Consider the following 95,144-nt stretch of genomic DNA (forward strand, 5'->3'; position numbering starts at 1 on the left):
ATGAGTGCCAAGGAGTTCCTGGACACGCTGGCCGAGCAGTTGAACGAGGCTCAGGCGGAGTGGAAGCAGCGGAATCAGTAAGGAGTCCGGATTCGCCGTGGGGCGGCCTGTCGATTTCGGGCTGCGGGCCGTCCCTGGCTGGTCGCGCAGTTCCCCGCGCCCCTGGACCACTCACCCCATGTACTGAAAGGTGCCCCCGTGTCCATGACTCGTAGAAAGGTCGCTTCCGCTGCGCTCGCCGCCGTTCCGCTCGCCTTTGCCGCGAACGGTGTCGCGCAGGCCTCTTCCGGGCGGCGTCGGACGATCTATATCGCCGGGGATTCCACCGCCGCGCAGAAGTACGCGGACGCGGCGCCCGAGACCGGATGGGGAATGGCGTTCCCCTTCTTTCTGCGCAAGGATCTGCCCGTCGCGAATCACGCGGTGAACGGGCGGAGTTCGAAGAGTTTCGTGGACGAGGGCCGGCTCGATGTCATACTCGGGGAGATCCGGCCGGGTGACGTTCTGATCGTTCAGTTCGCCCACAACGACGAGAAGAGCGGTGATCCCGCCCGGTACACCGAGCCCTGGACGACGTACCAGGACCATCTGCGGCTGTACGTCGACGGGGCGCGCGCCCGGGGAGCCCGGCCCGTGCTGGCGACCGCGGTGGAGCGGCGTCGGTTCGACGCGGAGGGCCGGGCGCTGCCGAGCCATGGCGAGTATCCGGCGGCGATGCGGGCGCTCGCCCGGGAGGAGGGGGTGGCGCTGCTCGACGTGCAGGCGCTGTCGCTGGCGCTGTGGCAGGAGCTGGGCGGCGAGGAGAGCAAGAAGTACTTCAACTGGACGGCGACCGAGCAGGACAACACGCACTTCAACCCGCCGGGCGCGATCGCCGTGGCGCGGCTGGTGGTGCGGGAGCTGCTGCGCACGCGGGTGCTGGGCCCGCGGGATGTGCGCCGGCTCGACGAGGAGATCCCCGAGTCCTGGATCAGCTGGCCGCCGGCCGCCGTGTGATCCGTCCGACCGTCAGATGGCAGAAGAGAGAGCCGCAGCATGGAAGCACAGAGATGGCATGAGCATGGCATGGGAAAGGCCGTGAAGGGCGTCGCGCTCAGCGGGTGCGCCGCGCTGGTCCTCGGTGTCACCGGGACCGCCACCGCCCACGCCGGGTCCCGGGACCTGGGCCGCGAGGTGCCGGCCGCCGGGGACGGGTGGGCCTCCCACGGCACGGGCACCACCGGAGGGTCGGCGGCCGACGCCGAGCACGTCTACACGGTGACCACCTGGGCGGAGTTCAAGGCCGCCCTGGCGGACGGCGGGAGCGCGCCCAAGATCATCAAGGTCAAGGGTGTGATCGACGCGGTGTCCGAGGGCTGTGCCGCCTTCGCCGCCGAGGGCTACGACTTCCGGCAGTACCTGGCCGACTACGACCCGGCCGTCTGGGGCCACGACAAGCCGGTCAGCGGGGAACAGGAAGACCTGCGGGCCGCGTCCGCCGCCAACCAGGACAAGGTCATCAAGGCGAACATCCCCGCGAACACCACCATCGTCGGCGTCGGCAGGGACGCCGGGATCCGCGGCGGCAGCCTCCAGATCCGCGGCGTCGACAACGTCATCATCCGCAACCTCACCATCGAGGCCCCGATCGACTGCTTCCCCCAGTGGGACCCCACCGACGACAACAAGACCGGCGCCTGGAACTCCGAGTACGACGGTGTCGTGGTGTACGGATCCACCCATGTGTGGATCGACCACAACACGCTCACCGACGGCCGCTACCCCGACAGCTCCCTGCCGACCTACTTCGGCAAGGTCTACCAGCAGCACGACGGACTGGTCGACGTGGTGCGCGGCGGCGACCTCGTCACCGTGTCGTGGAACTCCTTCAAGGACCACGACAAGACCATGCTCATCGGCAACAGCGACGGGGCGGGCGCCACCGACTCCGGCAAGCTGCGGGTCACCCTCCACCACAACCGCTTCGAGGGCATCGTCGAGCGGGCCCCGCGCGTCCGGTTCGGTCAGGTCGACTCGTACAACAACCACTTCGTGGTGACCAAGGACCAGAAGTTCGGCTACGTCTTCGGCATCGGCGCGAACTCCCGGCTGCACGCCACCGACAACGCCTTCTCCCTCGCGGCCGGCGTGAGCACCGCCAAGGTGCTGAAGAAGTGGAACGAGGCGCCCGTCACCGCCGAGAACAACTACGTCAACGGCAAGCTCACCGATCTGATCGCCGTGCACAACGCGGAGATCCCCGCCGAGACCCTCCAGTCCGGCGCCGGCTGGACGCCCACCCTGCGCACCCGGGTCGACCACCCCCGCGCCGTCCCCGGCATCGTCGACCACCGCGCGGGCGCCGGCCGCGTCTGCTGACGCCTCCCGCTCAGGGACCGCACGACCGTCCGGCCTTTCGCTCACCGGCGCGGGGCCGGGACCACCACCGTCCCGGCCCCGCCCCAGAGCAGCCGCACCGAGCAGCCGCACTCCGCAGCCGCACCGAGCAGCAGCCCTCCGAAGGAGCACCCGCATGTCCTCGCCCCACCTCCGCTCCCCCCTGTCCCGGCGGGGGTTCCTGCTGGCGAGCGCCGGCGCGAGCGCCGCGCTCGGCCTGACCGCCCTCCCCACGCATGCCGCGCACGAGCCGCGCCCGTTCGGCCGGTACGGCTCCCCGGCCGCCCGCCGCACCCCCGGCACCCTGTACGTCGACCCGCACGGCCGGGGCGACTTCACCACCGTCCAGGCCGCCGTGAACGCCGCCGAGGGCAGCGGTCGCACCCTCGTCCTCGCACCCGGTGTCTACCGGGAGACCGTCACCGTCGACGCCACGCGCACGGAGATGACCTGGATCGGCGCCGCCGGCGACCCGCGCGCCGTCGTCATCGTGTACGACAACGCGGCCGGCACCCCCAAGCCCGGCGGCGGCACCCACGGCACCACCGGCTCGGCCACCACCACGATCCGCGCCGACGGCTTCACCGCCCACCGGATCACCTTCGCCAACGACTGGCTGCGCGCCGACCACCCCGACATCACCGGCACCCAGGCCGTCGCCCTCAAGGTCATGGGCGACCGCTCCGCCTTCCACCACTGCCGCTTCCTCGGCCACCAGGACACCCTCTACGCCGACACGACCGCCCTCAACGTCTTCGCCCGCCAGTACTTCTCCCACTGCTACGCCGAGGGCGATGTCGACTTCGTCTTCGGCCGCGCCACCGCCGTCTTCGAGCACTGCCACTTCCGCACCCTGGACCGCACCGACCTGGCCGGAGCCCCGTACGGCTTCGTCTTCGCCCCCTCGACGGCGGGCGCCAACCCGCGCGGCTACCTGGTGACCCGCAGCCGGATCACCAGCGAGGCCCCCGACGCGTACTACAAACTGGCCCGCCCCTGGGTGCCCAGCTCGGACCCCACCGCGCGGCCCTCCCTCGTCGTCCGGGACAGCTGGCTCGGCACCGGATTCGACGCGGTCGCCCCCTACACGAACATGTCGAACGCCTTTCCCTGGCAGGACCAGCGGTTCGCCGAGTACCGCAACCTGGGCCCCGGCGCCCGCGTCACCGTCCCCGAGAACCGGCCCCAGCTCACCGACGAGCAGGCCGAGTCGGCGACGCGAGCGGCGTATCTCGGCGACTGGCGGCCGTATGACTGAGCCGCCGGCCGGCCTCGAGGACGAGCTGACCTTCCCGCTCGCCTGGGGCACCTCGCCCGTCCGCGACTTCCCGGCCTGGCGGCGGGCGGCCCGCGCGGTGGTGGAGGAGCGGCTGCTGGTCGACCGGCAGGAGGGGACGCCGTACGCCCCCGAGTACGGCCTGCGGCTCCGCGGGGACGACGGCGTGACGCGCGAGGTGGTCACCCTCTCCCTCACCCGCTACGAACGCGTCCGCGGTGTCCTGCTCACCCCGCACGGGCCCGGGCCGTTCCCCGCGGTGCTGCTGCTGCACGACCACGGGTCCCGGTTCGACATCGGCAAGGAGAAGCTGGTCCGGCCCTGGTACGACGAGACCCGGCTGGACTCCGCGTCGGCCTGGGCGCAGCGGTGTTACGGCGGGCGGTTCGTCGGTGACGAACTGGCCCGGCGCGGCTGTGTCGTGCTCTGCCTGGACGCGCCCGGCTGGGGCGACCGCGGGCCGCTCGCCTACGTGGAGCAGCAGGCCCTGGCCTGCCACTTCTTCCACCTCGGCTCCTCCCTGGCCGGGCTCATGGCGCGGGAGGACGTCCGCGCCGCGGGGTTCCTCGCCGGGCTCGACGGGGTGGACTCCCGCCGGGTGGCCGCCCTCGGGTTCTCCATGGGCGGCTACCGGGCCTGGCAGACGGCCGCGCTCAGCGACGACATCGCCGCCGCGGCGAGCGTGTGCTGGATGACCGGTCTGAAGGAGATGCTGGTGCCCGGCGACAACGCGCTGCGCGGGCAGTCCGCGTACTACATGCTCCATCCGGGGCTGGCCCGGCACCTGGACATCCCGGACGTGGCGAGCATCGCCGCACCGCGGCCCATGCTCTTCTTCCACGGCGCCCTGGACCCCCTCTTCACCGCCGAGGGTGTACGCGTCGCCCACGACAGGCTGCGCGCCGTGTGGCGGTCGTGCGGCGCGGAGGAGCGACTGCGGCTGACGACGTGGCCGGACACCGGCCACGTCTTCACCGAGCGGATGCAGGACGAGGTCTTCGCCTGGCTCGACCGCATGCTGTGAGACTCACCGCCGCGCCGGGCGGACCGACTCCGGCGTGGGCACCACCGGCTTGGCCGTGCGGGACACCGGATACTCGGCCAGCAGCCGGTTGTACTCCCCCCGTGTCACCGGGATGACGGTGCCGTGCCGGGGGCTCGCCGGGAGCCGGTGGTCCGTCGACGGCGTCCACCGGCCGGAGTCGAGGTCGGTGGTCTCGAACGGGAGGTAGCCGCGGCCGCCGTACTCGTCGATGAACAGGTACCACTTCTCCTCGGTGTTCGACTTGAAGACCGTCGGGCCCTCGCCGCGGTCCATCGCGCCGCTGCCGATGCAGTCCGCGACGAAGTCGTAGGAGGTGTCGGTCAGGCTCGTCGACTTCTCGGCGGTGATGAACTTCGAGCACGGGCTGGAGCTGCTCGGGTCGCGTTCGTCCTTGGTGTAGCGGTAGTAGGTGCCCTCGTGCTCGACCACCGTGGAGTCGATCACCGAGTAGCCGGGGTCGTGCCAGATCTTCGGCTCGCTGAAGGTGCGGAAGTCCTGGGTGGTGGCGTACAGCATCCTGTTGTACGTCGAGCCCTTGTGCTCGGGGTCGTCCTCGGCGTACAGCTTCGACGCCCAGAAGACGACGTACGCGCCGAGCGTCTCGTCCCAGTAGGCCTCCGGCGCCCAGGTGTTGCCCGCGGTGTCGGGGGAGACCCGCACCAGGCGCTGGTCGGTCCAGTGGACCAGGTCCGTCGACTCCCACACCATGATCGACTTGCTGCCGTGCCGCTGGACGTGATCCCAGCTGCCGCTGGAATTGCGGTACATCCGCAGATCGGTGGCGATCATGTAGAACCGGTCGCCCTCGGGGGAGCGGATCACGAACGGGTCGCGCAGGCCCTTCTCGCCGATCGTGGAGGTCAGGACCGGCTTGCCCGCGTTCAGTTCACGCCAGTGCAGGGGGTCGTTGCCGCGGCTGAGGGCGTAGCGGATCTGTTCGCCGTCGGCGGTGCCCTCGCCGGTGAAGTAGGCGAAGAGGTAGCCGGCGTACTTCGGGGCTTTCACGGGTGGTGCTCCAGAGTCGGCGGCGCCCGGCGGGGCGGTGAGCAGGGCTAGGAGGAGGGCCAGGAAGGGAAGCAGGAGCAGGCGGGGGCGGCTCATGGCACTCCTTGTGTGAGTGTGGGGGTTTCTGTTGGAAGGCGGTGCCTTTCGGAGTGTCGCCGGTGGGGGAGAGAGGGTCAATCGGTGCGGGCGGGACCGGCGGGAGCGAAAGTTTCCGACGTTTTCGCGGCCCTTGGACGCGGGAACGCCCCCGCCGGTCGTCACCGGCGGGGGCGTGACGGGTGCCGGGCGAGGGGGGCTCGCACCGGCACCGGGGCCGGGCCGAGGGGGGCTCGGACCGGCGGCTGGGGGCCTACTTGTAGATGAGGTCGGAGGCCGTGTAGAGGCAGTGCGTGCCGTCCGGGCCGGTGCCCAGCTCCTTGGGCTCCTTGCCCGTGTTGTTGCCCTGGAAGCGGGTGCACGGCTTGATCTTCTTGCCGCTGTCGCCGTGGATGCGCACGTTGCGCAGGGCGGCCGTCTCGCCGAAGTTGGCGTTGATGCCGACGATCGACTTGCCGGGCGCGGTGACGTCGACGTCGTTGATGATCACCTGGCGGTTCTTGTACTGCGTCGAGCAGTTGCCGCAGGTGCGCACCAGCTTGCCGAAGTCGGAGACCTGGAACTCGGTCACGACCAGCTTGCCCGCGCCGTTGAACTGGAAGACCTTGTCGTCGGCCTTGCGCGCGCCACCGCCGTGCACGGTGTAGACGGCCGAGGAGGACTTGCCCTTGAAGGTGGCGGCGTCCTCGCCGACGTCCTCCCACCAGACGTTCTGCAGGGTGCAGCTGCCCATGCAGTGGATGCCGTCGGCGGCCGGGGCGCCCAGGATGACGTTCTTCAGGACCGCGCCGTCGGCGAGCTTGAAGATCGGGTCCTGGCCCTCGTCCTGGCCGGTGCCGCCGAGTTCGCCGGCGCCGTGGAAGCGCTTGTAGCCGCCGTCGTAGGTGCCGGAGACGGGGATGGTGCTGCTGACGGGCTTGGTGCCCTGGGCGGTCGGCCAGGAGGAGGCCGCGCCCGCGGGGGACAGCATCGTCGTGGTGACGATCGCCGCCCCGGTGATGCCGAGAGCGGTGGCGCCGGCGATCGCCGCCCGTCGTGTGGTGACGCGGCGGCGGTGGCGGACGCGCTGTTCGGCTCGTGCTGTCATGCCATTCCTTGCGTGGTGGGGGATTCTTGCGTCTCCTGGTCGCCACCGGTGAGGAAAGGGTTGCCGCGTCTTCGGATTTTTTTCACGACGTCCGCGGGAGGCGGTCCGCAGGCGCCCGCGGCGGGCTACTCGTCCTCGTCCTCGTCGTCGCCCCGCGGCGCGAAGTCGCCCGCCACGGCCAGGTCTTCGGACCCGGCCCGGGCCGTCGCCGTGTAGCGGTCGTCCTTCGCGTCCCGGCCGCCGCGCTCATGGTCGTACTGCCCAGCGAACACCCACTCGCCCGCCGGGACCGTACGGCCCTCCTTCAGCCGCCAGGTGTAGACGAGGAAGCCGTCCCGCTCGCCGACCGTCAGCTCGAAGTCGTCCTCGGGCAGCGAGCGCCAGGCGCCCGTCGAGGACACCCCGCCGGTCTGCGCCACCCGCAACTCCACGGTCAGCGCGGTCAGTCGCTCCGAGGTCTTCACGGTGACGTTGCTCTGCGCCCAGAACTCGTTGCTGTGCGGGTCCACCGAGCCGTCCGACCACAGCGGACCGTCCTCGACCCCGGCACCGGCACCGGCGGGCGGCTGCGCGGGCGCCGACGACGACGGACCGGCCGGCGGTCGCGAGGAGGGCGGCGCGCCGGACTCCTCGCGCCGGGTGGGCGGGGCGCTCGGCGACGGGTCCGCCGGGAGGGCGGGCGGCGTGCCGGTCGCCTCCCGCGACGGCGTGGGCGTCGCGGTGGCCGCGACCGTGCCCTGCGGGGGAGCGCCGTCCGACTTCACCGCGGACGCCACCGCCAGCCCGCCGACGGCGAGCACGCCCGCGACCGCCGCCGTCGCCCCGGCCACCCGCAGCCAGCCGGACACCGGCGGCCGTACGGCCCGGTGACCGGCCGGACGGGCCTCCTCGGCCATGCCGCGCTCGATCCGGGCCAGCATCCGCGCCCGGTCCGGCTGATGCGCCTCGGCCGCCTCCCGCAGCCGGGCGCGCAGCTCCTCGTGCACGTCCCGCCGCATCATCGGTCCCTTCCCGCGGCCTGGCCGGTCCGCGCCATCACGGCGTGCACCTGCTGCGAGGCCTGCCGTGTGCCGAGCAGTCTCTGGAGCTCGGCCATTCCCTTCGAGGTCTGGCTCTTCACCGTACCCACCGACACACCGAGGGCGAGCGCCGTGTCCTTCTCCGACAGGTCGAAGGCGTACCGCAGCACCACACAGGCCCGCTTGCGGAACGGCAGCCGGCGCAGCGCCTCCTGGACGTCGACGACGCCCGCCACGTCCGGGTTCTCGGTCCGCTCCTCGCGCGGCGACCAGAACAGGGCGATGCGGCGCCGCTCGCGCACCGCGCTGCGGATCCGGGTGCGGGCCAGGTTGGCGACCACCCCGCGCGCGTACGCCACCGGATGGTCGGCCGCGCGTACCCGGTCCCAGCGGTGCCACAGCGCCAGCAGCGCGTCCGCCGCGAGGTCGTCGGCGGCGTCCGCCTCACCGGTCAACAGGTGGGCGAGGCGGCCGAGTTCGGCGTAGTGGCGCTCGAAGAAGGCATGGAACTCCACGGAGGCGGCGTCGTCGACGACTGTGCCCACGGGCGGTCTCTCCTCGCAGCGATTCCCCGGCGTCGAACAGCCGTACGCCGGGACGAGATCCGGAACTGTACCAGCGGGTCGTACGGGGTTTCGAATGACGTATGGCGGACCGAACTCGATTCCGTAACACGGAGAAAACCTGAAACCGGTTCGGCACGGGAACAATCCAGCCGGCATCCGCCACACCGTCACCACGCAGGCACCGAGGAGTCGTCCGCATGCTCGACAGGTACTTCCGGATCTCCGAACGGGGATCCACCATCGGCCGGGAGATACGCGGCGGATTCGCCACGTTCTTCACCATGGCCTACATCCTCGTCCTCAACCCGCTCATCCTGGGCAGCGCGAAGGACGCGAACGGCGAACAGCTCGACCCGGTCCAGCTCACCACCGCCACCGCCCTGGTCGCCGCCGTGATGACGGTCGTCATGGGCGTCGGCGGCAATCTGCCGCTCGCCCTCGCCGCCGGACTCGGCCTCAACGCCGTCGTCGCCTTCCAGATCGCCCCGCTGATGAGCTGGGACGACGCGATGGGCCTGGTCGTCCTCGAAGGCCTGCTGATCTGCGTGCTGGTGCTGACCGGGGTGCGCGAGGCCGTCATGCACGCCATCCCGCAACCGCTCAAGCAGGCCATCAGCGTCGGCATCGGCCTGTTCATCGCCTTCATCGGCTTCGTCGACGCCGGGTTCGTCAGCCGCATCCCCGACGCCGCGAACACCACCGTGCCGGTTCAGCTCGGCGGCTCCGGCACCCTCACCGGGTGGCCGATTCTCGTCTTCTGCCTCGGCGTGCTGCTGACCATCGCACTGCTCGCCCGCAAGGTGAAGGGCGCGATCCTCATCAGCATCGTGACCATGACGGTCGTCGCGATCGCCGTCAACGCCCTCGCCGACATCGAGAGCTGGGGCCTGACCACACCCGAGTGGCCCGGCCGGATCGTCGACGCCCCCGACTTCGGACTCGTCGGCGACTTCAGCCTGTTCGGCGCGTTCACCGCGCCCGAGGTCGGTGTCGTCACCGTCGTCCTGCTGGTCTTCACGCTGATCCTGTCCGACTTCTTCGACACCATGGGCACGGTCGTCGGCGTCAGCGCGGAGGCCGGACTGCTGGACGAGAACGGCAAGGTGCCCGGCCTCGGCCGCGTCCTGCTCATCGACGGCGCCGCGGCAGCCGCGGGCGGCGCGGCCTCCGCCTCCTCCGCCACCTCCTACATCGAGTCGGCGGCCGGCGTCGGCGAGGGCGCGCGCACCGGCTTCGCCAACCTCGTCACCGGTGGCCTGTTCGCCCTCGCCCTGTTCCTCACCCCGCTGCTCACCATCGTCCCGCTCCAGGCCGCGGCCCCCGCCCTGGTGGCCGTCGGGTTCCTGATGATGACGCAGGTCAAGCACATCGACTGGGACCGGTACGAGATCGCCATCCCCGCGTTCCTCACCATCGCCGTGATGCCGTTCACGTACTCCATCACCAACGGCATCGGCGCCGGCTTCCTCGCCTACGTCGTGATCAAGACGGTGCTCGGCAGGGCCAGGGAGGTCCACTGGCTGCTGTGGGGGACCTCGGCGCTGTTCCTGGTGTACTTCGCGATCGACCCGGTCGAGCAGCTGCTCGGCGTGAAGTGAGGCCCGCTCAGTCCCGCAGCGCCGCCTCCATCACGGCCTTGGCCACCGGCGCGGCCAGCCCGTTGCCGCTCACCTCGGAGCGGGCCGCGTCCGACTGCTCGACCACGACCGCCACCGCGACCTCCTTGTCCGAGCTGCCGGACTTGGCGTACGAGGTGAACCAGGCGTACGGCGTCTTGCTGTTGTTCTCGCCGTGCTGGGCCGTACCCGTCTTGCCGCCGACCGTCGCCCCGGGGATCCGGGCGTTGGAGCCGGTGCCCTCGTCGACGACCGTCCGCATCGCCGACTGGAGCTGCTCGGCCGTCTCGGGGCTGACGATCTGCTCGGTGGAGGCGTTGTCGTCGTAGTCCTCCAGCACATCGCCGCTGTGGTCGGTGATCTGCGAGACCATGTGCGGCTGCACCAGCTTGCCGCCGTTTGAAAGGGCCGCGGACACCATGGCGATCTGCAGCGGCGTCGCGGTCACGGAGAACTGGCCGATGCCGGACAGCGCCGTCTGCGGCTCGTCCATGCCCTTCGGGTACACGCTCTCGTACGCGCGCACCGGGACGTCCTGCTCGGAGTCGTTGAAGCCGAACTTCTCCGCCATCGCCCGCACCTTGTCCTGGCCGAGGTCGACGGCCATCTTGCCGAAGACGTTGTTGCAGGAGTACTGGAGCGCCACCCGGATCGAGGCGTTCTCGCAGGGCGCGTCCGGGTTCTCGTTGGTGAGGTCGTCGGAGGACAGCGGCAGGTCGTACGGGTCGGGGCTGTCCGTCCGCTCGTCCACCGACCCGTACAGCCCGTCATCCAGGGCCGCCGCCGCGACGACCAGCTTGAAGGTGGAGCCCGGCGGCAGCGGCTGGCGCAGCGCCCGGTTCGTCATGGGCTTGTCGGGGTCCTTGGTGAGCCCGGTCCAGGCCTCCGAGTCACCCGCGGTGATCTTCGTGGGGTCGTACGACGGGGTGGAGACGACCGCGAGGATCCGCCCGCTCCTCGGGTCGATGGCGACGGCGGCGCCCTTCTTGTCGCCCAGCGCCTCGTGCGCCGCCTTCTGGGTGTCCGGGTCGATCGTCGTGATCACGTCACCGGGTTCGGCGCGCTTGCCGGTGACCGTGTCCATCACGGTCTTCAGCCGGGTGTCCGTGCCGTCCAGGAGGTCCTGGTAGATGCCCTCGAGCTGGGTGGCGCCGTAGACCTGCGAGCTGTAGCCGGTCACCGCCGCGTACAGCGGGCCCTGCTTGTACGTCCGCTTGTATCTGAGGTCGCCGCTCTTCGTCCGCGCCGAACCGGTGACCGCCTCCCCGGCCACGACGATGTTGCCCAGCGGCTCGCTGTACAGCTCGATCGCGTTCCGCCGGTTGTGCTTGTCCTCCGCCAGCGCCTTGCCCTCGTAGAACTGCACCCACGTCGCCCTGACCAGCAGGGCGAGCACCAGAAGCAGAGTGAAGACCGACGCGCGCCTGATCGTCTTGTTCATTCCGCTCGGACAGACGAGCGGGACCGGCCGGAACGTTCCCTTCCGCCCGTTTTCTCATCCTCTCCTCAGAAAGACCCCGGGCTGACGACCCGGGCGCGGAAGACGGCGTCAGGCCTCGCCCCGCAGGAACCCCGCCTCGTACGCCGCGATCACGGCCTGCGTACGGTCCCGGGCCCCCGTCTTCGCCAGAACGGCCGCCACATGGGACTTCACCGTCGCCGGGCCGACCTCCATCCGCCGGGCGATCTCCGCGTTGGTGAGCCCGGTCGCCATGAGCCGCAGCACCTCGCTCTCGCGGGCCGTGAGCCTCGCCACCCACGGGGCGGGCTCGGGCCGCGCGTGCCGCACGGCCAGCGCCCGCACGGCCGACGGGAACAGCAGGGTGTCGCTGCGCGCGACCAGCCGCACCGCCTGCACCAGCGCGTCCGCGTCCGCCCGCTTCAGCAGGAACCCGGCGGCACCGGCGCGCAGCGCGTCGTACACATAGGAGTCGTTCTCGAACGTGGTCACGACCACGATCCGGGGCGGCGCCTCCATCGTGCCGAGGATCCGCTCGGTGGCGCGGATGCCGTCGGTCTCGGGCATCCGCACGTCCATCAGCACGACGTCGGGCCGCAGCTCCCGGACCACCGACACCGCCTCCGCGCCGGTCGCCGCCTCGCCGACGACCTCCAGGTCCGGTTCGGCGGAGAGGATCGCGCGCAGCGCGGTGCGCACCATGCGCTCGTCGTCGGCGAGGACGATCCGCACGGGGGCGGGCGTCCCGCCGGCCGTCCTGTGGGTGGTCTCGCTCATACGGGTCCCTTCATCGGCAGACGTACGCACAACCGCCACCGCCCGTCCGACGGGCCGGCCTCGGACGTGCCGCCCAGCAGCCGGGCCCGGTCGGCGATGCCGCGCAGGCCGTGCCCGCCGCCGGGGCGGCACGGCGCGGGGCCGGTCAGCGGGTTCTCGACGGTGATCTCCAGCCGGTCGCCGGTCCGCGCGATCCGCAGCGTCACCCGCGCGCCCGCGCCGCCGTGCCGCAGGGCGTTGCTCAGCCCCTCCTGCACGATGCGGTACGCCTCGCGCGACACCAGCGGCGGCAGCGCGGCCGGGTCGACGCCCAGCTCGCAGTCCACCCGCAGCCCGGCCGCCTGGGTACGGCGCAGCAGCCCGTCGAGATCGGCGTCGAGGGTGGGCGCGGGCGCCGTACCGGGGGCGTCGCCGTCCCGCAGCACGCCCAGTACGGCGTCCAGTTCGCCGACCGTGCGCCGGGTGGTGTCCTCGATCGCGGCCAGCGCCTCGCGGACGAACTCCGGGTCGCTGTCCAGCACCCGGCGGGCGGCGCTCGCCTGGAGGGTGACCGCGCTGAGCGCGTGACCGACGGAGTCGTGCAGCTCGCGCGCGAGCCGGTTGCGCACGGCGAGGTCGGCGGCGCGCCGCTCGGCCGCGGCCAGCCGGTCCTCGGGCGCCGGTCCGAGCAGCGCGGGCGCCCAGCGGGCGAGCAGCGCGCCGCACCCGGCCGCGCAGGCCGCCAGCGCCACCAGACACCCCACGCCCGCGAGCGGGGAAAGGGCCAACGCCCAGGTCTCACCGAGGGGTTCGGGCAGCTCCACCAGGTCCGCGCGGAACCGGGCGAGCGCGGGCAGCAGGATCAGGAACACCGCGAACGGCGGCACCGCCAGCGACATCCCGGAGACGATCCCGCCCAGCCCGAGATGCAGCGTGAACCAGGCCGCCGTACGGCCCTTCGCGGCGCGGCCACGGGCGGGCCCGTAGGCCAGCCGGTCCTCCTCCACCCCGCACAGCCAGCGCACCGCGCCCGACTCCAGGGGCCGGGTCAGCGGGAACAGGGCGGTGACGGCGGCCAGCGGCAACCCGACGGCGAACGAGGCCAGTTGCAGGGACAGGTCCTGGAAGACGTACCGCGAGTCGGTGGCGGGCCCGACGATCAGCTGTCCGACGAAGACGTACGGCATGGCGAGCGCGCCGCCGAGGATCAGATGGATCCAGCGCCGGCGCGCCCGCCGTCCGAACAGCGCCCGGATGAACGCGCTCACGCCGTACGCCGGCCCGCCGCGCGAGCCACGAGGAGGCGGACGGCCAGGCCCGCGACGAGGAAGCCGACGATCATGCCGCAAGCGTAGGTGAGGTTCATCAGCGGCGTGGGCCGTTCCGCGGCGCCCTCCGTGACGGCCAGCGAGGCCACCGCCTGCCAGCCCGCCCAGCAGGCCGCGGCGGCGGAGGCGGTCCAGGCGAGGGCCAGCGGCACCTTCACCGGCAGCGCCCGGCCGCGGCGGAAGGCGAGCATCAGACCGGCGGCGACGGCCACGGCGAGGAAGACCGCGGACTGGGCCTCCACGACGTGGAAGTCACTGGTCCGGTCGGCGATCCGGTCGGCGTTGAGCCCGGTGGTGGCGCCGCAGGCCCATGACAGGTGCGCGGTCAGCGGCGGCAGGGCGAGGACGGCCGCGGCGACGGCCACCGTCTTCTGGGCGGCGGTGCCGAGGAGCGCGCACGGCAGGTCCCACACCCGGCCCCGCCACAGCCGGCCCCAGCGGTCGCGGGCGTACAGCGCGAACAGCGTCCCGAGGGCGAGGCCCTGCACGATGAAACCGCCGTAGACCACGACGAACACCCAGGACTCCAGGAACGTCCGGCCGTCGTCGTCCGCGGTGCTGACGGTGCCCCCGAACGCGGTGACGAGGAGCTGCACCGGGAAGCCCGTCATGATCGGCGTGAGCAGCCCGGTCGCCACCCACATGGGGACCGTCAGCAGCCACCCGGGCAGCCGCAGGCCCCACGGCCGGGTCAGCACCAGCGCCAGCACGATCACGCACGCGTCCATCAGGACGGTGACGCCGTTCGCGACGGTCACGGCGGTGCGGTCTTCCAGCAGGACGCTGCCGTCCGGGATCCCGATGTGACTCCCGGCGAGCCAGGCGATCTTGAGGCTCAGATACGGCAGGCACGAGACGACGGCGACGGCGCGCAGGATCCTGCGCGGCCGGTCGAGGGCGGCGGGGGAGCCGGTGGTGCGAGCGGAGGCGGCGGCTGTCTGCGTCATGCCCTCACGCTCCCGCGCGGACCGCACCCCTCACGTCCTGCCCCACGACGATCCGTCTCCGCCGCGCGGGGGAGGGGCCGCGGGGTCACTCCTCCAGCCGGAGCACCACTTCCTCGATCTCCGCGCCCCGCGCGGGCGCGTACCCCCGGTCCCGGGCGGTCTCGTGGAAGCCGCAGCGGGCCAGCACCCGCAGCGATCCCGCGTTGTCGGCCGCCGCGCGGGCGTACAGCGGGCGTTCGGGGACCTCGGTGAGCAGGGCGCGCAGCGCGGCGGTGGCCACGCCGCGGCCCCAGTAGGCGCGGTCCACCCAGTAGGTGACCTCGCGTTCGCCGGGCACGCCGTAGACCGCCGCGCTGCCCACCACGTCACCGTCGAGCAGCACCGTGCGGGCGTGTACGTCCGCGGAGGCACGCAGCCGCCGCCAGTGGTCCTCGAAGGCGGACCAGTCGGCCGGGTCCGGCGGGGTGAACGCGGCCATCCGCAGGGATTCGGGGTCGTTGAGCTGCCGGTAGAAGACCGGCAGGTCGCTGTCGTGGACGGGGCGGAGCGCCACCTGCACGGTCAGAGCCTCCGGGTCGCCAGGGTCAGCCGGTCGCGCGCGTCGAACAACGCGTCCTTCACCATCTGTTCGTGCGCGGGTGTGAGCCGGGCCACCGGGATCGAGCAGCTGATCGCGTCGCGGGCCGGGGTGCGGTAGGGGATCGCCACGCCGAAGCAGCGCAGCCCCAGGGTGTTCTCCTCGCGGTCGACCGCGTACCCCTGCTCCCGCACCTGGTGCAGCTCCTCGATGAGCTTCTCCCGGTCGGTGATGGTGTGCTCGGTGAGCGCGGGCAGCGTCTCCGGGAGCATCTTGCGGACCTGCTCGTCGCTGTAGGTGCTCAGCAGGGCCTTGCCCAGGGAGGTCGAGTGGGCGGGCAGCCGCCGGCCGACCCGGGTGAACGGGCGCAGGTAGTGCTGGGACTGACGGGTCGCCAGATAGACCACGTTGGTGCCGTCGAGGCGGGCCAGGTGGATGGTCTCCGTGGTGTCGTCGGAGAGCCGGTCCAGGGTCGGCCGGGCGACCGCGACGACCTCGTCGCCGTCGATGTAGGAGGTGCCGACCAGCAGCGCCCGCACCCCGATGCCGTACCGGGTGCCGGTCGCGTCGGTCTCCACCCAGCCGAGGTCGACGAGGGTGCGCAGCAGCATGTACAGGCTGGACTTCGGGTACCCGACGGCCTCCTGGACCGACGCGAGGGAGTGCATACCGGGGCGGGCCGCGAAGTATTCCAGCAGCTCCACCGTCCGCACCGCCGACTTGACCTGCGCTCCGCCGCCCGTCTCGCCTGCCGACATCGCCCTTGACCCCTTCGTTGGACGGGAAATAGTCTCTCGATCGTTCATCATCAGAGACAGTGTTCAGTATATCGAACGCCCCTGCCGGGCGGGAGACATACTGGGAGGGACCCGTGGTGGCAGCAGCACCAGTCTGGAGTGTCGACCCCCGTACCGGGAAGCAGCGGGAACAGGTTGCGGTGGAGGCCACAGCCCAGGAGGTGGACGCCGCCGTCCGCGCAGCGCACGAGGCCCGCGGCGCCCTGACCGACCGCACGGTCCGCGCCGCCTTCCTGCGCACCGCCGCCGACCGCCTCGACGCCGCCAAGGGCCGGCTCGTCGAGACCGCCGACGCCGAGACCGCGCTCGGCCCCGTCCGCCTCACCGGCGAACTCGCCCGCACCTGCTACCAGCTGCGCGCGTTCGCGGACATCGTCGACGAGGGCGCCTACCTCGACGTCGTCATCAACCACCCCGACGACACCGCCACCCCGCCCATCCCGGACCTGCGCCGCTACAAGGTCCCCCTCGGTGCCGTCGCCGTCTACTCCGCCTCCAACTTCCCCTTCGCCTTCTCCGTCGCCGGCGGCGACACCGCGAGCGCGCTCGCCGCGGGCTGCCCGGTCGTCGTCAAGGCCCACCCCGACCACCCCGCGCTGTCCGAGCAGGTCGCCGGAGTGCTGCGGGAGGCCGCCGCCGAACACGGCATCCCCGCCGGGGTCGTCGGCCTGGTGCACGGCTTCGAGGCGGGCGTCGAGCTGATCAAGCACCCGCTGGTCGCCGCCGCCGGGTTCACCGGATCCGTACGGGGCGGCCGTGCCCTCTTCGACGCGGCCGCCGCGCGCCCCGTGCCCATCCCCTTCCACGGCGAGCTGGGCTCCCTCAACCCCGTCCTCGTCACCCAGGCCGCCGCGGCCGAGCGCGCCGAGGCGATCGGCACCGGGCTCGCCGGGTCGATGACGCTGGGCGTCGGCCAGTTCTGCGTGAAGCCGGGGCTGGTGCTGGCACCGGCCGGCGAGGCGGGCGACCAGCTGGTCAAGTCGCTCACCGAGGGCGTCGCCGCCGTCGACGCCGGGGTGCTGCTCGACCACCGGATGCGGGACAACTTCGTCGCGGGCGTCGCCGAGCGCGCGCAGCTGCCGGACGTGGAGGCGCCGGTGACGCCGGGCGAGGGCGGCGAGCACACCGTCAGCCCCGGCTTCCTGACCGTGCCGGCGAACCGGCTGGCCGCGGAGGGGGAGCACGATCTGCTGCTGGAGGAGTGCTTCGGGCCGGTGACCGTCGTCGCCCGCTACCGGGACGAGGACGAGGCGAAGGCCGTGCTGTCGCGGCTGCCGGGGAATCTCACGGCGACCGTGCACCTGTCCTCGGCGGAGGCCGCCGGGGAGGGGCGGGGGCCGGAGATCCTGGCCGAGCTGACGCCGCTGGCCGGGCGCGTGCTGGTGAACGGGTGGCCGACCGGGGTCGCCGTCGCGCCGGCGCAGCACCACGGGGGGCCGTACCCCGCCACGACGTCGACGTCCACGTCGGTGGGCGGGACCGCGATCGAGCGGTGGCTGCGGCCCGTCGTCTATCAGGGGGCGCCCGAGGCGTTGCTGCCGCCGGAGCTGCGGGACGAGAATCCGCTCGGGCTGCCCCGGCGGTTCAACGGGGTGCTGGAGCGGTAGCGCCGTGGGGGTGCGGTGCGCTGCGGGGTGCGGGGTGTCCGTTGGTCGCTCGCGCCCACGCGGCGGAGCCGCATATCGATACAGCCCCGCGCCCCCAGGTGGGGAATGGAACTCGCCGGTTGAATGTTCACGTATCTCGGACGGAGGGAGTCTCCGTCCCCTGGGATCTACTGAGCTGGAGAGCCGTGAGCATGCGCGTCGAGATCTGGAGCGACATCGCCTGTCCCTGGTGCTACGTGGGCAAGGCCCGCTTCGAGAAGGCGCTGGCGGACTTCCCGCACCGTGACGAGGTCGAGGTGGTGCACCGCTCCTTCGAGCTGGACCCGGGCCGCGCCAAGGGCGACACCGGCCCGGTCGTGCCGATGCTGGCGCGCAAGTACGGCATCTCGGAGGAGCAGGCGCAGGCCGCCGAGGACAACCTGGGCGCGCAGGCCGCCGCCGAGGGCCTGGCCTACCGCACCCGCGGCCGGGACCACGGCAACACCTTCGACATGCACCGGCTGCTCCACCACGCCAAGCAGTACGGCCGCCAGGGCGAGCTGATCCAGCGGCTGTACGAGGCGAACTTCGCCGAGGAGCGGTCCGTCTTCGACGGCATCGAGCGGCTCGTCGAGATCGCCGCCGAGGCCGGGCTCGACGCCGCCGAGGCCCGTACCGTGCTCGCCGACCCCGACGCCTACGCCGCCGAGGTCCGCGCCGACGAGCAGCAGGCCGCCGAGCTGGGCGCCACCGGGGTGCCGTTCTTCGTGCTCGACCGGAAGTACGGCATCTCCGGCGCGCAGCCCGCCGAGGTCTTCGCCCAGGCGCTCCGGCAGGCCTGGGGCGAGCGGTCGCCGCTCACCCTGCTGGACCAGGGGGACGCCGACGCGTGCGGCCCCGACGGATGCGCGGTGCCCCAGCCGTCGTAGCCGGTACGAATCCGCAGGTCGGGGCGGACTCATAAGCAACTCTTAGAGAATCCGCGTAAAAATACGCAATGGACGAGGGAAGGCCGGGGGCCCAGAGTGGACCCATGGAGACCACCAGCGCCCTCGACGCCCTCGTCCGTGCCGAGTTCAGCCCCGTGTCCACCTTCCTGAACACCGCGAGCAACGGCCTGCTGCCCGCCCGCGCGGTCACCGCCCTCCGGGAGGCGGCGCTGCTGCGGGCCGAGGGCCGGCCGCTGACCCCGCTGTACGAGGACGTCGAGGCGTGCCGGGCCGCCTACGCCCGGCTGGCCGGCGTCCCGGTGACCCGGGTCGCGCTGGGCGCGTCGGTCGCCGCGCACACCGGGCTGATCGCCGCCTCCCTGCCCGCGGGCGCCGAAGTCCTCACCGCGGAGGGCGATTTCACCTCCGTGCTGAACGCCTTCCACGTCCGCGGCGACCTCAAGGTCCGCACGGTCCCGCTGGAACGGATCGCCGAGTCCGTCCGCCCCGGCACCGCGCTCGTCGCGGTCAGCGCCGTCCAGTCGGCCGACGGACGGATCGCCGACCTCACCGCCCTGCGGGAGGCCGCCCGCGCCCACGGGGCGCGCACCTACGTCGACCACTCCCAGGCCGCCGGCTGGCTGCCGATGGACGCCGCCGCCGACGACTTCAGCGCCGCCGTCTCCTTCAAGTGGCTGCTCGGCCCGCACGGCGCCGCCTTCCTCGTCGTCCCCGAGGACTTCGGCGGGCTCACCCCGCTGCTGGCCGGCTGGGTCGCCGGGGAGCGGCCGTGGGACAGCACCTACGGGCCGGTGACCGAGTACGCCCACAGCGCCCGGCGGTTCGACCTGAGCCACGCCCTGTTCACCTTCGCCGGGCTGCGCCGCTCGCTCGACCTGATCGAGGAGGTCGGCGTGGCCGCCGTGCACGCCCACGACGTGGCGCTCGCCGACCGGTTCAGGGCCGGGCTCGCCACGCTCGGCCACGAGCCGGTGCCCGCCCCCGGGTCGGCGATCGTCTCCGTGCCCGGTCTCGGCTCCCGCCAGCCGGAACTGAGCGAGGCCGGCATCGAGGTGTCCGACCGCGCGGGCAACCTGCGCGCCGCGTTCCACCTGCACAACACGGCCGCGGACGTGGACCGTCTGCTGGACGCGCTGGCCGGCTGACCGGACGGCCGGACAGGGGAGCGGGGGGGGGGGGGGGGGGGGGCCCCCCCCCCCCCCCCGCGCCCGCCGCCCCCCCCCCCCCCCCCCCCCCCCCCCGGCGCGGCGGGGGGGCGGCGGGGGGGCGGGGGGGGGGCCGGCCGGCCGGGCGGGCGCGGGGGGGGGGGGGGGGCCCCCCCCCCCCCCCCCCCCCGCTCCCCTGTGCCACCTCAGCGCACCCGCGCGGTCACCGCACCGGCGTGAAGTCCCGCGCCCCGATGAACTCGGGCCGCCGCACCGGCGCCGCGAACGGCTCGACCGCCGCGTTCTCCACACTGTTGAACACGATGAAGACGTTGCTGCGCGGGAACGGCGTGATGTTGTCGCCGGAGCCGTGCATGGCGTTGCAGTCGAACCAGGTCGCCGAACCGGCCTTGCCGGTGAACAGCCGGATGCCGTACTCGGAGGCCAGCTTGGTCAGCGCCTCGTCGGACGGGGTGCCCGCGTCCTGCATCTGGAGCGACTTCTTGTAGTTGTCCTTCGGCGTGGCGCCCGCGCAGCCCAGGAAGGTCTTGTGCGAGCCGGGCATGATCATCAGCCCGCCGTTGGTGTCGTAGTTCTCGGTCAGCGCGATCGAGACGGACACCGTCCGCATGTTCGGCAGACCGTCCTCGGCGTGCCAGGTCTCGAAGTCGGAGTGCCAGTAGAAGCCGCTCGCGCCGAAACCGGGCTTGACGTTGATCCGCGACTGGTGGACGTACACGTCGGAGCCGAGGATCTGCCGGGCGCGGCCGACCACCCGCTCGTCGCGCACCAGGTTCGCGAACACCTCGCTGATCCGGTGCACTTCGAAGACGGAGCGGATCTCGTTGGACTTCGGCTCGACGATCGAGCGCTCGTCGGCGCGGATCTGCGGGTCGGTGACCAGCCGCTCCAGCTCCTGCCGGTAGACGGTGACCTCGTCCTCGGTGATCAGCTGGTCGATGGCGAGGAAGCCGTCGCGCTCGAACGCCTGGAGGTCGGCCGGACCGAACGGACCGGGCGCGTCGGGCGCGCCCCAGACGACCGGGTCCTGGCGCGGGATCAGTACCTCGCTGGTGCCTCGGGTCGGGTAGAGATCGGTGACGGTTGTGTGCGTGGTGGTGGTCATGGGGTTCTCACACCTCCTCGGGTTCGGTGAGCAGCGGGTAGACGCCGTTCTCGTCGTGGTCCTCCCGGCCGGTCACCGGCGGGTTGAACACGCAGATGCAGCGGAAGTCCTCCTTGACGCGCAGCGTGTGCCGCTCGTGCCCGTCGAGGAGGTACATGGTCCCGGGCGTGATGGTGTACGTCCGCCCGGTCTCGTGGTCGGTCAGCTCGGCCTCGCCCTCGACACAGACCACGGCCTCGATGTGGTTGGCGTACCACATCGACGTCTCCGTGCCCGCGTAGAGGATCGTCTCGTGCAGCGAGAAGCCGACCCTCTCCCGGGCGAGGACGATGCGTTTGCTCTCCCACGTCCCGGACGCGGCCTTCACATGCCGGTCGGTGCCTTCGATGTCCTTGAACGAACGGACGATCACGGTGGAGCGATGCCTCCTAGATAGCGGTCGGGCGGTCGGGCGGTCGGGCGGTCGGGCGGTCGGGGCGGCCGGGGGCCGGACGATCAGGCCGTCGGGCGCTCCGGCCGTCGGGCGGTCGGGCCGTCAGGCGGTTTCGCGGATGGCGCGGGCGAGCGTGGTCAGGCCCTCGTCCAACTCGTCGGGGGTGATGGTGAGGGCGGGCAGCAGCTTGACGACCTCGCTCTCCGGGCCGGAGGTCTCGATCAGCAGCCCCAGCTCGAAGGCGCGGCGCGCGACCCGCTCGGCCCGGCCCTTGTCGTGGAACTCCAGGCCCCACACCAGGCCGCGGCCCCGGTACTCCTTGACGTCGGCCAGGTTCTCCTCGGTGACGGCGATCAGCGCCTGCTCGACCTGCTCGCCGCGCGTCCGGGTCTGCTTCTCCATGGCGGAGCCGTCGGTCCAGTACATCTCCAGCGCGGCGCTGGCCGTGACGAACGCCGGGTTGTTGCCGCGGAAGGTGCCGTTGTGCTCGCCCGGCTCCCACACGTCCAGCTCCGGCTTGAACAGGCACAGCGACATCGGCAGGCCGTAGCCGCTGATGGACTTGGAGACGGTGACGATGTCCGGGGTGATGCCCGCCTCCTCGAAGGAGAAGAAGGCGCCGGTACGGCCGCAGCCCATCTGGATGTCGTCGACGATCAGCAGCATGTCCTGGCGCGCGCACAGATCGGCGAGCGCCCGCAGCCACTCCGCGCGGGCCACGTTGACGCCGCCCTCGCCCTGCACGGTCTCCACGATCACGGCGGCAGGCTTGTTCAGCCCGGAGCCCTGGTCCTCCAGCAGCCGCTCGAACCACAGGAAGTCCGGCACCGTGCCGTCGAAGTAGTTGTCGAACGGCATCGGCGTGCCGTGCACCAGCGGGATTCCGGCGCCGGCCCGCTTGAAGGCGTTGCCGGTGACGGCGAGCGAGCCGAGCGACATCCCGTGGAAGGCGTTGGTGAACGACACGATCGCCTCGCGCCCCTTCACCTTCCGCGCCAGCTTCAGCGCGGCCTCCACGGCGTTGGTGCCCGTCGGGCCCGGGAACATGACCTTGTACGGCAGGTCGCGCGGGCGCAGCACCAGGTCCTGGAAGGTCTGCAGGAAGCGGCGCTTGGCCGTCGTCGACATGTCGAGACCGTGGGTGACGCCGTCCCGCTCCAGATAGTCGAGCAGGGCCCGTTTCAGCACGGGGTTGTTGTGGCCGTAGTTCAGCGAACCGGCCCCGGCGAAGAAGTCGAGGTACTCGTGGCCGTCCTCGTCGTACATACGGCTGCCGTGCGCCCGGTCGAAGACGGTGGGCCAGCCGCGGCAGTAGCTGCGCACCTCGGACTCCACGGTCTCGAAGACGCTCAGGTCGGGCTGGGTGATGGTCACGACGAATCGCTCCTCAGTGCGAGAGGTGGGGGGTCAACGGGCCGATGCGGTACAGGACTTCGGGGTCGTGCGGGCCGTCCGGGAACAGCGGGGTGTCGAACAGGACCTCCCGCTCGACGCGGGCGCCGTGCCGGGCGGCGAACGAGGCGAACAGCCGCTCCGACGCGGTGTTGCCCGGGGTGATCGTCGTCTCCACGCAGATCACCTCGAGCTCGGCCGCCACCCGGGCGGCCAGCCCGTCCAGCAGCCGGGCCGCGATGCCGCGACCGCGGTGGGCGGCGTCGACGGCCACCTGCCACACGAGCAGGGTCCGCGGACGGTCGGGCCGCAGGTACCCGGTGACGAACCCGACGGCCTCCCCGTCGCCGTCGCGCGCCACCGCGGAGGTCGCGGCGAAGTCCCGGCACCACAGCAGATAGCTGTAGGAGGAGTTCAGGTCGAGCGTTCCGGATTCCTTGGCGAGCCGCCAGAAAGCGGCCCCGTCCGCCACCGACGGGCGGTCGATGTACAGGTCTGCTGATGCGTCTGCTGGTGTGTCTGCGGGTGCGGCAGTCATGCGGATTGAATTTAGCGAGCGGAATTCGAAATTGCATGGCCGCTGGGGGTTGGGTGGGAAGGCGTCCTGTGTTATCACGCGGGCGCGTGCGAGGTGGCTTGTGGGGATTTGCCCGGAATATCCAGCACAAAACGGACGCGATGTGTAACGCGTCACAGCCATGTAACCCCTGTGAGATCCGCCCGAATTACGCCGATTGGCGTTTGCAGAATCTTCGCGTTTAGCGTTGGGGAAACGGGGCAGAAGAATACGGGAAGCTGCCGTGGAATCTCTTTATATAAGAGTTCCGAATTCAGGTTCCGGTAACCCCGTCAATACGTTCCCGAAGGATGTCGCATGGCCGTTGTGCCGCGCGTACTCCTCAATGAGATGAATGAGCACCCAGCGCAGACCGATTTCGAGCCCCCGCATCGGGCCCCCGTCGATCCGCCCGGCGTCGTCCAGTCCCCGGCACTTCAGTGGTTCGGCGGCACGCGCCCGCGCCGCCGGGGCGCGGGCGACAGTGCGCGGTCCTGCCGCCCCCGCTCTCGGCGGTCGTCAGTTCCAGGCGGCCTCGGCGGCGCGCCGTGCCGCCTCCAGGTCCACCGTCGCTCCCTGCTCGGCCAGCGCGGCGCCCAGGGCGGCGAGGCTTGCCTGGACGGCCCCCGGGGTGGCGTCGGGGCCGTAGTGGTTGACGCGGATCATCTCCTTGGCCAGGGAGCCGCCGCCCGCGGCGAGCGGCAGTGCCGGGTCGCTCGCCAGGGCGCGGGCGACCAGTTCCGAGGCGGTCACCCCCGCCGGGGCGCGCAGCGTCGTCGCCACCGGAGCCGCCTCCGCCGCGTCGTGGACATACGGCTCCAGGCCCCCGCCGAGTGCCACCGCGCCCGCGCGGGTCGCCGCCGCGGCGGAGCGGTGGCGACCCATCACCGTCTCCAGGCCCTCCGCCTCGATCCGCTCGACACACGCCTCCAGCGCCAGCATCTCCAGCTGCGCCGGCGCGTGCAGCAGCGCCTTGCGACCGCCGTCGACCCAGCGCTCCTTCCAGTCCAGGAGGGAGAGATACGAGCGGCGCGGCGCCGCGGGGTTCGCGGCCATCCGCGCCCATGCCCGCTCGCTCACCGACACCGCGGACACGCCCGCCGGGCCGCCCATCGCCTTCTGCGCGCCGATCACACACAGGTCGACGCCCCAGGCGTCCGGCAGCACCGGCTCCGCGCCGACGGAGGCGACCGCGTCCAGGTAGAACAGCGCGCCGTGCTCGCGGACCACCTCGCCGATCCCCGCGACCGGGTTGGTGTTGCCGGTGGCCGCCTCGGCGTGCACCAGGGACACGAAGTCGATCTCCGGGTGCTCGGCGAACGCCTCCCGGATCTGCTCGGCGGTCACCGCCGTGTGGAACGGCACGGCGAGGTCGTACACCGTCGCACCGCAGTCCCGCAGCCAGCCCCCGAAGGTCTGCCCGTACGGCCCCGTGATCACGTTCAGCGCGACCGTGCCCGGCCCGGCGGTGGCCCGGATCGCCCCCTCCAACGGCAGCAGCGCCTCGCCCTGCATGATCACGACGTCCTGCCGGGTGTCCAGCAGCCGGGCGACCCGGTCCTCGATCGCGGCGAAGCGCGCGGCGGTCAGCGGGGGCAGGTCGAGGAGGGGGTGGGTCACTGCGGTGCTCTCTTCGCTCACGGGGCGGACGAGGTCGAGGGTAGCGGCCCGGGGTCCACCGTCCGGTGGGCCCCCGTCCACCGCCCGGCAGCCTCCACTGCCCCCTCGGCGGCGCGACTTCTTAGGCCGAACCGCCCCACAGGCATCACTTCTATTTGAGTGACCCAAACATTTCCTTATAATCGGAACTCACTGTTCCCTTAGGAGGTCCCCCGTGAACACCGTCCTCGGGCGCCGGGCCCGTGTCCTGGTCGCCGCCACCGCGACGGCCGGGCTGGTCCTCGTAGCCGGCTGCACCTCCAGCGACGACGGCGACGGCGGCGAGAAGACCGCCGCCGGTGGTGTCGAGCTGGTCAAGGCCGGACAGCTCACCACCTGCACCCACCTGCCGTACCCGCCGTTCCAGTCGGAGATCGACGGCAAGGTGCAGGGCTTCGACGTCGCGCTGATCGACCTGGTCGCCGAGGACCTGGGCGTGAAGCAGCAGATCCTCGACCAGCCCTTCGAGAACTTCAAGACGGGTGGCTCCCTCAACGCCGGCCAGTGCGACCTCGCCGCCGCCGGCATGACCATCACCGAGGAGCGCAAGAAGAACGTCGACTTCTCGGACCCGTACTTCGACGCCACCCAGGCCGTCCTCGCCGACAAGAAGAGCGGCATCTCCTCCTTCGCCGACCTCAAGGGCAAGAAGGTCGGCGCCCAGGCGCAGACCACCGGCGAGGACTACGCCAAGAGCAAGGGCCTCGACCCGGTCTCCTTCGAGTCCTCCGACGCCGTCCTCAACGGCCTGCGCACCGGCCAGGTCCAGGCGGTCGTCATCGACTACCCGGTGGTCCAGGGCTGGCTGAAGGACAAGGCCAACGCCGACGCCTTCGAGGTCGCGGAGCAGATCAACACCGGCGAGCAGTACGGCTTCACGGTGAAGAAGGGCAACGACAAGCTGCGCGAGGCCATCAACAAGGCCATCGCCGACGCCAAGGCCGACGGCACGTACAAGAAGCTGTACGAGCAGTGGATCGGCCCGTACGTCGCTCCCGCGACGGAAGGTGCGACCGCGGCCTCCCCGTCCGCCTCATGACGAGCCCGGACACCCCGGACACCGCTCTCCAGCCGAAGAGGAAGGGCCTGACCCGGCGCCAGAGGCGCAGCCTCTCGCGCGGCGCGCAGTACGTCGTCTTCGTCGCGGCCGTGATCGCCTTCGCGGTCACGGCCGACTGGGACCGGCTGGCCAACCAGTTCGCGCAGGCCGACATCGCGGAGCAGATGTTCCCCGAGGTCATCACGCTGGCGCTGAAGAACACCGTGCTGTACACCCTGTCCGGCTTCGCCGTCGGCCTGGTGCTCGGCATGGTCATCGCGCTGATGCGGCTGTCGTCCGTCGGCCCGTACCGGTGGCTCGCCGGCGTCTACATCGAGATCTTCCGCGGCCTGCCCGCCCTGCTGATCTTCATCTTCATCGGGGTGGCCGTCCCGCTGGCCTTCCCCGGCACGGAGATCGTCGGCGGCACCTACGGCAAGGTGGCCCTCGCGCTCGGCCTGGTCGCCGCCGCCTACATGGCGGAGACCTTCCGCGCGGGCATCCAGGCCATCCCGAAGGGCCAGATGGAAGCCGCCCGCTCGCTGGGCTTCTCCCACGCCCGGGCCATGATCTCGATCATCCTCCCGCAGTCCTTCCGGGTCATCCTGCCGCCGCTCACCAACGAACTCGTCCTGCTCTTCAAGGACTCCTCGCTGGTGCTGTTCCTCGGTGTCACCCTGGAGGAGCGGGAACTGTCCAAGTTCGGCCGCGACCTGGCCAGCCAGACCGCCAACTCCACGCCGATCCTCGTCGCCGGCCTGTGCTACCTGCTGGTCACGATCCCGCTCGGCTTCGTCGTACGCCGTATGGAGGCGAAGGCCCAGGAGGCCGTGAAATGAGCCGCCCCGAGATCGAGATCCGCGATCTGCACAAGTCCTTCGGCGACAACCGGGTGCTGCGCGGCATCGACCTGGAGATCGGCCAGGGCGAGGTCGTCTGCGTCATCGGCCCCTCCGGCTCCGGCAAGTCCACGCTGCTGCGGTGCGTGAACCTGCTGGAGGAGCCCACCAAGGGCCAGGTGTTCGTCGGCGGCACGGAGGTCACCGACCCGGACGTCGACATCGACGCCGTACGCCGCCGCATCGGCATGGTCTTCCAGCAGTTCAACCTGTTCCCGCACCTCACGGTGACCGAGAACCTGACGCTGCCGCAGCGCCGGGTGCTCAAGCGGGACAAGGCGCAGGCCGCCCGCGTCGCCGCCGAGAACCTGGCCCGCGTCGGCCTCGCGGAGAAGGCGGACGCCTACCCGTCCTCCCTCTCCGGCGGCCAGCAGCAGCGCGTCGCCATCGCCCGCGCCCTCGCCATGGGCCCCGAGGTGATGCTGTTCGACGAGCCGACCTCCGCGCTCGACCCGGAGCTGGTCGGCGACGTCCTCGCGGTGATGCGGATGCTCGCCCAGGAGGGCATGACCATGATGGTCGTCACCCACGAGATGACCTTCGCCCGCGAGGTCGCCGACCGGGTCGTCTTCATGGACGGCGGCGTGATCGTCGAGGACGGCGACCCCGAACAGGTCATCACCCGCCCCGCCCACGAACGCACCCGCCACTTCCTCTCCCGCCTGCTCGACCCGGCGATGGCGGACGTCGAGGAGGAGATCTCGGACCAGGTGGGGAAGTCCGACTAGACACCCCCTAGGGTGCGGTGCATGAGCGATGGAGCGGTGCTGCACGTGAAGGGGCGGGTGCTCGTCTCACCCGACGACATCCGCGACGAACTCTGGGTCGTCGGCGGGCGGATCTCCTACGACCGTCCCGCCGGCGCCCGCGAGGTGCGCACGGTGACCGGCTGGGCGCTGCCCGGCCTGGTCGACGCCCACTGCCATGTGGGCCTCGACGCGCACGGCGCGGTCCCGGCGGACGTCGCCGAGAAACAGGCGCTGACCGACCGCGACGCGGGCACCCTGCTGATCCGCGACGCGGGCTCGCCCGCCGACACCCGCTGGGTCGACGACCGCGACGACCTCCCGAAGATCATCCGCGCCGGGCGGCACATCGCCCGCACCCGCCGCTACATCCGCAACTACGCCTGGGAGATCGAACCGGACGACCTCGTCGCCTACGTCGCCCAGGAGGCCCGGCGCGGCGACGGCTGGGTCAAGCTGGTCGGCGACTGGATCGACCGCGACCTCGGCGACCTGTCGGCGTGCTGGCCCCGCGAGGCGGCCGAGGCGGCGATCGCCGAGGCCCACCGCCTGGGCGCGCGGGTGACGGCGCACTGCTTCGCGGAGGACTCGCTGCGCGACCTGGTCGAGGCGGGCATCGACTGCATCGAACACGCCACGGGCCTCACCGAGGACCTGATCCCGCTCTTCGCCGAGCGGGGCGTCGCGATCGTCCCCACCCTCGTCAACATCGCCACCTTCCCCAAGCTCGCCGAGGGCGGCGAGGCCAGGTTCCCGCGCTGGGCCGACCACATGCGCCGCCTGCACGCCCGCCGCTACGACACCGTCCGCTCCGCCCACGACGCCGGCATCCCCGTCTTCGTCGGCACCGACGCCGGCGGCTCCCTCGCCCACGGCCTCGCGGGCGCCGAGATCGCGGAACTGGTCACGGCCGGCATCCCGGCCGTGGAGGCGATCTCCGCCGGCACCTGGGCGGCCCGCGCCTGGCTCGGCCGCCCCGGCCTGGTCGAGGGCGCCCCCGCCGACCTGGTGGTCTACGAGGAGGACCCGCGCGCGGACGTACGGGTGCTGACGGCGCCGCGACGCGTGGTGCTCAACGGCCGCATCGTCGGCTGAGACCCCTCGGGATTCGAAAGGGCATACGCCGAACCCCCGTTGGGGTGAACTCCCGTCGGATCGCTGACGGCCGGGGCGCGGTACGACATTCTTTCCGCGTCCCGAGCACGTCTCTTCAGGTCCTCAGGGAGTCCCACCTTGAACGGCACCCCCCGCTTCCGCATGCCCGCACGCAGACTCGTCACCGTGGCGACCGCCACCGCCCTGGCCGCCGCCGGACCCGCGGCCCTCGCCCACGCGACCCCCGCCCCCGGCGGCGAGGGCCAGGCCACCGCGGTGGTGCTGCGCACCGGCCTCGACGTCTCGTTGCTGAACAAGACCGTGAACGTCCCCCTCGCGGTCTCCCTCAATGACGTCCGGGCGCCGCAGAGCGCGGAGAAGACCGCGCTGACCGTACGCCTGGACGGCGTGGACGGCGGCAAGCCGTTCAGCGTGCTCAGCGCGGAGGCGGCCCAGGCCAAGGCGACCGTGACGGACGGCAAGGCACAGGGCAGCACCCGCCTCGCCCACGCGAAGGTGCACGTGCCGGGCCTGCCCCTGCTGTCCCTCATCGAGGTCGAACAGGTCACCGCCACGGCGACATGTGAGACGGGACGGACTCCCGTGGCCGAGTCCAACCTGCCGGGCGCCGTCACGGTCCTCGGCAAGCGCGTCACCCTCACCGCCGGCGGCACCACGAACGTCCAGGTCCCGGGCGTGGGCGAGGTCCGCCTCGACCTCTCGCACCGCGAGACCACCTCCCGCACGGCCGCCGCCACCGCCCTCGAACTCTCGGTCTCGGTCAACCCGCTGAAACTCAACGTGGCGGAGGTCCAGGGCACGGTCACCCTCGCCAAGGCAACCTGCGAGACCCCGCGGACCACCACCACCCCGAGCCCCGCCCCGGACGTCAAACCCCAGGGCGGCCCCGCCCAGGCGGACCTCGCCGAGACCGGCGGCAACTCGACGACGCCGTACCTGGCGGCAGGGGCGGTAGCGCTGCTGGCGGCGGGAGCGGCGGTGGCGGCAAGGGCCCGCCGCCGAGGCTGAGGGTGCGTGCCATCAGCCAGTCCGGCGCTTGAGGACGAGGCCGTTCAGGCCGAGGGGGGTGGGGGGGGGGGGGGGGGGGGGGGGGGGGGGGGGCGGGGGGCGCCCCCCCCCCCCCCCCCCCCCGCCCCCGTCGGTGGTGGAGCGGCTGGCGCCGTCCGCGGTCGGCCGGACGCTGCTGACCAGCACCATCTACGCCCGCCCGGCCCGGCGCGCGCCGGAGGCCGTGGTCGCCGAGACGCGGGCGCTGGCCACCGCGCGGGGGTTCGCCGAGACCCTGCGCTCGGGCCGGACCGTGCGGTTCACCGACGACGTGCCGGGGCTGCCGGTCACCGTGGCCTGGGGCACCCGGGACCGGCTGCTGGTGCCCCGGCAGGGCGTGCGCGCCAAGACCGTCATCCCCCGCGCCCGGCTGGTCCGGCTGCCCGGCTGCGGTCACGTCCCGATGAACGACGACCCGGCGCTGGTGGCGCGCGTGCTGCTCGACGGCAGCCGCTGAGCGCGCCCGCGGGTCACTCGGCCAGCGCCTTCAGGACCTCCTGGAGGACGGTCGGGTTATACGGCATGCGCACGTGCGGCGTGTGGTCCTCCGGGTCGATGTCCTGGAGGACCAGGTTCCGCACCTGGTGGCCCTCGGTCTCCGTCAGGGCGCACGACTCGTACGGCGTGACCACGTCGTCGTACCGGGTCGCGATCACCGTGTACTTCACGCGCGAAGGTGGTCCTGGTCTCGAACCGGTTCTTGGCGTCCACGGTCGGCCTGCCCCCTCACTGTGGTCTTTCACCTCTGCTTACGCGCGAGCGGCGGCGACCCGTCGTGGCCGTCGGTAACCCCGGCTGCCCCGGGGACGCCGGGCAGATCCCGGGAACGGGCGGGGCGTGACCGCGGGGCCCGCTTCAGCGCGCCGGACCCAAGGGCGACCCCGGCGCCGACCAGGGCGCTGCCGACGGCCTGGGCGGAGCCGTAGGAGCCGGTGCCGACGAGGGGGGCGGTGCAGGCGGCGGCCACGGGGATGAGCCCGGAGAAGAGGGTGGCGCGCTCGGCGCCGATCCGCTGCATGCCCATGTACCAGCAGACGAAGCCGATGACGGTGACGATCGCCGCCTGCCACAGCAGGGCGGCCGTCTCGGTGGGGTCGGGGCGGCGCAGCCAGGCGGTGCCGTCGAGGAGGAGCCCGGCCGCCGCGGACTCCAGTGCGGCGACCCCGCACACGGTGGCGGACAGCAGGCGCGGGCCGAGCGGGCGCAGCACCGGGACGGCGAGCACCGCGAAGCCGACCTCGCCGGCGAGCGCGCCCGCCGACCAGGCGAGTCCGGCGGCGTCGGTGCGGCCCCAGCCCTGGACGGTGAAGGCGCCGACGGCCACCAGCGAGGCCCCGTACAGCACGGTGCGGCGGGGCCGCCGCCCGTCCATGAGCGGGACGACGACCGCGACGACGACCGGCGCGCAGCCCACGAGGACGCCCGGCACGGCGGGTTCGGCGGTGCGCTCCGCGGCCAGGACCGCCAGGTTGAAGCCGACCATGCCGACGGCCGCGAGCAGGGCGAGCCGCGCCCACTGCCGGGCGGTGAGGGCCCGCAGCCGGGCGACGGCGCCCGCTCGGGCGAGCGGGATCAGCAGCAGGCAGGCGAGGGCGTAGCGCAGGAACTGGCCGCCCGCGTACGGGTAGTCGCCGAGGAGGCTGTTGGCGGTGAAGGATCCTCCGACGAGGACGCAGGCGAGCGCGGCGAGGAGGGAGCCGCGGGTGGTGGTGGCGTTCATGGGGCCGACGCTAGGAAGCGTGGCGGCCCGGTTTAAGGTCCACTTCCATGACGGTGTCCCGGACCAATTCCCTTTCCCCGGACGGCGGCTCCCCGGACGGCAGGTCAGCGGGCGGCCGGGACGGCGGCTCCCCGGACGGCGGTTTCTCGGACGGCCGGGACGACGGCTCTCCGGACGGCGGCTCCCCGGACGGCCGGGACGACGGCTCCCCGGACGGCAGATCCACGGGCGGCCGGGACGACGGCTCTACGAACGGCGGTTCCCCGGACGGCCGGGACGACAGCTTTACGAACGGCGACTCCCCGGACGGCGGCTCCCCGGACGGCAGGTCCGCGGGCGGCCGGGACGGCGGCTCGGTCGCCTGGGAGGTGCTGCTGCCGGCCGCCTCCGCGCCGGCGCGGTCGCGGGGGCGGGCGTTGCAGGCGGCGCTGCGGGAGGCGGTGCGCACGGGGCGGCTGGCGGCGGGCACGCGGCTGCCGTCGAGCCGGGATCTCGCCGCGGACCTGGGGGTGTCGCGGGGGCTGGTCACGGAGGCGTACGAGCAGCTGACGGCGGAGGGTTATCTGCGCAGCGGGCGGGGCGCGGGGACGTGGGTGGGGGACGCCGTGCGGGCCGCCCGGCCGGGCGTGCGGGACCTCGCGCCGCGCGCCCTGGGCGCGCGCGCCGACTTCGTGCCGGGCACCCCGGATCTGTCGCTGTTCCCGCGCGCGGCGTGGACCGTGGCGCAGCGCCGGGTGCTGGCCGAGCTGCCGCACCACGGCCTCGGCTATCCGGACCCGCGCGGCCTGCCCCGGCTGCGCACCGCCCTGGCCGGACTGCTGGCCCGGCGGCGGGGCGTCGTCGCGGACCCGGAGCGGATCGTGGTGGTCTCCGGGGTGACGCAGGCGATGGCGCTGCTGGGGTTCGCGCTGCGCGCGCGGGGCGTCCGCGCGGTCGGCGTCGAGGACCCGGGCAGCCCCCAGCACGACGACGTGTACGCCTCGGCCGGGGTCGCCACCGTGCCGCTGCCGCTGGACGACGACGGCCTCGCGCCCGGCCCGCTGCGCGCGTCGGGCGTGCGGGCGGTGGTGACGACCCCGGCGCACCAGTACCCGACCGGCATCGCCTACTCGGCGCGGCGCCGCGCCGAACTCCTCGACTGGGCGCGGTCGGTGGACGGGATCGTCCTGGAGGACGACTACGACGGCGACTTCCGCTACGACCGTGCCCCCGTCGGCGCGCTCCAGGGCCTCGACCCGGAGCGGGTGGCCTACACCGGGTCGGTGAGCAAGTCCCTGGCGCCCGGACTGCGGCTGGGCTGGCTGCTGGTCCCCGAGTGGCTGGCGGAGGAGGTCGTGGCCCGCAAGCGGACGACGGATCTCGGCCATCCCAGCGTCGACCAGGCGGTGTTCGCCGACTTCGTGGAGCGCGGCGACTACGACCGTCAGCTGCGCCGCTGCCAGCGCGCCTACCGGGAGCGGCGCGACACGCTCGTCGCCGCGCTCGCGGAGTTCTTCCCCGGTGCGGAGGTGTCCGGGATCGCGGCCGGGCTGCACGTCATCGCGACGCTGCCGGAGCGGTACGGCCCCGAGCAGGCCTTTCTCGCGCGCGTGGCCGCGGCGGGTGTCGCCGTCCGGCCGCTGTCGGACTGCGCGCACGCGGGCACCGGGGCGGGGCCGCGCGATCCGGGGGTGCGGCTGGTGCTGGGGTACGCGCATCTGCCGCCGGGGCGGATCCGGGAGGGCGTACGGCTGATGGCCGAGGCGATGTGACCGGCACGGCGGTTCCCCGGCCGGCGGGACCGGCTGTTCACTTGTGGTTTCCGTGTGCGCCGTGATGTCCGCGTAGGTGTGGCTCCACACACTGGCCGGATTCCGTCCTGGAGGCCCCTTCATGTCCCAGCGCCCGCTCCCCGACCGCCGTACCGTGCTGCGCGGCTCGCTCGCCGCGTCCGCCGCCCTGACCCTGCCCGCCGCCGGTCTCGGCGCGGCCCCCGCGCTCGCCCTGTCGGGGCGCCCGCGCGCGGGCTGGGGTGTGCAGACCGGTGATGTGACGACGGACTCCGGGCTGGTGTGGGTGCGCTCGGACCGGCCGGCCCGGATGATCGTCGAGACGTCCGCCACCGAGTCGTTCCGCAATCCGCGCCGATGGCACGGGCCGCTGCTGGGCGCGGACACCGACTTCACCGGCACCACCCGGCTGCGCGGTCTGCCGCCCGGCGAGCAGATCCACTACCGGGTGCTCCTGGCCGACCCTGACGACCCGCGCCGCACCGGCGAGCCGGTGACCGGCACGTTCCGCACCGCGTCCGTCCGGCGCCGCGACGGGGTGCGGTTCGTCTGGTCCGGCGACCTGGCAGGTCAGGGCTGGGGCATCAACCCGGACCTCGGCGGCTACCGCATCTACGACGCGATGGCCGCCCTGGACCCGGACTTCTTCCTCTGCTCCGGCGACAACGTCTACGCCGACGGGCCGATCGGCGAGACCGTCACCCTGCCCGACGGGCGGATCTGGCGGAACGTCACCACCGAGGAGAAGTCCAAGGTCGCCGAGACGCTGGCCGAGTTCCGCGGCAACTTCCGGTACAACCTGCTGGACGAGAACCTGCGCGCGTTCAACGCCCGGGTGCCGTCGATCATCCAGTGGGACGACCACGAGGTCACCAACAACTGGTACCCGGGCGAGATCCTCGCCGACGGCCGGTACACGGAGAAGAACGTCGACGTGCTGGCCGCGCGGGCCCGGCAGGCGTTCTCCGAGTACTTCCCGATCTCCACGCTGCGCCGCCCCGACGGCCGCGTCTACCGGGTGCAGCGGCACGGCCCGCTGCTGGACGTCTTCGTGCTCGACATGCGCACCTACCGCAACGCGAACTCGCCGGGCGGCCAGAGCACCGACCCGCAGGGCATCCTCGGCCGGGAGCAGCTGGAGTGGCTGAAGAAGGAGCTGTCGCGGTCGCGCGCGGTGTGGAAGGTGATCGCCTCCGACATGCCGCTCGGCCTGGTCGTGCCGGACACCGGGGACGGCAGGCCGAACATCGAGGCGGTCGCGCAGGGCGACCCGGGTGCCCCGCTCGGCCGGGAACTCCAGATCGCCGAGCTGCTGCGGTTCGTCAAGCACCGCCGGATCACCGGCACGGTCTGGGTCACGGCGGACGTGCACTACACCTCCGCGCAGCACTACCAGCCGTCGCGGGCCGCGTTCACCGACTTCGAGCCGTTCTGGGAGTTCGTCTCCGGACCGCTCAACGCCGGCGCCTTCCCGGCGAACGCCCTCGACGGCACGTTCGGTCCGGAGCGGGTCTTCGTGAAGGCGCCGACGAGGGCGAACGTGTCCCCCGCGGAGGGCTACCAGTTCTTCGGCGAGGTCGACATCGACGGCGACACCGCGGAACTGACGGTCCGGCTGCGGGAGCAGGACGGGACCGTGCTGTTCACGAAGGTGCTCCAGCCGGGTCTCGTCGGGCAGTAGCCCCGGGACGGCCGGGAGATCCCGTACCCTCGTGCCGTGTCGCGCACCGCCGTCATCCCGTGGTGCGCGACATCGTTCGCGTGCGGGACATCGTCCACGTGCGCGGGATCGCTCGAGGGCGCGTCATTACTTGAACGCAAAACGGACAGAAGCCCGCTTTACCCATCAGTCACACACCGTTCGTGATCACGCAACACCGTTCCCTCACAGTGGGTGCATGAATCGGAAGATGACTGATGTGACGCGCGCGAAGAACGGGCGTCCCGTGCACCACTGGCGCCGGGACGTCGTCGAACTCGCCGCCCTCTTCACCGCCGTGGCGGTCGCCGACGCCGTGGCCAACCTGATCGGCCACGGCCCCGACGGCCCGGCGCTGCTGCTGGTCTCCGCGGTCCTGCTGCTCGCCACCGCGGCGTTCCACACCTGGTGGGGACGGCACCACGGCCACGCACCGCCGACCTCCGATACCGGCGCCCGGCCCGGCTCATCCGAGCGACGGGCCGGGCCGGCCGAGGGCACCGGGACCGGAGATCCGCAGGGCACCGAGGGCCCGGCGGGCACGCCCGAGGGCGCCTCCGGGCAGAGCACGCTGTGGCGGCTGCGGACGACCGTGCGGGACGAGCCGGGGTCGCTGGCCGCGCTGTGCACGGCCCTCGCCGGTCACCGGGTGGACATCCTGAGCCTCCAGACGCACCCGCTGGGCCACGGCACGGTGGACGAGTTCCTGCTGCGCGCCCCGCGGGCGCTCTCGGCCGGCGAGATCACCCGCGCGGTGGCGCTGGCCGGCGGCACCGGCACCTGGATCGAGCGGGCCGACGCCCACGACCTGGTGGACGCCCCGACCCGGATCCTGGGCCTCGCCACCCGCACCGCCCTGGACGCGGCCGAACTGCCGCTCGCGCTGCGCCAGTTGCTGGGCCGCTGCACGATCCGCCAGCTTCCCGCCGCCCCCGCGGGAGGCGCGGAGGACGCCGTCCCGGCGGAGGGCGTCCTGGAGGACACCGTGCTGCGGCTGCGCGCCCCGGAGGGCGGCGTGATCACCGTGGAGCGGCCGTATCTGCCGTTCACCCCGACCGAGTTCGCGCGGGCGCGGGCGCTGGTGGAGCTGGACTCCCGGCTGGGTCCGCGGGTTCCGCGCGGCGAGGACGTGCTGACCCTGCCGGAGGGTGAGGCGATCACCGTGCGCCGGGCCGACACCGGCGACGTGGCGGCGGCGAAGGAGATGCACGGGCGCTGCTCGTCGCGCACCCTGTCGCTGCGCTACCACGGGCCGGTCGGGGACGCGGACCGCTACCTCAACCATCTGCTCTCCCCGCGCTACGGCCGTACGCTCGCCGTGGAGACCGCCTCCGGGCGGATCGTCGCCCTCGGCCATCTGCTGTGGGACGGGGACGAGACGGAGGTGGCGCTGCTCGTGGAGGACGCCTGGCAGGGGCGCGGCATCGGCTCCGAACTGCTGGGCCGGCTGGCCGGGATGGCCGCCGAGGCGGGCTGCGCGAGCGTGTACGCCGTCACCCAGGCCTCCAACACCGGCATGGTCGCCGCGATGCGCGGTCTGGGCCTGCCCCTCGACTACCAGATCGAGGAGGGCACCCTGGTGATCACGGCCCGGCTGGAGACGGCCGCGGTGGCCGGCCGGCCCGCCGTCGGCGACTGACGCGTCCCGTGGTGAACGGCCCGGCTGCGCCGGGCCGTTCACGCGTTCACCCCAGGGCCCGGTCCAGGTCGGCCCACAGGTCGTCGACGTCCTCCAGGCCCACCGACAGCCGCAGCAGCCGGTCGCTGACCCCGGCGCCCCGGCGGTCGTCGGCGTCGACGATGCGGTGGCTGATGGACGCCGGGTGCTGGATGAGGGTGTCGACGCTGCCGAGGCTGACGGCCGGGGTGATCAGCCGGACACCGCCGATGACGGCGTGCGGGTCGCCGTACGTCTCGAAGGCGATCATCGCGCCGCCGATGCGCGGGTAGTGCACCCGCTCGACCCGCGGGTCGGCGGCGAGGCGGCGGGCGAGTTCGGCGGCCGTCTCCGAGGCGGCCTTCACCCGCACGGGCAGGGTGGCGAGACCGCGCAGCAGCAGATAACCGGCGAGCGGATGCAGGACCCCGCCGGTGGCGAACCGGACCTGACGCAGCCGGCCCGCGAACTCCTCGTCGCAGGCGACGACTCCGGCGAGCACGTCGCCGTGGCCGCCGAGGTACTTGGTGGCGCTGTGCAGCACCAGCCGCGCGCCGTGCTCGACGGGGCGCTGGAGCACGGGCGTGGCGAAGGTGTTGTCCGCCAGCAGCGGCACCGAGCCGCAGGCGTGGGCGACGGCCCGCAGATCGAGTTCGGCGAGCGTCGGATTGGCCGGGGACTCGACGAGGACCAGTCCGGTGTCGGGGCGCAGCGCCTCCGCTATGCCGGCCGGGTCGGTCCAGGTGACCTCGGTGCCGAGGAGACCGGCGGTGAGCAGATGGTCGCTGCACCCGTAGAGGGGGCGTACGGCGACGACGTGCCGCAGGCCGAGGGAGGCCCGGACGAGGAGGACCGCGCTGAGCGCGGCCATGCCGCTGGCGAACGCGACGGCGGCCTCGGTGCCCTCCAGGCGGGCGAGGGCGGTCTCGAAGCGGGCGACGGTGGGGTTGCCGAGGCGGCCGTAGACGGGCGGGCCGTCCGGTTCGGCGCCGGTCGCGGCGAACGCGTCGATGCGGGCGGCCTCGGCGCGGCTGTCGGCGGAGGGGTAGGTGGTCGACAGGTCGATCGGGGGGACGTGCAGGCCGAGACCGGCGAGGTCGTCGCGGCCGGCGTGCACGGCCTCGGTGGCCAGGGCCCGGGTACGGGTGCGTGTCTGTGTGCGCGCTGACTCCATGGCGCAGAGGGTGAACACCGGCCGGGGTCGGATCGTTCCTTTCCGTGTTACGTTCGGCCGATGGCGGAATCTGTCGTACTGGATCCGGTGGATCTCCATCTGCTGCGGCTGTTGCAGAACGACGCCCGGACCACGTACCGGGACCTCGCCGCGCAGGTGGGGGTCGCGCCGTCGACCTGTCTGGACCGGGTGACCCGGCTGCGCCGCGCGGGCGTGATCCTCGGGCACCAGCTGCGGCTGGACCCGGCCAAGCTGGGGCGCGGCCTGGAGGCCCTGCTGTCGGTGCAGGTCAGACCGCACCGGCGGGAGCTGGTCGGACCGTTCGTGGAACGCATCCGGGCGCTGCCGGAGTCCCGGACCGTCTTCCATCTCACCGGCCCGGACGACTATCTCGTCCATGTCGCGGTCGCCGACATGGCGGACCTGCAACGGCTGGTCCTGGACGAGTTCACGGCCCGCCGCGAGGTGGCCCGGGTCGAGACCCGGCTGATCTTCCAGCAGTGGGACTGCGGCCCGCTGCTGCCGCCTTCGCCGTCGGCGCAAACCGGGTGACGGCGCCGGGCCGCCGTACGAGGATGGTCCGCATGTCAGACACCAACAGCGCGCTGCCCCGCGAGATCGCCGACGGCTACGTCGACGAGTTGATCGCCCTCGACCCCGTGACCGGAACCTACCTGGGCGCGAAGGAGAGTTCGAGCCGCCTGCCCGACCTCTCGCCCGCGGGCCAGGAAGCCCTCGCGGAGCTGGCCCGCCGGACGCTGGCGCGGCTCGACGAGGCCGAGCGCCGGCCCGGCGCGGACAGCGACATCGAGCGGCGCTGCGCCCGGCTGCTGCGGGAGCGGCTGACCGCCGAACTCGCCGTGCACGAGGCGGACGAGGGGCTGCGCGCGGTCGGCAACCTCGGCATGCCCGTCCACCACGTGCGCGAGGTGTTCACGGTGACCCCGGCGGACACCGAGGAGGACTGGGCGGCGATCGCCGAGCGGCTGCGGGCCGTACCGTCCGCGCTCGCGGGCTACCGCGGGTCCCTGGCGCTCGGCCTGGACCGCAAGCTGTACGGGCCGCCGCGCCCGACCGCCGTCTTCATCGAGCAGCTCGCCGAGTGGGCGGACACCGGCTCGGGCCGCGGCTGGTTCGAGGACTTCGCCGCCGCCGGCCCCGACGCGCTGCGCACCGAGCTGGACGAGGCCGCCCGGGCGGCGACGGCGGCCGTGGCCGAGCTGCGGGACTGGATGCGCGAGGTGTACGCGCCGGCCGTCGAGGGCGCCCCGAACACGGTGGGCCGCGAGCGCTACGCCCGCTGGTCGCGCTACTACAACGGCACCGACCTCGACCTGGACGAGGCGTACGCCTACGGCTGGGCGGAGTTCCACCGCATCCTCGGCGAGATGCGCGAGGAGGCCGAGAAGATCCTGCCGGGCGCCGAGACCCCGTGGGTGGCGCTGGCGCACCTCGACGAGCACGGCCGGCACATCGAGGGCGTCGACGAGACCCGGGAGTGGCTCCAGGGCCTGATGGACGAGGCGATCGAGAAGCTGGACGGCACCCACTTCGAACTCGCCGAGCGAGTGCGGAAGGTGGAGTCGCGCATCGCCCCGCCCGGCAGCGCCGCCGCCCCCTACTACACCCCGCCGTCGGAGGACTTCTCCCGCCCGGGCCGCACCTGGCTGCCCACGATGGGCCAGACCCGGTTCCCGGTCTACGACCTGGTGTCCACCTGGTACCACGAGGGCGTGCCCGGCCATCACCTCCAGCTCGCGCAGTGGGCGCACGTCGCCGACGACCTGTCGCGCTACCAGGCATCCGTCGGCATGGTCAGCGCCAACGCCGAGGGCTGGGCCCTCTACGCGGAGCGGCTGATGGACGAGCTGGGCTTCCTCACGGACGCCGAGGTGCGGCTCGGGTACCTGGACGCGCAGATGATGCGGGCCCTGCGGGTGATCGTCGACATCGGCATGCACCTGGAGCTGGAGATCCCCGCGGACTCGCCGTTCCACCCGGGCGAGCGGTGGACACCCGAGCTGGCCGAGGAGTTCTGCGGCGCGCACAGCAGCCGCCCGAAGGACTACGTCTCCAGTGAGCTGACCCGCTACCTGACGATCCCCGGCCAGGCCATCGGCTACAAACTGGGCGAGCGGGCCTGGCTGCTGGGCCGGCAGAAGGCGCGCGAGCGGCACGGCGACGCCTTCGACCTCAAGGCCTGGCACATGGCGGCCCTGTCCCAGGGGTCGCTGGGCCTGGACGACCTGGTGGACGAGCTGTCCCGGCTCTGACCGGCCACGGGTCCGCGGGCGCCGCTCATCTGCGGAAGCCGCCCTCGGAGTCGATCACCTGACCGGTGACCCAGTCCGCCTCGTCCGTCGCCAGCCAGGCGATGAGGCGGGCCGGGTCGTCGGGCATGCCCCAGCGCCCGGCGGGGAAGCGGGAGGCGACCCAGTCGTAGGCCTCGCCGGTCATGTAGTCGGTGTCGACCGGGCCGGGGTTGACGGTGTTCACGGTGACCGCGTGCTCGGCGAGGGTGGTCGCGAGGGAGCGGGTGATGGAGGCGAGGGCGCCCTTCTGGAGGGCGTAGGCGATCTCGCCGGGCATACCGCCGCCGTGGTCCTGCCCGGAGGTCATCATCACCACCCGGCCGCCCGGGGTGCGCGGCGGCAGTTCGGCGCGCAGCCGGGCGTACGCCTGCACCAGCAGGAGCACCGAGCGGGTGTCGATGGCCCAGTGCGCGTCGAGCATGGCCGCGTCGATGGCGTCCAGGCTGCCGTCGGTGCCGCTGAGGGCGTGGTTGGCGACGAGGATGTCGAGCCGTCCGCCGAGCGCGTCGGCGGCGGTGGCGATCAGCTCGGCGGGGGCGGCAGGGTCGGCGAGGTCGCCGGGCCCGTGTACGATCCGCGCGTCCGGATCGCCGAGGGCGGCGCGCACGGAGGCGGCCACCTCCTCGGGCCGGTCGGCGCCCCAGGGCTGGGCGGCGTCGTGCGGCACGTGGTGGTGCAGATAGACACTCGCGCCGTACGCCGCGAGCCGCCGGGCCACGGCGTACCCGATGCCACCACGCCGGCTGGCCCCGGTGACGAGCGCGGTCCGCCCACGCAACGGCAACGGGTCACGGCGCAGCTCTTCGGGGGTGGGATGCGGAAGTCGAGGCATACGGATCATGATGCGCGGCGGGCAAGGCCACCGGCATCCCGTTTTCCCTCGGGCTCCTTGCCGACGAGGTCCGGGACTCCCGCCCTTGAGGGGCGCGGGGAACTGCGCGACCGGCCGACCCCGACCCGCACCCGCCGACCGACCGCACCCCGCGGCTCCTCACGCGACCTTCAGCAACCGCACTCCTCCGAGCCCACAGGCGCCGTCAACGCGTCCGCGGCCCGCCGCTCCCGCCCCTCCCACGTCTCGAACTCGAACCCCTCCCGCGCCCAGTACTCGAATCCCCCCAGCATCTCCTTGACCCGGTACCCGAGTTCGGCGAGGGCGAGCGCGGCCCGCGTGGCGCCGTTGCAGCCGGGCCCCCAGCAGTACGTCACGACGGGCACCGACTTGTCGAGCAACTCCTCGGCCTGCGAGGGGATCAGCGCGGTCGGCAGGTGCACGGCACCGGGCACGTGCCCCTGGTCCCACGCCGCGGTGGAACGCGAGTCCAGCACCACGAACCCCGGATCCCCGCCGGCGGCCAGCGCCGCGGCCACGTCGGAGACGTCCGCGTGGAAGACGAGACTGGCCCGGAAGTAGGCGGCGGCCTCGGCGGGCGCGGCGGGGGCGACGCGCAGGACGGGGTTTGTGGAGGCGGGGGCCGTGGCGGCGGTGGCCGTGGCGGTGGCGGTCATCGCGAGGTGTCCTCTCTGCTGTCCGATGACCAGAAATCTACGGCCGGTGATCATCTCCCTGAAGGGCCGTTCCACGGTCCGGCCCTTGCCCGGCCGGGGATTCCCCTGCTATCCCTCGGGGATGACCACGTTTTCCCCGGACGCCACCGACTGGCGCATCCTCGACGTCCTCCAGCGGGAGGGCCGCGCCAGTTTCGCCGAGCTGGCGCGGGCCGTCTCCATGTCCCCGAGCGCCGTGACCGAGCGGGTGCGCCGGATGGAGGAGGCGGGTGTCATCCAGGGGTACGCGGCGGTGGTGGACCCCGAGCGGCTGGGCCTGCCGATCCTCGCGTTCGTCCGGCTGCGCTACCCCAACGGCAACTACAAGCCGTTCCACGACCTGGTCGCCGTGACTCCGGAGATCCTGGAGGCGCACCACGTCACCGGCGACGACTGTTTCGTCATCAAGGTGGCCGCCCGTTCGATGCGGCACCTGGAGGAGGTGTCGGGGCGGATCGGGACGCTGGGCTCGGTGACCACCAGCGTCGTCTACTCCTCCCCGCTGCCCCGCCGCCCCCTCGGTCAGTGACCGCGCTGCCGCAGCGTCGAACCGGTTCTGCCCTTGACGACCTCCAGCTGCGCGTGGATCCGCCGCCGCAGGTCGGGGACGTGGCTGACGATGCCGACGCTGCGGTCGCGCTCGCGCAGTGAGTCGAGCACGTCCAGCACCTCGTCGAGGGTCTGGTCGTCGAGGCTGCCGAAACCCTCGTCGATGAAGAGGGTGTCGAGGCGGACCCCGCCGGCCTCGTCGGTGACGACGTCGGCGAGGCCGAGGGCGAGGGCGAGCGAGGCGAAGAAGGTCTCGCCGCCGGACAGGGTCGCCGTGTCCCGCTCGCGTCCGGTCCAGGCGTCGACGACGTGCAGTCCGAGTCCGCTGCGCCCGCGTCCGGCCCGGTCGTCGGAGTGCACCAGGGTGTAGCGGCCGGACGACATGCGTTGCAGCCGTACGGTCGCGGCGGCGGCGACCTGCTCCAGGCGGGCGGCGAGGACGTAGGCCTCCAGGCGCATCCGGCGCTCGTTGTCGGCGGAGGTGCCGGCCGCGAGTGCGGCGAGCCGGGCCACCCGGTCGTACTCCTCGCGCAGCGGCGCGAGGCGGCGCACGGCGGTGGCCGCGCGGGCGGAGAGCCGGTCGAGTTCGGCGCACCGGCGCTCGGCGGCGTCCCGCGCGGAGGCGGCCTCGCGCACCCGGCGTTCCGCCTCGGCGGCGGCCTGTTCGGCGGCGCCGAGGTCGGCGGGCGGCTGCCCGGCCGCGGCGGCGGTGTCGGCCTCGGCGAGCACCGCGCGGACGGCGGCCTCCTCGGTCTGCCAGGCGTCCAGCCGGTGTTGCAGCTCGCGGTGGGCGGCGTCGTCGAGGAGGGCGTCGGCCGCGGCCTGCGGGGTGTCGAAACCGGCCCGGAAGGCGGCGTCGGCGAGCCGCGCGTCGGCGGTCTTCAGGCGCTGGGCGGTGTCCTCGGCAGTGCGGGCGGCCTCGGCCGCCTCGGTGAGCCGGGCGGCCATCAGCTCCAGCTGGGCGGCGCGCGCGGCCACGCTCTCGGCCCTGCCCCGCGCGGTGGCCAGCTCCTCCTCCAGCGCGGCGCGTTCGCTCTCCAGTCGTTCCCGGTGGCCGACGCGTGCGGCGGCCCGGACGGCGGCCTGCTGGCGGGCGGCGGTGCGCCGCTCGTGCTCCTGCTCGGCGTGGCGCAGCTCCTCTTGGGCGGCGTGCAGCGCTGAGGCGGCGGCGCGCGCCTGCTGGTACCGCCGCTCCAGCTCCTCGGCCTCGCGGGCGAGGTCGTCGGCCGGGGCGTCCCCGGCCTCGGCGGTGGCGCCGGCCAGCGCCTCCCGTACGGCGGCCAGGCGCCGTTCGTGCTCGGCGCGCTGTTCCTCGGCGCGCTGGCAGGCGGCGAGGGCGCGTTCCTCGGTCTCCCGGTCGACGTGCGCGGCGTCCTTGCGGGCCGGGGCGGGGTGGTCGGTGGCACCGCAGACGGCGCAGGGCTCGCCGGCGACGAGGTTCGCGGCGAGTTCGGCGGCGATGCCGTTCAGCCGCTGTTCCTTGAGGTCGAGCCAGTGGGCGCGGGCCTCGACGGCGTCGTGGGCGGCGGCGAGGGCCTGCCGCTCGGCGGTGTCCGCCTGCGCGGCGAGCCGGTCGCGTTCGCGGGCCGCGGCCAGCCGCCGGCGGGCGGGCTCGCGCCGCTCGGCGAGCTGTTCCGCCCGCCCCGCTGCCTCCTGCGCGGACTCGATACGGGACCGCAGTTGCGCGCGGGTGGTCTCCCATCCGGCGAGCCAGGCGTCGGCCTCCTGGAGGATGTCCTCGTCGGCGCGTTCCTGGCGGTCGAGGCCGTCGCGTTCGGCGACGAGGTCGGCGAGGCGGCGCTCCGCGCGGCGGGCCGATTCCAGTCCGCCCAGTTCCTCGGCGGCCCGGCGGGCGTCGGCGGCGAGTCCGGCGGCTGAGGCGTCGGCGTACCGCTCGGGCAGCGCGGCCCGCGCGCGGGCCTCGGCGTCGGCCGCGCGGCGGTGCTCGGCGTCGGCGGAGTCCCGCAGCTCCAGGGCGGGCGCCACGGCCTCGGCCTTGCGGCCCCGTTCCATCCGGGTCTGGGCCTCGCGGTGGGCGTCGGCCCGCTCCTGGAGCCGCACCGCCCGCTGCCGGGCCTCGGCGAACCGCCGTTGCAGGCGGGCCAGTTCGCGTACGTCGTCCAGGGTGCGGTCGGCGGCGGCCCGTGCGGACTCGGCGGCGGCGAGCCGCGACTGCGCGATGGCCAGCTCCTCGCGGGCGGTGCTGCGGGCGACGGCGGCGGCGCTCAGCACGGCGTCGGCGAGGCCGGGGTCGCCGGGGGCCAGCTCGGGCAGGTCCAGGGCGCCGCCCGCCGCCTGCTGCATGCGGTGGGCGTCGGCGAGCAGGGCCGCGTCGCCGTCGCGGACGTCGGCCTCGGTGGCGCGGCGGCGGTCGGCGAGCCGCTTCTCGACGTCGGCGAAGCGCTGGGTGTCGAAGAGCCGGCCGAGCAGCTTGCCGCGGGCCTCGGCGTCGGCGCGCAGGAAGCGCGCGAAGTCGCCCTGCGGCAACAGCACCACTTGGCAGAACTGCTCCCGGCTCATGCCGAGCAGCTGGGTGATCTCCTCGCCGATCTCCTGGTGCGAGCGGCTGCGGTCCCGCCAGCTCCCGGCCGCCGCGTCGTACTCGCGCAGCCAGGTCTGGGCCTTGTCGACCGTCGTCCCCGTGCCGCGCTTCTTGGGGCGTTCCCAGGGCGGCTGCCGGGTGATCTCCAGGCGGCGGCCGGCGACGGTCAGCTCCAGCGTCACCGAGGTACGGGTGCCCGGCGCCGCGTGGTCACTGCGCAGACCGGTGCCCTGGCCGCTCTGCCGCGCACCCGGTACGGAGCCGTAGAGCGCGTAGCACACCGCGTCCAGCACGGACGTCTTGCCCGCGCCGGTCGGCCCGTGCAGCAGGAACAGCCCGGCGGCGGAGAGCGCGTCGAAGTCGACGCTCTGGGACCCGCCGAAGGGCCCGAAGGCGGTGATGTCGAGCCGGTGAAGCCTCATCGGACGGCCTCCGGGGTGCGCGGGCCGCGGACACGGCGGGGACGGGGCGCGTGGCAGGCATCGCGGACACGCGGGTGGAGGGGCACCCGACGGACGTGGGACACGTGACCGGCGCGCGCCATGGGGCGGGCCGCGGGGTCGCGGCGGGTGCGGGACAGGCATCGCGCGCCCGCCATCCGGCAGGCGCGGGACACGCGGCGCGCACCGGGCCTGCGGCAGGGGTGAGGCAGGTGGCGCGCGCCCGGCATCCGGCAGGCGCAGGACACGCAGCGCACGCCGGGCCCGCGGCAGGTGCGGGACACGGGGCGGGCGCCGGGCCTGCGGCAGGTGCGGGACACGCGGCGGGCGCCAGGCACCCGGCGGATGTCGGACACGCAGAGGCCGGCGAACGCACGGCGGGGGCGCCGCACGCCGTGCGCGGGCTGGGCCGTCACCGGGTCACCTCCCGCACCGCCCGGTCCGCGCGGACGGCGTCGAAGGCCTCGCGGAGCACCGCGCGCTCCCGGTCGTCGGGTCCCGCGCCGCGGACGTGGGCGACGAAGTCCTCGGCGATCTGCTGGTCGCTGCGGCCGGCCAGGCGGCGGGCGTAGGAGACGTCGGGGTCGTCGGGGGCTCGTTCGGGGGCGAAGACGAGGCTGAGGGTGTGCGGGAAGCGCTCGGTGAGGCGGGCCATGGGTTCGGCGGGGCGGACCGCGTCGGTGAGGGTCGCCTCGACCCACGCGTCCTCGTGCCGCGCCAGCTCGGGGTCGGCGAGCAGGTCCTCCAGGGTGCCGCGGATACGGGCCAGGGGGCGCGGCACCGGGCAGTCGACGCGCTCGGCGGTGACCGCGCCGTCGGCGTCGAGGTCGACGAGCCACATGCTCTTGCGGTGCTCGGCCTCGGAGAAGGAGTAGGGCAGCGGGGAGCCGGAGTAGCGCACGCGCTCGGTGATGGTCTGGCAGCCGTGCAGATGCCCCAGCGCGGCGTAGTCGACGCCGTCGAAGACGCCGGCCGGGACGGCGGCGACGCCGCCGACGGTGATGTCCCGCTCGCTGTCGCTGGCCTCGCCGCCGGTGACGAAGGCGTGGGCGAGGACGACGGACCGGGTGCCCGGCGCGCGGGTGGCGAGGTCCGCGCGGACCCGGTCCATGGCGGCGGCCAGCACCGCCTCGTGCCCGGCCTTGTCCACTGCGAACTCGTCCTTCACCAGGGCGGGTTCGAGATACGGCAGTCCGTAGAAGGCCACGTCCCCGTGGGCGTCCCGCAGCACGACCGGCGTGCCGCACGCCGCCGGGTCCGTCCGCAGGTGGATGCCGGCCCGGTCGATCAGACCGGCGCCGACGCCGAGGCGGCGCGCCGAGTCGTGGTTGCCGGAGATCATCACCGTGGGCACGCCGAGGGCGGCGAGCCGGTGCAGGGCGTCGTCGAAGAGCTCGACGGCGGCGAGCGGCGGCACCGCGCGGTCGTACACATCACCCGACACGACCACCGCGTCCACCGCGCGCTCGCGCACGGTGTCGACGAGGTGGCCGATGAACTCGGCCTGGGCCCCGAGCATGTTCACCCGGTGGAACGCCCGGCCGAGATGCCAGTCGGAAGTGTGCAGCAGTCGCATGATCCCCGAGACTAACGGCCGGGTCTGACATCACGGCCGGTTACTCCTGTATCGCCCGTCATGCGTGCAGGAAAACAAGGGAATTACGGCTGCTTTGTCCGGATTGTCATGCGTCGCCGTAGGCCTCCCCGCCCAGTTCGAACCCCGCCGTCCCGGCCGTCGCGTCCGCGAGCCAGGCGCGGAAGGCGTCCACGTCGGCGTCGGGCAGCCCGATCTCGATGGTGACCACCTCCCCGTAGCGCACGTCCCGCACCTCCCGCCCGGTCGCGCGCAGGTCGTTCTGCACCTTGCCCGCGCGGTGGTGGTCGACGGTCACCGTGGCCAGCCGGAACCGCCGCCGGGTGATCGTGCCGAGCGCGTCCAGGGCCTCCCCGACCGCTCCGCCGTAGGCGCGGATGAGTCCGCCCGCGCCGAGCTTGACGCCGCCGTAGTACCGGGTGACGACGGCGACGACGTACCGCATGTCGCGGCGCAGCAGCATCTGGAGCATGGGGACGCCGGCGGTGCCGCCGGGCTCGCCGTCGTCGCTGGCCTTCTGGATCGCGGCGTCCGCGCCGATGACGTACGCCCAGCAGTTGTGGGTGGCGTCGGCGTGCTCCTTGCGCACGGCGGCGATGAAGTCCTGGGCCTCCCGCTCGGTGGCCGCCGGCGCCAGGGCGCACAGGAAGCGGGAGCGGTTGACCTCGGTCTCGTGCACGCCCGCGCGGGCGACCGTGCGGTACTCGTCCTGCATCCGGCCAGCCTATGCGGCGGCTACTTCTTCCTCCCCCTCGGTACCGTCACCCAGGTCAGCAGCGCCGCGCCGGGGGCGAGCTCCGGCCAGCCGGTGCCGCGCCAGGAGAGGACGGCGAGCGCCGAGGTCGGGAACTTCGCGCGGACCCGCTCGATGGTGTCGTCGAGGCCGTCCCCGGCCAGGTCGAGCACCAGGTCCTCCAGCCCGGGGTTGTGGCCGACCAGCAGCAGGGTGCCCACCTCGGGCGGTGTCTCGCGCACGACGGCGAGCAGTCCGGACGCGTCGGCGGCGTACAGCCGCGGGTCGTGCCGGACCGGCGGCGGAGTGCCCCACTGGGCGGCGGCCAGCTCCCAGGTCTGCCGCGCGCGGACGGCGGTGGAGCACACGGCGAGGTCCGGCAGGCAGTCGGCCGCGGCGAGGGCCCGCCCGGTGGCCGGGGCGTCGCGGCGCCCGCGCGGGGCGAGCGGCCGGTCGTGGTCGGGCACGTCGGGCGGCCGCGCGGACTTGGCGTGCCGCAACACGACCAGGCGGCGCAGCGGGCCCGCGGCCGCGCGCGTGATCACGGCAGGGCTCCCAGGTCGCGAGCGAGGTCGAGGCCGAGGAGCCGGTCCGCGTGGACGTACGTCTCGAAGCGGGCCCCGTCCGGCAGCTCCGGCTCGCCCTCCACCCACCGCAGGACGCGCAGCACCCCGGGCACGTCCAGGTCGTCCTCCCAGGCCGCGCGGAGCCGTGCGCGGACCTCGTCGGGCACCGGCCGCGACGGCTGCCGCGCCCACTCGGCGACGGCCCGCCGCCACCGGTCCAGCGTCCGGCGGGCCTCGTCGAGGCCCCCGGCCTCCAGCCGGACGGGCTCGCTCCTGCGCCGGGACAGCAGCGCGAGCCGCAGCACGGCCGGGTCACCGTCCAGCAGCGGGCCCAGCGACGGCCCCAGGGGCGAGTCCGGCACCTCCCGCTCCCCCGGTACCTCCCGCTCCCCCGGCGCCTCCACCGCCGCCACTGCCACCCGCACGCCCTCGGGTGCCGCGACCCCCTCCGCGACCACGTGCAGGACCTGCCGCTCCCCGAGGCCCGGCCCCGCGGTCGTACGGTCCTCCAGCGGGCGCACGCCGAGCGCGGTGGCCGCCGCCCGCAGCTCCGTCCGCTGCCGCTCCCCGGCGAGCAGTCCCCACACCGGTGTCCCGCCGAGTTCCAGGGCCCGTACCAGGACGTCGGCGACCAGCAGCACGCGCAGGGCGGTGGGGTCGAGGCCCGGCGCGTGCGCCTCGACACGGGTGAGGCCGCGGCGGGCGGGGGCGGCCTCGACGGGTTCGCCGGTTCCGGCGTCGATGATGCGCAGCACGGTGCGAGCGTAGGCCCGTCACCGCCCGGGCGCAGGTGCGCGGGCCGGGAATCTTCGTCCGCCGTCGGCCGTTGTCCTGCTCGAAGCACTTCGAGGACGCGAAGCTCGAAGCACCAGGAGAAGCCCCGAGGCCCGGGAGGCCCCCGTGTACGGCGACGCAGCCACCGTCCGCAAGATCCTCACCGAGAGCGGCGACACCTGGGCCGTGGTGGGCCTGTCGAACAACGAGCGACGCGCGGCGTACGGCGTCGCCCGCGTGCTCCAGCGCTTCGGCAAGCGCGTCGTGCCCGTCCACCCGAAGGCGGAGACGGTGCACGGGGAGCAGGGGTACGCCTCGCTCGCCGACATCCCCTTCGACGTGGACGTGGTGGACGTCTTCGTCAACAGCCACCTCGCCGGAGCCGTGGCCGACGAGGCGGTCGCGAAGGGCGCGAAGGCGGTCTGGTTCCAGCTGGACGTCATCGACGAGGCGGCGTACGAGCGCACCCGCGCGGCCGGTCTCGACATGGTGATGGACCGGTGCCCGGCCATCGAGATCCCGCAGCTCGACTGACCGCCATAATGTGCGGGTGGCCATAGCTCCCCACCCCGACTCGCCCGTCCCGCAAGGCTTTCCGGTCGTCATCGTCGGCGCCGGGCCCGCCGGGCTCACCCTCGGCAACATCCTGCGGGCCGCCTCGGTGGACTGCGTGGTGCTGGAGGCGGAGAGCAGGGAGTCCATCGAGCGCCGGCCCCGGGCCGGGGTGCTGGAGGAGTGGGCCGTACGCGGGCTGGAGCGGCGCGGACTGGCGGGCAACCTGCTCGCGCGGGCGCAGCGGCACACCCAGTGCGAGTTCCGCGTGGGCGGCCGGCGGCACCGGGTGTCGTACACCGAGCTGACGGGTCATCATCACTTCGTCTATCCGCAGCCGTTGCTCGTGACGGACCTGGTGCGGGAGTACGCGGACGTGCGCGGCGGCGACATCCGCTTCGGGGTGCGGGACGTACGGCTGCACGACCTGGACACGGACCGTCCGTCGGTGTCGTATCTCTGCCCGGAGAGCGGTGAACGGCAGCTGATCCGCTGCGACTTCGTCGCGGGCTGCGACGGGGCGCGCGGGGTGACGCGCACCGCGCTGCCCCCCGACCGGATCCGGATCGCCCGGCACGACTACGGCGTGGGCTGGCTGGCCCTGCTCGCCGAGGCGCCGCCGTCCTCCGACTGCGTGGTGTTCGGCGTCCACCCACACGGGTTCGCCGGGCACATGGCCCGCAGCCCCGAGGTCACCCGCTACTACCTCCAGTGCCCGCCCGGCGACGACCCGGCGAACTGGCCGCACGAACGGGTCTGGGCCGAGCTGCGGCTGCGGCTCGGCGCGGCGGACGCCCCGCCGCCGACCGAGGGGCGGCTGATCGAGAAGCGGGTGCTGGACATGCACAACTACGTCGTGGAGCCCATGGCGTACGGCCGCCTGTTCCTCGCCGGGGACGCGGCGCACCTGACCGCGCCGATCGCCGCCAAGGGCATGAACCTCGCCCTGCACGACGCGTTCCTGCTCGGCGACGCGCTCGTCGCGCACCTGACCCGCGGCGACGGCACCGGACTGGCCGGGTACTCGGCGGCCTGCCTGGGGCGCGTCTGGGACTACCAGGAGTTCTCGCAGTGGCTGTCCGAGGTGTACCACGGCACCGCCTCGGGCGATCCCTACCGCGCGGGGACCACGCTCGCGCGGCTGCGCCGCCTGTTCGACTCCCCGCGCGCGGCGACCGCGTTCGCGGAGCAGTACCTGGGCATCACCACGCTCACCTCCTGGTGACACGGCGCCCGCGCGGTCCGGCGCGGGATGCGCGGCTGCGCAGCGTGCGCAGGTAACAGGTGCATGCGTGCGCTCTTGCGCACATAATGGCGGAGGGCGCCGCGCACCCGCCCTCCGCCGCGCACCGGAAGGAGCACCTCGTGAGCGACCACCCCCACGACAGCGGCCACGGCCACGGCCATGACCACCCGCACCCGCACCCGCACCCGCACCCGCACCCGCACGGCCACGAGCACCCTCACCCCCACTCCCACTCCCGCCGTCAGGGCATCCGCCACCGCCTCGCCCACCTCCTCAGCCCCCACTCCCACGACAGCGCCGACAAGGTCGACTCCGCCCTGGAGTCCTCCGCCCGCGGCATGCACGCCCTCTGGGTCTCCCTGGCGGTCCTCGGGGCGACGGCGCTGGCGCAGGCGGTCGTGGTGGCGCTGTCCGGGTCGGTGGCGCTGCTCGGCGACACGGTGCACAACACCGCGGACGCGCTGACCGCCGTACCGCTCGGCATCGCGTTCGTGCTCGGCCGCCGCGCGGCGACGCGGCGCTTCACGTACGGCTACGGCCGCGCCGAGGATCTGGCGGGGATCGTGATCGTGCTGACCATCGCCGCGTCCGCCGCGTTCGCCGGGTGGACGGCGGTCGATCGGCTGCTCGATCCGCGTCCGGTCGCCCATGTCCCGGCGGTGGCGGTGGCCGCGCTGGTCGGTTTCGTGGGGAACGAGTGGGTGGCCCGGTACCGGATCCGCGTCGGCCGGGAGATCGGCTCGGCCGCGCTGGTCGCCGACGGACTGCACGCCCGCACCGACGGGTTCACCTCGCTCGCGGTGCTGCTGGGCGCCGGCGGCTCGGCGCTCGGCCTGCATCTGGCCGACCCGGTCGTCGGACTGGCGATCACCGCGGCGATCGTGCTGGTGCTGCGGGACGCGGCGCGCGAGGTGGTGCGGCGGGTGATGGACGCCGTCGACCCGGCGCTGGTGGACCGGGCCGAGCGGGCGCTGCGCGCGGTGCCGGGCGTGCGCGGGGTGGGCGAGCTGCGGCTGCGCTGGATAGGGCACCGGCTGCGGGCCGAGGTGGCGGTGGTCGTGGACGGCGAGGCGACGGTCCGCCAGGCCCACGCGATCGCGGTGGACGCCGAACACGCCCTGCTGCACGCCGTACCGCGGCTGACCGCCGCCCTGGTCCACGCCGATCCGGCGCCGGTGCCGGGCGAGGCGGACCCGCATCTGCCGCTGGCCCACCACGCGCCGGCCTGACCCCGCAGGGTCGCCCGGCCTCCGGTGGCCGGGTCGGTCACGGCCTCCGGCGACCAGGCGTCAGACGGGCTGGCCCAGCCCCTCCAGCACCACGGCACCCGGGAGTTCGGCGAACGCCTTGCCGGGCACGAGCAGCTTGCCGCGCCGCCGCCCGCTGCCGACGAGGACGTACGGCAGGTCGACGACCGCGGAGTCGACCAGCACCGGCCAGTCGGCGGGCAGTCCGATCGGCGTGATGCCGCCGTACTCCATGCCGGTCTCCCCCGTGGCCGTGTCCATGGACGCGAAGGAGGCCTTGCGGGCGCCGAGATGGCGGCGGACCACGCCGTTGACGTCGACCCGGGTGGTGGAGAGCACCACACAGGCGGCGAGTGTGCTCTCGCCGCCGCGCTTCCCGGCGACGACCACGCAGTTCGCGGACTGCTCCAGCAGCTCCCGGCCGTAGTGCTCCACGAAGACGGCGGTGTCGGCCCACCGCGGGTCGGTGTCGACGTAGAGGATCTGCTCGGCGGGGACGGCGCCGGTCCACCGGCGTACGGCGTCGGCGACCGGGCGGGTCAGTTCGTCGAGGCAGTCGGGGGCGGGGGTGGCCTGGTCGAAGTCTCCGATGGGTGCGCGCATGGCCGCACGCTAACAGCCGCACGGCGGCGGTCGTTCGGGCGTCTCACGTCTCGACGGGCGCCTCAGCCGACGGGCGGGACGGAGACGGCGAGGACCATCTCCATCGGTACGTCGCCGTCGTTGCCGTACGTGTGCGGGGCGGCGGCCTCGAAGGAGGCGCTGGCGCCGGCCGGGACGCGGTACTCGGTGCCGTCGACGGTGAGGGTGAGTTCGCCGGCCGTGACGTGGACGAGTTCGACGGTGCCCGCCGGGTGCGGGTCGGAGGAGCTGGACTCGCCCGGCATCAGCCGCCAGTCCCACAGCTCCAGCGGACCGGGGGCCTCGGTGCCGGCGAGCAGCCGGTTGTAGCTGCCCGCCTCGGTGTGCCACATCCGGACGGCCTGGTCGGCGGGGACGACCCGGACCTTGGGGCCCTGCTCGTAATCGAGCAGGGTGGTGATGCTGACGCCGAGCGCGTCGCCGATCTTGACGACGGTGCCGAGGCTGGGGTTGGTGCGGGCCTGCTCGATCTGGATGAGCATGCCCCGGCTGACGCCGGCCCGGGCGGCGAGCGTGTCGAGGGTGAACCCCCGCTCGGCACGCCAGCGCTTGACGTTGCGGGCCAGGGACTGGGTCAGCAGGTCGAGGTCCGACACATTCCGTCCAATATTCTGGATGACAGAGTTCAGTTCACTGCACTACGGTGGGGTGCACCCGATCGTTCACCGAACTGTACTGCGAGGCGCCCCGTGACAGCACTCTTCGCCCTGGCCACCAGCCTCCTGTGGGGTCTGGCCGACTTCGGCGGCGGACTGCTGACCCGGCGCACGCCCGCGCTCACCGTCGTCGTGATCTCGCAGTCGATCGCCGTGGTCGTGCTCGGCGCCCTCGTGATCGCGACCGGCGCCTGGAGCGAGGCCGGCCCGCAGCTGTGGTTCGCCGTCGGCGCCGGTCTGGTGGGCCCGGTGGCCATGCTCGCCTTCTACAAGGCGCTCGCGCTGGGGCCGATGGGCGTGGTCTCGCCGCTCGGCTCGCTGGGCGTGGCGGTGCCCGTGGGCGTGGGCGTCGTCCTGGGCGAGCGGCCGGGGCTGCTCCAGCTCGCGGGGATCGTGGTGGCCGTGGCCGGGGTGGTGCTCGCGGGCGGGCCGGAACTGCGGGGCGCGCCCGTGCAGCGGCAGGCCGTCCTGCTGACCCTGCTCGCGGCGTTCGGGTTCGGCGCGGTGATGGCGCTGATCGCCGAGGCGTCGAGCACGGTCACCGGCCTGTTCCTCGCGCTGTTCGTGCAGCGGGTCACCAACGTCGTCGCCGGCGGCGCCGCCCTCTACGCGTCCGTGCGGCGCGGCTCCCCCGCCCTCCCGGCGGAGGGTTTCCCCTGGCGCGCGCTGCCCGCGCTCGCCTTCGTCGGGCTCGCCGACGTCGCGGCCAACGGCACCTACGCGATCGCCGCCCAGCACGGGCCGGTCACCGTGGCCGCCGTACTGGCCTCCCTCTACCCGGTGGTGACCGCCCTGGCCGCGCGCGGCTTCCTCAGCGAACGGCTGCGCGCGGTCCAGGCCGCGGGCGCGGGACTGGCCCTCGCCGGTTCCCTGCTGCTGGCCACCGGGTGACGGCCGGTCACCGGCTCGCCGCCGGCGGCCACCGGGCGGGTCAGGACTCCGCGTCGACGGCGTCGACCGCGTCCACGTCGTCCAGCTCCGCCAGCCGGGCCACCGCGTCCTCGTCCAGTCCGGCCAGCTTCAGCAGCTGATCGGAGGTCACGCCGTCCGGTATCGGCACCGGCGGCGGGGTGCGCAGCGGCGGCTGCCAGCCCTCCGCGGGCGTCCAGCGCCGTACGACCCGGGCGGGCGCCCCCGCGACCACGGCGTGGTCGGGGACCGCGCCCCGCACCACCGCGCCGGCCGCGACCACCACGTTCCGCCCGATCCGCGCCCCCGGCAGGATCACCGCGCCGGTGCCGATCCAGCAGCCGGGCCCGATCTCCACCGGCTCCATGCGCGGCCACTGCTTGCCGATCGGCTGGTGCGGGTCGTCGTAGGAGTGGTTGGTGGACGTGACGTAGACGTACGGGCCGAAGTAGCAGTCGCTGCCGATGCTGACCGTCGTGTCCGCGATGACGTGGCTGCCGCGGCCCAGGACGACGCCGTCGCCGATGCGCAGGATCGGCTCCGGGCCGAGGTCCAGGTCGGGCATGAGACCGGCGGTCAGGGTGACCTGCTCGGCGACGATGCAGTGCGCGCCGAGGTGGATCCAGGGCTCGCCGAAGACCGTGCCGAGCGGGAAGGCCAGCCGGGTGCCGGCGCCCATCGCGCCGAAGCGGAACCGGCCGGGGTGTTCGGCGGTGACCGAGCCGGTGCGCTGCACCCAGGCCCAGCCCGCGTGGACCGCGCGCTGCGCCAGGCGGCGCCGCCAGGACGAGAACGTGTTCTTGGGCTTCGGCACCCGCTCACGGTACTCACGGCGCGGGTGCCCGATGGGACCGGAGCCCTGTGATCTTCGCCCTACCGGGTGGCGTACGGTGCGGGGGTACTCGACGACGAGGAGGCGACGATGACTCACCAGGCGCTGATCAGGGCGATCGGTGGCAAGGAACCGGCGGTCGACCCGGAGGCCTTCGTGGCGCCGGGCTGCACCGTGATCGGGGACGTGACGCTGGGGGCGGGCGCGAGCGTCTGGTACGGGGCGGTGCTGCGCGGCGACGTCGAGCGGATCTCGGTGGGCGCGGACAGCAATGTGCAGGACAACTGCACGCTGCACGCCGACCCCGGTTTCCCCGTCACCGTCGGCGAGCGCGTCTCCGTCGGGCACAACGCCGTGGTGCACGGCGCGACGGTGGAGGACGACTGTCTGATCGGCATGGGCGCCACCGTGCTGAACGGCGCGGTCGTCGGCGCCGGTTCGCTGGTCGCCGCGCAGGCGCTGGTGCCGCAGGGCATGCGCGTGCCCCCGGGCTCGCTCGTCGCGGGCGTACCCGCGAAGGTCAGGCGGGAGCTGACCGCGGAGGAGCGCGAGGGCATCACGCTGAACGGAACGATGTACGCGGAGCTGGCGAAGGCGCACCGCGAGGTGCACGCCGAGGGCTAGCCGACCGTCCCGCCGAGGCTCAGTCGGCCGCGGCCGGCACCGGCTCGGCCGGCTGCTGCGGTGCCGCGGCCGTCGCCTTCTTCGCCTTGCGCTTGATGATCAGCATCGAGGTGAGGCCGACGCACACGGCCAGCACCAGGCCGACCCAGGAGAAGCGCTTGAGCCAGGCCTCGGCGACCACGCCGACGTAGTAGATGACCGCGGTGGTGCCGCCGGCCCAGAGGATGCCGCCGAGGACGTTGGCGATCAGGAACTTCCAGTACGGCATGCGCAGGACGCCCGCGAGCGGGCCCGCGAAGATGCGCAGCAGGGCGACGAACCGGCCGAAGAAGACGGCCCACATGCCCCACTTCTCGAAGGACCGCTCGGCGGTCGCGATGTGCCCCTCGCTGAAGTGGCGGGGGAACCTCCGGCCGAGCCAGGCCAGCAGCGGGCGTCCGCCCCTGCGGCCGATGGCGTAACCGATGGAGTCGCCGATGATCGCGCCGGCGGTGGCGCAGGCGCCGAGGATCACCGGGTCGATGTCGCCGTGCTGGGAGGCGAGCAGCGCGGAGGAGACCAGGATGATCTCACCCGGCAGCGGGATGCCCAGGCTCTCCAGACCGATGACCACTCCCACCAGCGCGTAGATGCTGACCGCGGGTACGGTCTCGAGCCATTCCTGGACGTGCACCGCAGCTCCCCTCTCGTCGCGTGGCCGGCATGCGCCCGGGCGGGCGCATGCCGGTGAAGCCTACCGGTCCCCGTGACACCACTGTGTCCCACGAGGCGACCGCGCGGACGTCCGGGAACACGCCAAAGGCCCCGGCCGGGAAGGCCGGGGCCTGTGCGGTGCGCCTGCCTCAGCCGTTGGGGCGCAGGGTCCAGACGACGGTCATCTCGCTGGTGACGGCGCCGTCCTCGCGCTGGATCGCGACGCTCACCGGGAACTCGGGGCGCTTGCCCTCGTCGAGTTCGGCGATGACGTCGGCGATCGGGCGGCCGAGGGTCGCGGTGGCCTTGACCGGGCCCAGGGCGATCTTCTTGAACGCGATCTCGGCGTGGACCGGGAGCGGCACCGCGCGGGAGAGCTGGTCGCCGAAGGCGGCGAGGACGATCGCGCCGCTGGCCGACTCGCCGAGGGTGAACATGGCCCCCGCGTGCGGCCCGCCGACGTGGTTGCGGTACTCGCTCTGGTCCGGGAGGGCCAGCACGGCCTTCTCCGGAGTGGTCTCCAGGTACTCCAGGTTCAGGGTGCGAACCATCGGCACCGTGGCGGCGAGCAACTCGCCGATCGACATCTGATCTGCGCTCATGCCCGAAGGTTACCCACGAGTAGCCTCCGCTGGCCAGGCCGGTGTGATGATCGCCGTATCCTTGCCGCCCATGGGGCATGGAGCACAGCCGCCGGCGAGCGGCCCGAACCCGCAGGATCGGCGGACCGCGCACACCAAGGCGGTGGCGATCGGCGCGGCGGCGGTCGTCGTGGTGGCGGCGGCGGTGACCGGGGCCGTACTGCTCGGCCGCGACGGCGAGCGGACGCCCCCGTCGGCGTCGGCCGGCTCCGCCCCGGCGGCCTCCTCCCCGGCCGTCTCCCCCACCGCCCCCTCCGCGACCGCCAATCCGCGTACCGGGGACGGCCCGGAACCGACCGTCGCGGGCTGGAAGGCCGTGGTCAACCCGGACCTCGGCATCGCCTTCGACGTCCCGGCCGAGTGGGCGCTCGAGTCGCCGGACTGGGTGAGTTACGTCGCCGAGGACGACGATCCGGCGGACACCCCGCTGGTCGCGATGAAGGCGCCGGCCGTACTGAAGGAGAAGTGGTGCTCGTCCGACGACGACCGGGACGGCACCGTGGACGACACCCCGCTGGCGAGCGCGGGCACCCGCGGCAACAACGGGGCCCGCAGCCCCGCGGAGGCCGCCCGCGCGGACTCGGCGAACTGGGTCTACGGCCTCTACACCCAGCCGGACCGGAAGAAGGTCGCCACGGGTCCGGTCACCTCGTTCACCACCGACTCCGGTCTCACCGGCAGCCTGGTCACCTCGTCCTCCTCCGGGGTCCAACGGCGCGACAAGTGCGACTCGGACGGCAAGGCCACCACCTTCGCCTTCGAGACACCGGACGGTGACGTGGTGTCGTGGTCCTTCGTCGGCGCGGACGGCGTGCGCGAGGAGGTCCCGGACGCGGCGGTGCGCGAGATCGCCCGCACGGTACGGCTGTACGCCGACCCCTCGGCCTCCTGAACCGACGTACGGTTTCGCGACGGCCCTGACGAGGGGTGGTGACCGAATCGTGTCGTGGACACCACTAGGGTTACCGCTCATGTGGCCAGGACAGCAGCAGCCCGGGGGCGAGCAGAACCCGCAGGGGCAGAACAACCCGTACCAGCAGCCGGGGTACCAGCAGCAGCCGAATCCTTACCAGCAGCCCGGCTACCAGCACCCCAACCCGTACCAGCAGCAGCCGCAGTGGAACACCCCCGCACCCGTGGGCGCCCCGCAGCCGGCGACCGTCGCGGGCGGCGGCGGTGGCGGCGGCAACCGCACGAAACTGGTCGCGATCGTGGCGGCCACGGCCGTGGTCATCGCGGCCGGCGTGACCGGATTCCTGGTCCTCGGCGGGGACAAGGACGACCAGGCCGACGGCGGCTCGAAGGCGAAGACCAGCCAGTCGCCCACGCCGACCGCGGAACCCACCGCCACGGCCTCCGGGACCGACGACAACCCGCGTGACGGCGAGGCCGAAAAGCCGACGATCGCGGGCTGGAAGGTCGTCGTCAACCCTAAGTGGGGCGTCGCGTTCGACGTGCCGGCCGACTGGGAGGTGCAGAACCCGGGGATGCTCATCGCGTTCGAGGAGGAGAACTCGGATGAGCTGAAGCCGCTCGTCACCATGACCGGCACCGCCGTCTACCAGTCCAAGTGGTGCACGTCGGACTCCAACAAGGACGGCCGCACCGAGGACACCTCGCTCGCGGCGGTGGGCACCAAGGGCGCCGACGGCGCGAAGAACACCGACGAGGTGGCGATCAACACCGTCGCCTGGTGGATCTACGGCGGCTACACCCAGCCGGACAAGAAGAGCGTGGTCTTCGAGGAGAAGGCCGAGCCCTTCACGACGGCCTCCGGCATCGAGGGCAGCATCGCCTGGGCCGAGTCCAAGGACTCGCCCCGCAAGGGCAAGAGCAAGTGCGCGACCGACGGCAAGGCGATGACATTCGGCTTCCAGAACTCGGCGGGCAACTACGTGTCGTGGAACTTCTTCGGCGCCAAGGGCGTGAAGAAGGAGGTCTCGAAGGAGACGATCCTGAAGATCGCCGGCACCGTCCGGCTGCACGGTGAGCCCACGGAGAGCTGACGGGGCGCCGGCGGAGAGCTGACCTGCGCCGATGGGCGGCGGAAATCCGGTTTGGCAAGTCGGGCCCCGGGCGGTGATAGTCACCCGGTGAACTCCGCCGCCGATCCCGCCGCCCCCGGGCGCCGCCCGGACAGACCCGCCGGGCGCAAGCCCTCCGGGCGCAGACCCGCCCCGCGCAGACCCGCCCCGCGCAGGCCCGCTTGGGCGGGCCGCAACTACAGCCTGCTGACCGCCGCCGCGGTCGTCACCCACCTCGGCAGCCACGGCGCCCTGATCGCCGCCGCGTTCGCCGTGCTCGAGGCCGGTGGCGACGGCGGCGACGTGGGACTGGTCGCCGCCGCGCGCACCCTGCCGCTGGTGCTCTTCCTGCTGATCGGCGGCGCGCTCGCGGACCGGCTGCCGCGCCACCGGGTGATGGTCGCGGCGAACGTCCTCAACTGCGTCTCGCAGGGCCTGTTCGCCCTGCTCGTGCTCACCGGCGATCCGCAGTTGTGGCAGATGATGCTGCTCACCGCCCTGAACGGCACCGGCCAGGCGTTCTTCAGCCCGGCGGCCGAGGGCATGCTGCTCTCCTCCGTGCGGGGCGAACAGGCCGGGCGGGCGTTCGCGGTGTTCCGGATGGCCATGCAGGGCGCTGCGCTCGGCGGCGCGGCCCTGGGCGGCGCGATGGTCGCCGCGATCGGACCGGGCTGGGTGCTCGCCGCGGACGCGGCGGCCTTCGCCGTCGCCGCCGCGCTGCGCTCCTTCCTCGACGTCAGCGGTGTCCCGCCGCGCGCGCCGGGCGGCGGGCTGCTCGCCGATCTGCGCGAGGGCTGGCGGGAGTTCGCCGGCCGGCCGTGGCTGTGGGGCATCGTCGTGCAGTTCTCGATCGCCAACGCGGTGGTCGGCGCCGCCGACGCGGTCTACGGCCCGCTGGTCGCCCGCGACCACCTCGGCGGCCCCGCCCCCTGGGGCCTGGCGCTCGGCTTCTTCGGCGCGGGCACGGTCGTCGGCGCGCTGCTGATGACCCGCTGGAAGCCACGTCGGCTACTGCTCGCGGGCACACTGTGCGTCTTCCCGCTGGCCCTGCCGTCCGCGGCGCTCGCCGTGCCGGTGCCGGCCGGGGTGCTGTGCGCGGTGATGTTCGTGACCGGGGTGACGCTGGAGGTGTTCGGCGTCTCCTGGATGACCGCCCTGCACCAGGAGATCCCCGAGGACAAGCTCTCCCGGGTCTCGGCCTACGACTGGTTCGGCTCGGTGGCGCTGATGCCGCTGGCGATGGCGCTGGCCGGGCCCGCGGAGCAGACGTTCGGGCGCACCCCGGCGCTGTGGGGGTGCGCGACGCTGGTCGTGGTGGTCACGGCGGCGGTGCTGCTCGTCCCGGACGTGCGCAACCTGCGGCGCCGCACCAAGGAGGTCGCGGCCCAGGCCCCGGTGACCGTGCCCGGCGCGGACAGCGGCTCAGCCGATGCCGAACGCCCCGTCGGGGGGCACGGGTGACGGAACGGCCTCCTCGTCCCGCACCGGTCGGGCATCGCCGATGAACGCCCGCAGCGCGGGCCCGTGTTCGACCCGGGCGGGGAAGACGTCCGCGGCGGTGAGCCGGGCCAGCGCGGCGATGTCCACCGGTCGGTGGGCGGCGACGAGCACGGCGTTGCCGAAGCGACGGCCACGCAGCACGGCCGGTTCCGCGATGAGCACCAGCTCCTCGAACAGCTCGGCGAACGTGGCGAGTTGGGAGCGGAGGAAGGCGAACGGCGCGGCGTCGGCGAGGTTCGCCACATAGACACCGACCTCGCGCAGCACCCGCTCGGCCTCGCGGGCGTAGGTCAGGGACGTCAGGTGCGCGGGTACCCGTGAGCCGCCGAAGACGTCGGCCACGAGGACGTCCGCGCTGTCGTCGGGGGCGTCCGCCAGCCAGGCGCGCGCGTCCCCCGCGTGCAGCGCGATGCCGGCGCCGGCCGGGAGCGGCAGCTGCTCGACGACCAGGTCGAGCAGCACCCGGTCGGCCTCGACGACGTCCTGCCGGGAGCCAGGCCGGGTCGCCGCCAGATAGCGCGGCAGCGTCAGCGCCCCGCCGCCGAGGTGCAGCACGTCCAGCGGCAGCCCCGGCTCGGCGACGGTGTCCAGCACATGCCCGAGGCGCCGTGCGTACTCGAACTCCAGATGGGTCGGCTCGTCGAGGTCGACGTACGACTGCGGTGCCCCGTCCACGGTGAGCAGCCAGGCCCGCTCCCGGTCCACGTCGGGCATCAGCTTGGCGGTTCCCTGGTCGACGGACCGGCTGACGGGTATGGGCTCGTTCACGGCTCCATTGTGCCCGTGCCGGACGGACCGGCCCGCCGCCCGCCCACGCTCACGCGGCCTGCCCCGCGGAGTCCTCCGGCGCGGAAGCCGCCTGCGCCGATGCTTCCTGCGCTGAGTCCGGCCCGGCCGAGGCCGACTCCGGCAACGCCTGACCCGCCGAGGCCGTCCCCCTCGCCGCCCGCTCCCCCGAGGCCTTCTCCGGGGCGGGCGGCCTCCGCTCGTGCAGCGCCTTCCGTACCCGCCGTTCCGAGAGACCCAGCCGCGCCGCCAGCATCTCGACCGGTACGCCCAGGCGGCCGGCGGTGCGCAGTACCGCGTTCCGGCGCCGATGCCAGCGGGCCGCCGCCCGCCTGCCCGCCACCGTGCGTTCCATCACGACCGCCGCCTCCAGCAGCAGCCGGCCCGCCGCCCCTCGGCCCCCGCGCCCCATGTCGCCCCCTGTCATGGCTTGTGCAACCCGCCTGTACACCACGGTCGGCGATGCCCAAAGCCCTCACAAGGGCGCAGATCAGGCGCACCAGGGGGAACCCGGGCGACTCGGTCGTCGGCGGTCCCGCACCCGAGCGACCTCCTCCGCGTGCGCCGGTACGGGTACCCGGGCGTGGCCGGTTGCTACGGACCAGGGGCCCGTCTCCCCTCCCGGGGCCTCACCGAGACCCCGAGCGCGGGAGCCGGGCCCCGCCCCTCAGCCGACCGAGGTCACCGTGCCCGCGCCGACCGTGCGTCCGCCCTCGCGGATCGCGAAGCCGAGGCCGGGCTCGAGCGGCACCTCGCGGCCCAGCTCGACGGTCATGGTGACGGTGTCGCCGGGCCGGGCGACGGCCGCCGTACCGAGGTCGACGGCGCCGACCACGTCCGCCGTACGGATGTAGAACTGCGGGCGGTACCCGGTCGCCACCGGTGTCGCACGGCCGCCCTCGCGGGCCGACAGCACGTACACCTGGGCCGTGAAGCGGCTGCTGGGCGTGACGCTGCCGGGCGCCGCGACGACATGGCCGCGGCGTACCGCGTCGCGCGGCACCCCGCGCAGCAGCAGTGCCACGTTGTCACCGGCTTGCGCCTCCTCCATCGGCTTGCCGAAGGTCTCGAGACCGGTGACGACGGACTCCAGTCCGGCGCCCAGCACCTCGACCCGGTCGCCGAGGCGGACGGTGCCGCGCTCGACGGCGCCGGTGACGACGGTGCCGCGACCGGTGATGGTCAGCACGTTCTCCACCGGCAGCAGGAACGGCGCGTCCAGATACCGCTCCGGCATGGGCACATAGGTGTCCACCGCGTCGAGCAGCGCCTCGATGGACGCCGTCCACCGCGGGTCGCCCTCCAGGGCCCGCAGACCCGAGACACGGACGACGGGGACGGCGTCGCCGCCGTAGCCGTGCGCGGTGAGCAGGTCGCGGACCTCCAGCTCGACGAGTTCCACCAGCTCCTCGTCGGCCGCGTCCGCCTTGTTCAGCGCCACCACCACGTGGTCGACGCCCACCTGACGGGCGAGCAGCACGTGCTCGGCGGTCTGCGGCATGATCCCGTCGAGCGCGGAGACGACGAGGATCGCCCCGTCGAGCTGCGCGGCGCCGGTGACCATGTTCTTCACGTAGTCGGCGTGGCCGGGCATGTCGACGTGCGCGTAGTGCCGGGTGTCGGTCTCGTACTCGACGTGCGCGATGTTGATGGTGATGCCGCGCGCGGCCTCCTCCGGGGCGCGGTCGATGCGGTCGAACGGCACGAAGGTGCCGGTGCCGCGCTCGGCGAGGACCTTGGTAATGGCGGCGGTCAGGGTGGTCTTGCCGTGGTCGACATGACCCATGGTGCCGATGTTGAGATGCGGTTTGGTGCGGACGTACGCCGTCTTGGACATGGCGGTACCTCGAAGTCTGTTGCGAAGAAGTCTCCGCTGCGCCGGACAGCCGGCGGGAAGCGGGAGGAGGACCCCAGGGACCTGCCGACCCTCCCCCTGCGGGGTCCGCCGGACGATCCGGGGAGGGTCAGCTTCGGGCGCCGTCGACGGCGGCCAGGAAGACGGGCACGGCAGCCTTCGGCGCATCCGCGACCGCGGATGCTGCGAGGAGGAAGGCGTACCGGAACATGCCGTCGATCATCGCCGACGCCCCGTCCGGCGTCGAATGAATTTCCTGCCGGTCGTGGCCGGACGGGCCGACCGTGCCGCAGCGGTCCGCCACGGAGCACACCCAGGTCAGGCACTCCGCACCCGGGTCAGGCCCTCGACCTCATCGAGGTTCGCAGCCAGGAAGCTCATCTCCCCCGCGACCGTTGCCCGCACCGCCGCCCCCACGAAGGCACGCACGACAGCGGAGCCGGCCGGCTGGGACGTGGTGACGTAGCCGACCTGGCCGTGTGGGGCGACGGGGGCCGAGATCGGCGATCCCGACCGCGTCCGGTGCTCCGATCAAGGAGAGCGCGGGCCTGGTGGCCATTCCGTGACCCCCGCTCACCAACGAGAGCACCGCTCCGTCGTCCTCGGCCTCGACGGTCGCCTCCAGAAGGGTGAGGACCTGTTCGTCTCGGCCGCACCGCACGGCATCGACGTGTTCGTCGACAACGTCGGCGGGCCCCGACTGGCCGCCGCGGTGGGAGCACTGCGCGAGTTCGGCCGCATCCTCCGCATCGGCACCGTCAGCCAGTACAACAACCCCGACGCGCCGCCGCCGCGCTTCGACCACGCGGGCATCGTGGAGAAGAGCCTCCGCATGGAGGGGTTCCTGGTCAGCAAACTACCGCGACGTACAGGAGGACGACCACGCCAGCCCCGAAGCCCGAAGCGGCGGAAACCCACCGACGAGTGCTCGGAACCAGCGGCCTGGCCGACACCCTGCGAACGCCCCTTTTCGCCCCGTCCACGGCTGAGGGCCTGGACAGGGCCGTACTCCTGCACGGGACGGCGACACGACCACCTCGCCCCGAGGCTCGTCGAGGCGCACACTGAAGGACGAACGCCGTGCCGGTGTGCGGTCGTGTGGAGGGGCCATGTCAGCGTTCGGTGCGCTCGTCCGGTCCGGTCGTGTGGCGACGACCGCCCGCTGCCGCCGCGTCGTGCACCACCTCCGGCGCGGTGATCGCGCACGTGACGCCCGGATACCGCGCTCCGCCCAGGTGCAGGTGCTGCTGACGGTGCTGGACGAGAGCGTGGCCTCGCTGAGGTCCGCGGACACGGCGGTCGCGGCGTGCGGTGCGCCGGACGGCGCCGCCGGGCAGACCGCCCGGGAGTGCGCACGCGCCCTCTCGGGGTTTCACCGCTTGCGCGTCCGGCTGGCAGAGCTGCCGATCACCGAGCCCGACCTCGTGGACGTCAGGGCGTACGCGGGCCGGCTCCTGGCCTACGACCAGTGGATGGTGCAGCAGGCCCTGAACGTGGCCTACACCGTGCATCCCGACGCGCGCACCGAGGCGGCCCGGCTCCAGCTCAACGGCCTCGGACGGCCCGCCGACGAACTCCGACGGCTGCGCGACGCCCTGAAGGCGACCAGCCGGAGAGAGGCGCGGCAGCCATGAGGCAGGCCCGCCAGGTGCCTCGGGAGCCGAGGCGGCGGCCCGGCGCATGACCGAACCGCTCCGGCGAGGCCCCCCCTCCAAGGCGGGCCCTGTCCGCTTCTCCGGGGGCACGGCAGTGGAGTGGCCGACGGGAGTACGCCGGCCAGGCCGATCGCCGTACGCAGGCCGAGCGAGCCGCCCCGCAGACTGCGCCCCGGCCGTCGGCGCCGCGGCGTTCGACGACGCCCGTGGCAGGATCGTGACTGCTTCGAGTGGGCTGACTGGGCTGTCCACGTCGACGAAAACGGCAGCATCTCGTTCCGCGCCCGGTGAACGCCTCGCGATGACCTGGTCGATGTCTGGCGGACGCAGGAGACGCCTCACGTCTTCAGCGCTGCCAGAGGAAGGCTGCCTCGCTGCAGGGCCGGCAGTGAAAGATGTAACCGCGGCCACCTCCGCCGAAGTTGGCGGAGGTTGCGAAGTCGGTTCCCTCTTCCAGCTCGGCCGTGAATGTCATACGGGCCATGCAGGAGGAACAGTCAGGCGTCTCGTCACCTTGCATCCAGTCGGGTTCACCACCCAGCCGCCCCAGAACGGGCTCCGCGGTCGGGACGTCGGCTGGGTGCGGACGCAAAGCGGTGACCGCACCGAGCAGCGTCTCGCCTTCGGCGGGGACGGTGGCCGCCGTCAGGTGACCACTGAACACGAAGGCGCCGTTCGCGCCGCCGGTGGCGTCCCAGTCGTCGCACATGCCGGGGTCGTTCTGGCAGAAGAACACCGCGACCGTCCCGAAATCGACGGGCAGATGAGCGAGAAACTGCAGAAGGCGTTCAGAGCTCCAATCGTCGTTCGAATCGGGATGCGCCGCCCTGCGGGGCAGATGCACACTCGGCGCATGGCATCGCTCTCCAATCGCTTCCGGGATCCGCGCAGTACGGAGTACGACTTCATCGGCTCGATCCTTGTGCGATGCCCCGGTTGTGCGAGGGCCGCTCGTGTCGTTCCCGCGCCCGGAGATTCCGGCTCCGGGGGGCGGCTGTTGTTCAGGCCGCGGCGTCTGGTCTGCCGTAGTTGCGGACTGTCGCGGGTGTGGAGCGGCCGTCGTGTCGCGCTCTGCGGCGGCACAGCTCAACCCGCGACGGATCCGTATTTCGGTATGCCGCTGTGGCTTCAGGTCGAGACTCGGCATGGGTGGTTGTGGGCGTACAACCTCGAACATCTCGACCTGATCCGCCGTTTCGTCCAGGCGCCACTGCGGGAACGAGCACCGTGGTACGACATCGGGCGGAAGATGACGTTGGTGGCCCGCCTTCCCGCATGGATCAAACGAGGGAAGAACCGAGCCGAGATCCTGCGTGCCGTCGGCCGGATCCACGCCTCACTGGATGCGGCCTGAACCGCATACGGCATCGGAACGTCGCTTCTCTCGCCTCGCCGGCGGCACACCGCCATGGATCAGAAGCCGCTCACCGGCCGCTTCGGGCTGTCCACACCGTGCCGCGGGCCTCGTACTCCAGCATCTCTTCCAGACCGACCGCGGCGTCCGCGCCGAGTTCCCGGCGGACCAGCCACAGGGCGAGATCCAGCCCGGAGGTCACCCCTCCGGCGGTGACCAGGTCACCGTCGTCGACCACGCGGGCGCTCTTCAGCACGCCGCCCTGCCGCTCCAGGTCGGCCCGCGCCCGGTGGTGGGTGGTGCAGGGGCGCCCCCGGGTCAGCCCGGCGGCGGAGAGCAGCATCACGCCCGTGCACAGGGCGCTGACGGTCAGGCCCGGGCGGGTCGCGGCGGCCAGGGCCCGGGGCAGGGACCCTCGCCGGATCTCGGCCCACACACCGGGGTCCTCGCGGCGCGCGTAGCCGCCGCCGGGGACGACGAGGAGGTCCGCCTCCTCGGGCGCCCATCCGTGGCCGACGCGCAGCCTGGTGCCGTAGGCGGCCTCGACGGTACGCGGACCGTCGAGCGTGACATAGCGGACCTCGACCTCCCGGTCGGCGAAGTGGCCGGAGGCGGAGAACACCTCGTACGGGGCGGAGAAGTCGAGTTCCTCCACGCCGTCGAACATGACGACGTGTACGCGTAAGGGACGGTCGCGCCGGGGAGCCGCGGGGGCCGCGGCATCGGCCCGGGTGGCGGCGTCGGCCCGGCCGGCGGCGCCGACCGTCAGCGCCGCGGCGCCGAGTGCGCTGGTGGCGTGCAGGAGCGTACGGCGGTTCATCTCGGTCGGTACTCCATTTCTCGATCGGTGCGATCGGTGCGATCGGTTCGATTCGATCGGTCACGGGTGCGGGTGCGGGAGAGGCTCGTCGGCACCGGCCGGGCGCGGAGAGCTCGGCGGCGAGGAGGCTCAGTTGCCCCAGCGCGCGGCCTCGGCCATCGTCTCCATCCGCGTTCTGTGCGGCGGCACGGACCTCTCCCGCAGGAGTTCGGCCGCGACGGAGAAAGGCGGGGCCTTCTCCGGGCGGTGCCGTGCCTGGGCGACGATCTCGTCGGTGAGCGTGGTCGCCATGGACAGCCGCGGATAGGCGGCGTGGATCGCGGCCCGGTGGCGTCGTCGACGCAGTCGGTGTCCCAGCCGAAATCCATGCCGGTTCCCTGGTGCACCAGGGCGCACAGGATGCCGCGACGCTCGGCGATGCCCGGCGTCGTGTGCAGGGCGATGGCCTCCCACACGGCGTCGACGTCGGCGGTGGGCACACCCTGCGCGGTGAGGAACTCCGCGGCCGTGTCGGCGCCGTCCACCTCGAACCGCTGGTGGCGGTCGCCCGCCCGGGTCAGGCCGATGTCGTGCAGGACGCAGGCCAGGAACAACAGCTCCGGGTCGTAGTCACGCCCCGGCTCGGCCCCCTGGTGTTCGGCGCGCAGGCGGGCGAACAGCGCGCTGCGGACACTGTGGTTGGCGGTCGCGGTGGACTCCGTCTCCCGTACCAGGGCCAGCGCGCGGCGGGCGACGGGAGTGTCGGGCAGCGGCGGGACGCCGGTGATCGTCACGTCGTTCATGGCATCGATGATCGGTCGCGGCAACTGCCCGTGACAGTGGCAGACTTGCCTCCATGCGTGAGGAAACCGCCACCTCCAACGCGCCGCATCGAGTGGCGGTCCTGGTCATGGACGGCGTGCTGCCCCTGGACCTCGGCATCCCGGCCCAGGTCTTCAACGGCGTGCCCGGTGATCCGTATGAACTGACGCTGTGCGGCCGGACCGCGGGGCCGGTCCCGACCGCGGCGGGGTTCGCCGTGACGGTGCAGGCCGGCCTGGAGGCGGTGCGCGGCGCGGACACCGTGGTGGTCCCGGGGTACGCGCCGCATCTGCGGGAGCCGCCGGCGGACGTGCTCGCCGCGCTGGCGGCGGCGCATGCCCGAGGGCGGCGGCTGGTGTCCATCTGCACGGGGGCGTTCGCGCTGGGGGCGGCCGGGATCCTGGACGGCCTCAAGGTCACCACCCACTGGAAGCACGCCGACGAACTGGCGGCGCGGTATCCGAGGGTGTCGGTGGACCCGCGCGTGCTCTACGTCGACGAGGGGCGGGTGCTGACCTCGGCGGGGGTCGCCGCCGGCATCGACCTGTGCCTGCACCTGGTACGACGCGACCTCGGCTCCCGGACGGCGAACGAGGTGGCGCGGGCCCTGGTCTCCGCTCCCCACCGCGACGGCGGGCAGGCCCAGTACATCAAACGGCCGCTGGCCCCGGATCCGTACGGCGTCACCCTCGCGCCCACCCGCGCGTGGGCCCTCTCCCGTCTGCACGAACCCCTGACGGTCCCACGGCTCGCCGCCCACGCGCACATGGCACCGCGGACCTTCGCCCGCCGGTTCGTCGCCGAGACCGGCACGACGCCCCTGCAGTGGCTGCTCGCCGCCCGACTCGACCGCGCCCGGGAACTGCTGGAGAGCTCCGAACTCACTGTCGACCACATCGCCGACCGGTGCGGTCTGGGCAGCTCTTCGAACCTCCGGCTGCACTTCCGGCGCACCCTCGGAACGACCCCCACCGCCTACCGCGCGGCTTTCGCTCCGGCGGCACGGCCGAACTCCGCCCAGGCGTGAAGCGGTAGGGCGACACGCCCGTACGCGCCTGCCCGTGCACGGAGCGTCATGCGTGACTCCCGTGTCGCGGGGGACACGAGTCGACATGTCGACGGTGAGAGAGCAGCAGCCGACGGCCCCCTCGGGCGGCCCGGCTCTCAGGAAGGCCCTGACCACCCCCCTGCTGTACTTCTTCATCCTCGGGGACGTCCTGGGCGCCGGGGTGTACGTGCTGGTCGGACAGGTCGCCGCGGAGGCGGGCGGCGCCGTCTGGGTGCCGCTGGCCGTCGCCCTGCTGCTGGCCATGCTGACCGCGGCCTCCTATGCCGAGCTGGCCACGAAGTACCAGCGGGCCGGCGGAGCCGCCCACTACGCCACGCGGGCGTTCGGCCCGTTCGCCGGCTTCCTCGCGGGCTTCTGCATGCTCGCCGCCGGCATCGTCTCCGTCGCCGCCCTGGCGCGCGGCTTCGGCGGCGACTACCTGGCGGCCTTCGTGACCCTGCCCGTGGGCCTGGTCGCGGTGGTGTTCCTCGCCCTGCTGGCCCTGCTCAACGCGCGCGGCATCAAGGAGTCCATGCGCGCGAACGTCGTCGCCACCGCCATCGAGGTCGGCGGGCTGCTGATCGTCGTCGCCCTCGGCGCGTGGCTGCTGCTGCGCGGCGACGGCGACCCCGGACGGCTCACCCGGCTCGGCACCCCGGAAAAGGGGGCCGCCGCCGCCGTCCTCAGCGGCTCCGTCCTCGCGTACTACTCCTTCGTCGGCTTCGAGACGTCCGTGAACGTCGCCGAGGAGACTCGTGATCCCCGCCGCTCCTACCCGCGCGCCCTGTTCGGCGCGCTGGCCACCGCCGGGGCCGTCTACGTGCTGGTGGGCCTCGCCGCCTCGGCGGCCGTGCCGACGGACCGGCTCGCCTCGTCCAGCGGCCCGCTCCTGGAGGTCGTCAAGGAAGCGGGCGGGGTGCCCCTGCTGCTCTTCAGCGCCATCGCGCTCGTCGCCGTCGCCAACGGCGCCCTGCTCACCGGCATCATGGCGTCCCGACTCGCCTTCGGCATGGCGCGCGACGGCCTGCTCCCCTCGCCCCTGGCCAAGGTGCTGCCGGGCCGGCGCACGCCCTGGGCCGCCATCGCCGCCACCACCGCGCCGGCCATGGCCCTCGCGCTGACCGGCAGCGTCGCCGTCCTGGCGTCGACTCTGGTCCTCCTGCTGCTGGTGGTCTTCCTCATGGTCAACGTCGCCGCGCTGGTCCTGCGCCGCGATCGCGGCACGGAACCGCACTTCCGGGCCCCGACCGCGCTGCCGGTGCTGGGCGCGGCCTCCTGCGTCCTGCTCGCCACCCAGATCGAGGGGCAGGTGTGGCTGCGGGGCCTGGTCGTCCTCGCCGTCGGCGCGCTGCTCGGCGCGGTGGCGACGATACGGCGCGCCCGGCACCGGGCCGACCCGGTACAGCCGTGACGCGGCGCCCGGGGCCGGTGAAGCTGCTCCCACTGCTCCGGGGAGCCGCCCGGTGCGTATGAGAGTGTCGAAGGGAGGCGGGGCCGTTCCGGGATCCGGAGCGCGTTGCGGCCTCCTTGTGGGGCCTCCGCCTATGATGCCCCGAAGTCGGTGTTCTCTAGGGGGTCACGTGCTCGATGCCACCACGCGCTCTGGCGGCACCGCCACGGCCTCTCCGCGGGCCACCGCCCTCGCCGGTCCCTCCGACCTCGCCGTCGCCGTTCCCGCGCGCGCCGGTTTCCCCGCGCGCTGCGCGCGACTGCTGCTCTCCCCCTGGTCTCGTTTCGCGCTGCTGGTCGCGCTGCTCGCCGGGGCCGCGTCGTGCGTGCTGCTGTTCGAGCCGCAGCGGCTGCTCGCGCACGGCTGGCCGCCGCAGCTCGGCGGTGCGGCGGCGGCGCTGGTGTTCGCGGTGGCGTACGGCCTGTGCACGGTGGCGTTCGTGCCCCGGCCGCTGCTGAACCTGGCGGCGGGCGCGCTGTTCGGCTCGCAGCTGGGGCTGGGCGCGGCGGTGGGGGGTACGGTGCTCGGCGCGGGGCTGGCCTTCGGGCTGGGCCGGGTGCTGGGACAGGACGCGTTGCGTCCGCTGCTGCGGGGCCGGGTGCTGACGGCCGTGGACGGTCAGCTGAGCCGGCACGGCTTCCGCTCGATGCTGGCGGTGCGGCTGTTCCCCGGGGTGCCGTTCTCGGCGGCGAACTACTGCGCGGCGGTGTCCCGGATGGGCTGGCTGCCGTTCCTGCTCGCGACGGCGCTCGGTTCGGTGCCGAACACCGCCGCGTACGTCGTGGCCGGGGCGCGTGCCTCGGCGCCGACGTCGCCGGCGTTCCTGATCGCCATGGCGTGTATCGCCGTACCGGCGCTGGCCGGTGCGGTGGTGGCCTGGCGCAAGCGCCACCACCTGCGGGGCCGCTGAGCCGTCAGATCCCTTCGAGGATCATCGCGTTGGCGAGGCCGCCCGCCTCGCACATGGTCTGCAGGGCGTAGCGGGCGCCGCGGGCCCGCATCGCGTGGACGAGTGTGGTGGTCAGCCGGGTGCCGCTGGCGCCGAGCGGGTGGCCGAGGGCGATGGCCCCGCCGTGCACGTTGATCTTGGCCGGGTCGGCGCCGGTCTCCTGCTGCCAGGCGAGGACCACGCTGGCGAACGCCTCGTTGACCTCGAACAGGTCGATGTCGTCGAGGGTGAGGTTCGCCCTGCGCAGCACCTTCTCGGTGGCCGGGATGACGCCGGTGAGCATCAGCAGCGGGTCGGAGCCGGTGACGGCGAAGCTGTGCAGCCGGGCGAGGGGGCGCAGGCCGAGGCGGGCGGCCGTCTCGCTGGTCGTGACGAGCACGGCGGAGGCGCCATCGTTGATCGGGCTGGCGTTGCCCGCGGTGATGTTCCACTCGATCTGCGGGAACCGCTCGGCGAAGCCGGGGTCGTAGTAGGCGCTCTTGAGCCCGGCCAGGGTCTCCGGGGTGCTGGACGGCCGTACGCACTCGTCGCGCGCGACGCCGTCCAGGGGTGCGACCTCGGCGTCGAAGAGACCCTGTTCCCAGGCGTGGGCCGCCTTGTGGTGCGAGGAAACGGCGAACGCGTCCATCTGCTCGCGGGTGAGCGACCACTTGGCCGCGATCAGTTCGGCGCTGATGCCCTGGGGGACGAGGCCGTCGGGGTAGCGCTCGGCGACGCCGGGCCCGAAGGGGTCCGCGCCGGGCGGCACGTTGGACCACATGGGCACCCGGCTCATGGACTCCACACCGCAGGCGACGGCGAGGTCGTACGCGCCGGACATGACGCCCTGGGCGGCGAAGTGGACGGCCTGCTGGGAGGAGCCGCACTGGCGGTCCACGGTGGTCGCGGGGACCGACTCGGGGAAGCCCGCGGACAGCACGGCGTAGCGGGTGGTGTTCATGGCCTGCTCGCCGACCTGGTCGACGGTGCCGCCGATGACGTCGTCGATCCGCGCGGGGTCGACGCCGGAGCGCTCGACGAGGGTGCGCAGGGTGTGGGCGAGGACTTCGACGGGGTGGACGTGCGCGAGGGAGCCGTTGGGCTTGCCCTTGCCTATCGGGGTGCGTACGGCTTCGACGATGACTGCGTCACGCATGTTGCGGGCCTCCTTGGCCGCCGTGGCGAGGACCGGCGGACGCGCCGGCCGCCCCACCGGCTCGATTACCAGTGAGTAGGAAATCCGAACTCACCATAGCCGGGTGAGTTGGAAAAACAAACCCTCCCCTAGACTTCTTCTCATGGCCGCCAGCAAAGACCCGCGTCCCTGCTCGATCGCCGACGCCCTGACGCTCGTCGGCGAGAAGTACTCCCTGCTCGTCGTGCGGGAGGTGTGTCTCGGCAACGGCCGCTTCGACCAGTTGGTGCGCAACATCGGCGCCCCGCGCGACGTCCTGGCCACCCGGCTGCGCCGGCTCGTCGACGCCGGGGTCCTCACCAAGCGGGCCTACAGCGAACGCCCGCAGCGCTTCGAGTACCGGCCCACCCAGGCGGGCCTGGAGCTGGTCCCCGTCCTGCTGACCCTCATGGAATGGGGCAACCGCCACCTCCGCCCCGAGGGCGACCGGCCCATGGTCAACGAGCACGCCTGCGGCCACGAACTGGTCCCGGTGGTCACCTGCCAGGCCTGCGGCGAGACCGTCCACCACCAGGACCTGACCCCGCACCCCCAGTCCCCGGGGTGGACGGTGGCGGGGCCGACGGCGGCCTGACCGGGCCGGCCGCGAAGAAGATCAAGCCCGGTCCGGGAACCCGGCGGTCCCCGTCGTCCCCGGTCCGTAGACGTCCAGTCGCCCGCACATCCCGAACCGCCCCCGCGCGGAAGGCTTTTCCGCCCGTACGACGGCGTCGGCGAGGTGGGGGGCGTCACCCTGCTCCAGGCGGTCCAGCTGGTCCCCGGTGGCCGCGGCGGCGGCTGCCGCACCGCGCTCCCAGCGGGCCCGCCACTCCGCGATCCGGGGCCGTACCAGCGCGGCGGCGGCCCGGTGGAAGGCGGCCAGCGCCTCGGGGCCGCCCGCGCGCAGCGCGCGGTAGCCCTCCAGCGCCAGGTCGCGCCGGGCGCGGGCGATCCGCTCCTGTTCGGCCTCCGGCGCGTCGGCCGGGATCGCGGTCGCGGCGGCGTACGTCTCGGGGTCGGCCAGGTGGCGCGGGGGCAGCGTGAGCACCGCGTCCCCCGCCTCGGGCAGACCGCTGTTCTGCATGAGGACCGTGATACGCAGCCCGCCGTCGTTGACGAGCCGGTGGATGGTGCCGGGCGTGAACCAGGCGACCGTCCCGGGGGCGAGCGGCGTGACCTCGGGGCCGGAGGCCGTGAGCGTGTGCACGGCCCCGCGCCCGCCGGTGACGACGTACCCCTCCGAACAGACCAGGTGCAGGTGGGGCGTGCCGCCGCGGAACCCGTCCGCGGCCGGCCAGTCGTACACCGAGAGACCGGAGACGGCGACCCCGCCGGGCAGCCCCTGGAAGGCGCCGGCGTTCACCACGGGTGCGCGTCCAGGTACCGGGCGATCTCCTCCCGCTCCCAGGCGCCGTCGGCCACCACGACCCGGTAGCGGCGGGTGAGGGTGTCGCCGGGCACCAGCTCCAGCTCGTCGAAGAACGCCCAGGACGGGGCGACGGCCGCGAACGGATCGTTGCGGACGAACCAGTGGGCGGGGTGGGCCCCGCGCGCCCCCGCGTGGTCGTTCTCCGGGGCGTGCGCGAAGACCAGCGTGGCGTGGCCGTCCACGCCGTCGTGCTCCCCGGAGTAGGCGAGCCAGGGGGCCTGCCGGCCCATCAGGCCGGGCCCCTCGCCGTCGGGGCCGGTGATACGGCCGCCCCGGAAGGCGCGCGGGCCGCGCCAGAACAGGCCGGTGTAACCGGCCATCTCCCGCCCGGCGGTGGTCGGGCTGCCGAACAGCAGAGGTTCGCTCCGCCGGTTGGTGATGGCGCTCGTCCAGGTCAGCGCCCACGAGCCGCCCGCCGGGTCGACGTCGTGCACCTCGATCCGCCGCCGCTCCTCGGCCCACAGCTCCCCGGTGTGCGGATGCCAGGTCAGCCGCTCGGCGATGACGACCCGGTCGCCGTCCGCGGCCACCTCGTCGAACGCCACGTGCGCCATCGAGCCGACCCGCTCGGGCAGCGCCAGGTACCCCTGGCCGTGGACGTACGAGTTGCCGCCCCACAGGTTCGCCCCGGACAGGTGCGAGGCCGTCATCTGCAGGCCCTTGTGCCAGCGGTGGTCGTTGGGCCGGTAGTCGGTGACGACGGCGCCGGACAGGGTGCGCAGGGGGTGGAGATACGGCTTCGGGGCCTCCCAGGCCGCCTCGGGCCGGTAGACGTAGGCGAGGAGTTCGACGCCGGTCTCCGGTTCGGTGACGGTGACGCGGTCGCCGTGGGTGTGGGTGAGCCGCGGCGCGGTCATGCGGGCACCTCCTGGCTCTCGTCGGACGCGCCGCCGTCCGCCGCGGTGGGCGAGGCGGTCTCGGCGACGCCGGGCGCCCAGCCGGGTGCGCCGCCGTGCAGCTCGGTGTAGTACGGGTCGCCGGGGCCGATCTCGCGCCGCCGCACGGTGGTGTCCGTGAACGCCGACCTGTACAGCGCGGTCACCAGCTCCAGGCTCTTGCGCCCGTCCGCGCCGCTGCTGCGGGGCCGCTCCCCCGCGCGCATGCTGGCGACCAGCTCCCGCAGCTGGGCCAGGTGCGAACTGGGGACGTCCGCCCCGAAGTCCCGCCAGGCCGCGGCCTCCGCCTCGGGCACGTCCGGCGCCGGGGTGATCCGCCAGGAGGCGTTGGTGTAGCCGTACAGATGGGTCAGCTCGATGGTGGCGCGTTCGCAGTCGACGCGGATCCGGCTGACCTCGTCGGGGCTGAGCACGCTGTTGACCACGGTGGCCAGCGCCCCGCTCTCGAAGCGCACCAGCGCGGTCGAGACGTCCTCGGTCTCCACGTCGTGCACCAGCCGCCCGGCCATGGCGCGGACCTCGCTCCATGGGCCGAGCACGTCGAGCAGCAGGTCCATCTGGTGGATGCCGTGTCCCATCGCCGGTCCACCGCCCTCCGACCGCCAGCGCCCGCGCCAGGGCACGGCGTAGTAGGCGGTGTCGCGGTACCAGGTGGTCTGGCAGTGCGCCACCAGCGGCCGGCCGAGGGCGCCCTCGGCGAGCAGCCGGCGGACGTGGGCGGCACCGGACCCGAAGCGGTGCTGGAAGACGATCGCGGCGTACGGGCCGCCGTCCGTGCCCTCCTCCGCCTCGACGGCGTCGAAGTCGGCGAGCGAGGGCACGGGCGGCTTCTCGCACCACACCCACGCCCCGGCGCGCAGCGCGGCCACGGTCTGCTCGCGGTGCAGGGTCGGCGGGGTGCAGATGCAGACGAGATCGGGGCGCTGCTCGCGGAGCATCCGCTCCAGGTCGGTGTACGGGTGCGGGATCCCGCCCTCCGCACAGAACGCCTCGACGGCCGCCGCGTCGATGTCGACCGCCGCGACCACCTCCGTCTCGCCCTCCTCGGCGAGCCGGGCGAGGGCGGGCAGATGCTCGCCGCGGGCGATGGCGCCGGTGCCGATGACGGCGGCGCGGACGGGGCGGCCGACGAGGGAAGCGGACGTGGGCATGGATCTGATCAGCACTCCTCCGGGGTGGCGGGTCAGGACAGCACCGCGATAGCAAGCGCTTTCCCTCGCCCGGCAACGTAGGTGCCCGCACACCGACCGGTCAACACCACGAACCGATCACGGAACCGATCACCGAATCGTCACTGGACCGATCACCGGACCGATCACCGGACCGATCGCTGGACCGATCGCCCAGCCGATCACCGGACCGATCACGGACCGATGGCGGCCGGTCCGCTTCGAAACCCCTGTGTCGGACTCTTCATCCCGGGACGCTACGCTGCCCCTCGACACACCTGATCACCGCGCGCGCGGGCCCGGCGTGCCCGTCATCACCGCGCGCGGAGGCAAGGACGTGTCCGTCGTCCGTTCCACGATCGGCACTTGGACTCCTTAACTTCCATGTCTTGGTTCGAATCACTCATCCTCGGACTCGTCCAGGGGCTGACCGAGTTCCTCCCCGTGTCCTCCAGCGCGCACCTGCGGCTGACCGCAGCCTTCTCGGGCTGGGAGGACCCGGGCGCCGCCTTCACGGCGATCACCCAGATCGGCACGGAGACCGCCGTGCTGATCTACTTCCGCCAGGACATCGGCCGGATCGTCACCGCGTGGTGGCGATCCCTGTACGACAAGGCATGGCGCAAGGATCACGACGCCCAGATGGGCTGGCTGGTGATCGTCGGCTCCATTCCGATCGGCGTGCTCGGTGTCACGCTCAAGGACCAGATCGAGGGTCCGTTCCGTGATCTGCGGCTCACCGCGACCATGCTGATCGTGGTCGGCGTGATCATCGGCATCGCCGACCGGCTGGCGGCCCGCGACGAGACGGGCGGCCGGCACCGCGCGGTCAAGCAGCGCAAGGGCCTCCAGGACCTCGGCGTACGGGACGGCCTGATCTTCGGCCTGTGCCAGGCCGCCGCCCTCATCCCGGGCGTCTCCCGCTCCGGCGCGACCATCAGCGGCGGCCTGTTCATGGGCTACCAGCGCGAGGCCGCGGCCCGCTACTCCTTCCTGCTCGCCATCCCGGCGGTGCTGGCCTCCGGCCTGTTCGAACTCAAGGACGCGATGGAGGGCGGCCATGTGTCCTGGGGGCCGACGATCTTCGCGACGATCATCGCTTTCGGGACCGGGTACGCGGTCATCGCGTGGTTCATGAAGTTCATCTCCACCAAGAGCTTCATGCCGTTCGTCTGGTACCGGCTGGTGCTCGGTGTGGTGCTGATTGCGCTGGTCATGATGGGTGTGATCAGCCCGCACGCCGGCGAATCGGCCCACTGATCCGGTCCCCTTCCTCGATCATCTCCCACTCGTCTCCCGCGCTCCCACCGGAGACACCAGAAGGCCCCGGCGGCATCGCTCCGCAGGGGCCTTCTCGCATGGCTGGACTCAGGGGGCGCGCTCACAGCAGGGCCGTGACGAGATCGCGCCGGACCGGATCGCTCGAGGTATAGCGCAGCGGCAAAATGCACATAAAGGGCGAATAGGGTGGATCACGTTGGTTACTCCGAACACGACCCCCCACAGGACGGAGACCATCTGATGATCATCAAGAAGATGCACGACATGGGCGTCCGCAGCGAACACGCCTACATGGCCGCCTTCGCCTCCATCGGCCTCACCGTCGTCGCCTGGGCCGCCAGCCTCAACGCCGAACCTGGCACCGGCGTCGCCCGAGCCGACCGATGGGGCATCTTCGTCGGCGAATGGGCCCCCACCTTCTTCGGCCTCGGCCTCGCCCTCTCCCACTACGAACAGCAGGACGGCACCCTGACAGGCAGCGTCCACGAGCTCCGGCCGACAGCACAGGCCGGCTGACCGCCGGCGATGCCCGCCCGCACGCGGCCGAATCCGCGCTCGTGACGGACTCCATACGAATCGAGTAGCCGTGCGGTAGCGCAGTGTCAGTGCTACCGCCTAGGCTTGCCCGCATGTCCCCAGATTCCGGTGCCCCTGGTTCCGTGCGCTCTGCGGCAGAGGTGAACGAGCAGATCCGCGCGCTGTGGCTGCGCGCGGGCGGCACCCTGTCGGCTCAGGAGCGCGAGGAGTACGAGCTGCTGGTGGTCGAATGGGCCGCCGCCGTGCGGGGCGAGATCATCGAAGCGGCCTGACACCGCGGGCACGGCGCATGCGGCCACCCAGCGGCCACGCCCGCCGAGTGCGCCGAGCCAAGGCCTGTGTCGTTTGGATCAAGCCGACGTCGCGGGCCCTGGCACGCGCATCTGCCGCGTTGTCGTCACTCGCCGAATCCCCCACGCTCGGCTGCGCTCGCGCGGGGGCACCCCCAACGCTTCGACTCCCTCCTCCGCCTTGCAGCTGCACGCACCAGACCCCGCTCGCTGATCCGGCCTGATCGACGAGACACCCCCTAGCCCCGCAGGTGCGCCAGCACCTCCTCGTCCAGTGGATACGGCCGCTCCGCCGGCAGCAGCCCGGCAGCCTCGTCCAGCCGCCCCGCCCGCACCAGTCCGTGGATCTCCGTGGCGAGCGGGGTCACGTCCTCGATGCCGACGATCCACTCGTCCGCGTACCGGGCCGCCGCCTCCCCCGCGAGCCCCAGCTGCAGCGACCGGTGCGGCAGTGCCGTGAAGTGGACGTCGCGCTCGGGGTCCCACTGCACGCGGGCGGGGGCCTGCCGCAGCTGCCGCTTCCAGGTGGCCTGGTCGGAGTGGAGGGCGGGGACATAGTGGGAGAGGCAGGAGTGGCGCAGCGCCCAGAGGAAGCCCTCGCGGGTGATCTCGACGGCGAGGACGGTCTCCTGGTTCTCCTTGGTGCCCCAGCCGCAGCGGTACATCATCCACAGGAAGGACGGCTTGATCCAGGTCATCCGGTCGCGCTTCCAGGCGGCCGGGAAGCGGCCGGTACGGGCGGCGACCCGCCCGATCTCCGGACGGTAGGCCTGATAGACGGTGAGGGTGGACTCGGTGTGCCGGGCCCTGACCCGGAACCGGGGCTCCTGATCCGGCCGCTCCTCATACCGACGTTCGTCATACTGATCGTTCACGCCCCCACCCTCGCCCGCACCACCCGCTCGGAGCCACCGAATATCGCCGCCCGCACGCCCTCTTGGCGAGACCGGTCCCGGGCCCGAGACTGAGCCGATGACGCAGCGTGCGGAGCTCGCGACCGTGATGGACCGGCTGGCCGTGGACGGACTGATCACCGACTATGCCGTGGCCGTGGACGACGGCGACTGGGAGGCGTACCGAGAACTGTTCACCCCGGACGGACGGGCGGACTACCGCTCGGCCGGCGGGATCGAGGGCGAGGCACGGAAGGTCGCCGTCTGGCTCGCCGAGAGTCTGCGGGAGTTCCCGGTGCGCCAGCATCTGATCGTCAACCGCCGGGTGCGCTTCGACGTCCTGGAGCGGGACACCGGCGACACGGCCCGGGTCCAGGCCGACTACGTCGCCCCGATGGGCCTCACCGCCCCCGAGGGTGCCTCGGGGCCGCCCGACCTGTTCTGCGGCGGCCGGTACTCCTTCGGCCTGCTGCGGACCCACGACGGCTGGCGGCTGCGCGAGGTGGTCGTGCGGGAGATGTGGCGCCGCTCCCCCAAGGGCACCGGGACTACGGGGGCCGGCTGATCCGACGCCCCCTGTACCGAGATCGTCCGCAGCGCGCACACTGGTTCCACCGGCAGGGAGGCGCCGTATGAACACGTCCGGTCAGTGGTTCGTCTCCCCGTGGCGGCGTTCCGTGGTCGCCGCGGCGGCGGGCGCGCTGCCCATGCTCGCCTTCCCCGGACCGGCCCTGTGGTGGTTCGCCCCCGTGGCGCTGGTGCCGTGGATCCTGCTGGCCCGGACCGCGCCGACGGGCCGGCGGGCGCTGTACGACGGCTGGTGGGGCGGGTTCGGGTTCACGCTGGCCGTGCACCACTGGCTGCTGCCGAACCTGCACGTGTTCACGTTCGTCATCGCGGCGCTGCTCGGCGTGCTGTGGGCGCCCTGGGGCTGGCTGGTGCGCCGCTTCCTGGGCGGAGTCCCCACGCCGGGCCGGGTCGCTGCCGCCCTGGCCGTGCTGCCCTCGGCCTGGCTGGCGGTGGAGCTGGTGCGGTCCTGGCAGGGCCTCGGCGGGCCCTGGGGGATGCTGGGCGCCAGTCAGTGGCAGGTGGACCCCGCGCTGCGGCTGGCCTCGGTGGGCGGGGTGTGGCTGCTGAGCTTCCTGCTGGTGGCCGTCAACACGGCCGTCGCGGTGCTGATCGCGGTGCGCGCCGCACGGGTGCCCGCGGTGGCCGGGCTGCTGGCCGCAGCGGCGGTCACCGCGACGGCCTGGTCCTGGTCGCCCCGCCCGGAGGTGCGCGGGGAGGTGCGGGTGGCGGTCGTGCAGCCGGGGGTGATCGACGGCCCCGGCAAGCGGTTCGACCATCAGGAGCAGCTGACCCGGCAACTGGCCGGACAGGACCTGGACCTGATCGTCTGGGGCGAGAGCAGCGTCGGCTACGATCTGGCGGCCCGTCCCGACCTGGCGAAGCGGCTCGCGGAGCTGTCCCGTCTGACGGACACGCCGGTCCTGGTCAACGTGGACGCCCGGCGCTCGGACCGGCCCGGCATCTACAAGAGTTCGGTGCTGGTCGGCCCCGGCGGCCTGACCGGCGACCGGTACGACAAGATGCGGCTCGTCCCGTTCGGCGAGTACATCCCCGCGCGTTCGCTGCTCGGCTGGGCCACGTCCGTCGGCGAGGCGGCCGGCGAGGACCGGCGGCGCGGCTCCCGGCAGGTGGTCATGGACGTCGGCGGCGGTCTGCGGGTGGGCCCGATGGTGTGCTTCGAGTCGGCGTTCCCCGACATGAGCCGCAGCCTCGCCCGCTCCGGTGCGGACGTGCTGATCGCCCAGTCGGCGACCTCGACGTTCCAGCAGAGCTGGGCGCCGGCGCAGCACGCCTCACTGGCCGCGCTGCGCGCCGCGGAGACCGGCCGCCCGATGGTGCACGCGACGCTGACCGGCATGTCCGCGGTCCACGGCCCCGGAGGAGAGCGGATCGGCTCCTGGCTGGGCACGGACGAGAGCGTCGCCGAGGTCTACGAGGTGCCACTGGCCGCCGGGACGACGCTGTACGTCCGCTTCGGCGCCTGGCCGGTGTACGGGGCGCTGCTGGTGCTCGCGGGGTGGGCGGTCGCCGAGGGGGCGGGGGCGGTCAGGCGGAGCGCTCCTGGACCGCGCGTACCACCCGCTCGCACAGTTCGTGAGTCGCCAGCGCGTCCCGGGCGCTGAGCACCTTGCCCGCGCGGACGGCGTCGAGGAAGCCGAGGACGGCCTGCTCGATGCCGCGCTGCCGGGCGACCGGCACCCAGTCGCCGCGCCGCCGCACGGTCGGCTGACCCTTGTGGTCGATCACCTCGGCGAGGTTGATCACCTGCCGCTTGGTGTCCTGCCCGGACACCTCGAGGATCTCCTCGTTGGAGCCGCTGAGCCGGTTCATCACACCGAGCGCGGTGAAGCCGTCCCCGGCGAGCTGGAGCACCACGTGGTGGAGCAGCCCGCCTTCGGCCCTGGCCCGCACGGTGACGTCTTCGACCGGCCCGGGCACCAGGAAGCGCAGGGTGTCCACGACGTGGATGAAGTCGTCGAGGATCATCGAGCGCGGCTCTTCCGGCAGCCCGACGCGGTTCTTCTGCATCAGGATCAGCTCGCGCGGATGGTCCGCGCACTGCGCGTAGGCGGGCGCGTGGCGCCGGTTGAAGCCGACGGCGAGGCTCACGCCGCGCTCCTCGGCGAGCGCGACCAGCCGCTCGGAGTCGGCGAGTTCGTAGGCGAGCGGCTTGTCGACGTACGTCGGTACGCCCGCCTCCAGCAGCCGAGTGACGATCTCCGGGTGGACGGCGGTGGGCGCGTGCACGAAGGCCGCGTCGAGGCCCTGGGCGAGGAGCGCGTCGAGGTCGGCGTGGCGCTGTCCGGCGGGCAGGTGCAGGCTGTCGGCGACGCGGGCGAGCGTGGCGGGCGTACGGGTCTGGAGGTGCAGTTCGACCCCGGGCAGGAATCCGAGCACCGGCAGGTACGCCTTCTGCGCGATGTCCCCGAGCCCGATGCAACCGACCTTCACGTGCTCTCCCCTACCGCGTGCCTGCGTCCGCCTCGTTGGCCTCGTTGGCCTCGTTGGCCTCGTTGGCCTCGACCGAAGCATACGGGGGCTGCGGAGGCCGCCAGTCGGCGATCCCGTCGAAGCCGCGCAGGACGAGCGCGGGGCCGGCCAGGGAGAGGGCGGCGATGGCCGTGTTGCGGACGGCCATCACCGCGCGGTTGCGGGTCATGTTCAGCCGGGCGACCCTGACGGCCTGGCGCGCGATCGCCGTCGTACGCGGGAGGCGGGCGGCCGAGTATCCGGCGAGGTCGTCGGCGATGGTGGTCCCCCCTGCCCGAGCGGAGCCGAGAGCCAGGGAGAAGGCGAGGACGATGGCGTCCTCGATGGCCTGGTTGCCGCCCTGGCCGAGGGTCGGCGGCATGGCGTGCGCGGCGTCGCCGAGGAGGGCGACCCGGCCGCGGTGGTAGGCGGGCAGCGGCTCGGCGAGGTGGTACACGTCGTGGCGCAGGACGTCCTCGGGGCGCGCGGCGGCGAGCACGGCGGGGATCGGGTCGTGCCAGTCGCCGTAGCTGCGCAGCAGTTCGGCCCGCTCGTCGGGGCCGCGTCCGCCGGCGGGGGTGACGGCGGCGGCGTACGCGTAGACCCGGCCGTCCTTGAGCGGGTGCGTGCCCCAGATGCGGCCCCGGCCCCAGGTCTCGTGGGAGGCGAACCGCACGCCCGGGACCGGGATGACCACCCGCCAGGTGGTGAAGCCGGAGTAGACGGGCCCCGGGTGCTCGGGGAAGAGGGTGCGGCGTACGGCGGAGTGGATGCCGTCGGCGCCCACCACCAGGTCGGCCTCCAGCTCGCCGTCGGGGGTGGTCACGCGGGCGGGGCGGTGGGCGTCGCCGGGGTCGGCGAGGGTGGCCTCGCAGGCGGTGCGGACCGTGCCCTCGGGCAGGAGCGCGGCGAGGTGGTCGATGAGGGTGGCGCGGTGCAGGAGCACCAGGGGGCCGCCGAAGCGCCGCTGGGCCGCGGCGGCGCTGGAGCGGGACAGCCAGCGGCCGGACGGGGTGCGCAGGCCGCCGTCGCCCTGCCAGGCGGCGAGGTCGCGGATGGTGTCGCCGAGGCCGATGACGTCCAGGGCGCGCAGGGCGTTGGGGGCCAGCGAGATGGCGGCGCCGACGGGCTCCAGCGAGCGGGCCCGTTCGAGGACGGTGACCTGCCGGCCGCTGCGGTGCAGGGCGACGGCCGCGGTGAGGCCGCCGATGCCACCGCCGATCACGACGGCACGCGTGGGCTGTGCCATGGCTCCTCCTTGTGACTACATCTGTAGTACCGGGCTCGCCCCGACCCTACTACGGCCGTAGTGAGCGCGGGAAGCCGGACGGTAGATTGATCTCCATGTCACGTGCCGACCTCGTCGCCGACACCGCCCTCGCCCTGCTCGCCCAGCGCGGGATGCGCGGGCTGACCCACCGGGCGGTCGACGAGGCGGCGGGGCTGCCCCAGGGCTCCACCTCCAATGTGGCGCGCACCCGGCAGGCGCTGCTGGAGCTGGCGGTACGCCGGCACGCGGACCGGGAGGCGCGGATCCTCGGCCTGCACGAGATGCCGGACCCGCGCGGCGGACTCGACTCCGTCGTGGACGGGCTGTCGCTGGCGGTGCACCGCTCCCTCACCGACCACCGCGATCTGCTGGTCGCGCGCTACGAACTCGCCCTGGAAGCCACGCGCCGCCCCGAACTGCGCGCCTTCTACGACGCGACGGGCGCCCGCTTCCGCGAACAGCTCGCGGTGCTCGTGACGGCGATGGGGTCCACGGCCCCGGAGCGGCACGTCCTGTCACTGGTCGCGTGGGCGGACGGGCTGATGTTCTCCTGCGCGGCGGGCTCGTTCAACGACCGGGTCCCCTCCCTGGAGGAGGTACGGGCAGGGCTGCGGGAACTGCTGAACGGAATGCTGGGCGGCTGACCGGGCACCGGCCGAGACGTCACCCTCGCGCCACGGGAACCCCGCTCACGGGGAGGGAGTTCACCCGTACGGCGGAACGCCCGCTCGTCCGTCGTCCCCCCGGCGGACCGGACCCACCATTGTTGCGCGGGTGCATCGAACGACGACCACCGCAACCCTCCTGGTCACCGTGGCCGTGTCGGCCCTCACCGGCTGTACGACGGTCCCGCAGCCACCCGCGCGGCCGGGGCCGCCCGGGCCGTCGGCCGCGCCGTCCCCGCCTCCCGCGGCGTATCCGAGCGGGCGGGCTGCACCGCAGATCGTGCAGGCACCGGCCCTGGAAGCCCTGGAACTCGTCGGACCGTCCCCACGGCGGACCCGCTCCACCCCTGAGTCGCAGCCCCCGACCCCGGCCGCCGCCGCACCCGCCGCCCGCTCCGCCGCACCCCGGACCGAGCCCCGGCCCGAGCGACAGCGCCCGCAGCAGCCGCCCCGGCGCCCGGGGTCCCGCCCCTCGACGGCGCCCCGGGCGAACGTCCCGGACGTCCCGGACCTCCCGAACTCCGCGCACCGGCACGCCGGGAAGCAGGTCCCGCAGGGCCCCGGCCACGTCTGTGCCCTGGGCAGGAAGTACGGCGGCTGGCGGCCCGGCAGCCCCGAATCGACGATCTGCGACGACACGTACGGTCGCTGAGACGGCGAGGACCACCGCAGGTTCGGGTACCGCCCGGAGTCAGGGCCGGTGCTGGTGCGGCGGCCCCCACGGGCCGCCGCCCGGGGGCTCGCTCTCCGGGCCGGCGCCGGCCAGTCTCAGCTCCAGGCGGCCGATCGCCGCGCGCACCCCGTCGCCGTAGCTGTCGTCGGCGAGGGCGTCGGCCGCGCCCCGGGCGCGGCGGAGGTGGGTGCGGGCGGCGTCCCGGTGGCCGAGCTTGATGTAGTCGGCCGCCAGGTTGAGGTGGAGGGAGGGGTAGAGGGCCCGCACGGCGAGAGTGCCGTGGTGGGTGGCGAGGCGGTCGTCGCTCAGCTCCTCCGCGGCCGTCAGGGCCCGCAGGTCCCAGGCCAGCTCGTCGGAGGGATCGTCCTGTGTGTCGGCCAGGTAGTGCGCCAGCGTGCAGCGGTGCAGCGGGTCGCCGTCCTCCCCGATCTCCGCCCAGAGCTGGAGGAACCTCAGCCGCGCCTCTTCCCGGTCCCCCGCGTGATGCAACATCACGACCTGCCCGATCCGCCCCATCACCGCGTCCGGCACCGCCTGCTCCTGCCGCTCCATCGCCACACCCCTCCGCCCGCTCGCCGTCGATCACGTCCCTCCCGACGCTAACGGCACCCACCGACAATCCGGACCAGGCGGCTCCGGTACGGCCGGAACGTCACGCACGGTCATCGCGCGACGAGCGCGACGAACGCGACGAGGGCCATGAGGGCGGCGAGGGCGGCGAGGGCGGCGACAGGCACGAGCGCGGTGACAAGCATGAGCGGAGCGCGAAGGGCCGGCCCCGGCCGCGACCGCGGATACCGCGGCCTCGCACCGGAACCGGCCCTCGCGTGGACCCTTGTCAGCCCAGGTTCGGGATGCGCCAGTCGATCGGCTCGTGGCCCTGCCGGGCGACGGCCTCGTTGATCTGGGTGAAGGGGCGTGAACCGAAGAACTTCTTCGCGGACAGCGGGGAGGGGTGGGCGCCCTTGACGACCACGTGCCGGGTCTCGTCGATCAGGGGCAGCTTCTTCTGCGCGTAGTTCCCCCACAGGACGAAGACCGCCGGGTCGGGCCGCTCGGCCACCGCGCGGATCACCGCGTCGGTGAACTTCTCCCAGCCCTTGCCCTTGTGCGAGTTGGCCTCGCCCGCGCGGACGGTGAGGACCGCGTTCAGCAGCAGGACGCCCTGCCGGGCCCACGGCATGAGGTAGCCGTTGTCCGGGATGGGCAGGCCCAGCTCCTCCTGCATCTCCTTGTAGATGTTCCGCAGCGACGGCGGAGTCTTCACGCCGGGGCGGACGGAGAAGCACAGGCCGTGGCCCTGACCCTCGCCGTGATACGGGTCCTGGCCGAGGATCAGCACCTTCACCTGCTCGAACGGCGTGGCGTCGAGCGCGGCGAAGACCTCCTCCCGCGGCGGGTAGACGGGACCCTTCGCCCGCTCCTCCTCGACGAACTCCGTCAGCTCCTTGAAATAGGGCTTCTGGAGTTCGTCGCCCAGGACCCCGCGCCAGGACTCGGGCAGCATGGCGATGTCGGTCACGTCAACTTCCTTACGGTCTGCGGTCGCTTGCGGATCTGTAGGTCTCAGAACCTACAGGCGGCCACTGACAACGCCCCGCGCGGGAGTCGTCACCAGCTGGTCTTCCGGTCCAGCTCCCACATCAGCATGATCGTCGACGGGTCGAGCGCCCGCTCCCCGCCGGAGATCTCCTCGCTGGCCGCGATGTACTGCTTGCCCTGCCACAGCGGCAGCAGCCGCGCGTCGTCGACGAGGATCTGCTGGGCCTCCTCGAACTCCCGCTCCACCTGCGCGCGGTCGCTCTCCCGGCGGGATCGGGGCAGCAGGTCGCCGGTGATCTTCGGCTCGACGTAAGGCGTACCGAGGGCGTTCTCCTTGCCGACGAAGGGCGCGATGTAGTTGTCGGCGTCGGGGAAGTCGGGGAACCAGCCGCGCCCGAACACCGGGTACTCGCCCTTCTGGTAGCCCTCGACGTACGTCTTCCAGGGCCGGCTCTTCAGGGTGATCTCGAACAGGCCGGACGCCTCCAGCTGCCGCTTCAGCTCCTGGAAGAGCACGGCGGTCTCGGAGCCGTAGCGGTCGGTGGTGTACCAGAACGTGAGCGGGACCGGCTCGGTGATGCCCGCCTCGGTCAGGATCGCGCGGGCCTTGTCGGCGTCGGGGTCGCCGTAGTCGTCGAAGTAGCCGGTGGAGTGGCCGGTGATGCCGTTGGGGACCATGGAGTACAGCGGCTCCACGGTGTTCTTGTAGATCTTGTGGGCGATGGCCGGCCGGTCCACGATCTGGGCGACGGCCTTGCGCACGGCGGGCTTGCCGGCCCACCGGTCGCTGGGGTTGAACACCAGGTAGCTGATGTCGATGCCGGCGCCCTCGACCAGCTGGAGCGGCTCGTCGGGGTCCTTGCTCTGCAGGTCGACGATGTCGTCGGCGGCGAGACCGCGGTAGGTGAGGTCGATCTCCTGGGCCTTGAGGGCCTTCACCATGGCGCTCGAGTCCTGGAAGTACCGGATGGTCACCGCGTCGTTGCGGCGCTCGGCGTACCCCTCGTAGTGGTCGTTGCGGACCAGCTCGGCGTGGTCGTCCTCCTGGTACGACTGGAGCTTGTACGGACCGGAGCCGATGATCTCCTCGCCCTCGCGCAGCGCGTCGGCCGGGTAGCTCCCGGGCGCGACGATCGACATCGCCGGGGTGGCGAGCACGAACGGGAAGGTGGCGTCGGAGGTCTTCAGGTGGAAGACGACCTCGCGCTCACCGCGCGCCTGGACCCGGTTCAGGCTGCCGAGCAGCCCCGCGGGCCCGCCGGGCGCCTTGATGTTCAGGATGCGGTCGATCGAGTGCTTGACGGCCTTGGCGTCGAGGGGGCTGCCGTCGGAGAACTTCAGCCCCTCGCGCAGCTCGCACCGGTAGACCCGGTTCGCGGTGTCGGTGAACTCGCAGGTCTCCGCGGCATCGGGCTGGGGCGTCGTCGAGCCGTTGGGGTAGCTGAGCAGCGTCTGGTAGACGTTCCGGAACAGCTCCCAGGAGCCGTCCCAGGACGCGGCGGGATCCAGGGTGGTGGGCGCGCTGGTGGTCCCGACGACGATCGGGCCTTCGTCGGCCTCCCCGCTGTCGGAGAACAGGCCGCAGCCGGTCACCAGGGATATGGAAGCGATCGCCGCCACTTGCCGCAGGCATCGGTTCCGGTTGAACACGCGCACGCTCCTCGATCTGCCATACCAAATGTCGGCAGACACTACCGCAGCAACACGCCGCGTGGACCGTCTGCGCGAAAGGTAGTTGATCACCTTTGCCATGACGACGTTGTCAGGCCCCCGGACCGTGCCGATACGTCGACACGGGCGCCGTTTCCGTCAACATCGATCCCGTCACATGCGGGGCACGAAACCATATCGACGCGGAAGCGGCGCCCGTGGGCGACCGGGAAGGTCAGGCGACACCCGCGTTCAGGAAGATGCCGCCGTCCACGACCAGGGTCTGGCCGGTGATCCAGTCCGCCTGCTCGGAGGTGAGGAACGCGGCGGCGCCGCCGATGTCGGACGGCACGCCGAGCCGCTTCAGCGGGTAGGCCGCTGCCGCCTCCTCCTCGCGGCCCTCGTACAGGGCCTGGGCGAACTTGGTCTTGATCACTGCCGGGGCGATCGCGTTGACCCGCACGCCGGGCGCGAACTCGTGCGCCAGCTGCGCGGTCAGGTTGATCATCGCGGCCTTGCTGACGCCGTAGGCGCCGATGAAGGGCGAGGGCGCGAGGCCCGCGACGGAGGCGATGTTGACGATCGCGCCGCCGTTGTCCTTCTGCCAGGCGTGCCAGGTGCGCTGGGCGAAGCCGAGCGCCGAGACCACGTTGGTCTCGAAGACCTTGCGGGCGACGTTGAGGTCGAGGTCGGCGATGGGGCCGAACACCGGGTTGGTGCCGGCGTTGTTGACCAGGTAGTCGACCCGGCCGAAGGCCTCCATGGTGCGCTCGACGGCGAGCGCCTGGTGGGCCTCGTCGTGGGCCTTGCCGGCCACGCCGATCACCCGGTCGGCGCCGAGCTTCTCGACGGCCTCCTTCAGGGCGTCCTCGTTGCGTCCGGTGATGCAGACCCGGTCGCCGCGGGCGACCAGCGCCTCGGCGACGCCGTATCCGATGCCGCGGCTGGCGCCCGTGACGAGCGCGACCTTGCCCGAGAGTTCAGTCATGGTGATGTGTTCCCTAGTCGAGCGGTCCGCCGGCGACGTACAGCACCTGGCCGGAGACGAAGCCGGCCGCCTCGCCGGTGAAGAAGGCGACGGCGTTGGCGATGTCCTCCGGCTCACCGACGCGCTGCACGGGGATCATCGAGGCGGCGGCGGCCTTGAAGTCCTCGAAGCCCATGCCGACCCGCTCGGCGGTGGCGGCGGTCATGTCGGTGGCGATGAAGCCGGGGGCGACGGCGTTGGCGGTGATGCCGAACTTGCCCAGCTCCTTGGCGAGGGTCTTGGTGAAGCCCTGCAGACCGGCCTTGGCGGCGGAGTAGTTGGCCTGGCCGCGGTTGCCGAGCGCGGAGGACGAGGACAGGTTGACGATCCGTCCGAAACCGGCGTCGACCATGTGCTTCTGCACGGCACGCGACATCAGGAACGAGCCCTTGAGGTGCACGTTCATGACGGTGTCCCAGTCGGAGACGCTCATCTTGAACAGCAGGTTGTCGCGGAGCACACCCGCGTTGTTGACGAGGATCGTCGGTGCGCCCAGCTCCTCGACGATCCGCGCGATGGCCGCCTCGACCTGCGCCTCGTCCGAGACGTCACAGCCGACCGCGATCGCCTTGCCGCCCGCCGCGGTGATCTTCTCCACGGTGTCCTTGCAGGCGGCCTCGTCGAGGTCGATCACGGCGACCGCGCGGCCCTCGGCGGCCAGTCGTACGGCGGTGGCGGCGCCGATGCCGCGCGCGGCGCCGGTGACGACCGCGACCCGCTGCTCAGTGGTGGACATTGCTGCTTCTCCTCGCCCTAGGGATGCGGCTCCTGCGGTACGCCCATCCGATGAGCGACCGCTTAGTACCTTCAGCAGACGTGACGCTAGAAGCCCTGGCACGCGGTGTCAACGCCCCACGAGCTCGTGTGATCCATTACCCGGCGGCACGGCCCGGGACATCCGTTCGGCCTATCGCCGCGCGCCCGCCGGACCAGGGCCCCCTAGCGTCGAAGGCCGAGCCATTCGTGCCCGGAAAGGAGGCGCTCCATGCGCCGTCACACCGGCGCCGCCGGCATAGTCCTCGCGATCGTCGCGACCGTACCGCTGGCAGGCCCCGCCCATGCCCAGGACGACCTCGACTGCCGTCACTTCGCCTATCAGGAGGACGCGCAGGACGTCTACAACGCCGATCCCAGCGACCCCCACGGCCTCGACGAGGACCAGGGCGCCAACGACGGCATCGCCTGCGAGGTGCTGCCGCGTCGTGGCGGCGGCCTCACCTCCTCCACCTTCGCGCCCAGACGGACCCCGGACCCCGTCGCCACGGTCACCACCGCCGCCCCGGCCCCCGTGACCACGACGGCCACCGCCACCGCCGCGCCGACGCGGGGCGTGCGGGGCGGGCTGGGCGGCGCGTCGGACACCGGTCCGGGCGCGTGGGACCTCGCCATCGGCGCGGCCTTCGTCGCGGGCGCCGCGCTCACGACCGCGTTCGTGGTGAAGCGCCGCAGGAGCTGACGGACCCGGGGGTCGCCGACCACGCCGCGCTCTCGCCTTCCGAGCAGGGGCGGCCGACCACGCCGCAGCCCACCTCCCGAGCACGGGCAGGCCGATCACACCGCACCCCACCTCCCGAGCACGGGCAGGCCGATCACGCCGCACCCCACCTCCCGAGCACGGGCAGGCCGATCACGCCGCACCCCACCTCCCGAGCACGGGCAGGCCGGTCACGCCGCACCCCACCTCCCGAGCACGGGCGGCCGGGCAGCGGCGCTCTCGCCTCCCGAGCAGGGGCGGCAGTCAGCCGACCGGGGGCAAGGCGCCCAAGGCTCTGGCAGCCGCAGGGCAGCGGCGGCACCCCAGCCGGTCGCCGGGTCAGCGCCCGGTGCCAGAGGCGCCCGGCCGCCCGGCCGCCCGGCCATCGCATCGCAGGGCTCGGCCACCACAGGGCCATGGTCGGGCCACTTCGGCGAACCACCAAGGACAGCGCGCGCCACCTACGGCCACCACCTGGGACGACGTGCGCCGCCTCCGGTGACCACTGGGGGCAGCGCACGCCACCCCCGCTGACCATCCAGCCGGCGACCGGTCAGCGCAACGCGCTCAAGCCAGCCGCCCGATCAGCGCCACGCGCTCAAGCCAGCCGCCCGGTCACCGCATCGCACGTCGCAGCCGCGCGAAGCTCACCGCGCCCAGGCAAGCGTCTGCTCCTGACCGCCACGGCCCGGCAGCCGCCGCGCCTCACCACACTGGGCCAGCAGCCAGCCGGCCTCCTTCGCCAGCGCCGCCACCCGCGACGGCAACGTCACCACACCCAGCGCCGCGCGCTGCGTCCGCCCGGCAGCCGCCCGCCTCCCACCACACCCGCCCGGCAACCGCCGCGCCTCACCACACCCGCCCGGCAACCGCCACACCGCACCACGCCATCCGGCAGCCGCCGCCCCTCACCGCACCAACAGCTCCAGCAACCTCTCCGTCTCGGCCGCCGGGTCCGTCGTGAGGCCGGTGTGTACCGGGCCGGGCTGGACGATCGTCGAGCGGGGGGCGATCAGCCAGCGGAAGCGGCGACCCGCGTCGTCGCCCGCCGCCTGGCCCGCCGCGTCGCCACCGGTGCAGACGCCCTCGACGGCGCGCAGCGCGGCCCGGACGCCGGCCACGTCGGCCCGCGGGTCGAGGGCCAGCAGCCGCGCCTCGTCGAGGTGGGTGCGGGCGCCGACGTAGGCCTTGGCCCGGCAGTAGACGAGCACGCCCGCGTTGATGAACTCCCCGCGCTCGACGCGCGGTACGACCCGCAGCAGCGCGTACTCGAAGACGTCCCGGTCGCTGCGCCGGCCCGGCCGGATGATGTGGCGCTCGGTCACTTGGTCCCCTCGATTCCGGTGACGCGGTCGTGGACGACGGCGGCGCGCGCGAGCAGCGGCCGGGCGTACGCCCTTCTCAGGTCGTCCGGCGAGTCGAAGCCGGGCTCGTCCGCCAGCCAGGCGTCCGGGATCTCCGCGGTGACCTCGGCGAGCAGGTCCTCGGTGACGCGTGGGGCGAGGTCCGCGGCGGCGGCGCGCAGGTCCGGGGCGAAGGTCCGCAGAGCGTGGTCGGAGGCGTCGTACGGGCGGGCCGCGGAGGTCTCGGCGGACGGCCAGTTGTGGTGCCAGATCATCGTGGCGCCGTGGTCGATGAGCCACAGCTCGCCCCGCCACATCAGCAGGTTGGGGTTGCGCCAGGAGCGGTCGACGTTGTTCACCAGCGCGTCGAACCAGACGATCCGCCCCGCCTCCTCGGGCGTGACCGTGAAGGCGAGCGGGTCGAAGCCGAGCGCGCCGGAGAGGAAGTCCATGCCGAGGTTGGTGCCGCCGCTGGACTTCAGCAGTTCCTGCACCTGCTGGTCGGGCTCGCCGAGTCCGAGGTCGGGATCGAGGTCGACGGTCACCAGCCGGGGCGTGCGGAAGCCGAGGCGGCGGGCGAGTTCCCCGCAGACCACCTCCGCCACGAGGGTCTTGCGTCCCTGCCCGGCTCCGGTGAACTTCATGACGTACGTCCCGAAGTCGTCGGCCTCGACGAGTCCCGGCAGCGAGCCGCCCTCACGCAGGGGCGTGATGTAACGGGTCGCGATGACTTCCTTGAGCATCGCCCCAGGTTACTGGGGTGTCGGGCGCCGCCCGACCGGGGCGTTCGGTACGGCCCGGGGCAGGTGGCGCCTCTATCGGGTGAAGAACCGCGTGGCGGCTGAACCGGAGCCGCGCGACGCCCGTACTGCTGGACGTCACGAGACATCGCCACAGCACGTGACATCACGACGGCACGAGCAGACCGACGGCACGAGCAGACCGACAGCACGAGCAGACCGACGGACGAGACAGACCGGCGGACGAGACAGACCGGCGGCAGCCGAATCAGCGGAAGGAAACCTCAGGATGGCCACGGAATCGCTTCACCCCGGGTCGGGCCCGGCCCGTCGTACCGTCATGGCGGCGGCCGGAGCGGCGGGTCTCACCGTCGCGCTGGCCGCGTGCGGGTCGGGCGACGGGGAGGGCGGCGACGACTCCGGCGAGGCCTCGTCCGGCACCGTGCTCGGCGCGACCTCCGAGATCCCCGAGGGCGGCGGCAAGGTGTTCGCCGACGCGGGCGTGGTGGTCACCCAGCCGAAGGCGGGCGACTTCAAGGCGTTCTCCTCGAAGTGCACCCACCAGGGGTGCGCGGTGAAGGACATCCGGGACGGACTGATCATCTGCCCCTGCCACGACAGCCACTTCTCGGCCACCGACGGCAGCGTCAAGAAGGGCCCGGCGACCAAGCCCCTTCCGCCGGCCGAAATCACCGTGGAGGGCGAGGAGATCAAACTGGCGTGACCCCGGGTGCCAGGGGGACGCGGGCATAGAGCTGTCCGGGACCGCCGAGTTCGTGGGCGAGGTCCCGCGGACCGGCGGGCCGCATCCCGGACTGGAGGACGTGGAGCGGCTGTTCGCGCGGAAGTACTTCGGCCTCGACGCCCTTCCGCACGACGGCCGCCACGCCTGGCTGCGGCTGGCGCCGGACGCGGTCAGGTCGTGGGACTTCCGGAAGCCGGCGGCGCTGCCGACGCCTCCGGACGGCCGGTGATCCGTTCCCCCGCCGCCCGCAGCGCCCGTACCGCCGCCCGGATCGAGGGCCGGCGGTCGGCGTCGGCGCGCCAGACGACGTAGACATGGCGCCGCACCCGCTGCTTCAGGGGCACGGCGACGACCCCGGGCGGCATCGGATGGCGGCCCAGCAGCGGGACGACGCACACCCCGAGCCCGGCGGCGACCAGCCCCAGCTGGGTGTGCGTCTCGGCGGCGCGGTGGCCGAGGATCGGCTCGATGCCCCTGGAGCGCAGGGTGAACATCAGCCACTCGTGGCAGAACTCCCCCTCGCCCCAGGTGATCCACTCGTCCTCGGCGAACTCCGTCAGGTCCACCTCGTCCCGCCCGGCGAGCGGATGGCCGACCGGCATGGCCACGTCCGCGGGGTCGTCCAGGATCGACGCCTTGACCAGGCCGTCGGGCAGCGGCATCGGCTTGTTGTACCAGTCGAGGACGACGGCGAGGTCGAGGTCGCCGCGGACCACCGCCCGGATGCCGCGCTCGGGTTCCAGTTCGCAGGAGCGCAGCCGCAGTGCCGGGTGCTCGGCGCGCAGCGCGGCGAGCGCGGTGGGGAACAGTCCGCGCGCGGCGGTCGGGAACGCCGAAAGCCGCAGCTCACCGGCCACCTGTCCGCGCTGCGCCTCCAGGTCGGACTGGGCGATCGCCACCTGGGACAGGATCCGTGCCGCGTGCTCGGCGAGCAGCCGCCCCGCGTCGGTGAGCCGGACGCCGCGGCCGTGCTTGGCGAGCAGCCGCTGCCCCACCTCCCGCTCCAGCTTGGCCAGTTGCTGGGAGACGGCCGAGGTCGTGATGTGCAGCCCCTCGGCGGCACCGCTCACCGATCCGTGCCGGGCGAGCGCGTCGAGGGTGCGCAGTCGGTCCAGGTTCAGCATCCCGCGATGCTATGCCCCAACCTTTAAGCAGCGCTACGAGATATCGCGTGCGAAATCTCGATTGTGCTACGAGATCCACACCGGCATGGTGGGCACCGTGACCACCTCCGCCTCCACCACCCGCACCCCGTCCGCCGCCCTCCCCCGCCCCCGCCGCACCCTCGACTGGCGAGTCCGCTTCGCCGTGCTGTCGCTGATCTGGGGCTTCAGCTTCCTGCTGATCAAGGTGGGCACCGAGGGCTACGCACCGTTCCAGGTCACCCTCGGGCGGCTGGTGTTCGGTACGGCGGTGCTGGCGGCGGTGATGGCGATGCGGCGCGAGCGGCTGCCGCGGGGCGCCCGCACCTGGGCGCATCTGACGGTCGCCGCCTTCCTGCTGAACGCGCTGCCGTTCTCGCTCTTCGCCTACGCCGAGCTGACCATCCCCTCCACGCTCGCGGGCATCTGCAACGCCACGTCGCCGCTGTGGGGCATGGCCCTGTCGCTGGTCGCGCTCTCCGAGGACCGTCCGACCCGGGTGCGAGTGGCGGGGCTCGGTCTCGGCTTCCTCGGCGTCCTGACCGTGCTCGGCGCCTGGCAGGGCTTCGCCGGCCTGGACGCGGGCGGCACGGCGATGGCCCTGCTGGCCTCGCTCAGCTATCCGGTCGGCTGGATCTACGTCCGCCGGACGCTCGCCGGTTCCTCCCACTCGCATCTGTCGCTGACCGGCGCCCAGTTGCTGCTCGCCACGCTGCAACTGGCGGTCGTCACCCCGCTGTTCACCACGCTGCCGACCAGTCTCCCGGTCGTCCCGCTGCTGGCCGTCGCCGCGCTGGGCGCCCTCGGCACCGGGTTCGCGGTCCTGCTCCAGTACGGACTGGTCGCCGAAGTCGGCCCGACCACCGCGCAGATGGTCACCTACTTCATCCCCGTCATCGCCACGGCCGCCGGTGTGCTGCTGCTCGGCGAGTCGCTGACGTGGTCGACCCCGGTGGGCGCGGTGATCGTGCTGGCGGGCGCGGCGCTGACCCAGGTCCGGCGCGGGGCGCGGTCGTAGTCGCGGATGCCGCCGTGGCGGTCACGGTCGCGGTCGCGGATGCCGCCGTGGCGGTCACGGTCGCGGTCGCGGATGCCGCCGTGGCGGTCACGGTCGCGGTCGCGGATGCCGCCGTGGCGGTCACGGTCGCGGTCGCGGATGCCGCCGTGGCGGTCACGGTCCG

The 95,144-nt window shown here is 73.2% G+C and carries 97 protein-coding genes and 4 pseudogenes (1 of these 101 running past the window's edge); 46 read left to right on the forward strand and 55 right to left on the reverse strand.

Annotation, left to right across the window (positions count from 1 at the left end):
* The 5 genes from ACIG0D_RS19990 to ACIG0D_RS20010 form a co-directional block, all read left to right on the forward strand.
* Positions 1-81 carry the 3' portion of an ABC transporter substrate-binding protein gene (locus ACIG0D_RS19990; protein WP_399802445.1) on the forward strand. The gene continues 1,263 nt to the left of window position 1, outside the view, so the window shows 81 of its 1,344 coding nt (coding positions 1,264-1,344); its start codon lies beyond the left edge, outside the window; the stop codon is at positions 79-81.
* 117 nt (positions 82-198) lie between these two features.
* Complete coding sequence (locus ACIG0D_RS19995; protein WP_399802448.1) at positions 199-996, forward strand: rhamnogalacturonan acetylesterase; 798 nt, start codon at positions 199-201, stop codon at positions 994-996.
* A gap of 39 nt (positions 997-1,035) precedes the next feature.
* Positions 1,036-2,358, forward strand: coding sequence for a polysaccharide lyase family 1 protein (locus ACIG0D_RS20000; RefSeq protein WP_399802450.1), 1,323 nt, complete (start codon positions 1,036-1,038; stop codon positions 2,356-2,358).
* A gap of 154 nt (positions 2,359-2,512) precedes the next feature.
* A complete protein-coding gene (locus ACIG0D_RS20005; RefSeq protein WP_399802453.1) occupies positions 2,513-3,634 on the forward strand; it encodes a pectinesterase family protein in 1,122 nt (373 codons plus the stop codon).
* A complete protein-coding gene (locus ACIG0D_RS20010) occupies positions 3,627-4,676 on the forward strand; it encodes a dienelactone hydrolase family protein (protein ID WP_399802455.1) in 1,050 nt (349 codons plus the stop codon). The genes ACIG0D_RS20005 and ACIG0D_RS20010 overlap by 8 nt, the downstream gene beginning before the upstream one ends.
* A gap of 51 nt (positions 4,677-4,727) precedes the next feature.
* On the opposite strand, the pseudogene ACIG0D_RS20015 reads toward ACIG0D_RS20010, so the two are convergent.
* The 4 genes and pseudogenes from ACIG0D_RS20015 to ACIG0D_RS20030 all read right to left on the reverse strand — a co-directional run.
* Positions 4,728-5,798: pseudogene (locus tag ACIG0D_RS20015) on the reverse strand (glycoside hydrolase family 43 protein); the annotation flags it as partial.
* A gap of 253 nt (positions 5,799-6,051) precedes the next feature.
* Entirely contained in the window at positions 6,052-6,885 is an 834-nt protein-coding gene (locus ACIG0D_RS20020) for a pectate lyase (protein ID WP_399802458.1), read from the reverse strand.
* A gap of 125 nt (positions 6,886-7,010) precedes the next feature.
* Positions 7,011-7,886, reverse strand: coding sequence for a hypothetical protein (locus tag ACIG0D_RS20025; RefSeq protein ID WP_399802461.1), 876 nt, complete (start codon positions 7,884-7,886; stop codon positions 7,011-7,013).
* Positions 7,883-8,449, reverse strand: a complete 567-nt coding sequence (locus ACIG0D_RS20030) for a SigE family RNA polymerase sigma factor (protein ID WP_399802463.1) — start codon at positions 8,447-8,449, stop codon at positions 7,883-7,885. The genes ACIG0D_RS20025 and ACIG0D_RS20030 overlap by 4 nt, the downstream gene beginning before the upstream one ends.
* Before the next feature lie 218 nt (positions 8,450-8,667).
* Between ACIG0D_RS20030 and ACIG0D_RS20035 the strand changes: the two genes are divergently transcribed.
* Positions 8,668-10,068, forward strand: coding sequence for an NCS2 family permease (locus tag ACIG0D_RS20035; protein WP_399802466.1), 1,401 nt, complete (start codon positions 8,668-8,670; stop codon positions 10,066-10,068).
* A 7-nt stretch (positions 10,069-10,075) separates the two neighbouring features.
* Here ACIG0D_RS20035 and ACIG0D_RS20040 read toward each other — a convergent pair whose 3' ends face one another.
* From ACIG0D_RS20040 to ACIG0D_RS20065, 6 genes are all read right to left on the reverse strand, one after another.
* Entirely contained in the window at positions 10,076-11,527 is a 1,452-nt protein-coding gene (locus ACIG0D_RS20040; RefSeq protein ID WP_399802469.1) for a peptidoglycan D,D-transpeptidase FtsI family protein, read from the reverse strand.
* A 108-nt stretch (positions 11,528-11,635) separates the two neighbouring features.
* Complete coding sequence (locus ACIG0D_RS20045; protein ID WP_399802472.1) at positions 11,636-12,322, reverse strand: response regulator; 687 nt, start codon at positions 12,320-12,322, stop codon at positions 11,636-11,638.
* Positions 12,319-13,569, reverse strand: coding sequence for a sensor histidine kinase (locus tag ACIG0D_RS20050; RefSeq protein ID WP_399802475.1), 1,251 nt, complete (start codon positions 13,567-13,569; stop codon positions 12,319-12,321). The genes ACIG0D_RS20045 and ACIG0D_RS20050 overlap by 4 nt, the downstream gene beginning before the upstream one ends.
* Positions 13,566-14,576, reverse strand: a complete 1,011-nt coding sequence (locus ACIG0D_RS20055) for a hypothetical protein (RefSeq protein WP_399802478.1) — start codon at positions 14,574-14,576, stop codon at positions 13,566-13,568. Before ACIG0D_RS20055 ends, ACIG0D_RS20050 begins: the two co-directional genes overlap by 4 nt.
* A gap of 85 nt (positions 14,577-14,661) precedes the next feature.
* On the reverse strand, positions 14,662-15,135 hold the full coding sequence (locus tag ACIG0D_RS20060) for a GNAT family N-acetyltransferase (protein ID WP_399802481.1): 474 nt from the start codon (positions 15,133-15,135) through the stop codon (positions 14,662-14,664).
* A gap of 2 nt (positions 15,136-15,137) precedes the next feature.
* Complete coding sequence (locus tag ACIG0D_RS20065; protein ID WP_365767883.1) at positions 15,138-15,911, reverse strand: IclR family transcriptional regulator; 774 nt, start codon at positions 15,909-15,911, stop codon at positions 15,138-15,140.
* Between the two features lie 116 nt (positions 15,912-16,027).
* On the opposite strand from ACIG0D_RS20065, the gene ACIG0D_RS20070 reads away from it, so the two are divergent.
* From ACIG0D_RS20070 to ACIG0D_RS20080, 3 genes are all read left to right on the forward strand, one after another.
* On the forward strand, positions 16,028-17,557 hold the full coding sequence (locus ACIG0D_RS20070) for an aldehyde dehydrogenase (NADP(+)) (RefSeq protein WP_399802484.1): 1,530 nt from the start codon (positions 16,028-16,030) through the stop codon (positions 17,555-17,557).
* Between the two features lie 191 nt (positions 17,558-17,748).
* Positions 17,749-18,465 carry a DsbA family oxidoreductase gene (locus ACIG0D_RS20075; protein ID WP_399802487.1) on the forward strand — a complete coding sequence of 239 codons (717 nt, stop codon included), beginning with the start codon at positions 17,749-17,751 and terminating at the stop codon, positions 18,463-18,465.
* 104 nt (positions 18,466-18,569) lie between these two features.
* Positions 18,570-19,631, forward strand: coding sequence for an aminotransferase class V-fold PLP-dependent enzyme (locus ACIG0D_RS20080; RefSeq protein ID WP_399802489.1), 1,062 nt, complete (start codon positions 18,570-18,572; stop codon positions 19,629-19,631).
* A 223-nt stretch (positions 19,632-19,854) separates the two neighbouring features.
* On the opposite strand, the gene thpD is transcribed toward ACIG0D_RS20080, so the two are convergent.
* From thpD to ACIG0D_RS20110, 6 genes are all read right to left on the reverse strand, one after another.
* Positions 19,855-20,757 (reverse strand): ectoine hydroxylase, encoded by a 903-nt coding sequence (gene thpD / locus ACIG0D_RS20085; protein ID WP_399802491.1) that lies wholly within the window; start codon positions 20,755-20,757, stop codon positions 19,855-19,857.
* Between the two features lie 7 nt (positions 20,758-20,764).
* Positions 20,765-21,169, reverse strand: coding sequence for an ectoine synthase (locus ACIG0D_RS20090; protein ID WP_399802493.1), 405 nt, complete (start codon positions 21,167-21,169; stop codon positions 20,765-20,767).
* Between the two features lie 123 nt (positions 21,170-21,292).
* A complete protein-coding gene (gene ectB / locus ACIG0D_RS20095) occupies positions 21,293-22,564 on the reverse strand; it encodes a diaminobutyrate--2-oxoglutarate transaminase (protein ID WP_399802496.1) in 1,272 nt (423 codons plus the stop codon).
* A 13-nt stretch (positions 22,565-22,577) separates the two neighbouring features.
* Positions 22,578-23,120, reverse strand: coding sequence for a diaminobutyrate acetyltransferase (gene ectA, locus ACIG0D_RS20100; RefSeq protein ID WP_365767480.1), 543 nt, complete (start codon positions 23,118-23,120; stop codon positions 22,578-22,580).
* A 273-nt stretch (positions 23,121-23,393) separates the two neighbouring features.
* Positions 23,394-23,579: a DUF664 domain-containing protein gene (locus ACIG0D_RS20105; RefSeq protein WP_399802746.1), complete on the reverse strand. Its 186-nt coding sequence runs from the start codon at positions 23,577-23,579 to the stop codon at positions 23,394-23,396.
* A gap of 78 nt (positions 23,580-23,657) precedes the next feature.
* Positions 23,658-24,758, reverse strand: a complete 1,101-nt coding sequence (locus ACIG0D_RS20110) for a pyridoxal-phosphate-dependent aminotransferase family protein (RefSeq protein ID WP_399802749.1) — start codon at positions 24,756-24,758, stop codon at positions 23,658-23,660.
* 214 nt (positions 24,759-24,972) lie between these two features.
* On the opposite strand from ACIG0D_RS20110, the gene ACIG0D_RS20115 reads away from it, so the two are divergent.
* The 6 genes and pseudogenes from ACIG0D_RS20115 to ACIG0D_RS20140 form a co-directional block, all read left to right on the forward strand.
* On the forward strand, positions 24,973-25,836 hold the full coding sequence (locus ACIG0D_RS20115) for a transporter substrate-binding domain-containing protein (protein WP_399802501.1): 864 nt from the start codon (positions 24,973-24,975) through the stop codon (positions 25,834-25,836).
* Positions 25,833-26,675 (forward strand): amino acid ABC transporter permease, encoded by an 843-nt coding sequence (locus ACIG0D_RS20120; RefSeq protein ID WP_399802504.1) that lies wholly within the window; start codon positions 25,833-25,835, stop codon positions 26,673-26,675. The genes ACIG0D_RS20115 and ACIG0D_RS20120 overlap by 4 nt, the downstream gene beginning before the upstream one ends.
* The gene (locus ACIG0D_RS20125) at positions 26,672-27,463 is read left to right on the forward strand and encodes an amino acid ABC transporter ATP-binding protein (RefSeq protein ID WP_399802507.1); all 792 of its coding nucleotides are present in this window, start codon (positions 26,672-26,674) and stop codon (positions 27,461-27,463) included. Before ACIG0D_RS20120 ends, ACIG0D_RS20125 begins: the two co-directional genes overlap by 4 nt.
* 21 nt (positions 27,464-27,484) lie before the next feature.
* Positions 27,485-28,576 carry an amidohydrolase family protein gene (locus ACIG0D_RS20130; protein ID WP_399802509.1) on the forward strand — a complete coding sequence of 364 codons (1,092 nt, stop codon included), beginning with the start codon at positions 27,485-27,487 and terminating at the stop codon, positions 28,574-28,576.
* Between the two features lie 138 nt (positions 28,577-28,714).
* Positions 28,715-29,605, forward strand: a complete 891-nt coding sequence (locus ACIG0D_RS20135; RefSeq protein WP_399802512.1) for an SCO1860 family LAETG-anchored protein — start codon at positions 28,715-28,717, stop codon at positions 29,603-29,605.
* A 124-nt stretch (positions 29,606-29,729) separates the two neighbouring features.
* Positions 29,730-30,101 (forward strand): annotated as a pseudogene (locus ACIG0D_RS20140) (alpha/beta fold hydrolase); the annotation flags it as partial.
* 13 nt (positions 30,102-30,114) lie between these two features.
* Here the strand turns inward: ACIG0D_RS20140 and ACIG0D_RS20145 are convergent.
* Positions 30,115-30,312: a hypothetical protein gene (locus ACIG0D_RS20145; protein ID WP_399802515.1), complete on the reverse strand. Its 198-nt coding sequence runs from the start codon at positions 30,310-30,312 to the stop codon at positions 30,115-30,117.
* Positions 30,313-30,383: 71 nt separating this feature from the next.
* Positions 30,384-31,364: a DMT family transporter gene (locus tag ACIG0D_RS20150; RefSeq protein ID WP_399802519.1), complete on the reverse strand. Its 981-nt coding sequence runs from the start codon at positions 31,362-31,364 to the stop codon at positions 30,384-30,386.
* Positions 31,365-31,411: 47 nt separating this feature from the next.
* On the opposite strand from ACIG0D_RS20150, the gene ACIG0D_RS20155 reads away from it, so the two are divergent.
* The 3 genes from ACIG0D_RS20155 (at position 31,412) to ACIG0D_RS20165 (ending at position 36,471) form a co-directional block, all read left to right on the forward strand.
* A complete protein-coding gene (locus ACIG0D_RS20155; RefSeq protein WP_399802522.1) occupies positions 31,412-33,115 on the forward strand; it encodes an aminotransferase class I/II-fold pyridoxal phosphate-dependent enzyme in 1,704 nt (567 codons plus the stop codon).
* 121 nt (positions 33,116-33,236) lie between these two features.
* On the forward strand, positions 33,237-34,814 hold the full coding sequence (locus tag ACIG0D_RS20160) for an alkaline phosphatase D family protein (RefSeq protein WP_399802525.1): 1,578 nt from the start codon (positions 33,237-33,239) through the stop codon (positions 34,812-34,814).
* 229 nt (positions 34,815-35,043) lie between these two features.
* Positions 35,044-36,471: a GNAT family N-acetyltransferase gene (locus ACIG0D_RS20165; protein WP_399802528.1), complete on the forward strand. Its 1,428-nt coding sequence runs from the start codon at positions 35,044-35,046 to the stop codon at positions 36,469-36,471.
* 46 nt (positions 36,472-36,517) lie between these two features.
* Here the strand turns inward: ACIG0D_RS20165 and ACIG0D_RS20170 are convergent, their stop codons facing one another.
* Positions 36,518-37,663, reverse strand: coding sequence for a PLP-dependent transferase (locus ACIG0D_RS20170; protein WP_365767351.1), 1,146 nt, complete (start codon positions 37,661-37,663; stop codon positions 36,518-36,520).
* A gap of 60 nt (positions 37,664-37,723) precedes the next feature.
* Here ACIG0D_RS20170 and ACIG0D_RS20175 point away from each other — a divergent pair, with 60 nt between their 5' ends.
* Positions 37,724-38,215: an Lrp/AsnC family transcriptional regulator gene (locus ACIG0D_RS20175; RefSeq protein WP_365767353.1), complete on the forward strand. Its 492-nt coding sequence runs from the start codon at positions 37,724-37,726 to the stop codon at positions 38,213-38,215.
* Between the two features lie 32 nt (positions 38,216-38,247).
* On the forward strand, positions 38,248-39,936 hold the full coding sequence (locus ACIG0D_RS20180) for a DUF885 domain-containing protein (protein WP_399802533.1): 1,689 nt from the start codon (positions 38,248-38,250) through the stop codon (positions 39,934-39,936).
* Between the two features lie 25 nt (positions 39,937-39,961).
* Here the strand turns inward: ACIG0D_RS20180 and ACIG0D_RS20185 are convergent, their stop codons facing one another.
* Entirely contained in the window at positions 39,962-40,807 is an 846-nt protein-coding gene (locus ACIG0D_RS20185) for an SDR family oxidoreductase (RefSeq protein ID WP_399802536.1), read from the reverse strand.
* Between the two features lie 170 nt (positions 40,808-40,977).
* Positions 40,978-41,484 carry a rhodanese-like domain-containing protein gene (locus ACIG0D_RS20190; RefSeq protein WP_399802539.1) on the reverse strand — a complete coding sequence of 169 codons (507 nt, stop codon included), beginning with the start codon at positions 41,482-41,484 and terminating at the stop codon, positions 40,978-40,980.
* Between the two features lie 121 nt (positions 41,485-41,605).
* Here ACIG0D_RS20190 and ACIG0D_RS20195 point away from each other — a divergent pair, with 121 nt between their 5' ends.
* A complete protein-coding gene (locus ACIG0D_RS20195; RefSeq protein ID WP_399802542.1) occupies positions 41,606-42,052 on the forward strand; it encodes an Lrp/AsnC family transcriptional regulator in 447 nt (148 codons plus the stop codon).
* Here the strand turns inward: ACIG0D_RS20195 and ACIG0D_RS20200 are convergent.
* The 5 genes from ACIG0D_RS20200 to ACIG0D_RS20220 form a co-directional block, all read right to left on the reverse strand.
* Entirely contained in the window at positions 42,046-45,036 is a 2,991-nt protein-coding gene (locus tag ACIG0D_RS20200; protein ID WP_399802545.1) for an AAA family ATPase, read from the reverse strand. The genes ACIG0D_RS20195 and ACIG0D_RS20200 overlap by 7 nt on opposite strands.
* 430 nt (positions 45,037-45,466) lie before the next feature.
* The gene (locus tag ACIG0D_RS20205; RefSeq protein ID WP_399802547.1) at positions 45,467-46,630 is read right to left on the reverse strand and encodes an exonuclease SbcCD subunit D; all 1,164 of its coding nucleotides are present in this window, start codon (positions 46,628-46,630) and stop codon (positions 45,467-45,469) included.
* A gap of 106 nt (positions 46,631-46,736) precedes the next feature.
* A complete protein-coding gene (locus ACIG0D_RS20210; protein WP_399802550.1) occupies positions 46,737-47,363 on the reverse strand; it encodes a YigZ family protein in 627 nt (208 codons plus the stop codon).
* Positions 47,364-47,383: 20 nt separating this feature from the next.
* Positions 47,384-47,926 carry a SixA phosphatase family protein gene (locus ACIG0D_RS20215; RefSeq protein WP_399802552.1) on the reverse strand — a complete coding sequence of 181 codons (543 nt, stop codon included), beginning with the start codon at positions 47,924-47,926 and terminating at the stop codon, positions 47,384-47,386.
* Complete coding sequence (locus ACIG0D_RS20220) at positions 47,923-48,702, reverse strand: hypothetical protein (RefSeq protein ID WP_399802555.1); 780 nt, start codon at positions 48,700-48,702, stop codon at positions 47,923-47,925. The genes ACIG0D_RS20215 and ACIG0D_RS20220 overlap by 4 nt, the downstream gene beginning before the upstream one ends.
* 145 nt (positions 48,703-48,847) lie before the next feature.
* On the opposite strand from ACIG0D_RS20220, the gene ACIG0D_RS20225 reads away from it, so the two are divergent.
* The 3 genes from ACIG0D_RS20225 to ACIG0D_RS20235 all read left to right on the forward strand — a co-directional run bounded on the left by ACIG0D_RS20225 (position 48,848) and on the right by ACIG0D_RS20235 (position 51,748).
* Complete coding sequence (locus ACIG0D_RS20225; RefSeq protein ID WP_365765901.1) at positions 48,848-49,255, forward strand: CoA-binding protein; 408 nt, start codon at positions 48,848-48,850, stop codon at positions 49,253-49,255.
* 22 nt (positions 49,256-49,277) lie between these two features.
* The gene (locus ACIG0D_RS20230) at positions 49,278-50,498 is read left to right on the forward strand and encodes a 4-hydroxybenzoate 3-monooxygenase (protein WP_399802751.1); all 1,221 of its coding nucleotides are present in this window, start codon (positions 49,278-49,280) and stop codon (positions 50,496-50,498) included.
* 140 nt (positions 50,499-50,638) lie between these two features.
* On the forward strand, positions 50,639-51,748 hold the full coding sequence (locus ACIG0D_RS20235) for a cation diffusion facilitator family transporter (protein ID WP_399802557.1): 1,110 nt from the start codon (positions 50,639-50,641) through the stop codon (positions 51,746-51,748).
* A gap of 60 nt (positions 51,749-51,808) precedes the next feature.
* On the opposite strand, the gene ACIG0D_RS20240 is transcribed toward ACIG0D_RS20235, so the two are convergent.
* On the reverse strand, positions 51,809-52,369 hold the full coding sequence (locus tag ACIG0D_RS20240) for a YbaK/EbsC family protein (protein ID WP_399802560.1): 561 nt from the start codon (positions 52,367-52,369) through the stop codon (positions 51,809-51,811).
* A 62-nt stretch (positions 52,370-52,431) separates the two neighbouring features.
* Positions 52,432-53,004, reverse strand: a complete 573-nt coding sequence (locus ACIG0D_RS20245; protein ID WP_399802562.1) for a helix-turn-helix domain-containing protein — start codon at positions 53,002-53,004, stop codon at positions 52,432-52,434.
* A 93-nt stretch (positions 53,005-53,097) separates the two neighbouring features.
* On the opposite strand from ACIG0D_RS20245, the gene ACIG0D_RS20250 reads away from it, so the two are divergent.
* Positions 53,098-53,955: an EamA family transporter gene (locus ACIG0D_RS20250; protein ID WP_399802564.1), complete on the forward strand. Its 858-nt coding sequence runs from the start codon at positions 53,098-53,100 to the stop codon at positions 53,953-53,955.
* Positions 53,956-53,995: 40 nt separating this feature from the next.
* Here ACIG0D_RS20250 and ACIG0D_RS20255 read toward each other — a convergent pair whose 3' ends face one another.
* Entirely contained in the window at positions 53,996-54,787 is a 792-nt protein-coding gene (locus tag ACIG0D_RS20255; protein ID WP_399802567.1) for an acyltransferase, read from the reverse strand.
* Positions 54,788-54,895: 108 nt separating this feature from the next.
* On the opposite strand from ACIG0D_RS20255, the gene ACIG0D_RS20260 reads away from it, so the two are divergent.
* Positions 54,896-55,429: a gamma carbonic anhydrase family protein gene (locus tag ACIG0D_RS20260; protein WP_399802569.1), complete on the forward strand. Its 534-nt coding sequence runs from the start codon at positions 54,896-54,898 to the stop codon at positions 55,427-55,429.
* Between the two features lie 19 nt (positions 55,430-55,448).
* Here the strand turns inward: ACIG0D_RS20260 and ACIG0D_RS20265 are convergent, their stop codons facing one another.
* Together ACIG0D_RS20265 and ACIG0D_RS20270 are read right to left on the reverse strand one after the other, a co-directional pair.
* Positions 55,449-56,102 carry a DedA family protein gene (locus ACIG0D_RS20265; protein ID WP_399802572.1) on the reverse strand — a complete coding sequence of 218 codons (654 nt, stop codon included), beginning with the start codon at positions 56,100-56,102 and terminating at the stop codon, positions 55,449-55,451.
* Between the two features lie 169 nt (positions 56,103-56,271).
* Positions 56,272-56,709 carry a DUF4442 domain-containing protein gene (locus ACIG0D_RS20270; protein ID WP_365765922.1) on the reverse strand — a complete coding sequence of 146 codons (438 nt, stop codon included), beginning with the start codon at positions 56,707-56,709 and terminating at the stop codon, positions 56,272-56,274.
* Between the two features lie 85 nt (positions 56,710-56,794).
* On the opposite strand from ACIG0D_RS20270, the gene ACIG0D_RS20275 reads away from it, so the two are divergent.
* From ACIG0D_RS20275 to ACIG0D_RS20285, 3 genes are all read left to right on the forward strand, one after another.
* Entirely contained in the window at positions 56,795-57,655 is an 861-nt protein-coding gene (locus ACIG0D_RS20275; RefSeq protein WP_399802575.1) for a hypothetical protein, read from the forward strand.
* Positions 57,656-57,734: 79 nt separating this feature from the next.
* Positions 57,735-58,769 (forward strand): hypothetical protein, encoded by a 1,035-nt coding sequence (locus ACIG0D_RS20280; protein ID WP_399802578.1) that lies wholly within the window; start codon positions 57,735-57,737, stop codon positions 58,767-58,769.
* A 222-nt stretch (positions 58,770-58,991) separates the two neighbouring features.
* Positions 58,992-60,248 (forward strand): MFS transporter, encoded by a 1,257-nt coding sequence (locus tag ACIG0D_RS20285; RefSeq protein ID WP_399802754.1) that lies wholly within the window; start codon positions 58,992-58,994, stop codon positions 60,246-60,248.
* On the opposite strand, the gene ACIG0D_RS20290 is transcribed toward ACIG0D_RS20285, so the two are convergent.
* The 5 genes and pseudogenes from ACIG0D_RS20290 to ACIG0D_RS20310 form a co-directional block, all read right to left on the reverse strand.
* Positions 60,210-61,055: a spermidine synthase gene (locus tag ACIG0D_RS20290; RefSeq protein WP_399802580.1), complete on the reverse strand. Its 846-nt coding sequence runs from the start codon at positions 61,053-61,055 to the stop codon at positions 60,210-60,212. The genes ACIG0D_RS20285 and ACIG0D_RS20290 overlap by 39 nt on opposite strands.
* Before the next feature lie 49 nt (positions 61,056-61,104).
* The gene (locus tag ACIG0D_RS20295) at positions 61,105-61,485 is read right to left on the reverse strand and encodes a hypothetical protein (protein ID WP_399802582.1); all 381 of its coding nucleotides are present in this window, start codon (positions 61,483-61,485) and stop codon (positions 61,105-61,107) included.
* Between the two features lie 255 nt (positions 61,486-61,740).
* Positions 61,741-62,910 carry an elongation factor Tu gene (gene tuf / locus ACIG0D_RS20300; RefSeq protein WP_399802584.1) on the reverse strand — a complete coding sequence of 390 codons (1,170 nt, stop codon included), beginning with the start codon at positions 62,908-62,910 and terminating at the stop codon, positions 61,741-61,743.
* Between the two features lie 127 nt (positions 62,911-63,037).
* The gene (locus tag ACIG0D_RS20305) at positions 63,038-63,232 is read right to left on the reverse strand and encodes a hypothetical protein (protein ID WP_399802759.1); all 195 of its coding nucleotides are present in this window, start codon (positions 63,230-63,232) and stop codon (positions 63,038-63,040) included.
* Between the two features lie 14 nt (positions 63,233-63,246).
* Positions 63,247-63,547: pseudogene (locus ACIG0D_RS20310) on the reverse strand (hypothetical protein); the annotation flags it as partial.
* Positions 63,548-64,037: 490 nt separating this feature from the next.
* Here ACIG0D_RS20310 and ACIG0D_RS20315 point away from each other — a divergent pair.
* Positions 64,038-64,562, forward strand: coding sequence for a hypothetical protein (locus ACIG0D_RS20315; protein ID WP_399802586.1), 525 nt, complete (start codon positions 64,038-64,040; stop codon positions 64,560-64,562).
* A gap of 367 nt (positions 64,563-64,929) precedes the next feature.
* On the opposite strand, the gene ACIG0D_RS20320 is transcribed toward ACIG0D_RS20315, so the two are convergent.
* Positions 64,930-65,427 carry a hypothetical protein gene (locus ACIG0D_RS20320; protein ID WP_399802589.1) on the reverse strand — a complete coding sequence of 166 codons (498 nt, stop codon included), beginning with the start codon at positions 65,425-65,427 and terminating at the stop codon, positions 64,930-64,932.
* Between the two features lie 9 nt (positions 65,428-65,436).
* On the opposite strand from ACIG0D_RS20320, the gene ACIG0D_RS20325 reads away from it, so the two are divergent.
* Entirely contained in the window at positions 65,437-65,937 is a 501-nt protein-coding gene (locus ACIG0D_RS20325) for a hypothetical protein (protein WP_399802592.1), read from the forward strand.
* Positions 65,938-66,007: 70 nt separating this feature from the next.
* Here ACIG0D_RS20325 and ACIG0D_RS20330 read toward each other — a convergent pair whose 3' ends face one another.
* Positions 66,008-66,757 carry a DJ-1/PfpI family protein gene (locus tag ACIG0D_RS20330; protein WP_399802594.1) on the reverse strand — a complete coding sequence of 250 codons (750 nt, stop codon included), beginning with the start codon at positions 66,755-66,757 and terminating at the stop codon, positions 66,008-66,010.
* The gene (locus tag ACIG0D_RS20335; RefSeq protein WP_399802596.1) at positions 66,754-67,539 is read right to left on the reverse strand and encodes an HD domain-containing protein; all 786 of its coding nucleotides are present in this window, start codon (positions 67,537-67,539) and stop codon (positions 66,754-66,756) included. The genes ACIG0D_RS20330 and ACIG0D_RS20335 overlap by 4 nt, the downstream gene beginning before the upstream one ends.
* Before the next feature lie 53 nt (positions 67,540-67,592).
* Here ACIG0D_RS20335 and ACIG0D_RS20340 point away from each other — a divergent pair, with 53 nt between their 5' ends.
* The 3 genes from ACIG0D_RS20340 to ACIG0D_RS20350 all read left to right on the forward strand — a co-directional run bounded on the left by ACIG0D_RS20340 (position 67,593) and on the right by ACIG0D_RS20350 (position 70,966).
* Positions 67,593-68,585, forward strand: coding sequence for a GlxA family transcriptional regulator (locus tag ACIG0D_RS20340; protein ID WP_399802598.1), 993 nt, complete (start codon positions 67,593-67,595; stop codon positions 68,583-68,585).
* 85 nt (positions 68,586-68,670) lie between these two features.
* On the forward strand, positions 68,671-70,017 hold the full coding sequence (locus tag ACIG0D_RS20345) for an APC family permease (protein ID WP_399802601.1): 1,347 nt from the start codon (positions 68,671-68,673) through the stop codon (positions 70,015-70,017).
* A gap of 169 nt (positions 70,018-70,186) precedes the next feature.
* Positions 70,187-70,966: a TVP38/TMEM64 family protein gene (locus ACIG0D_RS20350; RefSeq protein WP_399802603.1), complete on the forward strand. Its 780-nt coding sequence runs from the start codon at positions 70,187-70,189 to the stop codon at positions 70,964-70,966.
* A gap of 4 nt (positions 70,967-70,970) precedes the next feature.
* On the opposite strand, the gene ACIG0D_RS20355 is transcribed toward ACIG0D_RS20350, so the two are convergent.
* On the reverse strand, positions 70,971-72,140 hold the full coding sequence (locus ACIG0D_RS20355) for a thiolase family protein (protein ID WP_399802606.1): 1,170 nt from the start codon (positions 72,138-72,140) through the stop codon (positions 70,971-70,973).
* A 142-nt stretch (positions 72,141-72,282) separates the two neighbouring features.
* On the opposite strand from ACIG0D_RS20355, the gene ACIG0D_RS20360 reads away from it, so the two are divergent.
* Positions 72,283-72,753, forward strand: coding sequence for a winged helix-turn-helix transcriptional regulator (locus tag ACIG0D_RS20360; protein WP_399802608.1), 471 nt, complete (start codon positions 72,283-72,285; stop codon positions 72,751-72,753).
* 21 nt (positions 72,754-72,774) lie between these two features.
* Here the strand turns inward: ACIG0D_RS20360 and ACIG0D_RS20365 are convergent, their stop codons facing one another.
* The 3 genes from ACIG0D_RS20365 to ACIG0D_RS20375 are packed head-to-tail and all read right to left on the reverse strand — an operon-like array spanning position 72,775 to position 75,634.
* Positions 72,775-73,524, reverse strand: coding sequence for a cupin domain-containing protein (locus tag ACIG0D_RS20365; protein ID WP_399802611.1), 750 nt, complete (start codon positions 73,522-73,524; stop codon positions 72,775-72,777).
* The gene (locus ACIG0D_RS20370) at positions 73,518-74,444 is read right to left on the reverse strand and encodes a PmoA family protein (RefSeq protein ID WP_399802613.1); all 927 of its coding nucleotides are present in this window, start codon (positions 74,442-74,444) and stop codon (positions 73,518-73,520) included. Before ACIG0D_RS20370 ends, ACIG0D_RS20365 begins: the two co-directional genes overlap by 7 nt.
* Positions 74,441-75,634 carry a Gfo/Idh/MocA family protein gene (locus ACIG0D_RS20375; protein WP_399802615.1) on the reverse strand — a complete coding sequence of 398 codons (1,194 nt, stop codon included), beginning with the start codon at positions 75,632-75,634 and terminating at the stop codon, positions 74,441-74,443. Before ACIG0D_RS20375 ends, ACIG0D_RS20370 begins: the two co-directional genes overlap by 4 nt.
* A 402-nt stretch (positions 75,635-76,036) precedes the next feature.
* Between ACIG0D_RS20375 and ACIG0D_RS20380 the strand changes: the two genes are divergently transcribed.
* From ACIG0D_RS20380 to ACIG0D_RS20390, 3 genes are all read left to right on the forward strand, one after another.
* Positions 76,037-76,912 (forward strand): undecaprenyl-diphosphate phosphatase, encoded by an 876-nt coding sequence (locus tag ACIG0D_RS20380; protein ID WP_399802619.1) that lies wholly within the window; start codon positions 76,037-76,039, stop codon positions 76,910-76,912.
* Positions 76,913-77,173: 261 nt separating this feature from the next.
* Positions 77,174-77,449, forward strand: coding sequence for a hypothetical protein (locus ACIG0D_RS20385; protein WP_365761973.1), 276 nt, complete (start codon positions 77,174-77,176; stop codon positions 77,447-77,449).
* Between the two features lie 113 nt (positions 77,450-77,562).
* The gene (locus ACIG0D_RS20390; RefSeq protein WP_399802621.1) at positions 77,563-77,742 is read left to right on the forward strand and encodes a hypothetical protein; all 180 of its coding nucleotides are present in this window, start codon (positions 77,563-77,565) and stop codon (positions 77,740-77,742) included.
* A gap of 257 nt (positions 77,743-77,999) precedes the next feature.
* On the opposite strand, the gene ACIG0D_RS20395 is transcribed toward ACIG0D_RS20390, so the two are convergent.
* Positions 78,000-78,635, reverse strand: a complete 636-nt coding sequence (locus ACIG0D_RS20395; RefSeq protein ID WP_399802624.1) for a DUF4291 domain-containing protein — start codon at positions 78,633-78,635, stop codon at positions 78,000-78,002.
* Positions 78,636-78,732: 97 nt separating this feature from the next.
* Between ACIG0D_RS20395 and ACIG0D_RS20400 the strand changes: the two genes are divergently transcribed.
* Together ACIG0D_RS20400 and lnt are read left to right on the forward strand one after the other, a co-directional pair.
* Positions 78,733-79,218: a nuclear transport factor 2 family protein gene (locus ACIG0D_RS20400; protein WP_399802627.1), complete on the forward strand. Its 486-nt coding sequence runs from the start codon at positions 78,733-78,735 to the stop codon at positions 79,216-79,218.
* 67 nt (positions 79,219-79,285) lie between these two features.
* Positions 79,286-80,845, forward strand: coding sequence for an apolipoprotein N-acyltransferase (lnt, locus tag ACIG0D_RS20405; protein ID WP_399802630.1), 1,560 nt, complete (start codon positions 79,286-79,288; stop codon positions 80,843-80,845).
* Here the strand turns inward: lnt and ACIG0D_RS20410 are convergent.
* Both ACIG0D_RS20410 and ACIG0D_RS20415 read right to left on the reverse strand, forming a co-directional pair.
* Positions 80,769-81,674: a Gfo/Idh/MocA family protein gene (locus ACIG0D_RS20410; protein WP_399802632.1), complete on the reverse strand. Its 906-nt coding sequence runs from the start codon at positions 81,672-81,674 to the stop codon at positions 80,769-80,771. The two genes, lnt and ACIG0D_RS20410, sit on opposite strands and share 77 nt — an antisense overlap.
* A 10-nt stretch (positions 81,675-81,684) precedes the next feature.
* Positions 81,685-82,941 (reverse strand): FAD-dependent monooxygenase, encoded by a 1,257-nt coding sequence (locus ACIG0D_RS20415; RefSeq protein ID WP_399802635.1) that lies wholly within the window; start codon positions 82,939-82,941, stop codon positions 81,685-81,687.
* Positions 82,942-83,036: 95 nt separating this feature from the next.
* Here ACIG0D_RS20415 and ACIG0D_RS20420 point away from each other — a divergent pair, with 95 nt between their 5' ends.
* Complete coding sequence (locus ACIG0D_RS20420) at positions 83,037-83,606, forward strand: TetR/AcrR family transcriptional regulator (RefSeq protein WP_399802638.1); 570 nt, start codon at positions 83,037-83,039, stop codon at positions 83,604-83,606.
* Between the two features lie 130 nt (positions 83,607-83,736).
* Positions 83,737-84,279, forward strand: coding sequence for a hypothetical protein (locus ACIG0D_RS20425; protein WP_399802641.1), 543 nt, complete (start codon positions 83,737-83,739; stop codon positions 84,277-84,279).
* Positions 84,280-84,318: 39 nt separating this feature from the next.
* Here the strand turns inward: ACIG0D_RS20425 and ACIG0D_RS20430 are convergent, their stop codons facing one another.
* From ACIG0D_RS20430 to fabG, 5 genes are all read right to left on the reverse strand, one after another.
* Positions 84,319-84,852: a hypothetical protein gene (locus ACIG0D_RS20430; protein ID WP_399802643.1), complete on the reverse strand. Its 534-nt coding sequence runs from the start codon at positions 84,850-84,852 to the stop codon at positions 84,319-84,321.
* A 286-nt stretch (positions 84,853-85,138) separates the two neighbouring features.
* Entirely contained in the window at positions 85,139-85,822 is a 684-nt protein-coding gene (gene ung, locus ACIG0D_RS20435; protein ID WP_365761993.1) for a uracil-DNA glycosylase, read from the reverse strand.
* Positions 85,823-85,911: 89 nt separating this feature from the next.
* Positions 85,912-87,492: an ABC transporter substrate-binding protein gene (locus tag ACIG0D_RS20440; protein ID WP_399802647.1), complete on the reverse strand. Its 1,581-nt coding sequence runs from the start codon at positions 87,490-87,492 to the stop codon at positions 85,912-85,914.
* A 235-nt stretch (positions 87,493-87,727) separates the two neighbouring features.
* Positions 87,728-88,480 carry an SDR family oxidoreductase gene (locus ACIG0D_RS20445; RefSeq protein WP_399802649.1) on the reverse strand — a complete coding sequence of 251 codons (753 nt, stop codon included), beginning with the start codon at positions 88,478-88,480 and terminating at the stop codon, positions 87,728-87,730.
* Positions 88,481-88,493: 13 nt separating this feature from the next.
* Complete coding sequence (fabG, locus tag ACIG0D_RS20450) at positions 88,494-89,255, reverse strand: 3-oxoacyl-ACP reductase FabG (RefSeq protein ID WP_399802651.1); 762 nt, start codon at positions 89,253-89,255, stop codon at positions 88,494-88,496.
* Positions 89,256-89,504: 249 nt separating this feature from the next.
* On the opposite strand from fabG, the gene ACIG0D_RS20455 reads away from it, so the two are divergent.
* Positions 89,505-89,975 carry an excalibur calcium-binding protein gene (locus ACIG0D_RS20455; RefSeq protein ID WP_399802654.1) on the forward strand — a complete coding sequence of 157 codons (471 nt, stop codon included), beginning with the start codon at positions 89,505-89,507 and terminating at the stop codon, positions 89,973-89,975.
* Positions 89,976-90,640: 665 nt separating this feature from the next.
* On the opposite strand, the gene ACIG0D_RS20460 is transcribed toward ACIG0D_RS20455, so the two are convergent.
* From ACIG0D_RS20460 to ACIG0D_RS20470, 3 genes are all read right to left on the reverse strand, one after another.
* A complete protein-coding gene (locus ACIG0D_RS20460; RefSeq protein WP_399802656.1) occupies positions 90,641-90,766 on the reverse strand; it encodes a hypothetical protein in 126 nt (41 codons plus the stop codon).
* A gap of 135 nt (positions 90,767-90,901) precedes the next feature.
* The gene (locus ACIG0D_RS20465; RefSeq protein WP_365762003.1) at positions 90,902-91,318 is read right to left on the reverse strand and encodes a DUF3037 domain-containing protein; all 417 of its coding nucleotides are present in this window, start codon (positions 91,316-91,318) and stop codon (positions 90,902-90,904) included.
* Positions 91,315-92,079: a HipA family kinase gene (locus tag ACIG0D_RS20470; protein WP_399802659.1), complete on the reverse strand. Its 765-nt coding sequence runs from the start codon at positions 92,077-92,079 to the stop codon at positions 91,315-91,317. Before ACIG0D_RS20470 ends, ACIG0D_RS20465 begins: the two co-directional genes overlap by 4 nt.
* Positions 92,080-92,365: 286 nt before the next feature.
* Between ACIG0D_RS20470 and ACIG0D_RS20475 the strand changes: the two genes are divergently transcribed.
* Complete coding sequence (locus ACIG0D_RS20475; protein ID WP_399802662.1) at positions 92,366-92,800, forward strand: Rieske (2Fe-2S) protein; 435 nt, start codon at positions 92,366-92,368, stop codon at positions 92,798-92,800.
* 22 nt (positions 92,801-92,822) lie between these two features.
* Positions 92,823-93,050 (forward strand): annotated as a pseudogene (locus ACIG0D_RS20480) (pyridoxamine 5'-phosphate oxidase family protein); the annotation flags it as partial.
* Here the strand turns inward: ACIG0D_RS20480 and ACIG0D_RS20485 are convergent.
* Complete coding sequence (locus tag ACIG0D_RS20485; protein ID WP_399802664.1) at positions 92,992-93,945, reverse strand: LysR family transcriptional regulator; 954 nt, start codon at positions 93,943-93,945, stop codon at positions 92,992-92,994. The pseudogene ACIG0D_RS20480 and the gene ACIG0D_RS20485 sit on opposite strands and share 59 nt — an antisense overlap.
* Before the next feature lie 85 nt (positions 93,946-94,030).
* On the opposite strand from ACIG0D_RS20485, the gene ACIG0D_RS20490 reads away from it, so the two are divergent.
* Positions 94,031-94,981: a DMT family transporter gene (locus ACIG0D_RS20490; RefSeq protein WP_399802668.1), complete on the forward strand. Its 951-nt coding sequence runs from the start codon at positions 94,031-94,033 to the stop codon at positions 94,979-94,981.
* Positions 94,982-95,144: the final 163 nt, after the last annotated feature.

It is taken from the genome of Streptomyces sp. NPDC052773 (assembly GCF_044547145.1).
Taxonomy (GTDB): Bacteria; Actinomycetota; Actinomycetes; order Streptomycetales; family Streptomycetaceae; genus Streptomyces.

Excerpts from the sequence above, each read along its gene's own strand:
- ACIG0D_RS20000 (WP_399802450.1), top strand. The coding sequence starts at position 1,036 with ATGGAAGCACAGAGATGGCATGAGCATGGCATGGGAAAGGCCGTGAAG.
- ACIG0D_RS20005 (WP_399802453.1), top strand. The coding sequence starts at position 2,513 with ATGTCCTCGCCCCACCTCCGCTCCCCCCTGTCCCGGCGGGGGTTCCTG.
- ACIG0D_RS20010 (WP_399802455.1), top strand. The coding sequence starts at position 3,627 with ATGACTGAGCCGCCGGCCGGCCTCGAGGACGAGCTGACCTTCCCGCTC.
- ACIG0D_RS20020 (WP_399802458.1), bottom strand. The coding sequence starts at position 6,885 with ATGACAGCACGAGCCGAACAGCGCGTCCGCCACCGCCGCCGCGTCACC.
- ACIG0D_RS20025 (WP_399802461.1), bottom strand. The coding sequence starts at position 7,886 with ATGATGCGGCGGGACGTGCACGAGGAGCTGCGCGCCCGGCTGCGGGAG.
- ACIG0D_RS20035 (WP_399802466.1), top strand. The coding sequence starts at position 8,668 with ATGCTCGACAGGTACTTCCGGATCTCCGAACGGGGATCCACCATCGGC.
- ACIG0D_RS20040 (WP_399802469.1), bottom strand. The coding sequence starts at position 11,527 with ATGAACAAGACGATCAGGCGCGCGTCGGTCTTCACTCTGCTTCTGGTG.
- ACIG0D_RS20045 (WP_399802472.1), bottom strand. The coding sequence starts at position 12,322 with ATGAGCGAGACCACCCACAGGACGGCCGGCGGGACGCCCGCCCCCGTG.
- ACIG0D_RS20055 (WP_399802478.1), bottom strand. The coding sequence starts at position 14,576 with ATGACGCAGACAGCCGCCGCCTCCGCTCGCACCACCGGCTCCCCCGCC.
- ACIG0D_RS20065 (WP_365767883.1), bottom strand. The coding sequence starts at position 15,911 with ATGTCGGCAGGCGAGACGGGCGGCGGAGCGCAGGTCAAGTCGGCGGTG.
- ACIG0D_RS20075 (WP_399802487.1), top strand. The coding sequence starts at position 17,749 with ATGCGCGTCGAGATCTGGAGCGACATCGCCTGTCCCTGGTGCTACGTG.
- ACIG0D_RS20080 (WP_399802489.1), top strand. The coding sequence starts at position 18,570 with ATGGAGACCACCAGCGCCCTCGACGCCCTCGTCCGTGCCGAGTTCAGC.
- thpD (WP_399802491.1), bottom strand. The coding sequence starts at position 20,757 with ATGACCACCACCACGCACACAACCGTCACCGATCTCTACCCGACCCGA.
- ectA (WP_365767480.1), bottom strand. The coding sequence starts at position 23,120 with ATGACTGCCGCACCCGCAGACACACCAGCAGACGCATCAGCAGACCTG.
- ACIG0D_RS20120 (WP_399802504.1), top strand. The coding sequence starts at position 25,833 with ATGACGAGCCCGGACACCCCGGACACCGCTCTCCAGCCGAAGAGGAAG.
- ACIG0D_RS20125 (WP_399802507.1), top strand. The coding sequence starts at position 26,672 with ATGAGCCGCCCCGAGATCGAGATCCGCGATCTGCACAAGTCCTTCGGC.
- ACIG0D_RS20130 (WP_399802509.1), top strand. The coding sequence starts at position 27,485 with ATGAGCGATGGAGCGGTGCTGCACGTGAAGGGGCGGGTGCTCGTCTCA.
- ACIG0D_RS20150 (WP_399802519.1), bottom strand. The coding sequence starts at position 31,364 with ATGAACGCCACCACCACCCGCGGCTCCCTCCTCGCCGCGCTCGCCTGC.
- ACIG0D_RS20155 (WP_399802522.1), top strand. The coding sequence starts at position 31,412 with ATGACGGTGTCCCGGACCAATTCCCTTTCCCCGGACGGCGGCTCCCCG.
- ACIG0D_RS20160 (WP_399802525.1), top strand. The coding sequence starts at position 33,237 with ATGTCCCAGCGCCCGCTCCCCGACCGCCGTACCGTGCTGCGCGGCTCG.
- ACIG0D_RS20165 (WP_399802528.1), top strand. The coding sequence starts at position 35,044 with ATGACTGATGTGACGCGCGCGAAGAACGGGCGTCCCGTGCACCACTGG.
- ACIG0D_RS20170 (WP_365767351.1), bottom strand. The coding sequence starts at position 37,663 with ATGGAGTCAGCGCGCACACAGACACGCACCCGTACCCGGGCCCTGGCC.
- ACIG0D_RS20175 (WP_365767353.1), top strand. The coding sequence starts at position 37,724 with ATGGCGGAATCTGTCGTACTGGATCCGGTGGATCTCCATCTGCTGCGG.
- ACIG0D_RS20180 (WP_399802533.1), top strand. The coding sequence starts at position 38,248 with ATGTCAGACACCAACAGCGCGCTGCCCCGCGAGATCGCCGACGGCTAC.
- ACIG0D_RS20185 (WP_399802536.1), bottom strand. The coding sequence starts at position 40,807 with ATGCCTCGACTTCCGCATCCCACCCCCGAAGAGCTGCGCCGTGACCCG.
- ACIG0D_RS20190 (WP_399802539.1), bottom strand. The coding sequence starts at position 41,484 with ATGACCGCCACCGCCACGGCCACCGCCGCCACGGCCCCCGCCTCCACA.
- ACIG0D_RS20195 (WP_399802542.1), top strand. The coding sequence starts at position 41,606 with ATGACCACGTTTTCCCCGGACGCCACCGACTGGCGCATCCTCGACGTC.
- ACIG0D_RS20200 (WP_399802545.1), bottom strand. The coding sequence starts at position 45,036 with ATGAGGCTTCACCGGCTCGACATCACCGCCTTCGGGCCCTTCGGCGGG.
- ACIG0D_RS20205 (WP_399802547.1), bottom strand. The coding sequence starts at position 46,630 with ATGCGACTGCTGCACACTTCCGACTGGCATCTCGGCCGGGCGTTCCAC.
- ACIG0D_RS20210 (WP_399802550.1), bottom strand. The coding sequence starts at position 47,363 with ATGCAGGACGAGTACCGCACGGTCGCCCGCGCGGGCGTGCACGAGACC.
- ACIG0D_RS20240 (WP_399802560.1), bottom strand. The coding sequence starts at position 52,369 with ATGCGCGCACCCATCGGAGACTTCGACCAGGCCACCCCCGCCCCCGAC.
- ACIG0D_RS20260 (WP_399802569.1), top strand. The coding sequence starts at position 54,896 with ATGACTCACCAGGCGCTGATCAGGGCGATCGGTGGCAAGGAACCGGCG.
- ACIG0D_RS20270 (WP_365765922.1), bottom strand. The coding sequence starts at position 56,709 with ATGTCGATCGGCGAGTTGCTCGCCGCCACGGTGCCGATGGTTCGCACC.
- ACIG0D_RS20275 (WP_399802575.1), top strand. The coding sequence starts at position 56,795 with ATGGGGCATGGAGCACAGCCGCCGGCGAGCGGCCCGAACCCGCAGGAT.
- ACIG0D_RS20280 (WP_399802578.1), top strand. The coding sequence starts at position 57,735 with ATGTGGCCAGGACAGCAGCAGCCCGGGGGCGAGCAGAACCCGCAGGGG.
- ACIG0D_RS20295 (WP_399802582.1), bottom strand. The coding sequence starts at position 61,485 with ATGGGGCGCGGGGGCCGAGGGGCGGCGGGCCGGCTGCTGCTGGAGGCG.
- tuf (WP_399802584.1), bottom strand. The coding sequence starts at position 62,910 with ATGTCCAAGACGGCGTACGTCCGCACCAAACCGCATCTCAACATCGGC.
- ACIG0D_RS20315 (WP_399802586.1), top strand. The coding sequence starts at position 64,038 with ATGTCAGCGTTCGGTGCGCTCGTCCGGTCCGGTCGTGTGGCGACGACC.
- ACIG0D_RS20325 (WP_399802592.1), top strand. The coding sequence starts at position 65,437 with ATGGCATCGCTCTCCAATCGCTTCCGGGATCCGCGCAGTACGGAGTAC.
- ACIG0D_RS20330 (WP_399802594.1), bottom strand. The coding sequence starts at position 66,757 with ATGAACCGCCGTACGCTCCTGCACGCCACCAGCGCACTCGGCGCCGCG.
- ACIG0D_RS20335 (WP_399802596.1), bottom strand. The coding sequence starts at position 67,539 with ATGAACGACGTGACGATCACCGGCGTCCCGCCGCTGCCCGACACTCCC.
- ACIG0D_RS20340 (WP_399802598.1), top strand. The coding sequence starts at position 67,593 with ATGCGTGAGGAAACCGCCACCTCCAACGCGCCGCATCGAGTGGCGGTC.
- ACIG0D_RS20345 (WP_399802601.1), top strand. The coding sequence starts at position 68,671 with ATGTCGACGGTGAGAGAGCAGCAGCCGACGGCCCCCTCGGGCGGCCCG.
- ACIG0D_RS20355 (WP_399802606.1), bottom strand. The coding sequence starts at position 72,140 with ATGCGTGACGCAGTCATCGTCGAAGCCGTACGCACCCCGATAGGCAAG.
- ACIG0D_RS20360 (WP_399802608.1), top strand. The coding sequence starts at position 72,283 with ATGGCCGCCAGCAAAGACCCGCGTCCCTGCTCGATCGCCGACGCCCTG.
- ACIG0D_RS20370 (WP_399802613.1), bottom strand. The coding sequence starts at position 74,444 with ATGACCGCGCCGCGGCTCACCCACACCCACGGCGACCGCGTCACCGTC.
- ACIG0D_RS20375 (WP_399802615.1), bottom strand. The coding sequence starts at position 75,634 with ATGCCCACGTCCGCTTCCCTCGTCGGCCGCCCCGTCCGCGCCGCCGTC.
- ACIG0D_RS20380 (WP_399802619.1), top strand. The coding sequence starts at position 76,037 with ATGTCTTGGTTCGAATCACTCATCCTCGGACTCGTCCAGGGGCTGACC.
- ACIG0D_RS20385 (WP_365761973.1), top strand. The coding sequence starts at position 77,174 with ATGATCATCAAGAAGATGCACGACATGGGCGTCCGCAGCGAACACGCC.
- ACIG0D_RS20390 (WP_399802621.1), top strand. The coding sequence starts at position 77,563 with ATGTCCCCAGATTCCGGTGCCCCTGGTTCCGTGCGCTCTGCGGCAGAG.
- ACIG0D_RS20400 (WP_399802627.1), top strand. The coding sequence starts at position 78,733 with ATGACGCAGCGTGCGGAGCTCGCGACCGTGATGGACCGGCTGGCCGTG.
- lnt (WP_399802630.1), top strand. The coding sequence starts at position 79,286 with ATGAACACGTCCGGTCAGTGGTTCGTCTCCCCGTGGCGGCGTTCCGTG.
- ACIG0D_RS20415 (WP_399802635.1), bottom strand. The coding sequence starts at position 82,941 with ATGGCACAGCCCACGCGTGCCGTCGTGATCGGCGGTGGCATCGGCGGC.
- ACIG0D_RS20420 (WP_399802638.1), top strand. The coding sequence starts at position 83,037 with ATGTCACGTGCCGACCTCGTCGCCGACACCGCCCTCGCCCTGCTCGCC.
- ACIG0D_RS20430 (WP_399802643.1), bottom strand. The coding sequence starts at position 84,852 with ATGGAGCGGCAGGAGCAGGCGGTGCCGGACGCGGTGATGGGGCGGATC.
- ACIG0D_RS20445 (WP_399802649.1), bottom strand. The coding sequence starts at position 88,480 with ATGACTGAACTCTCGGGCAAGGTCGCGCTCGTCACGGGCGCCAGCCGC.
- fabG (WP_399802651.1), bottom strand. The coding sequence starts at position 89,255 with ATGTCCACCACTGAGCAGCGGGTCGCGGTCGTCACCGGCGCCGCGCGC.
- ACIG0D_RS20455 (WP_399802654.1), top strand. The coding sequence starts at position 89,505 with ATGCGCCGTCACACCGGCGCCGCCGGCATAGTCCTCGCGATCGTCGCG.
- ACIG0D_RS20470 (WP_399802659.1), bottom strand. The coding sequence starts at position 92,079 with ATGCTCAAGGAAGTCATCGCGACCCGTTACATCACGCCCCTGCGTGAG.
- ACIG0D_RS20475 (WP_399802662.1), top strand. The coding sequence starts at position 92,366 with ATGGCCACGGAATCGCTTCACCCCGGGTCGGGCCCGGCCCGTCGTACC.
- ACIG0D_RS20485 (WP_399802664.1), bottom strand. The coding sequence starts at position 93,945 with ATGCTGAACCTGGACCGACTGCGCACCCTCGACGCGCTCGCCCGGCAC.
- ACIG0D_RS20490 (WP_399802668.1), top strand. The coding sequence starts at position 94,031 with ATGGTGGGCACCGTGACCACCTCCGCCTCCACCACCCGCACCCCGTCC.